The organism is Paenibacillus sp. FSL A5-0031, from assembly GCF_001956295.1.
Taxonomy (GTDB): Bacteria; Bacillota; Bacilli; order Paenibacillales; family Paenibacillaceae; genus Pristimantibacillus.
In genome coordinates, this window is sequence record NZ_MRTD01000025.1 from 1 (window position 1) to 100690 (window position 100690).

General features: G+C 39.2%; 99 protein-coding genes, 6 pseudogenes and 1 riboswitch. Of the genes and pseudogenes, 18 read left to right on the plus strand and 87 right to left on the minus strand.

The genetic code is table 11. From position 1 onward, the window contains the following. Positions 1-202 precede the first annotated feature (202 nt). Complete coding sequence (locus BK120_RS29860; protein ID WP_076271157.1) at positions 203-631, minus strand: MarR family winged helix-turn-helix transcriptional regulator; 429 nt, start codon at positions 629-631, stop codon at positions 203-205. Between the two features lie 155 nt (positions 632-786). On the opposite strand from BK120_RS29860, the gene BK120_RS29865 reads away from it, so the two are divergent. After that, entirely contained in the window at positions 787-2097 is a 1311-nt protein-coding gene (locus BK120_RS29865; RefSeq protein ID WP_076271158.1) for an amidohydrolase family protein, read from the plus strand. Positions 2098-2411: 314 nt separating this feature from the next. Here BK120_RS29865 and BK120_RS29870 read toward each other — a convergent pair. From BK120_RS29870 to BK120_RS29955, 17 genes and pseudogenes are all read right to left on the minus strand, one after another. Next, positions 2412-2558: pseudogene (locus BK120_RS29870) on the minus strand (tyrosine-type recombinase/integrase); the annotation flags it as partial. Positions 2559-2628: 70 nt separating this feature from the next. Beyond that, positions 2629-2895, minus strand: a complete 267-nt coding sequence (locus tag BK120_RS29875; RefSeq protein ID WP_076271159.1) for a hypothetical protein — start codon at positions 2893-2895, stop codon at positions 2629-2631. A gap of 143 nt (positions 2896-3038) precedes the next feature. Then, on the minus strand, positions 3039-3206 hold the full coding sequence (locus tag BK120_RS35595; protein WP_179089928.1) for a hypothetical protein: 168 nt from the start codon (positions 3204-3206) through the stop codon (positions 3039-3041). 461 nt (positions 3207-3667) lie between these two features. Next, the gene (locus tag BK120_RS29885; RefSeq protein WP_076271161.1) at positions 3668-4672 is read right to left on the minus strand and encodes an SGNH/GDSL hydrolase family protein; all 1005 of its coding nucleotides are present in this window, start codon (positions 4670-4672) and stop codon (positions 3668-3670) included. Then, positions 4669-6006 (minus strand): FAD-dependent oxidoreductase, encoded by a 1338-nt coding sequence (locus BK120_RS29890; RefSeq protein WP_076271254.1) that lies wholly within the window; start codon positions 6004-6006, stop codon positions 4669-4671. The genes BK120_RS29885 and BK120_RS29890 overlap by 4 nt, the downstream gene beginning before the upstream one ends. A gap of 31 nt (positions 6007-6037) precedes the next feature. After that, the gene (locus BK120_RS29895; protein WP_076271162.1) at positions 6038-7042 is read right to left on the minus strand and encodes a glycoside hydrolase family 130 protein; all 1005 of its coding nucleotides are present in this window, start codon (positions 7040-7042) and stop codon (positions 6038-6040) included. Then, positions 7039-8646 (minus strand): glycosyl hydrolase family 28 protein, encoded by a 1608-nt coding sequence (locus tag BK120_RS29900; RefSeq protein ID WP_076271163.1) that lies wholly within the window; start codon positions 8644-8646, stop codon positions 7039-7041. The genes BK120_RS29895 and BK120_RS29900 overlap by 4 nt, the downstream gene beginning before the upstream one ends. Positions 8647-8678: 32 nt before the next feature. Further along, positions 8679-10316 (minus strand): extracellular solute-binding protein, encoded by a 1638-nt coding sequence (locus tag BK120_RS29905; RefSeq protein WP_179089929.1) that lies wholly within the window; start codon positions 10314-10316, stop codon positions 8679-8681. A gap of 60 nt (positions 10317-10376) precedes the next feature. Continuing rightward, a complete protein-coding gene (locus BK120_RS29910) occupies positions 10377-11252 on the minus strand; it encodes a carbohydrate ABC transporter permease (RefSeq protein ID WP_076271164.1) in 876 nt (291 codons plus the stop codon). Positions 11253-11266: 14 nt separating this feature from the next. Beyond that, positions 11267-12220, minus strand: coding sequence for an ABC transporter permease (locus BK120_RS29915; RefSeq protein WP_076271256.1), 954 nt, complete (start codon positions 12218-12220; stop codon positions 11267-11269). A gap of 443 nt (positions 12221-12663) precedes the next feature. Further along, positions 12664-14886 carry a helix-turn-helix domain-containing protein gene (locus BK120_RS29925; protein WP_076271166.1) on the minus strand — a complete coding sequence of 741 codons (2223 nt, stop codon included), beginning with the start codon at positions 14884-14886 and terminating at the stop codon, positions 12664-12666. A 326-nt stretch (positions 14887-15212) separates the two neighbouring features. After that, complete coding sequence (locus BK120_RS29930) at positions 15213-15575, minus strand: NUDIX domain-containing protein (RefSeq protein WP_076271167.1); 363 nt, start codon at positions 15573-15575, stop codon at positions 15213-15215. Between the two features lie 203 nt (positions 15576-15778). Continuing rightward, positions 15779-17104: an MFS transporter gene (locus BK120_RS29935; RefSeq protein ID WP_076271168.1), complete on the minus strand. Its 1326-nt coding sequence runs from the start codon at positions 17102-17104 to the stop codon at positions 15779-15781. A 98-nt stretch (positions 17105-17202) separates the two neighbouring features. Continuing rightward, positions 17203-17817 (minus strand): cysteine hydrolase family protein, encoded by a 615-nt coding sequence (locus BK120_RS29940; RefSeq protein WP_076271169.1) that lies wholly within the window; start codon positions 17815-17817, stop codon positions 17203-17205. Between the two features lie 48 nt (positions 17818-17865). Beyond that, on the minus strand, positions 17866-18687 hold the full coding sequence (locus tag BK120_RS29945; protein WP_076271170.1) for an enoyl-CoA hydratase/isomerase family protein: 822 nt from the start codon (positions 18685-18687) through the stop codon (positions 17866-17868). A 53-nt stretch (positions 18688-18740) separates the two neighbouring features. Next, positions 18741-19514, minus strand: coding sequence for an SDR family NAD(P)-dependent oxidoreductase (locus BK120_RS29950; protein ID WP_076271171.1), 774 nt, complete (start codon positions 19512-19514; stop codon positions 18741-18743). A 53-nt stretch (positions 19515-19567) separates the two neighbouring features. Continuing rightward, positions 19568-20143: a TetR/AcrR family transcriptional regulator gene (locus BK120_RS29955; protein WP_076271172.1), complete on the minus strand. Its 576-nt coding sequence runs from the start codon at positions 20141-20143 to the stop codon at positions 19568-19570. Between the two features lie 177 nt (positions 20144-20320). Here BK120_RS29955 and BK120_RS29960 point away from each other — a divergent pair, with 177 nt between their 5' ends. Continuing rightward, positions 20321-21421 (plus strand): GerAB/ArcD/ProY family transporter, encoded by a 1101-nt coding sequence (locus BK120_RS29960; protein WP_076271173.1) that lies wholly within the window; start codon positions 20321-20323, stop codon positions 21419-21421. A gap of 2 nt (positions 21422-21423) precedes the next feature. Here BK120_RS29960 and BK120_RS29965 read toward each other — a convergent pair whose 3' ends face one another. From BK120_RS29965 to BK120_RS29975, 3 genes are read right to left on the minus strand one after another with little or no spacing between them, the layout of a single operon-like run. After that, positions 21424-21654, minus strand: a complete 231-nt coding sequence (locus BK120_RS29965) for a hypothetical protein (protein ID WP_076271174.1) — start codon at positions 21652-21654, stop codon at positions 21424-21426. Continuing rightward, positions 21651-22811 carry a Ger(x)C family spore germination protein gene (locus BK120_RS29970; RefSeq protein ID WP_076271175.1) on the minus strand — a complete coding sequence of 387 codons (1161 nt, stop codon included), beginning with the start codon at positions 22809-22811 and terminating at the stop codon, positions 21651-21653. Before BK120_RS29970 ends, BK120_RS29965 begins: the two co-directional genes overlap by 4 nt. 54 nt (positions 22812-22865) lie before the next feature. Continuing rightward, complete coding sequence (locus BK120_RS29975) at positions 22866-24395, minus strand: spore germination protein (protein WP_076271176.1); 1530 nt, start codon at positions 24393-24395, stop codon at positions 22866-22868. Between the two features lie 306 nt (positions 24396-24701). Here BK120_RS29975 and BK120_RS29980 point away from each other — a divergent pair, with 306 nt between their 5' ends. After that, positions 24702-25187 (plus strand): MarR family winged helix-turn-helix transcriptional regulator, encoded by a 486-nt coding sequence (locus tag BK120_RS29980; protein ID WP_076271177.1) that lies wholly within the window; start codon positions 24702-24704, stop codon positions 25185-25187. Positions 25188-25230: 43 nt separating this feature from the next. After that, positions 25231-26289, plus strand: coding sequence for an LLM class flavin-dependent oxidoreductase (locus tag BK120_RS29985; protein WP_076271178.1), 1059 nt, complete (start codon positions 25231-25233; stop codon positions 26287-26289). Between the two features lie 106 nt (positions 26290-26395). On the opposite strand, the gene BK120_RS29990 is transcribed toward BK120_RS29985, so the two are convergent. The 11 genes from BK120_RS29990 to BK120_RS30040 all read right to left on the minus strand — a co-directional run bounded on the left by BK120_RS29990 (position 26396) and on the right by BK120_RS30040 (position 34204). Next, on the minus strand, positions 26396-26638 hold the full coding sequence (locus BK120_RS29990; RefSeq protein WP_076271179.1) for a tautomerase family protein: 243 nt from the start codon (positions 26636-26638) through the stop codon (positions 26396-26398). Between the two features lie 61 nt (positions 26639-26699). Then, a complete protein-coding gene (locus BK120_RS29995) occupies positions 26700-27437 on the minus strand; it encodes an SDR family NAD(P)-dependent oxidoreductase (protein WP_076271180.1) in 738 nt (245 codons plus the stop codon). A 22-nt stretch (positions 27438-27459) separates the two neighbouring features. After that, on the minus strand, positions 27460-28119 hold the full coding sequence (gene wrbA / locus BK120_RS30000) for an NAD(P)H:quinone oxidoreductase (RefSeq protein WP_076271181.1): 660 nt from the start codon (positions 28117-28119) through the stop codon (positions 27460-27462). A gap of 40 nt (positions 28120-28159) precedes the next feature. Further along, positions 28160-28795, minus strand: coding sequence for a DsbA family oxidoreductase (locus BK120_RS30005; RefSeq protein ID WP_076271182.1), 636 nt, complete (start codon positions 28793-28795; stop codon positions 28160-28162). Further along, positions 28792-29334: an NAD(P)H-dependent oxidoreductase gene (locus BK120_RS30010; protein WP_076271183.1), complete on the minus strand. Its 543-nt coding sequence runs from the start codon at positions 29332-29334 to the stop codon at positions 28792-28794. The genes BK120_RS30005 and BK120_RS30010 overlap by 4 nt, the downstream gene beginning before the upstream one ends. 60 nt (positions 29335-29394) lie before the next feature. Further along, entirely contained in the window at positions 29395-29718 is a 324-nt protein-coding gene (locus tag BK120_RS30015) for an NIPSNAP family protein (RefSeq protein WP_076271184.1), read from the minus strand. Positions 29719-29752: 34 nt separating this feature from the next. After that, the gene (locus BK120_RS30020; protein ID WP_076271185.1) at positions 29753-30076 is read right to left on the minus strand and encodes an NIPSNAP family protein; all 324 of its coding nucleotides are present in this window, start codon (positions 30074-30076) and stop codon (positions 29753-29755) included. A 61-nt stretch (positions 30077-30137) separates the two neighbouring features. Then, a complete protein-coding gene (locus BK120_RS30025; protein ID WP_076271186.1) occupies positions 30138-30881 on the minus strand; it encodes an SDR family NAD(P)-dependent oxidoreductase in 744 nt (247 codons plus the stop codon). Between the two features lie 314 nt (positions 30882-31195). Continuing rightward, positions 31196-31768, minus strand: coding sequence for a TetR/AcrR family transcriptional regulator (locus BK120_RS30030; protein WP_076271187.1), 573 nt, complete (start codon positions 31766-31768; stop codon positions 31196-31198). A gap of 116 nt (positions 31769-31884) precedes the next feature. Further along, positions 31885-32742, minus strand: a complete 858-nt coding sequence (locus tag BK120_RS30035) for an alpha/beta fold hydrolase (RefSeq protein WP_076271188.1) — start codon at positions 32740-32742, stop codon at positions 31885-31887. Positions 32743-33013: 271 nt separating this feature from the next. Beyond that, positions 33014-34204 (minus strand): YbfB/YjiJ family MFS transporter, encoded by a 1191-nt coding sequence (locus BK120_RS30040; protein WP_076271189.1) that lies wholly within the window; start codon positions 34202-34204, stop codon positions 33014-33016. A 109-nt stretch (positions 34205-34313) separates the two neighbouring features. Between BK120_RS30040 and BK120_RS30045 the strand changes: the two genes are divergently transcribed. Beyond that, positions 34314-35189 (plus strand): LysR family transcriptional regulator, encoded by an 876-nt coding sequence (locus BK120_RS30045; protein WP_076271190.1) that lies wholly within the window; start codon positions 34314-34316, stop codon positions 35187-35189. Between the two features lie 467 nt (positions 35190-35656). Here BK120_RS30045 and BK120_RS30050 read toward each other — a convergent pair whose 3' ends face one another. From BK120_RS30050 to asnB, 11 genes and pseudogenes are all read right to left on the minus strand, one after another. Continuing rightward, positions 35657-36892: a CynX/NimT family MFS transporter gene (locus BK120_RS30050; protein ID WP_076271191.1), complete on the minus strand. Its 1236-nt coding sequence runs from the start codon at positions 36890-36892 to the stop codon at positions 35657-35659. Positions 36893-37109: 217 nt separating this feature from the next. After that, positions 37110-37676, minus strand: a complete 567-nt coding sequence (locus tag BK120_RS30055; RefSeq protein ID WP_076271192.1) for a helix-turn-helix domain-containing protein — start codon at positions 37674-37676, stop codon at positions 37110-37112. 199 nt (positions 37677-37875) lie between these two features. Beyond that, positions 37876-38262 (minus strand): annotated as a pseudogene (locus BK120_RS30060) (manganese catalase family protein); the annotation flags it as partial. Positions 38263-38639: 377 nt separating this feature from the next. Continuing rightward, complete coding sequence (locus BK120_RS30065; protein ID WP_144376891.1) at positions 38640-38909, minus strand: hypothetical protein; 270 nt, start codon at positions 38907-38909, stop codon at positions 38640-38642. 547 nt (positions 38910-39456) lie between these two features. Then, positions 39457-41217, minus strand: a complete 1761-nt coding sequence (locus tag BK120_RS30075; protein WP_076271195.1) for an ABC transporter ATP-binding protein — start codon at positions 41215-41217, stop codon at positions 39457-39459. 67 nt (positions 41218-41284) lie between these two features. Continuing rightward, positions 41285-42643, minus strand: a complete 1359-nt coding sequence (locus tag BK120_RS30080; protein WP_076271196.1) for an MATE family efflux transporter — start codon at positions 42641-42643, stop codon at positions 41285-41287. 118 nt (positions 42644-42761) lie between these two features. Further along, positions 42762-43064 (minus strand): metal-sensing transcriptional repressor, encoded by a 303-nt coding sequence (locus BK120_RS30085; protein WP_076271197.1) that lies wholly within the window; start codon positions 43062-43064, stop codon positions 42762-42764. Positions 43065-43155: 91 nt separating this feature from the next. Continuing rightward, the gene (murI, locus tag BK120_RS30090; protein WP_076271198.1) at positions 43156-43935 is read right to left on the minus strand and encodes a glutamate racemase; all 780 of its coding nucleotides are present in this window, start codon (positions 43933-43935) and stop codon (positions 43156-43158) included. Between the two features lie 30 nt (positions 43936-43965). After that, positions 43966-45183, minus strand: coding sequence for a carboxylate--amine ligase (locus BK120_RS30095; protein WP_256711071.1), 1218 nt, complete (start codon positions 45181-45183; stop codon positions 43966-43968). Positions 45184-45353: 170 nt separating this feature from the next. Beyond that, complete coding sequence (locus BK120_RS30100; RefSeq protein WP_076271199.1) at positions 45354-46397, minus strand: C39 family peptidase; 1044 nt, start codon at positions 46395-46397, stop codon at positions 45354-45356. A 24-nt stretch (positions 46398-46421) separates the two neighbouring features. Beyond that, a complete protein-coding gene (asnB, locus tag BK120_RS30105) occupies positions 46422-48269 on the minus strand; it encodes an asparagine synthase (glutamine-hydrolyzing) (RefSeq protein WP_076271200.1) in 1848 nt (615 codons plus the stop codon). Positions 48270-48789: 520 nt separating this feature from the next. On the opposite strand from asnB, the gene BK120_RS30110 reads away from it, so the two are divergent. Both BK120_RS30110 and BK120_RS30115 read left to right on the plus strand, forming a co-directional pair. After that, positions 48790-49533, plus strand: coding sequence for a response regulator transcription factor (locus BK120_RS30110; protein ID WP_256711072.1), 744 nt, complete (start codon positions 48790-48792; stop codon positions 49531-49533). Further along, a complete protein-coding gene (locus BK120_RS30115; protein WP_076271201.1) occupies positions 49520-50932 on the plus strand; it encodes a HAMP domain-containing sensor histidine kinase in 1413 nt (470 codons plus the stop codon). The genes BK120_RS30110 and BK120_RS30115 overlap by 14 nt, the downstream gene beginning before the upstream one ends. On the opposite strand, the gene BK120_RS30120 is transcribed toward BK120_RS30115, so the two are convergent. From BK120_RS30120 to BK120_RS30155, 8 genes are all read right to left on the minus strand, one after another. Continuing rightward, a complete protein-coding gene (locus tag BK120_RS30120; RefSeq protein ID WP_076271202.1) occupies positions 50929-51540 on the minus strand; it encodes a class II glutamine amidotransferase domain-containing protein in 612 nt (203 codons plus the stop codon). The genes BK120_RS30115 and BK120_RS30120 overlap by 4 nt on opposite strands. Before the next feature lie 398 nt (positions 51541-51938). After that, the gene (locus BK120_RS30125; RefSeq protein WP_076271203.1) at positions 51939-52991 is read right to left on the minus strand and encodes an LCP family protein; all 1053 of its coding nucleotides are present in this window, start codon (positions 52989-52991) and stop codon (positions 51939-51941) included. Between the two features lie 146 nt (positions 52992-53137). Further along, on the minus strand, positions 53138-54322 hold the full coding sequence (locus tag BK120_RS30130) for a M15 family metallopeptidase (protein WP_076271204.1): 1185 nt from the start codon (positions 54320-54322) through the stop codon (positions 53138-53140). Positions 54323-54355: 33 nt separating this feature from the next. Further along, positions 54356-55057, minus strand: coding sequence for a TraX family protein (locus BK120_RS30135; RefSeq protein ID WP_076271205.1), 702 nt, complete (start codon positions 55055-55057; stop codon positions 54356-54358). Positions 55058-55708: 651 nt separating this feature from the next. Then, positions 55709-55891: a hypothetical protein gene (locus tag BK120_RS30140; RefSeq protein ID WP_076271206.1), complete on the minus strand. Its 183-nt coding sequence runs from the start codon at positions 55889-55891 to the stop codon at positions 55709-55711. 90 nt (positions 55892-55981) lie between these two features. Continuing rightward, the gene (locus BK120_RS30145; protein ID WP_076271207.1) at positions 55982-56167 is read right to left on the minus strand and encodes a hypothetical protein; all 186 of its coding nucleotides are present in this window, start codon (positions 56165-56167) and stop codon (positions 55982-55984) included. A 44-nt stretch (positions 56168-56211) separates the two neighbouring features. After that, positions 56212-56412 carry a hypothetical protein gene (locus BK120_RS30150; RefSeq protein ID WP_076271208.1) on the minus strand — a complete coding sequence of 67 codons (201 nt, stop codon included), beginning with the start codon at positions 56410-56412 and terminating at the stop codon, positions 56212-56214. Positions 56413-56576: 164 nt separating this feature from the next. Continuing rightward, the gene (locus tag BK120_RS30155) at positions 56577-57065 is read right to left on the minus strand and encodes a DNA-methyltransferase (RefSeq protein WP_256711073.1); all 489 of its coding nucleotides are present in this window, start codon (positions 57063-57065) and stop codon (positions 56577-56579) included. Positions 57066-57356: 291 nt separating this feature from the next. On the opposite strand from BK120_RS30155, the gene BK120_RS30160 reads away from it, so the two are divergent. Beyond that, a complete protein-coding gene (locus BK120_RS30160) occupies positions 57357-57710 on the plus strand; it encodes a hypothetical protein (RefSeq protein WP_076271210.1) in 354 nt (117 codons plus the stop codon). 186 nt (positions 57711-57896) lie between these two features. Here the strand turns inward: BK120_RS30160 and dcm are convergent, their stop codons facing one another. The 33 genes and pseudogenes from dcm to BK120_RS30330 form a co-directional block, all read right to left on the minus strand. Next, complete coding sequence (gene dcm, locus BK120_RS30165; protein ID WP_083682645.1) at positions 57897-58889, minus strand: DNA (cytosine-5-)-methyltransferase; 993 nt, start codon at positions 58887-58889, stop codon at positions 57897-57899. Between the two features lie 540 nt (positions 58890-59429). After that, positions 59430-59816, minus strand: a pseudogene (locus BK120_RS30170) (manganese catalase family protein); the annotation flags it as partial. 167 nt (positions 59817-59983) lie between these two features. Further along, positions 59984-61510, minus strand: coding sequence for a UvrD-helicase domain-containing protein (locus BK120_RS30175; RefSeq protein WP_256711074.1), 1527 nt, complete (start codon positions 61508-61510; stop codon positions 59984-59986). Next, complete coding sequence (locus tag BK120_RS30180) at positions 61503-63266, minus strand: ATP-dependent nuclease (protein ID WP_076271213.1); 1764 nt, start codon at positions 63264-63266, stop codon at positions 61503-61505. The genes BK120_RS30175 and BK120_RS30180 overlap by 8 nt, the downstream gene beginning before the upstream one ends. 122 nt (positions 63267-63388) lie before the next feature. Next, positions 63389-64483, minus strand: coding sequence for a PIN domain-containing protein (locus BK120_RS30185; RefSeq protein ID WP_076271214.1), 1095 nt, complete (start codon positions 64481-64483; stop codon positions 63389-63391). A gap of 129 nt (positions 64484-64612) precedes the next feature. Continuing rightward, positions 64613-65377, minus strand: a complete 765-nt coding sequence (locus tag BK120_RS30190) for a restriction endonuclease (RefSeq protein ID WP_076271215.1) — start codon at positions 65375-65377, stop codon at positions 64613-64615. A gap of 441 nt (positions 65378-65818) precedes the next feature. Beyond that, a complete protein-coding gene (locus BK120_RS30195; RefSeq protein WP_076271216.1) occupies positions 65819-66085 on the minus strand; it encodes a colicin E3/pyocin S6 family cytotoxin in 267 nt (88 codons plus the stop codon). Positions 66086-66521: 436 nt separating this feature from the next. Then, positions 66522-67463: a hypothetical protein gene (locus tag BK120_RS30200; RefSeq protein WP_076271217.1), complete on the minus strand. Its 942-nt coding sequence runs from the start codon at positions 67461-67463 to the stop codon at positions 66522-66524. 183 nt (positions 67464-67646) lie between these two features. Further along, complete coding sequence (locus BK120_RS30205; protein WP_076271218.1) at positions 67647-68288, minus strand: DUF1643 domain-containing protein; 642 nt, start codon at positions 68286-68288, stop codon at positions 67647-67649. 548 nt (positions 68289-68836) lie between these two features. Next, positions 68837-69613 carry a GIY-YIG nuclease family protein gene (locus BK120_RS30210; RefSeq protein ID WP_218639608.1) on the minus strand — a complete coding sequence of 259 codons (777 nt, stop codon included), beginning with the start codon at positions 69611-69613 and terminating at the stop codon, positions 68837-68839. A gap of 309 nt (positions 69614-69922) precedes the next feature. Next, positions 69923-70624 (minus strand): DNA-methyltransferase, encoded by a 702-nt coding sequence (locus BK120_RS30215; RefSeq protein ID WP_076271219.1) that lies wholly within the window; start codon positions 70622-70624, stop codon positions 69923-69925. Positions 70625-70943: 319 nt separating this feature from the next. Beyond that, positions 70944-71153, minus strand: a complete 210-nt coding sequence (locus tag BK120_RS30220; RefSeq protein ID WP_076271220.1) for a hypothetical protein — start codon at positions 71151-71153, stop codon at positions 70944-70946. Further along, positions 71143-71481: a YolD-like family protein gene (locus tag BK120_RS30225; protein WP_076271221.1), complete on the minus strand. Its 339-nt coding sequence runs from the start codon at positions 71479-71481 to the stop codon at positions 71143-71145. The genes BK120_RS30220 and BK120_RS30225 overlap by 11 nt, the downstream gene beginning before the upstream one ends. Positions 71482-72089: 608 nt before the next feature. After that, a complete protein-coding gene (locus BK120_RS30235) occupies positions 72090-72488 on the minus strand; it encodes a hypothetical protein (RefSeq protein ID WP_144376892.1) in 399 nt (132 codons plus the stop codon). A 35-nt stretch (positions 72489-72523) separates the two neighbouring features. After that, positions 72524-72802 carry a hypothetical protein gene (locus BK120_RS30240; protein WP_076271224.1) on the minus strand — a complete coding sequence of 93 codons (279 nt, stop codon included), beginning with the start codon at positions 72800-72802 and terminating at the stop codon, positions 72524-72526. Positions 72803-73547: 745 nt separating this feature from the next. Continuing rightward, a complete protein-coding gene (locus BK120_RS30250; RefSeq protein ID WP_076271226.1) occupies positions 73548-74330 on the minus strand; it encodes a cytochrome c oxidase assembly protein in 783 nt (260 codons plus the stop codon). Between the two features lie 175 nt (positions 74331-74505). Next, positions 74506-75039 carry a redoxin domain-containing protein gene (locus BK120_RS30255; protein WP_076271227.1) on the minus strand — a complete coding sequence of 178 codons (534 nt, stop codon included), beginning with the start codon at positions 75037-75039 and terminating at the stop codon, positions 74506-74508. A gap of 77 nt (positions 75040-75116) precedes the next feature. After that, the gene (locus BK120_RS30260; RefSeq protein WP_076271228.1) at positions 75117-75593 is read right to left on the minus strand and encodes a C40 family peptidase; all 477 of its coding nucleotides are present in this window, start codon (positions 75591-75593) and stop codon (positions 75117-75119) included. A gap of 3 nt (positions 75594-75596) precedes the next feature. Continuing rightward, positions 75597-75731: riboswitch (cyclic di-AMP (ydaO/yuaA leader) on the minus strand. Between the two features lie 65 nt (positions 75732-75796). After that, on the minus strand, positions 75797-75937 hold the full coding sequence (locus BK120_RS35600) for a hypothetical protein (protein WP_179089930.1): 141 nt from the start codon (positions 75935-75937) through the stop codon (positions 75797-75799). A 109-nt stretch (positions 75938-76046) separates the two neighbouring features. Beyond that, positions 76047-76919: a M56 family metallopeptidase gene (locus BK120_RS30265; RefSeq protein WP_076271229.1), complete on the minus strand. Its 873-nt coding sequence runs from the start codon at positions 76917-76919 to the stop codon at positions 76047-76049. Further along, positions 76916-77338 carry a BlaI/MecI/CopY family transcriptional regulator gene (locus BK120_RS30270; protein ID WP_076271230.1) on the minus strand — a complete coding sequence of 141 codons (423 nt, stop codon included), beginning with the start codon at positions 77336-77338 and terminating at the stop codon, positions 76916-76918. Before BK120_RS30270 ends, BK120_RS30265 begins: the two co-directional genes overlap by 4 nt. Before the next feature lie 32 nt (positions 77339-77370). Beyond that, positions 77371-77541: pseudogene (locus BK120_RS36495) on the minus strand (IS5/IS1182 family transposase); the annotation flags it as partial. Positions 77542-77684: 143 nt separating this feature from the next. Then, the gene (gene qoxD, locus BK120_RS30275) at positions 77685-77987 is read right to left on the minus strand and encodes a cytochrome aa3 quinol oxidase subunit IV (protein ID WP_076271231.1); all 303 of its coding nucleotides are present in this window, start codon (positions 77985-77987) and stop codon (positions 77685-77687) included. Next, positions 77987-78595 carry a cytochrome aa3 quinol oxidase subunit III gene (gene qoxC / locus BK120_RS30280; RefSeq protein WP_076271232.1) on the minus strand — a complete coding sequence of 203 codons (609 nt, stop codon included), beginning with the start codon at positions 78593-78595 and terminating at the stop codon, positions 77987-77989. Before qoxC ends, qoxD begins: the two co-directional genes overlap by 1 nt. A 4-nt stretch (positions 78596-78599) precedes the next feature. Continuing rightward, a complete protein-coding gene (gene qoxB, locus BK120_RS30285) occupies positions 78600-80561 on the minus strand; it encodes a cytochrome aa3 quinol oxidase subunit I (protein ID WP_076271233.1) in 1962 nt (653 codons plus the stop codon). A gap of 15 nt (positions 80562-80576) precedes the next feature. After that, the gene (qoxA, locus tag BK120_RS30290; protein WP_076271234.1) at positions 80577-81551 is read right to left on the minus strand and encodes a cytochrome aa3 quinol oxidase subunit II; all 975 of its coding nucleotides are present in this window, start codon (positions 81549-81551) and stop codon (positions 80577-80579) included. A gap of 564 nt (positions 81552-82115) precedes the next feature. Then, the gene (locus BK120_RS30300; protein ID WP_076271236.1) at positions 82116-82520 is read right to left on the minus strand and encodes a disulfide oxidoreductase; all 405 of its coding nucleotides are present in this window, start codon (positions 82518-82520) and stop codon (positions 82116-82118) included. Between the two features lie 21 nt (positions 82521-82541). Next, positions 82542-83219: a DsbA family protein gene (locus BK120_RS30305; protein ID WP_076271237.1), complete on the minus strand. Its 678-nt coding sequence runs from the start codon at positions 83217-83219 to the stop codon at positions 82542-82544. 83 nt (positions 83220-83302) lie between these two features. Further along, the gene (locus tag BK120_RS30310; protein WP_076271238.1) at positions 83303-84016 is read right to left on the minus strand and encodes a response regulator transcription factor; all 714 of its coding nucleotides are present in this window, start codon (positions 84014-84016) and stop codon (positions 83303-83305) included. Positions 84017-84185: 169 nt separating this feature from the next. After that, a complete protein-coding gene (locus tag BK120_RS30315; protein WP_076271239.1) occupies positions 84186-85616 on the minus strand; it encodes a LysM peptidoglycan-binding domain-containing M23 family metallopeptidase in 1431 nt (476 codons plus the stop codon). Between the two features lie 169 nt (positions 85617-85785). After that, complete coding sequence (locus tag BK120_RS30320) at positions 85786-86151, minus strand: ArsR/SmtB family transcription factor (RefSeq protein WP_076271240.1); 366 nt, start codon at positions 86149-86151, stop codon at positions 85786-85788. 82 nt (positions 86152-86233) lie between these two features. Next, positions 86234-87313 carry a copper resistance D family protein gene (locus tag BK120_RS30325; RefSeq protein WP_076271241.1) on the minus strand — a complete coding sequence of 360 codons (1080 nt, stop codon included), beginning with the start codon at positions 87311-87313 and terminating at the stop codon, positions 86234-86236. A gap of 2 nt (positions 87314-87315) precedes the next feature. After that, complete coding sequence (locus BK120_RS30330; RefSeq protein WP_076271242.1) at positions 87316-87888, minus strand: copper resistance CopC family protein; 573 nt, start codon at positions 87886-87888, stop codon at positions 87316-87318. 182 nt (positions 87889-88070) lie between these two features. Here BK120_RS30330 and BK120_RS30335 point away from each other — a divergent pair, with 182 nt between their 5' ends. From BK120_RS30335 to BK120_RS35605, 5 genes and pseudogenes are all read left to right on the plus strand, one after another. After that, on the plus strand, positions 88071-89147 hold the full coding sequence (locus BK120_RS30335; protein WP_076271243.1) for a copper resistance D family protein: 1077 nt from the start codon (positions 88071-88073) through the stop codon (positions 89145-89147). A 14-nt stretch (positions 89148-89161) separates the two neighbouring features. Then, entirely contained in the window at positions 89162-90211 is a 1050-nt protein-coding gene (locus BK120_RS30340; RefSeq protein ID WP_076271244.1) for a flavin-containing monooxygenase, read from the plus strand. A 146-nt stretch (positions 90212-90357) separates the two neighbouring features. Further along, complete coding sequence (locus BK120_RS30345; RefSeq protein ID WP_076271245.1) at positions 90358-92484, plus strand: heavy metal translocating P-type ATPase; 2127 nt, start codon at positions 90358-90360, stop codon at positions 92482-92484. Positions 92485-92594: 110 nt separating this feature from the next. Beyond that, a pseudogene (locus BK120_RS30350) lies at positions 92595-92858 on the plus strand (IS110 family transposase); the annotation flags it as partial. A 144-nt stretch (positions 92859-93002) separates the two neighbouring features. Next, positions 93003-93167 (plus strand): hypothetical protein, encoded by a 165-nt coding sequence (locus tag BK120_RS35605; protein WP_179089931.1) that lies wholly within the window; start codon positions 93003-93005, stop codon positions 93165-93167. A 454-nt stretch (positions 93168-93621) separates the two neighbouring features. Here BK120_RS35605 and BK120_RS35610 read toward each other — a convergent pair whose 3' ends face one another. Then, positions 93622-93786, minus strand: coding sequence for a hypothetical protein (locus BK120_RS35610; protein WP_179089932.1), 165 nt, complete (start codon positions 93784-93786; stop codon positions 93622-93624). Positions 93787-94511: 725 nt separating this feature from the next. On the opposite strand from BK120_RS35610, the gene BK120_RS30360 reads away from it, so the two are divergent. From BK120_RS30360 to BK120_RS30375, 3 genes are all read left to right on the plus strand, one after another. Next, positions 94512-95777 (plus strand): Nramp family divalent metal transporter, encoded by a 1266-nt coding sequence (locus tag BK120_RS30360; RefSeq protein ID WP_256711075.1) that lies wholly within the window; start codon positions 94512-94514, stop codon positions 95775-95777. 851 nt (positions 95778-96628) lie between these two features. Beyond that, the gene (locus BK120_RS30370) at positions 96629-97156 is read left to right on the plus strand and encodes an RNA polymerase sigma factor (protein WP_372239034.1); all 528 of its coding nucleotides are present in this window, start codon (positions 96629-96631) and stop codon (positions 97154-97156) included. 60 nt (positions 97157-97216) lie between these two features. Continuing rightward, positions 97217-97867, plus strand: a complete 651-nt coding sequence (locus tag BK120_RS30375) for a hypothetical protein (RefSeq protein ID WP_076271249.1) — start codon at positions 97217-97219, stop codon at positions 97865-97867. 177 nt (positions 97868-98044) lie between these two features. On the opposite strand, the gene BK120_RS30380 is transcribed toward BK120_RS30375, so the two are convergent. After that, a complete protein-coding gene (locus BK120_RS30380; protein WP_076271250.1) occupies positions 98045-98737 on the minus strand; it encodes a hypothetical protein in 693 nt (230 codons plus the stop codon). Positions 98738-99652: 915 nt separating this feature from the next. Here BK120_RS30380 and BK120_RS30390 point away from each other — a divergent pair. Together BK120_RS30390 and BK120_RS36195 are read left to right on the plus strand one after the other, a co-directional pair. Beyond that, entirely contained in the window at positions 99653-99937 is a 285-nt protein-coding gene (locus tag BK120_RS30390) for a transposase (protein ID WP_083682651.1), read from the plus strand. Continuing rightward, positions 99927-100307 carry a hypothetical protein gene (locus BK120_RS36195; protein ID WP_076271253.1) on the plus strand — a complete coding sequence of 127 codons (381 nt, stop codon included), beginning with the start codon at positions 99927-99929 and terminating at the stop codon, positions 100305-100307. The genes BK120_RS30390 and BK120_RS36195 overlap by 11 nt, the downstream gene beginning before the upstream one ends. Here the strand turns inward: BK120_RS36195 and BK120_RS35045 are convergent. Next, positions 100211-100438: pseudogene (locus tag BK120_RS35045) on the minus strand (recombinase family protein); the annotation flags it as partial. The gene BK120_RS36195 and the pseudogene BK120_RS35045 overlap by 97 nt on opposite strands. Positions 100439-100690: the final 252 nt, after the last annotated feature.

Below are 100690 nucleotides of genomic sequence, written 5' to 3' on the forward strand. Positions count from 1 at the left end.
ATGCTTTTTTACCAGTATAGCACCCTTCGTTTTCTTCATTAATAATTAAATATTGACAGCCTATTGGCTGGTATAGTTCTAAGGAATATTATTTGATGCACCATATGGATTGTTCATTCCTTGCTGTTTTAAATGCTCCCCAACTGGGACAAGCGTATTTTAATTTGTAAATGTCTCCATAGCCTCATTGGAATCCTCTTCTTTATATGCGCTCATTGATTTTGATCAACAATTTCTTTAAGGTTTGCTTCTCCTCGTTAGTAAGGGCTTGAACGATTTCATCCTCCACCTTTTGGAATGAGTCATTAAAGCCTTCAATCAACTCAATCCCTTTTGGCAATACATATATATTTTTTTGCCGTTCATTATTGGCCGGGATTTTGCGCTCAATGAACCCTTTTTGCTCTAGACCTTGAAGCATGCTTGTAATACTGGCCCCACGCACATGAAACCGATCTGCTAGGTCCTTTTGAATAATATGATTATCTTGGTTCTCGTAAATATAGTCGATTACTTTTCCTTGTTGAGCGTTTAACCCTAGTTCCTTTATACTCTCGTCCGCTCTTTTCTTTAATTTAAGACCGATAATCTGAAACAAATCCAAATAAGGCGTATCCTTTCGGGATTGCATGATCGTCCCTCCTGAAATTGTTAGAAAGCTAATTGTAAGCAACTAAACTATACAGTGATCCTATACACATGTCAAAATACTTAGTTTATTGACAGTTAGAATCCTAACAGTTATACTTCGAATTGTTATGAACAAACACATTGGAGGAATTTCAAATGGAGAAGATAACTCAAAATGCTGCGTTAGAACAAGTTACGGCGATTACAAATGTACGTATTTTTGATGGAGAACAAATTATTGCGTCAAGACATGTTGTCATCAAAGGGGAGTCCATTATTGCAGTGGGCGGAGACCTTCCGGCCGATGCGACGATTATCGATGGGGAAAATTCGACTTTAATGCCCGGTCTGATTGATGCACATGTCCACACCTCAATCGGCGGATTACGAGATGCCTTAAAATTCGGCGTTACGACAGAACTCGAAATGAACGGCGATTTTACGAAAAGAGGTCGCGAGATCCAGTTAAAAAATGTGGATGATGTTGCAGACGTCCGTTCTGCCGGCACAGCAATCACTGCTCCGGGCGGACACCCAGATGAATTGCTGCCGGATGGGGATGAAATACCGGAATTCGTATTAAAGGAGCTAGAGAAGTTATCGGAGGAAGACCGGGAAGCGATGTTGGCCGCATACGCTCACGATCACGATGAAATACCGCAAGTGACGACGGTGGAAGAAGCGATTAAACATGTGCATACTCAAGTGGAGAATGGTGCCGACTATATTAAGATCATGATTGAAGAAGGGACGGTCATGGGTGCACCCGGCCTGCCTGTTCTAAGCGACGAGATTCTAAAAACAGCCGTGACAGAAGCCCACAAGTTCGATAAGCTGGTCATCGCCCACGTCTTGACGGCTCTTTCATCGCAAGCAGCCATCGATTTTGGAGTCGATGGTTTGGGCCACTTGTTTATCGACAGACCCGAGTACACATCCGAGTTGGTGAAATCCATAGCGGATTCAGGCGCTTTTGTTACACCGTGCTTGGTGTTGAACTCATCGATTGTTGGGAAACCGGCATCGGAATTGGCGAATGATCCGCGTGTTCATTCCAAATTAAGTCCGGATTGGATCGGTATTTTGAACTCAAGCTTCAATACGTTCCCGCAAGGCAATATGGAGAACAGCTTTAAGAATGTGATGGATCTTCACCGTGCCGGAGTTGATATTCTGGTAGGGACGGATGTTGCGCCGGTTCCCGTTCCGAACCTTGGCGGCCTTGCTCACGGAGCAAGCGTCCACCACGAAATGCAGCTGCTGGTGAAGGCCGGGTTCACTCCGATCGAAGCTCTTCAGTCGGCTACTACCAAACCGGCCCGTTGCTTTGGTCTTCACGATCGCGGCCGTATTACCGAAGGTGCGCGCGCTGACCTTATTCTCGTAAACGGTGATCCAACAACCAATATCTCGGATACCTTGTCGATCACATCCGTGTGGTTCAATGGTTCGCAGCAGCTAGGTTAATCGGGTTCGATCTCCCTGTACAATGTCGTCAATGCGAATGATGAGCGAACCAGAGATCATGATGCCGTTGCTGATCGTAAAATCGTCAATAAGAGAGACTGCAGACTAGTCCCTCTTCGACTTTAAACTATTAATCCAAATCCTCCTGTCAGGAACGACAGCCAGATCAACGTTCCTCCAGATACAATAAAACCCGTTTTATTCCCATTGGATTATCAATGAAGTCATTGTTTAAATTTTACTACATTTTGAAACTATCCTACCCGATAGTGGAATAGCGGCAGATCCCTAAATGAGATCTGCCGCTAACAAAGCTAAAAGAATCGCCGATATAGTTCTCTCCGTCGTTCACCACGTAATTGAGCATAGATTTGTGTGGTTGATGCCTTTTCATGCCCTAACATGCCTTGGATGAAATCTAATGGCGCTCCATTGTCGAGCAATTGACATGCATAAGTATGACGAAAACGATGAGGATATACATTTGCCGCAACTGCCCCGCGAGATGCTAACCGCTTTAATGTTTCTCAGTTAGTTCAATGATTCCTTTTGCTTCTTCAATAACAAATACATCCAGTAAGATGTAGAGATAATTAAAACTAGACCTATACAGGTAAAAATAACTCCAGTTGTGTGTAGATGATAATCTGTTGCGGGGATAAAATAGCCAAACTTATATACTCCCATACTGCCGTCATAACTCCGTGCACTAAATGTGTAAGTTGAATACCCTTGAAAGGCTACATATAATCCAATAATAAACAAAAGAAATCCACTACCGATTTTCAGGCTCTTCATCCAATACCTCCCAAAAATATGCTTGTTTAAATCAGACGAATTTACACAGTAAAAGTTGCATTAGTCTGCCCTTTAGCTAAATAAAATAGGAGCAGCTGCCGTTGCGACATACTGCTCCATGATGGTTGAACTAACGTTTCGCGTTAGAATTCCTGTAAAACGAATAATTTGGAGTTTGAATAAAAACGAGCGCCTCTGTCTAACGCACTCCCCACATTTTTTTCAACCTCTTCTGCCGTTCTTAGCGATCCTGTTTCAATTAAGTACATATCTGCTTCAGGAGCAACCCCAGTATACATTCCATTTGACAACAATCCAGTACCTCCAGAAGCAGCTGCTGTCCATAATCCGTGAAGACCACTATTCAGTTGTGATTCACTTGTAATTTAAATTGGTACTGGATTGTCTGTATGTGTTTTTACCAAGAATGAATTTCTATTGTGGTTAGAAATAATGTCTGGGTAAGAATAAAAACCTCCATCAATACTAAATGCCAAGGACTATACAACAACGTTTGGTCAAAATCAATATTTGATAATTCAAACTCATCGAATAGCTCTTTTACTACATAGTACTCAGGATGGTTAACGATCACATCCATCATATGACGTGCCGCGCACTCTTCTCCATTTTAAAAACAAATGGTGAAGAGTGCGCGGCTAAACGCTTTTGGCTTAAGCTGATTACCATTTTTTTCAGTAACAATTCCTAGGTCTTCTAAACAAAAACCTTTAACTTTTTATTAATAAGTTCCTTTTGATATAACCTTAAATCACAAAAAAATTCTCCTCTTACGGAAAGGCTTTATGATCTTTTCCATAAACCGTACACCTATGATCTCATATCCATCCCCATCAGGATGCAGATGATCAGGAAGGTGAGATGCATCATCTGGACCAAATAGTTCCAATCCATCCATATAGTAAATGTGATGATCACCGCGCGCCTGTAACATCTCTACGATTTGACGCACATCCTCCCGCATCTTCGGCAGCGTGAAACCTAGTGCATTATTGATTACCTCACGCTTTGCAGCATAGAGCGGTGAAATAACGAGCAGAGGTGTTTGCTTATGTTTATCCCGTATTGTTTCCAACATTCCAATTAACGCCGGTTTAAACGTACGTGGACTTAACGAAGCGGCCCCGTATATATTGATTCCAACACAAAGTGAGATGAAATCAGCTGGCAAATCACGGATGAGTCTCCCAACCATCGGCTCAAGATGGCAGTTTCCTGAAAAACCAAGGCAAGTTAAGTTAAGACCGCTTTCCCTCGCTACAATGGCTGGCCATGTGCGAGATGGACTATGCGCACCTACACATTGCGTGATGGAACTGCCATAGGTGACCCATTTCGGTTGTGTATCCGGGATAATTTTCATTTCTGTATTCCACTCAATCCATAAGCTGCATACCGTCATACCAATATTTTGAGGCAGATAAATAACGATCTCTTTTCGCCCAGGATACAGGTTGGTATAGGTAACCTCCCTATCATTCTCGTTTAACGCTGCTGAAGCGAACAATTTTCCATCCACCATACAATCTAATCGGGCCTCCCCTTTAATTGGAGAGAATTTCAAAACAATTACCGTTGAATCTGTGTGAAAACAAAGTCGCACTCCCACACATATCTCTGCTTTGTAATCGATCCCATTTGGAGGATACAAATCATAATCTTGGTAGGGGATACGCCAAGGCTTAATCCCCTTTAATGTACGCTCTAATGAGACAGCACCACGAAATAACTCATCCGTTATTGGGATTTCCTTCAATTCACAGTACCTTCTTCCCCCAGCCATACACCATTCTGTAAAAGCATTTGCTGAAGCTCTGCTATAGAGACTTCCCTTGACTTTACAGATGATTTCATGGCTAAGGCAGCAGCCGTACCGGATGCCTCGCCCATAGCGAAGCAATTCGGCATAACGCGCAGTGAACCTTGCACTGCCCGCTCCGAAGATGCAGCTCGTCCCGGCACCCACATATTATCAATCCCTACGGGCAATAAAACTCTATAAGGAACCCCATGAGATTCACCTGGTGCCAAGTGTTTAAAGGTCATATTTTGTTTGCTGGTAGCCATATGGATATCAATATAGTATGCATTGCGAGCAATATCATCTTCGAATGAACGTGCCTGCATGAAGTCTTCCACTGTGAGCACATAATCGCCTTGAATTCGCCTTGTTTCTCGAATTCCAACTTGTTCCCCAGTCGCTACGACATGAGCTTGCTCGAATCCTGGTACATACGCTCGAAAGAACTGAACCTGACGCTCAACAAGCCTACGCCCCTCAATACCCCCACGCGTCAAATCCTCAGCTTTCGTACCATCAATATTAAATATATGACCAAAGTTAACGCCAACCAAGTAATCATTAACCCATGCTAGTCCCGAGACCAGTTTCCGTCCTTCTGGAAGGACGCCATCTGCCATAGCCAGTTCAACGGCTTGATGAAGCTGGCTAGTATCCCCTGATTCCTTAACGTAATGATCAAACTTCTTGCGATCCACATTTGCAAGCAGATAGCACATGCTGGCAGATTGCAACTCTCCCTGTTCCCCGCCCATCTGGAAGGGAACACCGGCTTTCGCTGCGATATCGGCGTCTCCAGTCGCATCAATCACATAACGGCATCGTACGACTGATCGACCAGATTTGTTCACGATAATGATCCCTTCGATGTTGCGACGATCCTTTGACAAAATCACATCGAACACAAATGTATGATAAAGCAAGGAAACCCCGTTCTCGAGTGAAGCATCATCATAAACACGTTTGAGAACCTCAGGATCAATTGGTACCCAATCCAGCGTATTCACATAATTTTTGCGGTAATCCTCATTACAAGACTGCTTCATCCGTTCCATCAGCTTCATGCCGAGTCCTCGAATTACAGGTTTCACTTTATCTGTAAATGGACAAAATGCCGGAACAAGCGCTACCGTTCCCATCCCCCCCAAGAAACCGCGCTGCTCAATTAATAACGTTTCAGCGCCGTTTGCAGCCGCACTAATGGCTGCTGCTATCCCCGCAGGACCACCGCCAACAACAACAACATCCACCTCATGCGATACAGGGATTGATTGTGCTGGTATATTCATTTCACCGTAATTCACTGCGTTTCCCCCTCTGTTACTTGCCTTCTAAACAAAGGCGTATTAGGTCATCAACATCTGCAGTTGCGAGACATTCCACCGTGTCGGCAGCACCGTAATAAATTTTGACTTCTCCCGAGTCTTCAAGAATCATTCCTCCTGGGAAAATGACATGATTACGAAAACCCCCATCAATCTCATAGGCTGCTTCAGGTGCGAGTAGCGGTGAACTAGACATACCTACAATCCGACTTGGATCAACTAAATCGAGGAGCATAATTCCTGCTGTATATCTTTTCTTCCATGTTTCCTCCCAACCATTCTTACCTCGTGAAGAATCAATATCAACAGCGTGAAAAGACGTTAACCATCCTTTATCCGTCTTGATCGGGGGAGCCCCTGGACCAATCTTGTCATTTGCAAAAGGAACTTGTTCTACAGCTAGCACAAGCTTGGAATTTCCCCAATAACGCAAATCTGGAGAATCACTCATCCACATATCGAATCGATCGATCCCATGTCGGCTGTAAACCGGAAACGGACGCTCCAACCGAACATATTTCCCTCCGATTCTTTCTGGGAACAACACCATATTTCGATTGTCCGGGACAGACAAGCTGAGGATTTCAAAAGAACTAAAGTCATCTGTTGCGGCAATACCGCCGCGAAGACCATGCTTCGTATCCACAGCAAAGCACATATAGCATTTCCCTTCAATGACCGTTAACCTCGGGTCATAGACACGAATCACCTCTTCATCCTCCCAGCTCCAACAGGGAAATGGATTAACTTCCCATTTCACACCGTCATCACTGAATGCGAGACCCAAATTCGTTGTCGTATGCGGTAAAATGGTCTGATTAACTTCATCTCCATAATCATTACGGAACACCATGACATATTTCCCTTGATATTTCACAACACCAGCATTAAATACCATGGCTGGGTTATAAGGGATATCCCTCGGAGCGAGTATCGGGTTTGCAGGATGACGATGAACCAAAACACTTGATTGGAGATTACCAATAGTGAAATCTATCACTCAACTTCCTCCTCGGGCAAAATCATTACTCCGCTATTGAAATCTCGAATCAAGAAATTCATGTCGGCTAAGCTCTTAGCTGCTTTCTCCTGTCCAGGCATATAAATGTTTTGAAACATGACATTCGTGATCGGAGCACCTTTAGTGCCTTGTATCTTGGCGCTACCTCTGCCTTTCTCGTATACCTTGATGTTCTTCACATTAACATCTGTAATCGGTCCGATGCCTAACTGGTTTCCGTTCACGATAAACATTGTCATCCAGGCGCTATTATCATCGTTCATATAGCTAATATGTTCGATTTCCATATTTTCAAATGTAATATGCTTCGCTTCAGCTGTTCCATATTTATGATGAATCCCGAAACCAACGGCTGCGTCATAAACAACGCAATTTCTAAACGTAATGTTCTCTTGATTTTGCATGACGCCTTGACCTATCTTAAAACCATAACAAATCGTCCATGCTATGCAATCTTCAAACAGAACATCATGTACAGGCTCAGGATCTCCCGGCCAGCATACTTTCCCGGATGCGATGTCTGTCGTTTCCTTCCAAGCTTTGGTTGAGAATGGATCGTCTAGCCCTATACCAATCGCATTTCTAACAACGACCTGTTGCGACTCGCATACATCGATTCCATCATTTTCTCCCATATTCAAGCTGTTGAACATCTTCAAATTAACGAAGTTTAATGCCTTCGATCTTATTGTCGTGATTGCCCAGGCAGAAGCATTTCGAATGGTAATACCATCCAGGCTGAATGCCGAGGTAGCAATCGGAACAAGTAAATTATTGATCATTCCATTTTCAGAGAGTGCTTCTCCGTTACCGTCAATTGTTCCGCGTCCGTATATCTTGATATTGGTAGACTCATAGGCAGTCGAGATCCACCACGTCACAGGTTTACCGACAGAATCCTTAAACCAATACTCTTTAAGGTCTGACATATTGCTCGTGCTGATTAACAGGGAACCTGGCTCCAGATAGATTGCTGTATTGCTCTTAATCACCAGATTAGAAATAAAGTAGGTTCCTGCTGGAATATATACTATACCTTGAGCACCATCGCCATGAGATGTACCATATTGACTGGCATCATCGAGTGCTTGTTGAATCTCAGCGGTTCTTACTTGTACCTCGGTTTGATCAATGGCTGGCACAACACCATACGGATCGCTTGTTACATGGAAGACCCCTTGTTCCGTCACAGAAGGAACATTCGTTTCCCCAGGGTCTGCTGCAAGAACTACCCGTTTTTCTCGATTATTCACACGGATGATAAGATATTCATCTCGGTCAACGATGAACGTCATCTTATTCCCTGTAATAATCGGTGTAATATTCAACTTCACCGGACTAATGGTATACGTGCTGATCTCGGCATCATCAAGCAAAGTCAACTCATAGGTTACTTGACCAGCCGTCACGGAGAAACTAGCATAATCGTAATCCTTCGTATAGGTCGTAAAAGGTATCGAAACGCCATTTGCAGTTAATGCATAATCGGCGGAGGTACCATATATTTCTGGTAGAGGGTAGGGATAGACCTCCGCTATCTCCTTCCCCTGATGATCTATTTCAGGTACAGATTTTCTTTTCAATTTGTTCCCTCCCAAAATGAATCGTCAGTGACCTATTGTTCATTAATCATTTCAATGAAATCTCGGTTATAGATGATCTTGTCTGAATTGTTCGTAATCCAATCACTATAGAATTGGTCAATTTGCTGACCACCAGACTTTTTCCATAAATCTTGAACATCTGCCAAAGCTTGGTCAGATGTATATTTGTTGCCGCTTACAATCGACTTCTTCCACATATCATTGATCGTTGCTACGCTCTTATCAATAATTTGCAAGTCAGACGGCAATCCCGGCCAGTTCGTAATCGGATAGGCATAATCATTGGCTGGATTAAAATAAGCTGCATTAGCCGCTGCAAGAATTTCTGCAAATTGCTTTTCTTCCGGAATGCTTGGATCAAGCTTAACACTAACTTGTTCGCCTTTCGGCAATGTTCCGATTGAGCTCATAATGCTTAAATCTAACGTGCCCACCAAATCCTTTTTGTTCTTTTCTGGATCTATCGGCGTAGCAATGCCTTCGCTATCTAGAGTATAATGCTCACCTTTTATTCCGTTCTTAAGCGTCATAATCGTATCTTTTTCAACGAGAAAATCGATATATTTCATTACCGCAACAGGATCTTTCGCATTAGCATTAATACCGCCCGTCATTTGAATCGGAGACTTGAAACCAGGGTTAAACTGCCCGAATGGTCCCGCAGGTACTGGTATTGCCAATACTTCTGCGCCCTGAACATTTTTAAGCAAAGATTTATACTCATCCAGCAATGATGCACTGTCTACTCCGCCGCTTGCGAAATAGAATCCAAGCTTACCGTTCACCCAATCTTGCTTCGCTTTTTCACCGTTCTTATCCGTCAAGAAATCTTTATCAATGATCCCTGCATCAAATAAATCTTTCTGGAACTGCACCGCAGCCTTGGCTTGTTCGCCAATGTTCGGGTTTACAAGCTTGCCATCTTTGACAAATCGGCTTGCATTATTAAACATGGAGTTGACAACGGATTCAGCAGATGCCCCGCCGATGTTCATGCCAAACGTATCTTTTTGTCCATTCCCATCGGGATCATTTTCACGGAATGATTTTGCTATTTGGAACAATTCATCTACTGTCTTTGGAGCTTCTAACTGAAGCTTCGTCAGCCAATCTTTGCGCACTAAAATATAATCGTTATTTTTCGCGCCCAGTATTCGCCCAAAATTGTAGGTCTTCCCGTCATCCTTTTGGCCAAGCGTCAGCAACTGCGGATACTTCTCTGTTAATTCCTTATACGACGTGCTATGCTCCGCTATCAAATCATCCAAAGGCAAAAGCTGTTTTTGAGCATACAGCTGATTGAAGAAACCTCCATCATATTCCAAGATCAAATCAGGCGCATCTCCTGATGCGAACAATAGGTTTAGTTTCTGGACTTGCTCGAAGCGAGGGAATGGTACAAACTTAACATCAACAGGTCCCTTTTCATTCATCCATTCCGTCCAGATATTGTTATCAATCGTTCCTGCTTCCGGCGGAACTTTTCCGCGATCATACAATGTTGCAGAGATTGAGCCTCTCTTTGAACTATCCTCTGTTTCTGATGACGCTTTTGAATTATCCTCTGACGAGCAACCTGCAAATAAGGTTGCCGCTACAAATAATGCCGTTAAACTTAACGATACAGATTTCATAAAAGGATGTTTCATTCTAATGCCCCCATTTAGTAGTAGAATAATTAGCATAACTATTGTCTTGATTTCATCCAATTAACCTTTAACGGCCCCAATCATAACACCTTTAACAAAGTACTTTTGTAAGAACGGGTATACGACTAGCATAGGAATTAGCATAACGAACAGTGCTGCTGCTTTAATCGATTCCGGTGTCATTTGTTGAACATCATCCGTCTGGAGATTATTCATCTCTTGCAGCATCGATTGACTCTGAACCATTTGCTGAACTAATACTGCTAAATTATATTTGGTAGAATCATGAATATAGATCATGATACTCGAAAATGAATTCCAATACCCAACTGCATAGAACAACGTCAAGGTGGCAATCACAGGCATTGATAGCGGAAGGATAATCTTCAACAATTGCCTCCACTCTCCACACCCGTCGATCCTTGAAGCTTCAACAACCTCTTCAGGAATATTTTCAAAAAATGTTCGCATGATCAGCATGTTATACGTACTTACCAGCCCAGAAAGCCATATTGCCCAATAAGTATTAACAATTCCTAAAGCCTTCAGCACTAAAAATGTTGGGATGGTTCCGCCGCTAAATAACATTGTAAATACAATGAGTAAAGTGAATGTACGTTTTGCATAGAAGCGCTTTTTAGAAAGAGGATACGCCGCCATAATCGTAAATAACATACTTAAAGCTACCCCAACAACGGTAATTATAACGCTATTCTTAAAAGCGCTAACAATACGCGTGCCTTCAAACAACGATTGATAGGTTTCAATGGTCCAACCTACAGGCCAGAAAGAAACCTTTCCCGACAAAATAGCATGAGGGTTGCTTAAGGAAACGGAGAATAGATGCACCAGCGGCAGCAAGCAGCTTAGAGCAGCGAGTGTCAGAAAGATGTAGTTGCTTATGATAAAAATTTTCTCACCGCGAGTAATTTTCATGTTTTTCACCTTCCTTACCATAAACCTCGGTCAAATTTCCTAGCAATTATATTGGTAGCAAATATGAGAATAAATCCGACTACCGATTCAAATAATCCCATGGCAGATGTTAAACTAAATTGCCCTCCTTGAATACCGACCTTATAGATGTACGTGCTAATCACTTCCGACACATCAAATACGCCTGAATTTTGCAGCACATAAACCGGATCAAAGCCTACACTCATCACATTGCCCATCTGCAAGATAAGAATCAGGACGATTGTCGAGCTTATGCCTGGTAACGTCACGTTCAGTATCTGCTTCCACTTGTTTGCTCCATCTATACTGGCTGCTTCATATAGCGATGGATCAATGCTCGTAATGGCTGCTAAGAAAATAATTGTGCTGAAGCCTGCCTCTTTCCAAATCCCGGAACCTAAGAAGATAGCTATCCATGATACGTCGTCATAGAGAAAAGAAAAGGTATTGCCGGTTAAACGTTCAAGCACATTATTCACAATACCTGTTTGCTCTGCGAATAAAGTGATTACGATCCCGCCAACAATAACCCAGGAGAAGAAATGTGGTAGATACACGAGTGTCTGAATCCACTTCTTAAACCACTGTTTCCTGACTTCATTCAATAAAACAGCAAGTATAATTGGAATTGGGAAACCAACAACAATATTCAGCACACTGAGTAACAGCGTGTTACGAATGATATTTAGCGTCTGCGGGTTGCTAAATAGAATTTCGAAGTTTCTTAGTCCATTCCAAGGGCTATGAAGAATCCCTTGACCAAAATTATAATCCTTAAACGCCATGATCGAACCAAACATTGGAACATATTTGAAGATAATATAAAACAACATTACCGGTACAAATAAAATTAATAAGGGAATGTTATCTTTCAATCTTCTTTTCGCTTCAAATCGTCGTCGCTCCTTCAGTTGAATTCCCAGTGTTCTATTAGCGGTATTGTGCATTTCCTTCAAGTTTCTTCACCTCCCCTCATCATAATTTGTAAATCTTTGAGTCCGCCAATCGACTATAGCTTCTGACCGCCCAATTACTCAATGGCAAAGATTCCGATCATATACTTTTTTCCGAAATCATCGTTTTTTGCCCTCATCTTGATAATTCCTAGGATTGATCATTTTCTAAAAACCGCACGGTTAAGCCAAAAAACGCAAATTGCGACAACTGCTGACCATTTTGATCTCGATGGGATTTTCAACGCTTCGTATGGCTTCATTCCATAACCATAATGGTTTCCTCCTATAAGGGTTGACGGGTGTCTTGTTAAAATAAAGCCAAGCAGCCTTGCTTTCATTTTCCTTGCGATTGATTTTTTTCATAAACGGCACAATAAAAAACACCCGTCGCAACTGACATATAAGCCAGTACTCCGGGTGCTTCTTTTCGTTAATCACATTTTTCTATAATCACCTGGGGTCATTCCAAAGTACTTCTTGAACCCTCGGATGAATGTCATGGAGTTGGTATATCCAACCTGACTTGCCGTGTCTTGGACAGATAATTGTCTCTCTGTTAGTAAAACTTTTGCATTTTCTAAACGTACTTGCGACAAATAGTCAACAAATTTAACGCCTATCTCTTCCCGAAATAAGAAACTCAAATATTTTCCGTTCATACCGAACTCATCCTCAAGATGCTTTAGTGACAAATCCGGATTCGAATACTGCTCTTCAATATATATACGAACGTTTTGCATTAACGCATGATGTTTCCTTGTGTTGCGAAGCTCTAGAAATAGCTGTTCTGCATAGAGCAACACATCCAACATCTGAAACTTTGTTTCTTCAACAGTCTCCATTCCCTTTAAAATGTTGTTCATTCTTGGCAGTATGTCTCTTTTCCAATTTGCCTGAAATTCATCCGACAGCTCCATAACTTCTCGGTATAGATGATTAATTAGGTCGTTGATTAAATAATAAACTTCGCTTTTTGCGTACATACCCTCCAAAACTTGTTGAAAGAAAATCTCAAATTCGTCCTTCCAACGATCTTCCCCCATACGAAAGTAATAAGAAAGAGAGCGGAGATAATGAAACAATTTATAAGCTTCACCTTGTTGGATTTCATTCATATGTGCGTAGTTAATCACTTGATTATTGCCTTTTACTGACTTATAATTCAGAGCCATCTGGGCCTGTTCGTACAAGTGGTAGATTTGTGCACTATCAGCATAGCATTGACTCACGCCAAGGGTTATGCTGAACTCTAAATTCTTCTGTACCCAATCCACCATTCGGTTACAAATGACCGATATATTGTTATCGGACTGCTCAAGATCCGTTTGAGTCAAAAAAAGTATGCATAGTCGGTGGCTTTCTAACCATTCCGCCCACATCTCAATCTGATACTGATCTGCAATCTCCTTAAGTACGCTGTTAATGATGAATTTCAATAAATACTGGTCTCGGTTAGAATAACTTTGTCCAAATTCAGCATAACGGTCCACCTCAACGATCGCTATGCACATATTAGTAAATTCCGAAGAGAGCCTCAGACTCGACATTTCTTTCTTCCATTCCTCTTCCTGCAGGATAAGGCTGCCATCAGTTAAATCCTTCAACATATGACGTTTTTTCGATATCAGTCCTTCTTCTTGCTCCTTCTCATATTCTGTCACCCGCTCGAATAAATCCTCAAATGCCCCTTCAATGAACTTAAACTCATCCACCGATTGATCTTGAAAGAGACTGCTCGGCTTGGATGACAGACTCGTAATCCGTCCTAAGATCGACTGAATTGGTTTATAATTACTGCGTGCTGTATAAATAATCCATAGTGTCCCGAGTAATAACACCGCGATTCCAATGCCAAAAAACACATAATAAACCCATGAACCAAATTGATATAACGTGTTATTCTTAATCCCAGTATGAAGCTCCCATCCTGTGTAAGTCGAAATAAATTGATGCAACTGTTTACCGTCACCCGTATTTTGCGGATCGTAGATATTACGATCGTCGGCACCTATTAAATTCGCATAACTTACATCGGATGATGATGACATCTCATTTACAAGTTGCTCAATAGCTTTGACTTTCACATTCACAACAATTACGCCTAACTCCCCTGAGGGAGGTGTAACTCTGCTGGCAAACGTAACTACTTTGTTCGATGTCTCCGCATGCTTGATTTCTTGGTAGAGCCGCGCGTTAGACCATTTCTGAGCTTTGGGTAAAGAACTTACCATTTCTTGAATAAATGCTTGATCACCAAAATTCACAAGCGGAGTGAGCATATTTTCCGTGAGAACGCTCTCATCACTTATGCGGTAAAGATATATCGAATCGATCATCGAGTTCGAAACTTTTAATTTAGCTAATTCATTCGAGATCTCATATTTCCAGTAGTATTTGTCTTCTTTATCATCCGCACTAAAATACTGCTTTAACTTTTCATTATAAAGCACGGCGTTTAACACAAGACGTTCCGTTGTCTTCAAGTTATAATCAACGACTTGTTGTACATGTCTCGCAAACACACCATTAGCGCTTACCACTGCATTCTTCGATAATTGTGCAATTGATAAAAACATCACCGTTAATAGAACAAATGTAAGCAAAAAGAACACGGGCAAATATGAAATTATTTGCCGTTTCAACCACTGTCTAGTCATACCTTCCCCCACTCAATATTTTTAAAAAACATTCTCATTGTCGCATGATTCGATGAAGGTGTCCATAATGTAGAAATTCTGCTGATTCGTATAGAGTCCTAAACACGATAACGCTGTTATACTGAGCTAACATGTCCCCTAAGTTCAATAATTCACCCTAAACGAACTTTAAGCTAACATAACTTTATTATTCTTTAGTGTCACGATTAGATTTTGATAGCTCGAACAATGATTCTTTTACTGTATTTCATATATTATGATTTTCGTGATATTCATACCTGATAAAAATTGTTAAGAACTTTAATTTAAATATAGAGCCAAAGATTTTATGATGAAGTGTTGGCATCATAATTAATGTATTTATTGTTCGTTTGAATAATGGACTTTACCTTGGATAAGCCAGATACGCCTGAAATCAATTCCATCTCAAAGATGAAATATATTCCATGCTCTATTTCGTTGTGTAGTTGTTTAATTCCGGTCCTAACTCCAATAAGCCTTTTAGGTCTTGCATTAATCCCAGTTTCTTCTTTCACTTCTCTTATTGCGGCTTCTTCGAATGTTTCCCCTTCTTCGACAAGTCTGCCCGGTAACATCCAATGATCCTTATTTACTCCATACGTAATTTTTACTAGTAACACTTTGTTGTTCTTAACAATTAACCCTCCTGCAGAACAAGTAATTCTCACATGTATCCCTCCTAACCATTTAATGGAAGGATATCACGCGTGCTTTATATAAATTAAATATCTATAAACTATCTATTTATAGGTAATTCCTATAACTCTCCATCCGGGATTCATATATTGTTACGCTAAACTGCCCGTTAGTTGAGCAAAAGGCTGCCACACGGCAGCCCTTTGCTTTGAACTATCATTTTCAGTGCTTTCCGTTACGTTGCTCGGTGAAGACGACGGCCGGATAGCAAGTACCAGAGCAGTGCGCATAACGAGCAAATGTATATTGCAATTAAAGCGCCGTACACATGTTCATAGGCACTGACAAGAGAATTCTTTTTTTGAAATTCGAGCAACATACCGCAAAGCGCAACGGAAACTGAACCTCCGAAAAACTGGATGAGCTGCATGAGTCCCATGCCTGATCCGATCAGCTTGGCCGGTAAAATACGCGATGTTTCGTTGTTTAACGATGCTATCGTTGCCGAGAGTGCCGGCGAGAAGAATAGGTAACCGAACAAGATGACAGCCGGAGATGCGCCAAGAGCCGCCCAGAAGGCGACCAAAACGATAGCTAAAATGCCATGTCCGAGAATCAGAAACCGCACATTGTCATACCGGTCTATCCAGCGTCCGACGAAGGGCGTAAGAAAGGCTGATAAAACGGCGCCCGGCGCGATCGTAAAGCCAATGGCCAACGGCGATTTGGCGAACAGATTAGCAAGTGCCAAGGGCATTAAAAACAAGTTGCCTAGATTCAGCATCATGATGCAGAAACCGATAACAAGCAGTTTCCGGTACATGGGCTTAGCCAAGAGCTCCCGGTTGATGAACGTTTCTTTCGAGCGTCTGTTGTGCCAGACGTGGACAGCGATCGATAACAATCCCGCTGCTAGCCATACTGCCGAGCGCTGCGTTACAGCGATCAGAAGCGTCGCTGCATTGACGATTGTTAGGATGACGCCGATTATGTCAAAACGGAACGACTTTGGCTGCTCTTTGGGGAGTAGGCGCAGCAAAATCGGAAGAAGGACAAGCACTAGGCAAGTAACGGCAAATAACCCGTTCCAGCCGAAGTACTCGGTAATCAACCCGCCGACGATTGGCCCAAGTCCGAATGCCATAGCAGCTCCCGCCGAAATCATCGAAATCGCTCTGCCTCGCCTTTCATAAGGAATATACCGGCTAGCTAGAACGAGACCAAGTCCAGCCATCGCGCCGGCGCCGGCGGACTGTGCAATCCGAGCTATAAGCAGAGCTTGAAAATTCGTCGCCATGATACCGAAGACTGAAGAAAGCCCTAGTATTGCGAGTCCAATCCACAGCAATCTTCGAATCGGCAGCACGTCGGAGAGCCTGCTGTAAATCATCGTTGATAATGCATAGCCGATCGAATAACTTGAAACAATCCACGATCCGAGAGCCGCCGAAACGTTGATATCCCGAATGATGCTCGGAAGGGAGACGTTAAACATCGTCGTGTTCATCACGACGATGAACAATCCAAACGTCCATACCGGCATTACGATTTTGTCATTCATGTTGATACCGTCCAATCCGAGACTATACCCATCCATTGGTAGGATGGTGGTCTAACAAATTACTTGCTACAGTTATCGTTTGTTCCTCTGTAGCCTTCTTACAAGGCAGCAAGAAGTTCTTCTGTTGTTAAAATGGCATGTGCAAATGTAGGGCCATTAATTTCATGCGCCGCATGCATAGCCTCTTTACTAAAAGCCGCTGTAGCATCTTTAACAAGGGTAACATGATAACCAAGCTCCATACCAAAGCGTGCAGTCGCTTCGATGCACGTATTGGCTAACATACCAATAACAATAACCTTTTGTACACCATGCATCTTAAGTTGATGATCAAGGTCAGTGTTCGCGAATCCGCTGCTAGCCCAATGCTCTTTGATAATCACATCACCCTTTTGAGGTTGAAAATCTGGATGAAATTCCCCACCCCATGAATCTTTAGCAAACACCTGTCCTTGTTTAGCTTTGAGCTGATATGGAGTGGGATGCATCCAAGTTTTGAAATCATCTTGTTCAGATCTGTGATGAGGAACAAAAAAAACTTGAATGCCGGTTTTCCGAACCGAAATAAGGATTTCTTTTAGATGTTGGATCAAGTTTACGGAGTCTGCTACTTCTTTAGCACGAGGGAAAAGCTTGCCTTCCGGTGATAAGAAATCATTATAAGGGTCAACTAAAAGAAGCCCTGTTGTTGTTTTATCGTATGTTTTTATCAATTGTATTCCCTCCCGGATTGAGATTTATTGATGATCCGAAAACGGCAACTATTCAATATTGCCTATATGATGACCTAAATGAAGCTCGAAATCGCCTCGTTGTCCAAAGCCTCGCGCCATTGCTTTTACCACTTTTTCCCGAGTATTTTGTGACACCGATCCAGAGATAAAGACTTCTCGAGTTTCCAGCAATTCTGATACTTTAGGAATTCCAGTGCGATTAATGAGCCTCTTGGCATCACTTAAAGCCTGTTTATCGAATGCCGAAATTCTTTGAGCCAAGTTTTCCACAAAACCGTCTAATTCTGCGTCAGGGATCGCTCTGTTAATCCATCCATAGCGTTCTGCTGTTGAAGCATCGTAGTCGTCAGCGCTAAGAGTGATCTCAAGAGCTCGAGCACGCCCCGCCAAGCGGGAAAGTCTCTCTATGGCACCACCTCCTGGTATGACGCCGACAGCGACTTCAGGCTGTCCGAAGATGGCCTTCTCTTTGCTGGCGAACCGCATATCACAGGCAAGAGCAAACTCGCTGCCGATTCCCCGGGCCCTTCCGCGAATTTCAGCTATGCTGACAACCGAAGATCTGGAAAGTCGTGTCGTGAAATCAATAAATGGTGGAAGGTCACTTTCTTTTGGAGTTTTTTGCTTTTCTCCAGCACGCGCCATGTCAAAGTGCGCTATGAAAAATTCAGGATCGGCGCTGTCGAAAACAACGACCTTCAGTTCAGGGTCTGTCTCGATTTGATTCGTAAGCGTTAAAAGCTCAAAGATCGTATCAGGATCAAGGAGATTAATCGGTGGGTTATGAAATGTAATGCGCCAATAAGCAGGCGTTTTGCGATTTACGGTAAATTGATTGTTCGAGTTCATGTTAATAGCTCCTTTTTAGGTGGTTTAATGAGCATTTTATTTGAACTCGCAAATTAACTTTCACGGTATATTGGCGCTCCCAGCGGAGCAGCTGCTGCTCCCCCATCAACGACGATTTCTGTACCCTGCACATATGAAGAATCATCAGAAGCCAGGAACAAGGCGACCTTGGCAACTTCCACCGGATCGCCTATGCGTTTAAGAGGAATCGCGCGCGCATGTGCAGCCTCCAGTTTTGCTATTTCATCAGGTGTTGACTGTTTCCAAATTGGTGTAAGTGTTACACCTGGGACAAGAGTGTTTACACGGATGCCCCGCGGCGACAACTCGGAAACTAACACTCTAGCCATGCTGCTAATGGCTCCTTTGCTCGCCGAATAGGCTGATCTTTCCGGATAACCATCTGTCGCACGTGTAGACCCGGTTAAGATTACAGAAGATCCTTCCTTCAGGTAGGGCAGAGCAGCTTGTACAGTGAAAAAGACTCCGGTTACGTTAACCTTAAGCACTTCTTCAAAAACCGAAAGCTCTGTACTTCCTAAAGGAGTGGAAGCCGCAATGCCGGCATTAGCGAATATGATGTCAAGCCGCCCGAAGGTTTCTACTGCCGTAAACATTGCATTTTCCATGCTCGCTGGATCGGCTGCATCCGCTTGAATCGCAAATACATTGGCGCCTAGCTCCTCAGCCACAGAGCTTAACGTGGTCTGATTCCGGCCTGTTATAACGACCTTTGCGCCTTCTGCAACAAATAATTTTGCGCTTTCTAAACCGATTCCGCTATTGCCTCCTGTAATTAAAGCCACTTTTCCTTCAAGTTTTCCCATATAGCTTCACCCCTATATTTAAATTTATTATTTAAAAATCATCTAATCCCCATTCATTCCAATACCGACATAGTCATTTCAATAATTTGGCTTAATTTTTCTCTGTTCGTAGTAGATTTAACCATAACGCGTAATCCTATTAATGCATTATTGAAATAATAAGACAGCCATTCTGCGTTGTGTGTTTTGGGAAATTCCCCTGATTGTTGGCCTTCCACAATAAGATCACGTATTAGCTGTTCTGTGCTAGCCCAGTTCAGATGAACCCAATCTCTGGCCTGAGAATCACGTTTTGCCAACTCAACCGCAGTATTCACTAAAAAGCAGCCCTCAGGAAACTCTTCTCGCTGATGGATTGCCATTTCAAACAACATTCTGATTGCTTCCTTGGCAGAACGGGTAACATCCATTCGACGCTTAACCGATTGCTCCAACATTTCGCTATAGCGTTTCAATGTTTTAATATACAAGGAATGTTTATCGCCAAAGGTATCATACATGCTTCCTTTATGAATCCCCATATGTGAGACCAGTTCCTGCATCGAAGTCTTTTCATATCCTTGTTCCCAGAATAGCCTCATGCCTTTAAGTAGAACGGCATCTTCATCGAATTCCTTTATCCTGGCCATCTCATTGCTCCCACCTTTCAAAACAACTTTAGTATATTAAGAACGATCGGTCAAGAATTATTTTGAACGATCGTTCTTAATATGAGTGGTGCCGAAACGATGTCAAATCTGCCAAATCAGTTTATGAAAAGCTGTGAAAGGTTATAATTGGTATATCTACTCTGAAGGAGAACACGAATGAAATCCGCTGAAAAAATATCGGCAACTCAATTGAGTTTATTACTTTTTTCCTTTATAGCGCCCACTGTCATTCTTATCATACCGAGTTTGATGGTCAAGATTTCCAAGCAAGACGCATGGATAACGATTTTCCCTTCGATCTTAATCGGGTTATTAAATATTTGGGTGATGATCATATTGTCCAATCGCTACCCGGGTCAAACGATTATTCAGTACAGTTCACAAATCATAGGTAAATGGCTGGGAAAATGTTTAGGAATATATCTTATTTATTACTGGATTAATTTTGATTTCATCATTCTTAATCAACATATACAGTTTATAAATACCGTTCTGCTCCATAAAAGTCCATCTATCGTTGTCAGTCTATCATTGGCACTCTTATGCGGCATAGCAGTCTATATGGGGATCGAATCTATAGCAAGAAGTAACGAGTATCTTGCGTTAGTCATTTTTGTTTTCTTGATTCCACTCTTGATGCTTATGCTCGCGGAATATGATCCGGAGCGGCTCCGTCCTGTATTGAGTGAAGGTATGTTCCCGGTCCTTCAGGGAGCGATATATCCTGTCGCTTATTTATGTCAATTTTTTATTTTAGGGTGGCTTCTTCCTTATTTAAACCAACCGAAAAAAGCATTCAAAGCTTCGTTTATCGGATTGGTTACTACCTCTGGACTTCTAGCCATTACTATTTTACCTGTGATTATGATATTTGGGCCTTTAACGGAAAAATTGAGTTTTCCCTTATTTAGCGTCATTCAATATATAGGTTTTCAAGGAAGCTTTGAACGCATGGAAGCTTTAGCGGTAGCTATATGGGTTATGGGTTGTTTTATAAAAATCTCTGTTACCTTCTTTATTATCTGTCTAAGTATATGCCATCTTTTTAACGTTAAAAATTACAAGGACCTTGTGATCCCTATAACGATTTTGTCAGTGTTAGGATCGGTTTCGGTTTTTGTAAATTATTCCACCGATTTGAGTAATTATCTTAGCTATACTTATCCAACTCTTGCATTATTTACACAATTAATTTTACCTCTTATCCTTCTCATGATTGATTCGATAAAAAGGCTTTGGAAGAAGTCAGTGCTTTAGTTTCATTGTTTTAAAATGATTTTTCCGATGGGTTCAAATAGGGTTCTCAAAGGAATTGTTGTGCTTGGTATTTGAACCTTGGCAAATAGTAAAGAGCCAACGATCATACATATCCCCATCAAACCACCATATAGAATAGCCGAATTAGGTTGCTGTTTATTTAGAAAAATCTGAACGTTATAGATAGTCAAGACCAGCGTTACTATAACAAAAGTCACGATTTGTAGGATCATTTTTTGATCTCCTTATCTTGCATTCCGAAAGAAGAATGTACCATTCCGGCTCCTTTTATCATCAGGTTAACTTCAATCGTTATATTTGCCTCTGGGAATAGCGAATCCCATTGATTTTTCAAAACAGCCCACTTATCAGGATAATTCTTATATATTTCTTGGCCAAAGCCCACGCTATCCACTTTATATTTCTTTTGAATTTTAAATAAAAAATCTTGAACTTGTTTCTTAACAGCATCTTCTAACGCTTTTTTTATTACCTTCAAATTTTTTGGTTCGTTAATATCCAAACTGGATGTATTCTCGACCAAACTTCCTTGGCCTTCAAGTTGAATCTTAAATTGTACAGAATCATTTGGAGTCTTCGTTATAATTTTGCGGTCTGCATGGTTCAAAACCATACCAACTTCCCCCCCTTTGGGTAAATTTGTCGTGATTCGACCGGTCTTTAGCTTGTCCGTCACCCACAACAGCCCCAATGTTTCTTTTTCATCTAATAAACCATATAGTTTGAAGTCTTTAAAAACGCCGGCACCTGCAAAATTAAATATTTCCTTATCTGTATCTTTGGAGTGGACATCGGGTTCAATTATCCCTACAACGGGATGAACGCCCTCACTTGCATATGTAATAAAAAAATCACGTAATGTTACTGCCAAATCCTCTCCTGAAATTTCCATTTCCTTCACCGCTTCGAGTGATACTTGCTCTAAAGGATAATTCAATTTCAAAATGTTCCGTCCTTCTCCCCCTTTCACAACCATGATATACGTTTTTAAGCGATTCCTAGGGTCATGAGTAAAAATATCCAGTACATCATTAATTCCATGCTTAGCTAAACGTTCACTAATAAAAATAACGCTTCGATGTGAGAGGAACAATATACGTGAGCTCTTCTTCTGAAGTTTTCGGTGAATCTCATTTCCATCTTTTCCTTCTGCGGATATTACGAAAAATTGATTATCTTTCCCGCCATCACGATTCCCCCCTTCAGTAGATGCGGGTATGGCGATTTGAAGGGAACATAGCACGTTGCCATTGTCCGACAGATCTAAGGCAGTAGCTGTAACAAATGCAAGATCATTAATTTCCGTACGATCCCAACATCCGCAAAGGATGACGAATACAAGAAGTATCATACATTTTAACGTTCTCATCTCTTAAATCCCCTCAATCCTTCTATACGCCTCCACGCTAATTTCCAAGTGCTTCTAGTTCCGTCCTTCACGTGATTTGGGCCTTATTGAATGGCGAAATTTCACCCAAATCGGTATCCTTATGAATACATCTTTCAAGGCGGAAAACTTAAGCGGAGAGATTGGATATAAATAAAGAACCCCGAATGAACGAAGAGAAGTCACGTGTAATATGATGCCTAGAAATCCTAGAACAATGCCATAGAGACCCATAGTCCCCGCTAAGAATAACATTGGAAAACGAAGTAATCGAATCCCATTTGCAAAACTATATCGAGGAATCGTAAACATAGAAATTCCAGTGATTGACACGATAATGACTACCGGAGCAGATATTAATCCTGCTTGGACCGCTGCCTGGCCAATTACTAATCCTCCTACAATACTTATGGCTTGGCCGATCTGTTTAGGCAGACGAATTCCGGCCTCCCGCAGTGCTTCAAATATGATTTCAATTAGGAAAGCCTCAATCATCGCAGGAAACGGTACAGCTTCCCTCGAGGCCGCAATACTAAGAACAAGATTAGTGGGAATCATCTCCTGATGGAAGGTTGTAATAGCTACATATAGTGGAGGGGCAAATATCGCAAAATTGATAAAAAGGAATCGAATCCATCGAACAAAAGTAGCGACTGGCCAACGAATATAAAAATCTTCACTTGCTTGAAGTCCTGTCCAGAACGTCATTGGAACAACAAGAGCAAATGGGGTAGTATCTACAAGAATGGCTACTTTCCCTTCGAGCAATTCAGCAGCTACTACATCCGGGCGTTCTGTGCTATGAGCTTGAGGAAATGGTGAATAAGGTTGATCCTCAATGAATTCTTCGATATACCCTGAATCGAGTACACCGTCCAATTGAATCGGCTTCAATCTTGTTCTCACTTCGTCAACTAATGTATCCTCCGCAATACCCTTTAGGTATGAAATGGCTATTCTAGTTTGGGAAAGCTCTCCCAAGGTAATATACTCTATCTTTAATTTGGAAGTTTTGAGTCTGGCACGTATCAGACTTATGTTTGTTGAAATATGTTCGATGAAGCCGTCCCTTGGGCCGCGTATTACAGGCTCGGATGACGGTTCGTCAAGACTTCTTTTGGATAAACCGGGAATTGAAACCGTCATCACATTACTACTGCCTGCCATGAGAATGGCGGCATAACCCTCTAATACATTACGAACGGTATCTGATACTTTTGTAGAGCTGTTCGTGATACCAATGGAGATCAAATCACTTTTAAGATCTTCTACTTCTTTAGGAGCATCTCTAGTTAAGCTTGTTAGCATTGGTTTAATTACATGCTCATCAAGCTTTTTTTCATCAATCAGGTTATCTATGTAAACAATGAGCCATTTAATTTTATGATTAACCTCTATCCGTCGGTATTCCAAGTCAGAACAATCCTGAAACGTTTCTTTAATAATCCTTTCGTTTTGCTCAATATCCAATGTAAACTCTTTATTATTGTCTTCCTCCAGGTTAGTGCTTTTCATTTTAATCATTTTTTCGTATTTCTTAAATTTACTACTTTTAAACCCTCTCATGAATGCACCTCCAATTTGAAAAAGTCAACAATGTTATTTTTCCAAATGTTGAGAAACCTATTCGTATAAAGATGAATTTTAAAAGTCCAAGTAATAATAAAGACGCCCAATTACTCATAAAACCATTTGGCAGGAGACCTTTTCGGAGGTGTTCCTGCTTCTTTATATGTTGACAGATAAATACTATATGATTATATTGAATAATGTTAGGATAAATATTTTTAGGATAAATAATAATAGAAATGTCACAAACCTGTTTTTTCAATCAATCCTTTGTATAAAAAAGCCAGATAAGGTGGTTATAGAATGACTGAACGCGATGCTGAGGGTAAGGCTCTTGATTTAAGACTAATACGCGTAATTAGAAACATGGTGAAAGAACTGTTCGGGAGCTTAGAACGCGATATTGACGGCTATGGCCTAAGTATGGAAACTTTCCAAATTCTTGAGTTTCTATACAATAAGGGTCCTCATCCCATCCAGAAAATAAGCGACACCTTCTCGATTCCAAGCGGGAGTATCACCTATGTGGTAGATAAACTGGAGAAGAAGGGGTTCGTTGAACGGATGCCAATCCCAGGTGATCGGCGCAAAACGAGTGTGACATTGACCGGAGACGGACGAAGCTACTTTGATAATATCTTCCCAAAGCATGTTCAGACGATCTCCGACAATTTGTCTTTTACGACGGATGAGGAGAAGCTCGAACTTATTCACGTGCTTAAGAAAATCGGATATGGTATCAAGAATCGTGAAGGCAATGCCAAAAATAATGGATCGGATTCTTTCTGAAAGAAGGATTTTACTTTAATTTTGTATTTAGGGGGATTTGAAAATGGAAATAGGTGTAGATACGTTTGTCGAAACAACACCGGATGTTCAAACGGGCGAGACGATAAGTCATGCGCAGCGATTGCGTGAGGTTGTGGAAGAAATCGTCCTAGCCGATCAGGTTGGGTTGGATATATTTGGTGTCGGCGAGCATCATCGTAAGGAATTTGCGGATTCCGCTACTGCCGTTGTGCTGGCGGCAGGGGCATCCATGACCAAAAGGATACGCTTAACCAGTTCGGTTTCCGTGCTCTCTGCTGCTGATCCAGTACGTTTGTTTCAGCAATTTGCCACGATCGATGGCATTTCAAATGGACGTGCTGAGATTATCGCGGGTCGAGGCTCAATGGTCGATGCGTTCCCATTGTTTGGTTATGATTTAAAAGACTATGAAGAGCTTTTCGAGGAAAAATTGGAACTATTATTAAAATTAAGGGACTCGGAGAAGGTATCCTGGAGAGGAGGGCATCGTCCTGCCTTTACGAATTTGGGTGTGTATCCGCGTCCGGTTCAGAACCCTTTACCCGTATGGCTTGGCAGTGGGGGAAATCCGGAATCGGTAATACGAGCAGGGGTACTTGGACTGCCTCTTGTTTTGGCGATCATTGGCGGGAGTCCCCTGCAATTTGCTCCGCTCGTGCCACTCTATAAGGACGCTGCTGCTCGTGCAGGACATGATGCATCGAAATTAAAGATAGCCGTTCACTCACTCGGGTTCATTGCGGAGAGTACTTCGCTTGCGGTCGACAAGTATTTCCCACCCACTCAGGCATCGTTTAATTATTTTGGTAAAGAGCGCGGTTGGGGACATTATAGCCGTTCACAATTCGATGCCGCACGCAGCTTAGAAGGCGCATTATACGTAGGCGATCCCGAAACGGTGGCCAACAAAATTATTCATATGCGCAAACATTTAGGTTTCACACGATTTTTCCTACATTTACCCATCGGCACCATGCCACATAAGGATGTTATGAAAGCCATTGAACTATTGGGAACGGAAGTAGCACCGCGAGTTCGGGAAGAGGTTGCAAGATGGGAAGCTGATAATGAGGGTAAGTAGAAAGTTAGAGATAAGAAAAGCTGTCCAGAGCCTCTTAACCATCGAAAAATAATGTGACAAAAACAGCAGTTCGAAGTAGACTTCGAACTGCTGTTTTATTAAAGTGTTACAAATCCTTCTTCATAGCGGCAATCTGCCGGCGATACTCCAACGCAGGTAGTCCGCCCCAACCCCAATTATCGGTATCAACCTCTTCGATAACTACGAAGGTAGATTCTAACGGCTTGTTCAGAACGTTTAGCAGAAGCTCGCTGACCCCTTTAATGAGCGCCGCCTTTTCTTCTGCCGTGACTGACTGACGATCTGGTGCTGTGCCCTCGCGGGTCACTTGGATCGTAACGATCGGCATGGATAATCTCCCCCATTTAAATTGGAAATGTTAGTTGTTTTGTATCTGCTGCTACATTTGCTTAGTGTCCAGCATTTTGTCCACCATCAACATAAAGGGTTTCACCCGTTACGAAGTTGGCTGAATCCAGATATAAGACAGCATCAACGATTTCATGCGATTCGCCCATGCGTCCCATTGGATGTAGTTTAGCTAGAGCTTCGTGTGATTCAACAGGGTGCATTGGTGTTTTAATGACCCCCGGTGAGACTGCATTCACACGAATACCTCGGGAAGCATACTCAATGGCTAGTGATTTCGTCGCAGATTTCAGACCGCCTTTCGTCAATGAGGCGAGTACGGAAGGAACGGAAACCGATGGTTGGTCAACCAGACTCGTCGTGATCGTAACGATGTGTCCCGTTCCTTGTTTCAGCATCTCCGCCACCGCACGTTGGGTAACATGGAAGAAGCCGACGACATTAGTCGATAAATACGTTGCAAAGTCCTCTTCTGTATACTCCGTAAATGGCTTGGACATAAAGATTCCTGCATTATTAACCAGCGTATCGACACGTCCAAAGTGAGCCAAACTTTCGTCGATTAAGCGCTGCGCGATCTTAGGATCTGCAACATTACCGGCAACAAATCGCACTTGTTTTCCAGTAGGATCTATTTCTTTTGCAGCCTCAGCTAACTCTTGTTCTCGGCGTCCATTGATAACGACATTCGCTCCTCGATTCACCATCTCAACCGCCATAGCTTTCCCAAGTCCGCTGCTTCCGCCTGTTATAACGAATACTTTTCCCCGAATACTCATTTGTTCATTCTCCTTTTCTCAATTACTGTCCTAAACCGTTTTTCACTGCTTTAGCAACCGATACGGTGCGTTTTGCTTGATGTTCAGCAGCAGTGCGCACATCTTCCTTCATCTTTCCATTTTGATCCACTGTCACGCTTGTTCCGTATGGGTTCCCTCCGGCAACAAAAACAGATGGATCAGTAAATCCGGGAGCTGCTATAATCGCACCCCAGTGGTACATTGACGTATATAGCTGAAGGATCGTTTGTTCCTGCCCGGCATTTGCATTTTGAGCGGATGTCATGGCACTGACGACTTTATTCACTGTTTTGCCTTGAGCCCAAAGACCGCCTGTCGTATCGATGAACTGTTTCAATTGAGCTGGTAGATTACCGAATCGAGTTGGCATGCTAAAAATGATCGCATCCGCCCATTCCAAATCAGCTACAGAGACAGTTGGGATATTTTTGGTTTCTTCAAGATGCGCCTTCCATGACGGACTGCTGTCAATAACGGATTGCGGCGCAGTTTCTGCGACTTTTAACACTTTCACTTCTGCCCCAGCTTGACGACCGCCTTCCGCTGCCCATTGCGCCAATTGAAAGTTAGTACCATTCGAGCTGTAATAGATGACGGCTAAATTTACATTCGTTGACATTTGTGTAGTCTCCTTTTTAAATAGCTTTTGAAATATCCCCATTGGTATCGCTCCAAACTTTTTCATTATCAGTGTCAGCTGCTTAACTGTTTTCAAACAATTTTATAAATTCGCTTGGAGATTGTAGACCGGATAGCCTGATCTCCTCATTAATTACAAAGTAAGGTACCCCTCTGATTCCCAGCTTTTGCGCGTTGCGTTGTCCTAATTCAACTTTTTCAAGCCCATCGCCTTTAAGGAGCCGCATTTTGAGTTCAGCAGCATCGTCAGTGACTCCGCTGGCTCTTGCTATTTCCACAAGTTCATCCACATCACCGATATTAATACCTTTTTCAAAATATGCCGTATAGATATTCTCAATCAATTGCTCTTGCAAGTCCTCTGGCGTAACCGCTATTAACTGATGGGATAACGTCGTATTCGGTGTATATTTCACAATATCCATATTAAATGTTAGGCCGAAATGAGCACCGGTTTCGTTATACTGCTTCATTCTTGCTTCGAATAAGGCATTACTGCCTAATCTGCTAATCATAACCTGGCGATAATCTTCACCTTCAAGGCGAATACCAGGGTTAAGCTGATAAGCATGCCAACGGACGGTTGCCTTCGTGCCTTCTGGCAATTGTTTCAAAGCGGAACGAAGACTTGTTGTCCCCATACGACACCAGGGGCAAATCGTATCCATGTAAACGTCAATGGTCAAGTTTTTCTTCATTTTTCAACCACAACTGGCTTTACCGTTTTAATATGTTGAACGTAATCGATGCTGCCCTGTGCCAGACGTTCCTCGGTCACATCTGAAGTGTCGTTTAGTGAAAAGTGAGGTAGGTAAGTGGCACTAATAAAACGAGCAAGCGCTTGTATTGGACTCAATATTTCTTCCAGGGTGAGACCATTGGATCCCGTTGCTTGATACGACTCCTTCGTACCATAAGTCGAGATCGCAACTCCGATTTCTTTACCCTTTGTTTTCGTGGCATCTGGCCCATAAGCCCAGCCGTACAGCAATACGGAATCAAACCACTTTTTCAGTAATGGCGGCGTACTGTACCAATAAAGTGGATATTGAAAAATAATCCGGTCATGCGCCTCAATTAACTGCTGCTCTCTAGAAACATCGATATTTTCGTCTGGATATGCTTTATATAATTCATGAATCGTGATATCATCATGCTTTTTCAATTCTTCCACCCATGATTTGTTCCAGTTGGATGCTTCGATGTTCGGGTGAGTAACGATTACTAATGTTTTCATTTTAGTTGCTCCGTTTCATATATATTGTTAGAATTTGCGGACAGGTTACCAATTTAATTTTTATTTATTTTCGAAAAATACTGTGTTTTTCATAAATACACTTTCTTGTTTGTTAACTAATGGTCCATCAAGTTCCGAGATTCGCTTTACTTCAATCCATTCAGGATCGTTGCGGAAACGATTGTAGTTAAGGTTACGCATTTCCATATTGGCATGCTCAACAACATAATAAAGACGGTTATTTGCTTCATCCGAATCTTCCCAAAAATGCGTCACTTTCATACCATGATTCATAAATAATTGAATAACATGATCTCTGAACCTATCTTGGATAACCTTCATCTTGCCTGGATTAACATCATATATTCGCAGCTCATATAACATCTTTTCCCTCCTCCAGTTAAGAAAATGGTTCTTTTTATACCTTTTGGAAAAAAGACGCTTCTTTCATATAGATGATTTCGATATTCTCATGCAGCGGACCGTTTGGTTCCGTCCTTTCCCTAAGCTCTAGCCATTCTTGATCCTCCAGAAAGGCTTGGAAGTTTCGTTCACGCGATGCCGCGTCCGGATGCTCAAGCACGTAATACAAGCGATCTTTCGTTTCGTCTGCATCCACCCAAAAATTCGTTACCTTCATGTCATGCTTAGCAAAAAATTCTATCGTATCGTCCCGAAAACGATCCAATAACGCTTGCATGCGACCGGGAACCACTTGGTAAATCCTCAGTTCGTACAGCATAAATTCCATCCTCCTATACGTAAATTCAGTATCTTTTCCCGTTCAAAAGATTATTTGCGGCTTACCACTGTCCGGCGTTTTGACCGCCATCGACATGAAGAATCTCTCCAGTTACGAATTGTGCGGATTCCAGATATACAATTGCGTCAACAATATCCTGAACCTCGCCCATTCGGCCTACCGGATGCAATTGGGATAGGAAATCATGTGTCTCAACCGCATGCATCGGCGTTTTCGTGATCCCAGGCGCAACTGCGTTCACACGAATACCTTTGTCCGCATACTCAATCGCCAACGATTTTGTAGCTGCATTCAAGCCTCCTTTGGTCAATGCGGCAAGTACGGATGGCACGGCTTTAAGTGGCTGCTCTACGACTCCGCTTGCCGTGATGTTGACGATGTGGCCGGAACCCGCCTTCATCATCTCGGTGACCGCGCGCTGAGTAACTCGGAAGAATCCTGCTACATTGATGGAAAGGATCGATTCAAAATCCGCTTCCGTGAAGTCCGTGAATGGTTTCGCTATAAAAATGCCGGCATTGTTCACCAGTGTGTCGATACGTCCAAAGCGCAAAAGTGCTTCGCCAATTAAACGTTCAGCTACTTGGGGATCTGAAATGTCGCCAGCAATGTAAGCGACTTTCGTACCTGTCGGATCGACCTCTCTTGCAGCCTCTACAAGCGCTTGTTCACGTCGGCCATTGATAACTACATTGGCTCCTCGTTTTACCAGTTCAATTGCCACTGCTTTTCCAATACCGCTGCTTCCACCTGTAATCACTGCCACTTTACCTTGAAAACTCATTTCTTCATCCTCCAAATTCTATCTATTAAAAGATAGATTTATTTTAGTATTCCCGTCTTCTTCTTTAAATAGTAATGAAACTGGCTGTATTACTTTTTCTGCAAGCTATCCATAGCAGAATCCATAAAACCGAATTGCTGCATACTCGACGACTAAGAAGTATCTAAAAAGATATTTGACGTGGTTTTGTTTTTGTTCATGTTCGTATTCTACCTTTTAGTAGATAGGGTGTCAACCCTGAATTCATTTTTTTCTTCCCTTGTTTATCTACCTATCAAAAGATAGAATATATACTTAAAAAAATCCGCCTTTTTTTAAGTTAAAGCGGATAATAATCCTTCGGCAATCATATCAAACCTATTTACATCGCGAAAAGTTCTTGCAATTAATTGCGCACCTTGAAGTGAAGCAAGAAATTGATGAGCAAGCACATTCGAGTCACCTTCAAAGTTTAGTTGCCCTTCACGCCGTCCCTGATCCAATACTCGTTCCAACCATGTTAGATTAGCGGTGAATAACTGAGCTATCCCTTCTCGGGTTGTGTTTGATAAAGTAGCCAGGTCAGTAGAAAGCATGACACCCATACAAGTAAAATAATCATCTTGAATAGGACCTCTGTAAAGCAAAATGAATTTGCGCAGTTTTTCTAAATTGTTCTGCGTTACCGCATCTATTTCAGCTATTCCAGAAATAAAATTTCTGTAATACCTCGCAATCAACGCATCACCTAGATCCTCCTTGTTTGGGAAATAGTAATGAATGCTTGCAGTGCGTATCCCTACTTTTTCTGCAATGTGTGCATAGCTGAATCCGTTAAACCCAAATTCCTGAACGATCGACTGGGCAGTATCCAAAATAGTTTCTGCTGTATTTTTGTTTTTGTTCATGTTGCAATTCTACCTTTCAATAGATAACCTGTCAACCATGGGGCTTTAGTTCTGATTTGCCTTGCCATAGGACAATGCTACTATTGATAATTATATCTCTCCTACAATCTCACTGATCACGAAATGCCATTATTAATCAAAAACTTTAACATTAATTCTCCAATTTCATGTGCATGTGTTTCCAATGCAAAATGTCCCGTATCCAATAAATGAATCTCAGCTTTAGGCAAATCCTTTTTAAAAGCTTTAGCACCTGCCGGAATAAATGAAACATCATTTTTTCCCCACACTGCTAGTAATGCTGGCTGGTATTCACGAAGATACTGTTGAAACAGCGGGTACATTTTCACATTACTTTGATAGTCAAAAATTAAATCTAATTGTTTTTCATCATTTCCCGATCTCGACATATAAGCAATATCGAGAGTGTAGCCATCTGGAGAAACTTTATTCTTATTTGTTCCATCAAGATATTGGTTCTTGATCGTATTAGATGCAAATGCTGACCGATAACTTTCTCTTTTTTCCTGGGTTGGATTACGCCAATATTCTTGTCGTGCCTCCCATTTTTCACCTAATCCTTCATGATAAATGTTGCCATTTTGGCTTATTATTGCTGTTACACTTTCTGGACGACGCATGGCTAAACGAAAACCAATCGGTGCCCCATAATCAAAGACGTACAATGCATATTTAGTTAGCCCTAGTCGATCAATGAAGGATGCAATAATTTCAGTAATATTTTCAAATGTATATTGAAAATCCTCTCTGTCAGGTGAAGATGTATTGCCGAAACCTGGATAATCAGGGGCAATTACATGGTAATTTTTTTCTAGGATTGGTATTAGTTCTCTAAACATATGACTTGCGGTCGGAAAGCCGTGAAGCAATAAAATTACTGGTTTATTTGGATCACCAGCCTCACGATAAAATACATTGAGTCCATCTATCTCTAATGAATGGTAAGTAGTCAAATTAAAACCTCCTATTTATGCTATGTCTCCCTGCTAGCGATTTTCCCACTTGGATCGTCTGCCTATTTTGAGGATACACAATCAAAGAGAACTAAAGCCTGAAAACTTCATTGGCATCCCCGACACACTATAATATCAAGTATTCTTTCCTCATTTGTTGGCATCCATCCCAAGATTAGATAGCCTATGATCTCCCCTGATGCGATGACCGGAATCGATACATGAGTTAGATTTTGGTTGAATAAATCCGAGCCTACTTTAAGTTTCTTAATCAATCTTTTTTATTTGAAATGACTGAACCGGTTATCATAATCGCAACAGCGATAACAAGTACCAAAGTAGCAAGAATAAGTGATAGGCTGTAACTATGAGCCACTTCCATTACTTTTCCGGCCCCAATTGGGCCAATTATTTGTCCGATACCAAAAAAGCCCGTCATCAGAGCAATCGCTTTATTGCCACTGGATGGTCTCACCATTCGAGCTGCAGCGATTGCGAGCATAGAAATCCCCATAAACGTCCCGCCAAAAAGGACAGACCCTAATATCACTCCGAATATATTGGGGAGCCATACAGGCATGATGACCCCGCAAGCTTGCAAGATCAGCGCAATAATCAAAGGATGGATGTAACCTGCTTTACTCGCCCACCAAGACCAGAGCACTGTCGATGGTATGGCCGCTATCCCAACAATAATCCAGCTATAGTCAGCAAAATCAGAAATATGAGGCATTTGCTTAACCATTGCTACCAGAAACGTCGCACTAACGATGTAACCTAGCCCTTCAAGTCCATAAGCAACAAGGAGCCATCCAAAGATAGAGGGATTTTCCGGCGATGAACTTGTAGAATTAGCATTTTGGGCTATCGGTTTCGTCTTATCATCTCGGATAAACCGCCATACGGGTACGATAAGGGCGATGCAAACAATCGAAAGTCCTAGCCATGTTCCCCTCCATGTGAAAAAGCTCAGAACTGGTGTAAGTAACCCCGTTAAAGCAATCCCAGTACCCACTCCACCGTAGAAAATACCTGCCCACTTTACACGGTTGTCTGAAAACAGAGCATCCAGTACTAAACTTGATGATAGAACAAATATTAGGCCGCTGCTAATTCCTCCTAAGAAGCGCAAAATCATCCACAAGAAAAATGATGAAGCGATCCCCATAAGCCCCGTTGAAATGATGCAGAGTACCAATTGAACCCGAAGATGATACGCTCTCCGGGATCCCCAAGTTATGAACCCTGCGCCAAAGGCAGCCATAAGGTAACCTAAATTATTACTTCCTGCCAAATATCCAGATTCAATTGCCGAAAGATGAGTTTGTGATTGCATCAATGGCAATATGGCAGTATATGAAAAACGTCCGATCCCCATCGCAGTGATGAGCATAACAAATCCACCGATCATGGTTTTTGTGGAATCATACATTTTCGCGTTTCCATTTCCTATACTCTCCATAGAACCTCCCCCTTTCAAAACTCATTTTAACCTCGTACAGATATCGTGTAAAATGAATATAAGCGATAGTTACCATTAAAAATATTAATACTTGAAAGCAGGAATGACTGTGGAAATTCGTGACTTACAGATTTTTCTGGCTGTCGCAAACAATGGCAGTTTTACCAAAGCAGCCGAGAAATTGGAATACGTTCAGTCGAGTATAAGTATCCGTATCCAACAGCTCGAAAGGGATCTGAAAACAGTGTTATTTCATCGTGGGCGGCAAGGAGTTCGGCTCACAACATCCGGAGAGGCGCTCAAGTCATATGCAGAGAAAATTTTATTTCTTACTCAAGAGGCGGAACGAGTCGTATCAGACAACTCAATTCCGCGCGGGCCGCTTCGGATCGGATCACTTGAAACCACGGCAGCGATTCGACTACCATCTATTCTCAGCGACTACCATAAATCTTATTCTGAGGTCGATTTGACATTAAAAACTGGAACAACGGAAGAACTTATCAATTCAGTGTTAAAGTACGAATTGGATGGAGCTTTTGTAGCTGCGCCAGTGGAGCACGCTGAGCTCGATACTTTAGAGGTTGGGGTCGAAGAACTTGTCCTCATATCAGGAGGACAATTCCCCCCAATTGTTCAGCCAGAGCAATTGCAAAATCTGACTTTACTGGTGTTTCGTGTTGGTTGTTCCTACCGTCGAAAACTCGAGGATTGGTTACACTCGGAGGGCATTGCTCCTGTAAAGATCATGGAATTCGGAACATTGGAGGGGATCCTTGGATGTATTCACGCTGGTCTCGGGGTCTCCTTTCTACCCCGCTCGGTAATTGAGAGAGCCATGGTTCAATATCACTTGCGATCACAAGAAATCGCCAATAAGTCCCTTAGAACACCGACTCTATTCATACGTCGTAAAGATACTTATACAACTGCTGCTATGTCCGAATTTATCCGGGTTTCAAGAGACAGGTTCAACCTTCTTTAACCTTTATGAAAATAATCATATTAAGTCGCGTTATGTAATCTCACAACCTCTAAATTAACAAAAAAAAGCCCAGCAGCGGAATGCTGCTGGCCTAGATCGTGTACGCATGGTTTTTCAAAATCCTGCTTAAAGATTGTCTCTTTCGTTGTTCTTTCGTTGTTCCTTAGGATGGTTGAATATATCCTTCGCTGACCCTTCCTTCAACGACTACACCTACCAATTTCGGGTCCCATGCAGAGGTTGGTTCATCAAATAATATTAGCTTTATAAATAGAGCAGGATACCGTAGTACCTGCTCATCGGAGTTAGTGCACAATGAGGACTGGGCAACTTGATAGTTGTGAAACCTTGTGGCTGACATTAACCAAGGTAACTTGAGTATGTTTTAGGCTATTCAACGATTGCATCGAGGAGTTTGTTCGTTATTTCAGCTTTATCAATTGCCACAATAATTTTGTCAAACCTATTCATCGTCCTTTCTGTGGCAGTTCGTAACTATTTCGGCTACCTACAAAACGGTTTCTTCCTGCTCCTATACCGACTAAAAAGAGTAAGACCGAAGCGCCAAGCAGAATGAAAAGTGGTAAATTCCAACTATTTGTCAAATCATGCAGAAATCCTATAAGGGCAGGACCGATTGCGGCAAGAAGATATCCGATCGATTGCGCCATGCCAGACAGTTCCGCTGCTTGATGCGCATTTTCAGTACGTAAACCGAAAAACATCATGGACAAACTAAAGGCGCAGCCTCCACCAATTCCAAGTATTATTATCCATAACAGAATTATATTGGAGCTACCGTATAGAAGTCCGAGCGTTCCCGTCATAAGCAAAATGGTTATGATGACCACTAACAAACGTTGGCTAAACATGCGCCCAGCAATAACGGGCACAATAAAAGTAAATGGAAGCAGAGCTAACTGCATTATCGAGAGGTACCATCCTGATTGGTTTGAGTCAATTCCTTGCTGCTTTAAAATTTCAGGCAACCATGCGATCAACACATAGAAAACCATGGACTGTATACCCATAAACAAGGTTACTTGCCAGGCAAGAGGGGATTTCCAAACATTCACATCCTTGCTGGCTATCTGTTTACTCATCGTGGTTGTTTGCTTCGCTTGATTTCTTAATTGGGGTAGCCAACAGAGAATCGATACAAAGCTTAGAATCCCCCATATTCCCAATGCTCCCTGCCATTTTAGACCTGCGTTCACGGCTAGCGGTACACTGATTCCCGATGCGATTGCTCCAAATAAACACATTGAAATGGAGTAAATACCTGTCATGGAGCCAATTTTATTTGGGAAATCCCTTTTGATTAAACTTGGCAATAATACATTACATATGGCAATTGCGAATCCAAGAATTGCTGTCCCAATATACAGATTAGCTGCGCCAGATAAAGAACGTATTACAATGCCAACAGTCAGAAAGATTAGGGCAATCAAAATAATACGTTCATCACCATACCTTCGTCCTAATTTTGGTACTAGTGGCGATAATAAAGCAAAGGCAAGCAAAGGTACCGTTGTTATTAGGCCGGCTAATGTATTTGAAATACGAACGTCATCCCTTATGAAACTCACTAGAGGACCGACTGAGGTTAAAGGAGCACGTAAATTAGCTGCAATAACAATAAGGCCGAGAATTATCAGTCCTATAGAAGATGGTACGGCTTTTTTATTTTGTTTGTTCGACATTCTTCATTTCTCCTTCCTGAATGTATACGTATAATTTATTTCCTGATGATTGAAAAACTATGAATTAACATCCGCGCGAATATTAAAAGTATAGTATAGTATATTATTTTTAACAAGTGGTATTGTATAATATATATTATCGTCTGAAAACAAAAATACAACTCTGAATTCCCGTCATGGAATTCGGAGTTGTATTAAATAAGTGGATTTCTGACTTTTAGAAATCATACTTTAAGGATATATGGAGCACTGTTTCGCTATTCGAATGATTGGTATAAGAGTGAGGACAATCTGCACGAAAACTGATCGTATCATATTGATTCAATGTGTAAACCTCTCCATTGACTTGAATTTCAATGGAACCAGTCATTACTGTCGCAATTTCAGTTGTATTCGCATGATGACCTTCAGGGTGATACGAGCTATTCGGCTGTAAGTAAGCCCGACACATTTCAATATCGTTGCTTGCGTTTTTAAAGACTGGTTCAATGATCCAATTTTTTTGATCATTAGAAAACCGCAGCCCTTCGCCTGCTCGATACAAACTAACAGGGTCTTCTGATTTCAACAAAGCCAATAACGGTAAAGACATGCCTTTCGAAATTTTCCATATAATCGCCAAAGTTGGATTTGTATCGCCACGTTCGATATTCCCCAGAGTAAGTTTGCTTACACCCGTTAATTCCGCTAATTCGTCTAAGCTCATGTTTTTTTCTTTTCTGTACTTTTTCAAGGCACCGCCGATTTGTAACACAAGCTGTTTTGATTCATCGATTTCATCCATTTGATATTCACCTCAACAAAAAACAATTATAGCTAGTATACTGTTTATCCAGACTCATTTCCATACAATTAGTATTGGATGGTGGACTATTCTCCTATGCAAAATTCTGACGTCTATGTAACTATTCTGCCGATAGCTTAATAACATCAGCAGACAAAAGTAAAAAACCTCCCCGCAGCACCCTGCAGAGAGGTTCCCTCTAATAAAATATCTTTTCATCCCGCTTATCCTTAAGTATTTCCACCGCTTCCCGGAACCGCAAAGAGTGTATAATCTCCCGCTCCCGCAAATACTTCAAGCTATCCTGCAGATCCACATCGTCCGTTAGATCAATCAGCCACTGATACGTCGCCCTAGCCTTCTCCTCCGCCGCTATATCCTCATATAGATCCGCAATTGGATCGCCTTTGGCTTGAATATAGGCGGCCGTAAACGGTACGCCTCCTGCATTCTCATAGAATAAGGCGCTGTCATGAGCCACATAATGAGCACCTAGGCCTGCAGCCTTAAGCTGCTCTGGCGTTGCATCTTTTGTGAGCTTGTAAATCATGGTCGCGATCATCTCAAGGTGTGCAAATTCGTTGGTACATCATATTTGTAGGTGATGATTTTCCCATACACAGCAAGGCTTTTCGATTTTGAATATTTAGGTATTAATGCTTTTTGACTATGAAGCGGCAACTCAACAACCAAAATCTCGCCTCACGCTGCTGATAAAACTTATTGATTCAAAGTCGTTGGTCTCTCAACATAATACCAAGATCGTTCAATTATCATTCCCAAGCTCAACGAGGCTGTTTATTACCAAGAAGAGCTGCCGGCATATAAAAAGGAATTCAGGCCAGTCTAGATGCATCTAATCTTACTACGCCACCTTAAAAAGGTCGAATTCTCCTTACTTAAGAAATTTGCTGAATGAATAACAATACTCCCATAATTATTCATTTACCACTCACCTTCCAATTAATTCAACTCTTCTTTGAGTGGTTTCTCCTTTACAACATTGAAAAAAAATCCATCACTTACTTCTTCTGGAGTTATGAATTTAAACTGTGTTTTAAAAGTAACATCATCAAGATTTACGGGTATTGCGATAAAATTATTATTATATGTATCCACAACTGCATAATCAGTATTATCAACTTCAATAACCCAAAAAGATTTTGTAGTAGCTGCAAAATCCTTTAATGAGAATTCGTACATTGAAATAAGAGCCGGGGGATGCTTTCCCACAGGCTCTCTATAAAAATCACCATACGATATAATATTTATCAACATATAAAGTAACTATGTTTTACCTTAAAAATCAAATCTTTACAATGGAACTTAATGCAGTTGTCTACATTGCTTTCATGGTCAATTATTTTAACATCAAATTGTTCTTTAAAATACAGATCTTGCATAAAGGACATCGATGAAATGCTAGACGGGCAATTGAACATTATCTCGATGGCGATTGAAACCGTTAGGTTATAGCGTTTATCCTTAACAACAATCATCTTACCATCCTTCTATATGGCCAGGTCAGCGTCATAGTCCCCACTGCTCTGGTTACTTCGACTAAATATCATAAGTACTGCAGAGGATCGTCATCCGATAGACAAACTGCCGCTTATATTTACCTTGAAAACAAAAATAGACAATCATTCATTGCCAACCAATCAATAAAGCATTTTTTCATTGCATCCGCAGATAATAAGAAGCACTATCAGGAGACGTTACGCAAAAGGGCTCGGACCCGTTACGTTAGAAAGACCGACCCTCTTGAAATCCATGCTGCTCAATACATATGAACAGATTCTTTAATATTTTGAAAATTATATAATCGCGCGTAGGATCTACCTTTTTGCATTAATTGTTCATGAGTACCAACTTCTATAATCTCACCATTTTCAATTAATATTATCTTATCAGCATGAGTAATAGTGGAGAGACGATGAGCAATTATAATTGTTGTTCTATTTTGGGCTAATCTTTCAAGTGATTCTTGAATGAGATGTTCCGATTCTAAATCGAGAGCAGATGTTGCTTCATCTAATATTATTATGTTAGGATTCTTCAAGAAGACTCGGGCGATTGCAATCCTCTGTTTTTGTCCCCCAGAAAGCTTTACACCACGCTCCCCGATCTCTGTGTCATAACCTAATGGAAGATTTAAGATAAATGAATGTGCATTAGCTGCCGTCGCTGCCTCTACTACCTCCTTCTCAGTTGCATGCGGCCGACCGAAGAGAATGTTTTCCCGAATGGTCCCACTAAATAGAATATTATCTTGTAATACAATACCGATTTCATTTCGCAAGCTTGTTAATGTTATCTGTTGAATATCTATGTCGTCGATAGTAATGATTCCTTTCTGGATATCGTAAAAACGAGGAATTAAACTAATCATCGAGGATTTACCACCACCACTCATTCCAACAAGAGCCACGGTTTCCCCAGGTTGAATTTTAAAACTAATATTTTTAAGTACCCACTCACTCTTATCATCATAACGAAACCATACGTCATCAAAATGAATGTTCCCATATACATTACTTACAGACTGTGCATTGTTGGAGTCTACAATGTCATAAGGTTCATTTAATAATTCAACTACTCGTTCCAATGATGCAGTCGCCTGAGTCAATTCTGTTGATGAATTAACCAGTCGACGCAATGGACTATAGAGTCGGTCTAGAAATCCAAAAAATGCAACAAAAGATCCGACAGTCAACTGTTCATTGATGACTAGATATCCACCATAAGCGATCACAAGGAGCGGAGCCATATCTGTCAATGTATTTATAATACCGTTTGTTAAAGCATTCCATCTAGTGTGCGCCAAAGCACTGTCCAGAAATTTCTGGTTTCTTTTTTTAAACTGCCTTTCTTCGTAATTTTCCAATGTAAAACTCTTGATAACTGGAATGCCACTAACCCGTTCATAAAGATATCCCTGCATCTCAGCAAGAGATTGGGAACGTGATTTAGTTAATGTTTTTAGCTTCTTGTATAACATTTTGACGGCAATTATATAGAGCGGAAAGATGGATATGGCAACAAACATTAATGAAAAATCCATATAGTACATGATAACCAATGCAATTGAAAGTGTGATAATATCCAACCAGATATTCATCATTCCCGTTTCTACTAAACTTTTCGTTTGTTCCACATCGTTCATTATGCGGGATATAACTTCCCCCACTTTTTGGTTCTGATAGTAGCGCAAAGAGAGCTTCTGAATATGATTGTATAATCGATTCCGTATATCAAATAGAACTTTACTAGTAATTAATTGTGCAAAATATTGACGATAATATTCAACCGGATACCGAAGCACTATAAATACTACAAAAGCCATACCCATGACAAAGGAAAGCTTTGATAGCTTAAGTTCTGATGAAAGCGAACTTAACAACAGATCATCCACGACATACTTAATAACCAAAGGCATCGATAGCGGAATACTAAATTTAATAATGCCTATTATTAGAGTAATGATGACAAGTTTCCAATATGGTTTTACAAATTCATAATAGACTTTAAGATTTGACAATAGGAAGTCACTCCCCCCGTTCAACGTTTTTGATTGAATTTTCGTGATATCTCAATTTAAGTCAAACTTACGCTTTTTGTATAATAGCGATTTCTCTATTAAATATGCGATGAAAACGATATAGCAAGAAAATTGCTCGGATGAACAAATCAATTGCCATGGACAGCCATACTCCAGATATTCCCATGTTGAAATGAACAGAAAGAATATATACTCCGAGGACTCTAATCAACCACATGCCAATAGCAGTGCTATACATGGGACTTTTAGTATCTCCCGCGCCTTGCAGAGCTCCCGTAATAACCAAACCGATTGCCAGAAAAGGTTGTGCAAAAGCATCGATTCTCAATGCTGTAGTAACCATATTGATAACGTCCGCCTCGCCGGTAAACCATGATGCAGCTAATGGAGAGAATACAAATAAAAGTATACCAATACATGACATAAAAATTACCGCTATTCCGGCACTAAGAATACCATACTGATAAGCATCCCGATTCCTGCCAGCTCCTAATTGTTGACCTACCAACGTCGTTGCTGCTATTGCAAATCCATAACCTGGCATATAAGAGAAAATTTCAATGCTGCCTGCAATCGAATGTGCGGCATAAACTTTGGTTCCAATACTAATGATCATTCCGAAATATAGTACCTGTCCTGTCCGCATAATCAGACGCTCAACAGCAGCCGGACCGGATATCTTTAATAAAGGAAAGGTCAGATCACTAGATTTCGTTCTAAGCTTAAACGCCAAACTCGTTTTTTGAATATACATAAAAAGTGCAACACTTCCAATGATTCTAACAATAACAGTGGCATATGCTGCTCCTGCTATTCCCCATCCCCCATAACCAAATAAACCGAAAATGAACACAAAACCAAGAATCACATGGATGAGATTAACCCATATTCCAATTTTCATCGGTGTCTTTGTATCACCTGCTGCTCGCAAAATACTGCCAAATACCGTCATCAGCGAAATAAAAACAGCTGGAATTCCAACAATACGAAGATAAAGCGCACCATCTTTAATAACTTCAGCTTCTGCACCCATTAGTCGAAGCAATGATTCGGCAAAAAACAAGGTAATGACTCCAACCAGTAGACCCGCTAGAATACTTAAAATCGTCGATTGTTTGGCAATAGCATTGGCTCGTTCATGGTTTCCCGAACCAATGCTTTTGGCAATAAGAGAAGACGTTCCGACCCCTAAAGCCAGGAATATGGCTAGGTAAATTGCAATAATTGCATTACTTACGCCGACCGCAGCAACTTCGCTTAAGCCCAGTTTAGAAACAAATAGCGCATCAACAAAACCGACAATGGTTTGTAGAAAGTTCTCAATGACAGCTGGGATTCCGAGAGCCAATATTATTTTTATCTTTTGACGTTTATTCGTATCTTGTAGCAGTATAGTTGTAGGCATAATGATTTTCACATCCTTGATTAAAATTACACTCTTAATTAAAGTAACATATCCCCCTAGGGGGGTTATTTTAATTGTAAAAAAAAGCGAACCGGCTCAATACTAGGTTTCGCTTATATTATCGAATGAAATGATCTAATGCTTTATTCAAATCTTCTAACGTTTTCTTCTCGCCTCTTTGCAGCGCATCAACAACGCAACTCTCTAGGTGGTCCTTCAACAACAACTTTGCTGCATTGTCCAACGCTTTACGAACTGCAGCTATTTGGAGAAGAATATCCGAACAATCACGCCCGTCAGCTGTCATTTCCTTCACGGAACGAACATGGCCTTCTATGCGAGATAACCGATTCACAATTTGCTTTCTGTACTTATGCTCATGATGGTGTTCGTGTGTATGTTCGTGATCGTGATCGCTCATAGAAGGACCTCCCTTGCGTTGAATAATCAAACTATATCGCATTTACCTTGCGATGTAAACTGAGCATTGGTAATATTATTAAATTCGGTAATCACTGTATATGATCTAGTGTTTTAATTAAGTCACTAAATACAGCTAATACGGCCGTATCCTCCACTTTTAGTCCTGATTGGTAATACACAATACTCCCCTTCCCTTTGTTGTCTTGATTACTTATATTAAGAATGTTCTTTAGACGATTTACTGTACCGTAGTTACCAGAAAGAATTTCCACTCCTGAAGGAAATACCGTTCTAATACTATTGATAAAATAAGGAAAATGCGTACATCCGAGCACAACTGTATCGTATTCCTCCAAGCGATATGATACCAGCATTTGTTTTAAGTAAGGGATGACCTTCTCCTCCCTAAACTCTAATCGTTCAGCAAAATCAACAAGACCAGGTAATGCCACTCCCTTGACATTATCTTCAAGTTCCAGACTTTTCAACAGATTCGTGTACTTTTTTTCCCGCAAAGTTAGGTTTGTAGCTAAAACCATAATATTTTTTTTCGATCCTTGCCATTTCCTAACAGCTGGTTTAATCGCTGGCTCTATCCCTACAATGGGAAATTCATAGCGATTACGAAGATCCTCAATTGCGACACTGGTTGCAGTGTTGCAAGCAATAACCAAAGCTTTTATATTTTGCGCAGCTAGAAACTCCGCGGCTTGAAAGGTGTATTTTTTTATGTCTTCTCTAGACTTCTCTCCATAGGGTGCATTCAAAGGATCAGAGTAAAATATATAATTTTCGTTGGGCATGAGGCGAAGCGCCTGATGAAGCACAGTGACTCCACCTATGCCAGAATCAAAAATACCGATGCTCATATATGATACCTTCCTTGTATTTTCAAGATTTCACCACTGGTTATTTCTATATTTACGATAATAGTTCATTTGGCGGGCGAACAAAAAGAATTTACGTTTTAAATGGTGATCATCCTTATAGAAGAGAGGATTATCATATCGCCCCTCCCCAAGCAACTTCTTAACATCTGCACGGATGTTAGGATCGGCAACAAATTTTCGCAAAACAATTTTCGGAACAACCGTAAACAAAAACTCCTTGTCCAAATATACGAGAGCTTTATCTTTATTGTATATGAGGTCATCTACTATATACTCTGCCATATTATATCCAAGTGATGTGATGTAATAACTGGATCTGCCTTGTCTGATATTCACTTCAAAAACTTTAAAGGTTCCGTCCCTTTGATCGAATTTAATATCAAAGTTCGCAAAGCCAACATAGCCGATTGCTTCCAAGAATCGTTGTAGCTTGCCCATCATGTCTTTATTGAACCGAGTAATTAATGCAGTATAGTTTCCTATAGCAGTAACCGTGTGTTCTTGAAGAACAACTTGCGCGAACGTTACGATTTGAGTCTTCCCGTAGGAATTAATATATAAAACCGAGTCCCACATATAGGAATCATCCCCAGGAATGTAATCCTGGATGATTAATTCATCGTCATATCCACTATTCTTAATAGTGGATATAACATGGTTCATCTCACTTAATGAAGACACTTTATACACCTTCTGCTGACCTGTGAATTTATGCTGATAATAGGATATTCCGTTACTTGGTTTTATAATAATGGGAAAGGCTATTTCCTCAGGTATCGTGGAATAATCAGTGCGACAATCGTAATAATAAGTTATAGGCGTTTCAATGCCGAGTTTTTCGCATAAATGATAAAAGTTCGACTTAATTTGCAACTGGTTCATCAAATGTTCATTCGTATAATTAAAAATAAAATGAGACTGTAATTGCTCGGAATGTTCAATGATGAGGCGAACATACAAGTCATTCGTACCGACAAGCAGAAGTTTATGATCGTTGCGCCCGTACTTTTCGGCCACTTTTATAAGAAAGGAAGCAAATAGATGTTTTTCTCCTAACTCGGGAAAAATTTCAATTTTCTCAATAACAGAGCTATATTGGGTAAAAGGTAAGTGCTCTCTCCCAATGAGAATGGGTTTACATTGGTAGGCTTTATGAAAAGATATTGCCATATTGTATGCATTCATATCGGTTCCTATAATAATCGGTATAAATGGTTGGTTAAACACGTTACACGCTCCCCCTAGTATTTTACTTTACTTATGTTACAGGACGTGTTCGTGCTTCTTGTGATCGCAACATTACGATAAGATGACCAGTCCTACTCAAATTCTTTAAAATTGAAGAAAAAAAGAAGAGTCATCACAAATGGATGGCTCTTCGCATACATGGATAATTATTAATAAAAAGTTATTGCCTGTTTTCCCATTTGCTCCCATGATTGTGCGAAATCGATCAAGCTAACCTTGCGATCCTTTTTGTTAGCTAATGGGTCATTGAAATAAATGAACTCTGTGTCGTACCCCGTCAAGAGCACGGCGTGCTCCTTGTACGTTATCTCTACAGGGCCGCTTGGTGTTTGCCATGTTTTGAATGATGAATCAGGCAGCTGTTTAAAGGTAGTATTCGTAATAACCCATACTGGTTTTCCTTGCTGCAACGGTTGAAGAATATCCGTAAATTCAACACCTGTCATGTCAAGAATACGATCAGGCAAGTAAGATTGTGCTAACTCTGCTATTGGACCATGATAAACGGCTGCAAACCATGGCTCCTTGTCTTCCATCATGTCACCAATTAAACCATCATACGGGCTGCCAAAGTATACGACACCATTTTCTTTTCGATATGGTGTCGTATCTTTTCGTATTTGTGCGGCGAGTTCCATCTTGTCTACTCGAACATTGGCATATTGTAGTAGCATAGCGAGCGTGGTCACTTCGCAGCCTCGCTCCAATTCGGGAAGCTGCGCGATAAGAGGTGCATCTAACCGTGTACTTTTAGCTGCTGCAGGTTCGCTAGTCCATAATACACTATTTGTATTGTTGTGGACGATTCTGGCATTAAGTTGAGTTCTTGAGAATGTTACAGCCTCTACGTAATTATCAAAATCATGAATCAACTTGTCTCCCTGATAAACCGTATAGGATTTATAATTTGACCAAATTACATTGGATGTATTTTTATTTTGAATTGATGAGTGTTCGTATTTTGAAGCGTTGGCAATCGCCACTTCAAGCGTTTCATGCTCTGACTGTTTTTGATCTCCAGAAAATACGATAAACAACTTCTCTTCACTTGTGATTAGATCCGGAAGCATATCTTGATCGATGTCTGTAAGCGTATCGCTAGATGAAAAGTTTTTAGAAATACTCCACCCTATCGCTATACATATCGCTAGTATCGCAATAGTTCTAATTCTTCGTTGGTGTAATTTCTTCACGGGGTCCTCCATGTATTTTTCTTATTACTCTTCAAAAAATGTTTGATACCAAACAAGAAACACATACACTGTCCATATATATCGTGCATGATTTTGTTTGCCTAAGAAATGGGCATCCAAATAGCCAATAAGCTTCTCCGTGTAAAAAAACTGTTTCGCGCTATCCGAGGAAAAGCTTTCTTTGACCATATCGTAATATTTTTTTTCCCTTAACCAGTAACGAATCGGTACCGGAAATCCGACTTTTGGTCGTTTTGCCCATTCTTCAGGCAGCACTTGCTTGGCAGCAGCTCTAAATGCATACTTCGTTTTTTGTGAGCGAACGCGCATTTGCGAAGGGATTTTCATGGCCAAGTTCATTACTTTTTTATCCAAGAAAGGCACCCGCATTTCCAGTGAATGTGCCATGCTCATTTTGTCTGCCTTCAACAATATATCTCCCGGCATCCATAGTTTTAGGTCGAGGTATTGTTTTTTGGTTAGATCGTCTTTGCCTTGCACTTTGTCATAGACATTACTCGTAATGCTTTGGACAGATGGCCCATCTCTGTACTCATCTTTCAAAATACCGATTGCATCGGCCTCTTCGAAAACTTTTGCATGTCCGATGAACGTCTCTTCTACTCTTTGTCCCCCCTTAACGAGAAAGTTCGAAATACGATGACGTGGTAACATAGTTGCAATCTTAGACACCGCTCGTCGAACTGTGTAAGGAATGATTTGATACTTTTCCATTATTGGGGTCGGAGCATACCAATCGTATCCGCCAAAAATCTCATCTGCACCTTCTCCAGAAAGGACCACCGTGACATGCTGACTTGCAAGCTCAGCTAAGAAATATAAAGGCAAGGAGGACAAGTTGGATTGTGGTTCATCCATGTGGTATTGAATTTTTGGAAGCGCTTGAAAGCATTCATCGGCCGTAACCAGTCGCTTATGGTTTTCTATGTGCAAGCGATTGGACAAATCTTCAGCCAAATCCGTTTCGTTAAAATTGCCGTCATAATCCTTAAATCCGACGGTAAAGGTTTTGTCTGGTTTGAGCAAAGCTGTTATATAGCTTGAGTCTACCCCGCCAGATAAGTAAGAGCCAACCGCTACATCACTAATTTTATGACTTTCAACAGATTCACTAACCGTTCGATTAATTTCTTCAACATATTTCTCTAAAGAGTCTTCGACAGCAGAATAATTCGCATCCCAGTATGAATGAATTTTGATCTTATTATTCTCGTGCACTAGCATATGGCCCGGTTGAAGCTTATAAACACCTTTAAAGAACGTCTCATCCAAAACAGAGTATTGAAATGTCAAATAAGGTTTTAAGGCTTGTTTATTTAGTTCTTTCCGGAAATAAGGATGCTTTAAAAAGGACTTAATTTCGGATCCAAATATCATTGTTTCATTTGAGGTATTTTGCGTATAATAAAGCGGCTTAATACCGAACATATCTCTTGCCAATAGCAGCCGACCATTCCTTTTGTCCCAAATCGCAATGGAAAACATCCCTCTAAGCTTGGAAATAATCTGCTCTCCATATTCTTCATATCCATGAATGATGACTTCACTGTCCGTTTGACTTTTGAAATGATGCCCTTTCTCCATTAATTCTTCGCGTAGTTCTTTATAATTATAAATTTCACCGTTAAAAACGAGAATGCAGTTTTCATCTTCATTCGTCATAGGTTGACTTGCTACGTCGGTAAGGTCTATGATCTTTAATCTTCGAAAACCAAATGCAACGTCTTCATCTGAATAAATGCCGTGACTATCAGGACCGCGATGGACGATTGTATCCATCATAGCTTCAATAATGTTGTTGTTATGCTTAAAATTCGTCCGTGTTTGGGTATATCCTACAAATCCGCACATATTTTATTCCTCACATTTCTACTAGTATAGTTACAATGTACAGTGAGGATGGGGAGTTTCAGTGAGTCGTGTTTTACAAGAAGATTACAGTTTCTTCTCCATTTACACAAAAAGAGGCATCCATTATTGGATACCTTCTAATTTCTAGCACTTCGTCTGTTAATACCAGAATAATATACTTGTTGCTCTGCCCCAAGGTTTGTTATTATGATTTGACCTTGAATATATTTGTCTCTTCTAACTATTACTGCGATTTAAACGTAAGGATAATATAAAATATAAGAATGTGAAGGATGTCACAATAAAACTAATTAATGGTCCAATCGTTTTTGCACGAGTTATTGGTTCGGAAGGGGCCGCCATTAGCTCAATGGAAAACATAACGGCAGATGTAAGAACAGCAAAGAGTAAGATGGTACCAATAACAAACCTTAGATAATACATATACATTTCCTTTCTTCACGTAAACTTCAATATTTCTGGCTACAATAGAGATATTCATAAAAGGAGGTTCAACAGAGTGAACCAATTGTTAAGACGAAATAAACTCATATTAATTGTTGACGATGAGGAGCCAATGCGCCAACTGATTCAGCTTTATCTTCAAGCAGATGGTTATGATACAGATTGTGCATCAAGCGGCGAGGAGGCTATTCAGACATTGGAACAATTTCCAATTGATCTAATCCTACTGGATGTTATGATGCCACGAATGGATGGATTTGACGTCTGCACAGCTATTCGTAAATTTTCGCCAGTGCCGATCATTATGTTGACCGCTCGGGAATCTATGACTGATAAAGTCATCGGGTTAAAACTCGGTGCAGATGACTATATAACGAAGCCATTTGATCAGCATGAACTACTCGCTCGAATCGAATCTATCTTACGCAGAGAACAACTTCTTAATAAATATAATGAAAATACCTTTGCAGAAACAAAAGGTGTTTCTAAATCTATATTGACTTTTCATAGTTTACGGATGAATATCCAGATGCATCAGGTATCTTTTCAAGAAAAGGAACTCCCTCTAACCCCAAAGGAATTTGGAATCTTACGATTATTTCTTTCAAATAAAGGAAGGTTATTTCACCGTGAAGATATTATAGAACTTTTATGGGGAACCAGTCATATATCCGATGACCGTACCGTCGATACGCATATCAAAAACATACGAAATAAACTCAACGATATTGGCATTGATGGACATAAAGTAATAAAAACAGTTTGGGGAACCGGTTATATTTGCCATGAAGAAAATTAATCCTCATGGCATTGCTATTAAACTAGGTGTGGTTTTAGCCGTCGTTATACTTATCATCATCCTGTGCATTGAAGGTATTCTCTACTCGCTGTTTATCCGTTTTTATACGGACGATTCCATTAATGAACAAATAAAACGAACAAATAATTATGCTGCAATATTAAGTGACCACTTTGATGAGAACACGATTAGACATGTTATATTGATGGAAGAGGATACAGGAAATTTATTACTAATTATGGATGAAGCAAAATCGGTACTTAATCAATCGAGCGGCATTGATACATTAGACTCCTTTTATGTGAATGAGAGCAAGTCACACGACACAATTAATCACGGACCAGTACTTGCTTCAGACTGGAAGAACGAACCGTATTTCATCACTTGGGCATCAATCAAAATACAAGATGGTGGTGGTGATGGACAAATCATCATGTATGGATCTACAGAACCGATTCAAGAGGCTGTAAAAACATTGCGCAATACATTTAGCGCCGTTTCATTTGCATCCATATTAATGGGGATAGCCGTAATCATAGTTATTACCGGAAAGATTGTGAATCCCCTACTCAAGATGATAAAGATTGCACATTCTATATCAGAAGGAAAATACAATCATAAGTTGGATTCCAGAGGAAAAGACGAAATTGGTCAATTGGCCGCTGCCATTAATCGAATGTCTTCTAGTATTAAATATTATAAGCAACAACGAAATCAGTTCTTAGCTGATATTTCTCATGAATTGAAGACTCCTCTCACTTATATGAAAGGTTATTCTGAAGTTCTTCTTCAAGACCTCTCAAATGATGAGGATAAACGACACCAATATTTAAAGCTGATTCACTCCCAAAGTATTCATCTGCAGCGACTAGTCCAAGATCTACTTGACTTGGCCCAACTTGAACAACAACATTTTGCGCTTGCTTTCCAGAAAACATCGCTGGATAAAGTCATTATGAATGTTCTTGCATTTATGCAGCTCCCTCTTAAAGAGAAAGGCATACAGTTAAACTATTTTCCGTCACAAGAACCAATGTTCATTAACGGAGACGATAAACGATTACAACAAGTCTTAATCAATCTTTTGGAAAACGGAAAAAATTATACGGCAGCTGACGGCACGATTACAATCGAAGTAAATCGCTCAGATGAAAATGGTAAAGTTGTTATTACAGACACAGGAATCGGTATTCCAGAAGACGAAATACCACTTATATGGGATCGGTTGTACCGAGTAGAAAAATCGCGATCTCGAGTTTCAGGCGGGTCTGGATTAGGACTTGCTATTTGTAAAGAGATTATTGAACTTCATGGTGGAACAATTACTGCAAGAAGCCAAGTCGGAAAATGGACTGCATTCGAAATCCATTTGCCTTTGCTCGAAATAAATGAAAACTAATATGCATGTATTATAGCCTTACCTCTGTGAATTGTAAGCGTATGGCCCCTCAGCAGAGGGACATACGCTTCTTTTGTTTTACTTTGATAACTATGCTCTTTCGACAGTGCTAAAAAAGTATCAACATTTGTTCCAATTAAAAATCCATTAATCGTTTCACAATAAAAAAGCGGATTTATTCCCAATGCATCACATGCCGAAAACACCTTTTGTAGGTGATGATCCCAAATAATGAAACTGAATATACCGTCTAAGTATGTGATAAAGGAAGGTCCAATCGTTTCGTAAAGCCGTAAAATCAGGTCGCTCTCCCCCTGTATTTTTGCACTATAGCCTGCTCCGATTAGTTGATCCCGTAATATTTCGAAATTGGTAATCGAACCCGTATAAACAATTTGATTTCCTTCTATTTTCATTTCTGAAACCATATCGTAATTAACTGGAACCATAGATCCTTTATGGAACATTACTAATCCAATGAATGAGTTCATATATATAAACTTGTGATATTTCAGGCTTGGGATGACTAGTGTATGTATATAACGGTTAATAACATCTGAGTTAAACGATGCTCCACTACAATGAACGAATGCGATGATTCCTGACATAGACACTCTCCCGTAATTATTCCGTTCCCAGTGTAATCATACCGAAAGAAGTAGGAATTGTGGTGAAACAAACATCACAGTTAGGTAACATTTCCTTCTCAGTTCCTTCAATATTTCATCATCCTGTCCCATAACAAAAAAACGAGCCTCTATAATCTCTTCAAAGACACGTTTAGCTTTTAGGGTACAAAATTTGTAGCGATAATTCAGAGTATCAGTTTTTCCCTCCGTTCTTTATTCTTACTGAGATACGATTCACATTTCTTACATTATGTTTAATTTTAAAACGACTCTATGTTCATGAATATTATCGGTCCCAAGAGCTGTCCCCAAGATACTACACCGGTTAAATTGCTATTTTCGTCAACGACGGATACTACATAAACAAATTCTCCTTCTTAGTTTGTTTCTATTATTCCTATTCGTCTGGATAGATTTTTCGAAACGGATAATTCATTTAGACCTGCCTGGGTCCTGATTTGATTTATAGCCTGTAAAAGGCTTTTTTTACCCAGATAAATATAAGGGCTATTCCAGGTACTCTCTAACTCAATGGAATTAATATTGTCAGGTTTGATTTTGTTAAAGTTCAACAATAAACTACGTAACTTTTCCTTTTCAAAATCGGTTTTTATATTATCGCCAACGATAGTTAACAAATTGTTCAGTTGAGTCAATCCGTTCAAGGTCCCTATTTGTTCAAGCAGCTTATTAATAACTTGTTTTTGTCTTTGGTTCCTCTCCAAATCGGATGATTCCGCTGTTCCTTTGTTCGACTTCCGGTATCTAACAAAATCTAACACTTCTTTTCCGTTTAGCAGATGATTTCCAGCAACTAAATTGATATTCGTGCCGTCTACGCTATCTGTATACCGCATATCCATATCGACCAATAGTTCAAGACCACCAAGTTCATCTACAACGTCTCTTAGACCTTGAAAGTTAATCAAAAGCGCATAATCAATTGGTACATCTATAAGTTCGCTAATGAAACCTTTGGTTTTCTCAAGTGCGGTAGTTTTATCCTGATTGTAGAAATAAGGATACAAATAATTGACTTTTCGTGTCCCTAGTTGCTCTGACATTATCTTCAAATCGCGTGGGAGCGACATTAATGTGGCTTGCTTCGCGTCTGGATTAAAGGAAGCAATCATTATGGCATCCGTATTCATACTTCCCAACTCGGCACGGTTATCTACACCTATTAATAAAAATGACATAGGATGCAGGATATCGCCTGTTTCATCGACATTATTTCCATTCACTTGATATGTATTAATTGATAGTGGATTCTCTTTTGAAGTTACCGTTATTTGCTCGAGAGTTTGATCTACTTTTTGATAAAAGTAAGTAAAATAGATGCCGGCTCCTAAAATCAATGCAACGATGTTAAATTTCATTATATGAATCCATACTCTTTTATTTTCATTTGAATTTTGTTTTGACTTCATATTACCTCCATTTTCAGTCGTAAATATTAGAGTCAATACACATATAACATACAGTGTATATACTCCATAAATAGACAAGAACTTTCTTTCTACTAGATGTTATTTATTTTTGATTTGATAAAAAAGTTCGCGATCTTGCGCAGACTTCAATCTACAATTTGTTGAGGGGTTGAGCTAAAAATACTTGTCAATAAAAATTTACCGTCGCTACTCTTCTCCTTCGTTTCTTGTCTTGCCTGTAAATCGTTAAAATGCCACCATTCAGATGCAACTGGTGATAAGCCGGCCTTCGTACAATAATTTTGTAATATGATAGCTGATTCATTCATCGATTCAGCATAAGTTGCGCTCTTCCATGCCGTTGATGAGTTTGCCGGAACCTTTGTTTTATAAATTGCAGATGCAGCACTCAATTCGTGAATGAAAGTTGGCATTGTATACTCCGTATATTCAGTTATTTGAGTAATAATAAAATCACCGATTAGTATTTCATCCACAGTATCGATCTTAATTAGGCTGACATCGATGGAATACCCCACTTGATGATTGGATACTCCATCGACAATAAACCAGGACATATTCCATGGTGGAACGTTAAGACCTTTTTTCACATCAGGATCTTCACTTGCTAGTTTGGCTAATCCATCTACAATCGCTTTCTGTACGGAATAAGGTCGGAATGCTTCATAAATCTTTAAGGAGTTACCTTCGTTTAATGCCAATTTCTGTGCTACATGTATTCTCTTGGACATGGAGTAGAGAACAGGCATAATGTACTCCTCTTTTTCAAGTCTCTCGTTATAGGATTTGCTCGTGTATAACGCGATATCGGTAATTTCCGGAATGTCTTTACCGGAAGACTTGAATTTAGAAGCGTAGGTATTTGTATTGTCATATACTATGGAAGGTATGACATCAGGCAAATTAATAAAGCAATATTTATGTTCCAGCCAACCGACAGAGTTGTTCGTTCTTACATACCACCATTCTTCTCTTTCCTTGAGGATTTCAAAGGCATATCCAGCTGGTAGCAACTCTATCGTTTCAGCCCCCGTATTTTCTTCAAACTTCAGTTCCAAAGCTACTGAGGTGAACCCTGTTGCCCCAATAACAGGCAATTCGAGATCGCCTGAAAATCGTTCACCTTCGATTGGCTTAATTACGGGGCTCTCAGATGGTGATGTTGAGGGGCTGGTAAGCACAATATCGCTGGCTTCATTAGAGTTTGTATTAGATAAAGTCGAGTTAAATACATTTGAACAGCCTGATAGCATTATAATCAAAAGGATAGTTAGAATGAGTACCATTCTACTCGATGCATGAATACGCATATGTTTAACCTCTTTCTTTTTGAATCATTACAATTAAAATATGTGATACTTTAGGATATATAGCGCAATTAAATGCACAGGATAGAACACATAAAACCCCCATTTGTTTAGATTTGAATGACTCCCTTTTTTACCGTTGTACATCACAAGTAAAGGAATAACTAATAGAATGCCGAATCGATAGATGTAGTCTGGCCCTAGATTAATAATTGGAATAAAATAAAAAATCGTGCCTATTGTAACGAAACTTACCATTTGCAGCTGGAACCGTCCTCTAAAGATGCCAAAGAAGACAATCCAAAGTACGGCAATGAAATTCCAATCAGAAGTCCAAGCCATCATACAGCATAAAAGAACTGAAAATATTCTTAGTATTAGCGGAAACTTAGATTGTTGAATGGCAAACAATGCAACTAAACCCATAAGTAACCCCCAAATGACACTGGTTGATTTCCACCAAGGTAAATCAAAATATAAATCAAAAGGGAGATGAGAAATGACTGCAAAGATAGCAAGTCTCGTAATATATTTCTTTATGTTAGACGTATAAAAATAACCTTCTGCGATCAAATAACACATAATTGGTGCTGCAAGTCTTCCAAACGTATGGATAATGATATCTAGAGTCGTGCCTTTTGGAACAAGCCAACTAGAAGTATGGTCTACCATCATAGCAACAATGGCTATAACTTTTAGTATGTTTACAGTAATTATTTTGTGACTACTCAATTGCATTCTTTTTTCTCCATTTCTCTAGTATAAATCATTCATATTCCAGATTTTAATACTAAAGCAATTGATGGCATTTTCTTTGATGTTTGAATGACATTTCTAATACATTTCCCACACGGATTCTTCACAAATTGGATTTGCTCTTTTAAAAAATAAGCAACTTCATGCAAATTATAAATCAATTAATTCCACATGATGTGTGCGCCTCATAATAATTAAATTTTACAGCACAAAATTCAACAATAGTTGACGATTAGCTTAATCGTAATCACTTAGCCGCTGACTACCTTTAGTAGATAGATCAATTCTTGAGCAATATAAAAAAGCCACCCAAAGGGCAATGTCATTAAGTTAACATAAGAGTCAAGACCGGGAATAAAAATGGAATCAGAAACACCATGGGAAAAAGTCCTGTGCCGTTACTTTTTTAATACAATTATTATGAAAAAAGGGTACAGCAAACAAGCGGACGGAAGATCCGATTAAAAAAATGTTCATTGCTACTCTGTGGACGAAGCTAACTGCTGATTTATAACGGATTTTGCGCGTATTCTGCTGCCCTGGGCGAAAGGGTCGAATCGGCAAAATGTTTTTGCGAATCAGTGCTTCAACATCGGGTGGGGGTTTATCGTCTCTCGAGCGCAGGAAGTGTCATTAAACGTGAACAGCAACCGTGAAGTTGACCTGGTACTGGTGCTGTTTATCTTTTTGGGAAATGACGACTTGCGAGGTCATCATTTCAGGAAAATTGTACATGATCAATCTTGAGAAAATCTCTTGAGTGACGGACTCTCGTCTTTTTGCATGAAAATCTTTGATGGGAGAACGATCAACCATAGCCGCCAGCGTTCTCCCCTCGTTGCTTAGCCTTCGTGGCTGAACAATGGCATCCACGTAAAGTCTATTGCAGAGGTCATAGGCAGCGTTCTAATGCAGAAGGTTATAGCCTCTCGTGTTCGGTTGGCTCTGAAAATAGGCGTCCCTATCCGCAGGGTTCGTTGCAATATGCAAATCCGAACCGTCAATGGCAAGCAAACGATACCCGCGATAGTTCTTGAGATTCGTATACAATTGCGTAAATTTGTGAAACAAGAACTCCACAGCAGTCGGCAAGATTTTCTCCCCTTGTTGAACATATGCAGAAATGGTTGCGGTGTTTACGTCATAGCCCTGCGATTCCAAGAGTTCCTTGTATAGGCTATTGCCGCCCATAGAAATAAGTGTTGCATAACTGTTTCAAAGGGCAACTTTTCCTTGCGGGTAAAATCAGGGTTTTGGACATAAGGTGCTGGTGCAGCTGACATTTCTCGTATGAGGGATGTCAGCGTTTTTTTTAGCGAATTTGCGTACTCATTCATGGGCGAAACCTCCTCGTTTTTTTAAGGGGCTTCGTCACACATTTCCATATACGTGTCAAGTCCAAAAAAAAGAGCACACTATCAGATTGGCATTCTCATTAATATTGTTAAGATAAAGTTCTACGAACTATTCACTAGTTTCTAGCTATCACTTACTTATTATTTCACGCCTTTTGTATCCTTTTCATTGCAACATCATACCATGTTGGATCAATTTCAAAAGCCATCCAAGATCGATGTGTCAAAATAGCTGCTTCCTCAGCAACGCCACTACCTGCAAAATAATCGACTATTAACTCTCCAGGCTCACTACTATTAACCATCATTTCCTTTAACAACTCTACAGGCTTTTCCGTAGGATGTATGGTTTTATTACCAAGAATGCGTGGTATGCGCCAGATATCTGTCTGCTTTCGTGTTGAGATCCGTCTGACACGTTTATCTCCTTTTACAGCAAAGATGATAAATTCGTGACGATAACGATACTGCCATCCAAGACCCATATGCTCTTTATCCCATACAATACAGTTCTTTACTATGAATCCTGCATTACGCAACCAGATCACCATGTCTGCATACATTCTCCAATCAATACAGACATAAATATGTCGTCCTGGCTTGAGAACTCTGTAGGCTTGAAAAATCCATTGCATACAAAAACGCTTGTATTCCACCGGTGAAAGCTTATCGTTCTCTATGATATTAAATCTTGGCTTTTCGTTTTCGTTTGTGTTGTCCCACCAAATCTTAAGTTATATGGTGGATAACACGAAGAGACGGCAGCCGGTGAAGGCTGCCGTTTTCTCGTGTTCAAAATAGGTTCCATGAATTTTAGAACTATCCAAGGGTATTCTGTAGGTTTATTATTTAAACAGAATAAGGAACGATTGATAAATGTTAAGAGATACCCCGAGGAATATTATCTGGTTCATCAGGAGGCATTTATGATAACAAAGAAAATACTTGTTGGACTAATATCTTCGTTTGTTATAACAGCTTTATTTTCAATACTAGCCTCTTCTCCAAAAAGCTTAATTCTTTCAAATATTCCATGGTTGTTTATGTATATAGCGCCATGTGTCCTGCTGTATGGTATACCAGCGTCTATTGTATCTGATAATCTAGGAAAGAAAACAAAATATCCAATATTAGCTTCACTATTGCTTCATGTTTTGTCAGCTTCGCTTTTCATTGTCTTTAGTGTTTCTTTCATGTTAATATCCATTGGCTCCTCGATATTATTTTTTTCGATCGGTGTAACTTTGGATTTTTTAAGAAAGAAAACCCCTATACTATAAGTTTGGATTACTAGAGCCCATTTTTTAAAAGATAAACAGGATGCACTTCACGCTCTTCACAGTATCAATTAATTATAACTATTAATGGTGAACCGTATCATTTGTCATTACGCTAACGGGACACGATAGTTCAATAAAAACATAGAAGCAGCCAATCATAATGATCGGCTGCTTTACTCAAGTACATTAAATGCTGAAGGAATCCATCAATCGTTTACCGATTTCATAAGCAACTCGGCTCGTTACAGCATTGCCTGCCATTTTATATAATTGGGAATCGCTTATCCCATATCCTTTGAGTGTATAAAACCAATCGTCCGGAAAAGACTGCAGTCGAAAACATTCAAGAGGTGTTAGTTTGCGAATACGATAACCATCATAGATTCCATGTTTGTCCTGTGCTGTTAGCGTAAAAGATGGTTCCCCTAGCTCCTTAAATCGACGTCCGTTCTGCCTTTTCTCTTCGCGGTCAGGTGTTAATACAGCCATGGGTTCCATGACCCCTGTACGCGCTTGATTGGCTCCTAATCCTTTGAAATAACTTGCATCTAAACAAGCAGCTTCCCCTGTTTCGTTGACACCTGTCTTTTGTGATACATTAACTAAAATTTTGTTACCTTCACCCTTATTCGTTGTAAGTGTCGGCGCTAGTCCGTTTGCAGAAATGACTTGGCCATTCATACCTCTTCCGCTCGGATTTACATTTCCAGCGATCATAACCTTAGAAGCTATTGTTTTAGAGTCTTTAGCAGGCTTGTTGTTTTCTTCTCTGAAAGGAAATATTTTTTCTCCACTTGATCCTCTAAGACTTGCGACAGTGAAGACACGTTCTCTGTTTTGTGGCACATAGGCCGAGCTGTTAAGCACACACCACTCTCCCACGTACCCCAACTCATCCAGCGTTCCGATGATAGTCTCGAACGTTCTCCCTTTGTCATGACTGAGGAGTCCTGTGACGTTTTCAAGGAGTATAAATTCAGGTTTGAGAATAGATGCGAACCTGATGATCTCAAAGAATACTGTCCCTCTAATAGCGTCATTAAATCCTTCACGCTTTCCAGCAATGGAGAAAGCCTGGCAAGGAAATACGGCAACGATTCCTTGAATTGGTCCTCGTTCTCTTCCCAGAAGTCGAATATGGTCATCTGTGACGGATCTGACATCATAAGCACTCCACATCCTTTCGTTTGGATCATGTAAGATTTTAAAACTCTCGTGAGTAGGTTGTTTTTTGGGAGATCCACACGTTAGGCAGATTGTGTAATACTTTTTTTAGGATGAGCTTCAAGCTGCGTGAATGTTTGGCATGTTTCGCATTTTGTACCACATTCCGCATATCCCACACATTTCATTCCAGCCTGCATAAGTCCAAATCCCATTCTAATGCCGGTATCTGATGTTCTCTCGTTAAGAACAAAACGTTGATACGCCCAAAAGGGTTGAACGACCTCGTACGTCCTTCGGTTTACTTCATTCCATCTAAGTCGGTTTACTTACAACTCTTCTGTATACACCGCTGCATATAAGCGTATAGCTGAAATTCCGCTTAGCTCCCGATGGACTTGTGAGATCAATCAAATTGTAGGTTTAGCGGATGAGTTACTCTGGCAAAAGAAAGAGCGATAATAAATAGCCGTTCCACCACGCTATCCCGCCTGTTAGCTTAAGATCAACAGTCAGCAAAAAACCTCCCCGCAGCACCCTGCAGAGAGGTTCCCTCTAATAAAATATCTTCTCATCCCGCTTTTCTTTAAGTATCTCAACCGCTTCCCGAAACCGCAGCGAATGGATAATCTCCCGCTCCCGCAGAAACTTCAAACTGTCCTGCAGATCGACGTCATCCGTCATGTCAATAAGCCATTGATACGTCGCTCTCGCCTTCTCTTCTGCCGCAATATCCTCATAGAGATCCGCAATTGGATCGCCTTTCGCTTGAATATAGGTAGCCGTAAACGGTACGCCACCTGCGTTCTCATAAAACAAAGCGCTGTCGTGGGCCACATAATGAGCACCTAGACCAGCAGCCTTTAACTGCTCAGGCGTTGCATCTTTTGTCAATTTATATATCATTGTAGCAATCATTTCCAAATGAGCAAATTCGTTGGTACATCATATTTGTAGGTGATGTTTCTCCCATATCGTTCAGCAGAACATTAACCTCCAGAACTGCGGAATCATCTCTATTCCAAAAGATCGAAACCTTGTAATTTTTCTTCTTTAAGATCAGTTTTCCGGATAATTTTTTAGTTTGTTTATTAGAATTAATTATTTCTTTATAACTTATACTCAATAAGCTTTTTTATATCCGTAATATTTTCTTGTTTTGCAACCTCCTGTAGATAATTAAAATAATCTGTATTGTCATTAAACATAATGAACTTTTCTTTCGCTCTGGTTATACATACATAATGATTTTGTTTATTTTTATTGCTTTGAATTTCGTAATACCTAGAAAAACTAATTACTTGATCAAACTCTAAGCCCTTTGAAGCGAATACAGTCATTACTTTATGTTTTTTCTCATTGATTTGAAAAGCCATCTTGAATTCGTCTTCATTGATACTCTTGAAGAATTTCAAAACCTCATCGATACTAATGGTAATACCTAAAAATGTCGCTAAGCTTGATAGAATTTTACTCACCAATCCCTGTGACAACTGGTCATTATTTTCTAGTTCTTTTATAATCTTATAAACTTCATTTCTAGTCTGGCTTCTTTCGTCAATTCCAGTCTTCTCAATAAAATCATAAATAGAATAAACAGGGTTCTTCGTAAATAAAGCAAGTTCCCACAACAGACCACTATTTGGAAGTCCGTCTTCGATAGGAGTTTTAGGAATAAAAACAAAATCATACCCAGCTTGATTTAATAACTCAGCAATCTTTCGAGCATCGTTATTAATGTTAGCTATTATTGTTATTTCTTTTTTTATATCCAATTTAGATTGATCGATTAAGTCTTCGAACTCATCTACAAAACCAACAAAATTCCAACGACCATTACAACTATATTCCTTTATTATTACGTTTTTCACGTCACTATTTACATTTTGATAGTATTTTGGATTATGAAAAATATTTGCGAAGTTTTCTATTTCTTTATGGCATCTAAAATTCTTAACAAGTTCATATCTTTTAAAATTTTCTTTTGCTAATAATTGAAAGATATCTTCTTTTGCACCTCTCCATAAATATATTGCCTGTTTCGAATCACCCACGATAAACAAATTGATATTAAGTTTATTCTTCAAATACATAAAGAATCGATGCATATCCTCGTCTGAATCTTGGTATTCATCAATGAAAATAGAAGCATATTTAAATTTAATATATTCTTGTGCTGCAATAGAAGATTCTAGAACTTTCAATGCAAGTTTAAAATTAAAGTTCTTCTTAATATCTCTAAAACTACCCAATATCTTATCAACTTTTAATTGTTCCAATCCCACTTCAAAATCTTGAAATTTATAATTATTTCCATACTCTATTGTATAACTGCCGTCATAATCCACACTGATAGCATCCTTAATAAACGGTCGTATGATTTCATGTTCAATGAAAGAATCATTTGTCATAACAACGAAAGGCTTGTTAACCTGTTCTGACGCCTTTCTTCTTATTTCCTTTGTTGCTTTAACAGTAAATGTAACTGCTGCAATTGTACGATGATCATTTATTTTTTCAAGTTCAATCGCCATTTTTTTTACCATAATAGTTGTCTTTCCTGATCCAGCGCTTGCTGATACCATAATATTACCATTATCGGTCAAGATACCATCTCTTGCCGCTTTATCAATCAAGTTCATGGGGCACCAACTTTCTTAAGGCTTTAAAGAGAGGATGCTTTATAATTTTAACGCAATCATCTTTAGTTAACTCGTTTGTCAATTCGATCATATTCAATAATTTATGATCTTGGAGATATTTAATTGGATCAGGGCCTAGTAATTCCTTCATCCTTTTACCAATAGCATCAAAGAGATCATGTTCTAAATCAAGTTTCGAAAGATAAATATTCTTTTTTAATAATAGTGTTATTTTATCGCTATATTGTTTGTACAGTGCCACTTTTCTATCTTTTATCATTTTGTTTTTTCTTGATTGCGTCCATCTACCATTAGCAGTGAAATAATCAATTTCGACAGGATCTAGACTATCTACTTCTGACTCATTTGCTTCAAGATCTAAAAGATTTAAGCATCGCTGCAGACCTATTAGATCAAAAATTTTAGGGTGACCCTTTTTTGCTTTAAGATCATTATCCGTTTTTACAATCACAGTAATATTTAGAGCGCGAAGTACCTTGACATAAGGCCTAAATTTTATACCATATACATCTAAAATATAACCACCGTCTAATTCATATGTAGGATGAACCTCCTCTAGTATTTTTTCAAATAATACTTTTTCTGAAGGCCCTTCTACTAATAGAACTTTTTCAGCGAATAGAGCTGTTGATAATGATCTATTAAGTTCTTTTTTCACGTTTTTATACTCATTATCCACTTGATAAATGTACGATTCACTTTCTATATTTCCCTGAGAATATATCCTAATTAGCGATGCATTATCCATTTCGTACAGCAACTCAGATGAATGAGTTGACAGAAAAAAATAGTTATATACTTTTGAATTAAACAACTGTTTTGATAAAGCAATTTGCATGGATCTATGTAAGCTATTTTCAGGTTCTTCAATGAGATAAATAATAATTCTGTTTCCTTCTTGTGCTTTAATAAGGTGATTCAACAATGAGTATGCTAATATTTTCTTTCTACCATCACCAGATGTTGGATATATGTTATCATCATTATCCCTTTTAATATAAGGGATTAAATTCGAAAAATATCCGTTTATCGACAGTTCCGATTTCATCTCAATGTTAATATTTTCTGTTTTTAATTTTTTGTATTCTTCAGTGATTGTTGTCTGGAAAGTTTGAATTAAGTTCATGCTACTGATTTTCCCATTTAATTGCATTCCCAATTCTTTTATTTCATTTGATATCACAATATCATTATCATTAAGTTTCGTTTGGTCAAATAGCCTATTTTTATTTTTTTTGAATGTTGCTTCTAAATCTATAGTTGGGTCAACATAAACTATTTTGAATAACTTGTCTAAAACACTGATTATTCCATCTTGAGCTATCTCCTCAAGCTCATCAATCTTATTTCCCCAATATAATTTAGGTAGCCCTATACCCTCACTCTTGTCAAACACACCTTCTACTCGGAAATAAAAAGTGTCCAGTTCATCACTTGATCGTACTCCACCTACTTTGGAAATGACATTTTTAGTGTCATCGTTAGAAGTCCGATCTGACAAGTCAATACTAAGAGTAATTTTAATTATTTTATCTATTTGATTTTTAAAAAAATCAGTCTCTCTAAACCCATTTTTACGTATATCTCTGTCTAGTAAGAATCGAAGAGCATACATTAAGTTTGTTTTACCCATATCGTTCATACCAAAAATAACATTTTGATTTGCTAATATAATATCTGTTTTGATAAAATTCCTAAAATTCTCTACGCTTAAATGAGTAAGCTTCATAGTAACCTCCTGTGTAAATGAATTGTTTTCTTAATAATAATAGCTTTTCATATTTTTCTTTTTCCATAATTACTGTGCTAACTTTAATGCCATATGTCTTTTAATTGAGTTGAAATACCATACTAGTAACCTCTCTTCAATTGACTGATATCTAAAATCTCAAGATCATCTGGTTCACTGTCTGGTCTTATAGTAAAGGAGAACTGAATAATAATATTAATATCAGTCGAACCAACGTGATCATAGTTATCTTCATCACGATCTTGTCGCCCAGTATATGCATATAACTCAACATAGGTCTTCACATCAGCAAACCCATGAATCACTACATCACCCGACTCAATCTCAGTTTCAAAACTACTAATCTTTATATCATCGATAGCATACGTATCAGCATACTCAACTGTATAATCACGATTATTCGAAACTCGAATATCATAACCTTTATTTAATGTGAAATTGGAGATTTCATAATATATTGAGTCGTGGAAACGACGTCCCTGTAAGATTGATTCAATATAAGCATTTGTAATATTCAGGCTCTCTAACCAAATTGTAAGGCTTTTGTATTTCTCCTGCTCTCTCTCATGTCTCACTAGCACTTGGAAGAAATCTTCTCTGTTTTCAACAGCTTCTTTGACCGACTTGTATAACATAAACCTATTCGAATCTTCTGCCAATTCAGCATGAAGTGACTTTTTATCATCAGCGTAAAAATCGTTTACATTTTCTGTGATAAACAAGCAATTATCTAGATTCTTTTGCTCCGCTACTTCCACATACATCAACCATGTCAAACAGTCTCTGAACTCGTCCTTTCTCTCACTAAATGGTTTTTTCCGTTGTATAGCCCGTTCAACAACAATAGGCATAAGATGACCTGTGTTATCGTAAGGAATAATTTGAATAATTCCTTTTTCATTAAGTTCCCGATAAAAACAATCAAACTTCTCCAACAATGCATATTCATCAAGAGTTACTTCAGCAATCTTATCGTCATCGAGCAAGTGTTTATTTAATTCAATAATAGCTGTTTGTAGTGATTGCTTCTTTAATTTTAGATTGACCAAATATTTATTCCTTGTCTCTTCCAATACGATCTGAGAAATGTATAAATTGTTACCTGCCCACTCACAAAGATTAAGAAGACGTTTGTTATAGTATTTTTTCAAGAAAGGGTCCGTAAAAGTGACTGTCGTATCTAAAAAAATATTCACGAAAAAAAATCCTCCATTTCTTAATAATAATTCGCTAGTTCCCCTCTATTTCAATATCTAAGCTATTTAACCTTAGCAAGCTACCAGTGAAATATATGAACGAGTTAATTTTAAATTATCAGCGTGTTTTTATATCAAATCCATGGTATGGCGACATTGCGGAAAACTGGAACAACCATAAAACTCCCCACGTTTCCCAATACGTTTGACTAATAAGTAACCACATTGTGGGCATTCGAGATCGTCAGACTCCATAATCTGCTTGCTCACTGCGACTTCATTTTCAGGTTCTAGCTGTTGATTAATCTGTTTTGTATTTGGTGACGTCTGTTCAGGATTTATCGCCAAAATTAACTCAATCAGCTGCTGCCTCATGATCAAACGAACTCCGTTAGATTTAGCCAATGTGTAAGCCTGTTCTGTATAATCACTGTTGGTAACGACCCACGCCTCTGAAGCCCCGTAATGATTTAATGCAGTATGTACTTCTTGCACAGCCTTTAGACCAACATTTTTACTATAACGCTTCGCCTGTACCACTATTTTCTTTCCAGCTTTTAAGATGATTAAATCTGCACCATAATCACCGGAAGCCTGGGTAACTTCTACAACATAACCGTGGGCTTTAAATAAATGACCCAAATACTTCTCAAACTGTCGCCCCTCCATTTTATCGATTTTCGCAATACCGGATCTCTTTAAACGCTCGATTTGTGTCTGATTAATCGAGAAGATAATAACAGCGTAACCAGCAAAAATAACACCTGCAGCAATCCCTGCAACTACGATCGATTTCGTAAGTGAGTATACTACCCATCCAGCCCCAAGCATAAATAGGATCACAATTGTCTGCAAATGGTCTAACTCTTCCTTTTTTCTTCTGCGCTTAGCCATCTCTGTTAAGTTACCCCTTTGTCGTTTTTTGTTGACTTTGTCTATCAGATTCTGCAACAGGAAAATATACCCACAATGTAGTAGAATCTTACTATATTTTCGTTGGATTTGGAAGTATAGTATCTATTCATATATCTCTGGTGGCATACATGATTAGTATGGCAGACGATTTTAAAAATGGTTAATAAGTGAAGGATTAGCATTTCAATTCTGTGAATTTTTGCAGGTTTTACAAGTGTTAGTGTTTCACGTGACCGGCTAGAAGATGCGTGCTACTGGGCACGTGTTTAATAAAATAAGTAGTCTACTGCAGTGCCTGCTCATCCTTCTGTTATTTAACTATCGTTCCATTAGCGTAGAGATATAACAGACTGCTACCATACTAACCTGCCAGTTACTTCAATGGAGAACAGCTGATCATTTTGTTCTACTAATGTGCGATTAAATATTAATCGTACGCCCCTCCACTTTTCCTTTTGTTGGATGGTGATCTCCCTGTGGCGTCAATACGCCGATATGATACCCGTTTTTGTCGTATACCTCCACCTCTCCGTGAAGTGGGTCCTTGTGATAATAGCGACGTTTCTTTTTGTCTGTGTGAATCCACTCTTTTTTCCAACGATGGTTTGTCCGATGCAAAGCTAAGAATTCTACAACCGGATAGTCCTTAAAAGGGACCTCTCTCCAATTCCGTTCACTTTTTTCCATAAATATAAGCGCTCCTTTTCGAATGAAATGAAAAGAGCGCAGGAGATTATCTCCTGCGCTCTTCCGCCAAAATAACGGGAACAAAAAAAGCCCCAAGTGGCAGCTGTGAAGCCGTCACTTGGGGCAATTACTTACAGTGGCGAGAAAACACAAAAATTCACACCAACTTGTTCTTATTAGATTGAAGGATTATTTTATCTAAAATGAGAGCGCTTAAATTTGCAGAAACAAAAAAAGGGCTCTAGCAGCAGTCAATAATGACCGCCACTAGAGCCCTTTAAATATTTTAATATGAAGTCATTAGTCTTGTCCTTAAAAGAAGATAGAAAATACCTATTACCTGGATATGCTTTAAAAGCCTTATATACTTTTATAGATTGAACACTAATAAAATAGGAAGAAACCTTAAAAGTAGAATCAACCTAAATTATTAATATTATAAAATGTGAATCGAAATAAAATTTGTTCCCCAGCATGAAACAAAAAAAACAACCGTTTTTAGTCTGTTTTCAAAATTTTTACTTAAAAATCTCAAAATGTTTTTCTCCCCCCTACTTTTATTCTTATGTACATTTTGTTGTGTAGATCCGGAAATAAGGGCTTGCTGTCCTTCCGTTACCGGATCTTTGCCGTAACATTGCTCGATCGCCTCCCGTTGTCGATCACTTTTCAAAGCTGCTTTATGTAAACGCGTCTGAACAACAAGACCGTAATACAGGCGTTTGAGCTCTAGACTTAGTTTAATTTCTTGTTTATTTATAGTAATAGCCATTCGTTTCAAACTTTCACGCAGTTGCTCCGGATCTCGTTGTTCATTCGTATTTTGCAAACTCAAATATTCCCTTATCGCATCAACCCGATTTTTATCATTATTTCCATTTACGAATTTAATTCTCCGCCAGTCCCTGCGAATCCGACTAATGACATTAATCCGAATGTAGCGATAAAATCCCTTCTCCAGATCCACACGGGGAATAAACTCCGTTGCAATGTAACGATATATTTCATCTTCTTTATCTGATCGTGGAACATCAGCGACATCATTCCAGTAGGAAACAAGAGCAGATCGAACCATGTTGCGAAATTGAATTTTAAACTGACCATATTCGGCCGATGTTACCGTATTCTCACGGATAGCGGCTGCTATCCTCATTACTTCCTTCACTTCTAAATTCTTTAAATGCGCCGTCTCCATTTTCTTATCTGGAAAGTCTCCAAGTTCAACAATGAGCTTGGTTGTATAAATGTCATAGCCCTTCCTGAGTTGGCCATGTTTTTTCCGGATAAGAGAAAGCGCGCTTCGTTCGTCTACCGCTTGGACATCCTCCTGTACTTCTGTACCATCAAATAGAAAACCACGCACCTGAAACTTTTCCATTTTGCCCCCACTTTTCTGTTTGTACCTTACCTACTATCATTTTCATACGATCCATTCAAAAAGCAATATCTAGGAGTACTATTATTAATATTTTATTATGGCTGTAACGAAATTGTCTTAAAGTGAAACGGCCGAAATCCATAAGGACTCGGCCGTCTTTTTTAATTATGCCTATTTCTTTGTTTACTTCTGGTTAAGCAGACCTATAAGGTCACTCCTCGTCACGGACCGAATGGATGCATTAGTATATTTACCCCATGCAAAAATAGGTCGAGGATGTGGCACATACTTCAATGGCTTCCCCGAATTCATGAATTTTTTATCCTTAGAATTAAGTATTTCATAACACCTAATCTTCTTATATGCTTTTAAAATACTGTTTCTTCTTGAACTGTGGTTTAATTGTTGTAGCATCCCTAATTGACCTTTAATGCCCCAGCCTAAAAAAACTAGCTCTGATTCAGCTATGGCTTGTGAAATAAATTCCCAGTTTATTGCTTCAAATGCAAATTGCGATTGAGCAACCTTATTGCTTGACCCGCAAACAAAACTCGATACATTCACTACATAAATAGCGTTACATCCATTTTCTTTGGCAACATTGATTAGTTGGTCCACCGTCTTGTCAGATTGATTATGAGATGCCTTACTGGGGTTCATCATCATTGCTGTTAAGACATTCCCCCCCCTTGCCCATCGTTTTTCCAAAAAGTATCGGTTTGTTTTATATCTATTAAAGATAGCAACTCCATTAATTCCCACCCCATCAATGTCGTTAAAACATGGAAGTTTAAGTTTGTTAGCCAACTGCTCATACCATGACATTCCATTCCCCCCCTTTTTATTCTCTCACCTTAAATCAATAACGAAGAAGAAGATTAAAATCTCCGACAGACACTCGAGCTCTCCATATAACATTAATCATGAGAAGCGATATATTTAATGATTGAAAATTACTATTTGTGGCATTTTGAAATATTGGTTCGATTATTTGATTTGTATCAACGGAATAGCTGCAGACTACTCCTTTTTCACTTCAACAATTCGAACTATTCTTCCCGCTCGTATTATCAGGTCACCAGATCTTTCTCGTAGACCAAACCCAGCGCATTGGTGTACAGTGTGATTGAGACACTGAAAGAAAACGGACTGCGCCCGCTCGGGTACCACAAGTATCTATTTAATCAAACCGTAACTTCCAGATCTCCTAACTTCGAAAACGCTTAAACCCTGTATACCCGGTCCTCTTCCTTCCAGGATACCTGTCGCATGCCTTAATAATCATCGATCATACTCTGGCTCCCATATGACTACTAGGTGGGGCTTATTTAACGCTCACACTTAATGAAAAAGAGCAGCTGCCGTGACCCTTTTTATATAACAAGTTTCTTGGAAAAATAACTTGAATCTATTAATTGTTGATAGATTCCCAATGAATCAGACAAAAGAATCATTTTTAAAGCCATTTCGAACGGCATTCCCGAGTTCAATGAAAGTATTCTTACTGCATGTAGGAAATTCTCATGACCTTCAATAATAGGATCATTTGAAAGCTCCCTTAGAGAATATTTAGCTGTATATGGTGAAGGCTCAAACGATGTTAAAAATTTAATTATCTCATAACTCTCTTTTTTTGCTCTTTTTTGACCAGCAACATTCCCAGCGACGGCGTTCCAAGGTGGAAGTATCCCTTTTTTCATACGATATGTCTCAATTAAGATACCTTCAATAATTTTGAGTTCTTTTCTGAATCTATCTTGGGTAAAATCTCTAATGCTAAATTCATTAGGATCATAACCAAACCAATTATAAATATTATTTCTAGTTACTGCCTGACTCAGAGGTGATTGAACAAAAATTGAGAAACCTAGCTTTTCATTAGACTGAAAATAATCTTGGATCTTTTCATATTTACAGCTGGAAGGATCTACAGCAATTAATCCGTTATGTTGTTTAAACCGTTCAGTCAAGTCCACAGCTAACCCTATGTATAACAGTTCATTTGTGTAGTAATTCCAATAACTGTAGATACCTGAAGAAGCCCAGCCATAGCTATCTGTTGCCGAACACAGATCATCAAGAGCATAAGCAATCTGATTCATTTCATCTCTGCGATAAGCATCTAAAATAATAGTACCAAACACCACCATTGCCCCTTCTCTTTCTTATTGATTCAAATGCTCAATAAGTTCTTTGAATACAAAAATCTTACCACATTTTATCAATCTCAAATATCTCCAAGACCGATATGTTATGATGGCAGTCTCTTTAGCTACTCCACTAGCTGCAAATTCGCCTGGCTCGTTATTATTCTCAATCATCTCCTTAAACAACTCTTCTGTTGTGTATAAACCTGTATATATAGCTGTACAGCTGTATGTACAGGTTTCAAAATTAAAAGTGTGTTCATAAAAACTATAACAATCGAAAAAATTTTATGTAGATTCGTAATAAATAGATTAAGTTAATTTATGCTTCAACTCTAAAGAATTTTGTATTCGTTTTTTACTAACATCATACCAACTAAAATCAATTTCAAAAGCCATCCATGACCGACTTGTCATAATGGCAGCCTCTTCTGCTACCCCACTCCCTGCAAAAAAATCCACCATTAATTCCCCAGGCTCACTACTATTCACAATCATCTCTTTTAACAACTCTACAGGTTTTTCCGTAGGATGTATGGTCTTATTACCATGAATGCGCGTAATACGCCAAATATCTGTCTGTTTACGTGTTGAGATCCGTCTGACGCGTTTATCCCCTTTCACAGCGAAAATGATAAATTCGTGACGATAACGATATTGCCAACCAAGACCCATATGCTGTTTATCCCATACAATACAATTCTTGACTATGAATCCTGCATTACGCAACCAGATCACCATGTCTGCATACATCCTCCAGTCAATACAAACATAAATATGTCGTCCTGGCTTGAGCACTCTGTAAGCTTGAAAGATCCATTGCATACAAAAACGCTTGTATTCCACCGGTGAAAGCATGTCGTTCTCTATGATATTAAATCTTGGCTTTTTCGTTTTCGTTTGAGTTGTCCCACCAAATCTTAAATTATATGGTGGATCTGCTATCAATAAATCGACTGAATTATCCTCCAAATGTTTCTTTGAACCTTCAATACAGCTTTCGTTATATAACATCCTATTCCTCCTGATATATGTGTCTCTTATATTTAAATTCTATACCACGAATTGGAACAAGTGTTCTCTTTTTTTATAAAAAAAAAGCTATAGGATTTTCTCCCAAAGCTTTTAATTATCGGTCTCCTACTCTTATCCATACCCACCATAACGTTTTTACTCATCGATTTATGATACTAGATCTGATTTTTTCTAAAGTTATTTGATTTAAACAAAGAAAGCCACTCCTAAGAGTGGCTTATTAGTAATATGTTTAATTGGGTTGAAAGTTACATCTCATTCCCCCCATCGTACTCACTCAATTAATAGATGCTTACATTTAGAATTCGTTGAGAGGATTATTTTCTGCATCAAACTTTCCCTGATATAAATCGTCTAGCAAATGAGTGAGCATGATTTTCTTAGCAACCCACATGAGAATCATTCCACTGTCAATACTCTTTGCCTCATCATAACCATCAATTTTTAAGCGTAGTTGTTCAGCATTAAACTCAAGATGCTCAATTAGTTTGAGGCGATCAATGCTCAAGTTCAGCACCCTCTATATCCATAATTTCAAACCATTCCCCGTCAACCATGAATCGACCCTTCATCTGGTCCACTTTATCCACGATACCATTAACCTCTAGCTCCTCAAACTCATGGTACATCTTAATTTTGATTGCCTCTCGACGCTTCATGGATTCCGAAACAGCTCTTGAAATATCTTCCCATTCTTGTTCATCAAGGTGTATTCGAGTACGCTTTAGTCGTTCACGATCCCATACATTTAGTGCAGTTTTATGCTCAGGTAACATCATGCGTGACGATTCCCACATTCCATTTCCTTCGAGCTTCTTTCGTGATCCTGACGCCATTATTATCACCATCCCTATTATCTTGTTACTCATATTATATGCGAACATTAGTTCTTAAATACAGTCTTGATTTATTATTTCATTAAACTTAGGAGAATTTCTATGAATTGTTATATCAAGCAGGTTACTTAAATGTAGTAAATTAATAGTGAGGCAATCCATGAAGGAATTGCTATTGCTTTCGTCAAATACTATATTCCATGATCAAATGGTTGATTCTTTCCACTTTGTAGCAAAGAATGTCGTATTTTAATCCAACAATTATGATCAGAATATGGAGGAACACACATTGTTTAAATCCGGCTTCAAATTACATACCGACGCACACATATCAGCTGCCATTTTCAACAAAACAACTATCATAGCATGGCAAAATAGCGAAATAATTGATTTAGGTGGGATAATTGAAAAACAAGATGAGCATACAGTCACGATAAACGGAATGCACTACATAAAAGAGGTTTGTGAATTCAAAGTTCGGTAAGTCTTTTCTATATGCCTCTCACCATAATAAAGAGCATACTCCTTGAGTGAACCAGAAGTATGCTCTCTTTAAATTACATTACTGTATTCACCGTTTTCTCAGTTCTGCGACCATGCAACTTCTTTCACATGATTTCACTCATTACACAAACATTAAGAAGCAAAGAAGCACCCCATGCTGTTGCTAAATCTCCAAATAAAGAGATAGATGAAAAACCAAGTAATGGACCTGTAGCAGCCCCAAAATCAGTGACCATTGAGTATCCAGAAACTATTTTATGACGATTATGACCCGTTGAATACCGGAAAATTTTTGCGTCATTTAGCGTCATAAGTCCGGTAGATAACAACAATAGTAAGATCGTAACGCCTAGCCAAGCAACTATATTCATACTCAATGGAAACAAGATTAATAAGATGCTTACAGTAAAAGTTAATATCACAAGAAACCTATTTCCCGTGATGCTTTGATAGTTTACCTTGCCAATCCAAGGAACTAAGAGTGGATCAATACTTAATTTCACAGTTATTAGCAAACCGGTAATGGTGGCAGCTCCTATTAAAAGAATGCAATCCACTCATAATTTTGCGAACCAACCCAATAACTCATCGTTGTTTTTAGAAATCCCTGAAAAATTAAAGTGAGTACGAATCCCATCACCATAAGTGAAATCAATTCAACATTGATAGCACTCCGCTTTTCAATAGACTTATTCGTATTTACAGGTGATCCTTCTAGCCTTCCTACAAGAAATAGGGTTAGAAATGCCAATACACCAAATACAATAAGAATATCATCTGAACCATAGAATGTTGAAACCAAGCCTCCAACTAACATCCCCACAAGTGCACCTATTCCCGATATACTATTATAAATACCGGATAGTCTTCCACCTTTTTAAATATTTTTTTCGATAGCCCATACCACCTGCAGCTGTCCACCTTGCTTAAGAAAAGCCCAAGCTATTCCCCAATGCATCTTGCTATGAGAAGCACCCCGAAACCATTGAACAATCCGTAAATAGATGTAGTATGAACAATAGCAATTGTTAAGCCTGTTTTTATTTCATACTTAGAGTAAAACCAACCAATAAGTGGGTGTATTGGGATTCGAACAAACCGATTAGTCGAGAGCAATACACCCACTTGCCATAAAGACTGAATGCCAAACTGCTCACCAAAGATAGGTAGTACTACATAAGGCATCGTATCTCCGAACAAACAGCCGTTATCGCAGCAATGAGCTTAACTTTTGTTTCTGCATTTATATTATTTTGTTTTATTCGCATCCAACGGTCGGTCCTCAGCACTAAGAATTAGTAACTTTTAACGCTGTCTTTGGTCGTGAAACGCTGCAAACGCCAGTTTCAGGCAAATGTATGTATTGCTGTGAATCGCATCGTAAATTCAGACATTCACTCCGTTAATCTGCCCGTTAGTTCAACAAGGCTGCCGTTCTATGCCGGCAGCCTCGTCCTTAGAAAATCTATAATCTGAAAGGAAACTGACTTGATTAAAAAAGACAATCAGCAGCCTTGAACGATAAAGTTCTAGACTACAACTTTATTATTGAATTTAAAGTACTAATCCTCCACAAGTTCTCTTTTTCGCCATGCTGATACGAGTCGTGCGAGCGCATACGCAAGAGCTCCTTCTTGAACAAATTTCATGATGACACCGCCCAACTGTTGATCATCAATCGGACCAAGAAAAGCAGATAGCTGCTCAGCGTGTTCATAAGTTGCGTACATCGGTGAACCGGCGAAAATGATGACCGCGCAAGCAGGATACAGTAACAATCCGTTTAAGATCAGAACAGCCATTCTTTGCAGTTCCGGCAGACGGGCCAATTCTTTTGTCGGCGGCAGTATTGCAATCCAAATTTGCAAGATCAGAATGGTTAAGATACCATGAAGTAACATTCCCCAACTTGTACTCATCAAAAAATCAAATACTACTGGAAAATGATAAAAAGAGAGCAACGTATTAAAAACAAGTGCCATAAGAAAGGGATTTATGCCCATTAGAAAATATCGCACTATGCGATTCTTGAGCAAGGTTGAATAGAACCAATCCGGTAATCCCACCAAAAGGAATAAGGGAAAAACAAAAAAAAGCAAGGATTGCTGGAGCATGTGTGCGCTGAATAAATAGGAATGACCAAGGGCATTTAACGGCCCCATGCTAATATACAATACCATCATGCTTAGAAAAAAACTGACTATTTTCTTGGTAGGGAACCGTTCATTTTGGTTTTTCATACGAATAAGAAATAGATACAAACAACTTACGATAATCAAAATTATAATCGTACCTGGGCTGATTAATTCTACCGCTAAACCTTGGTTATTCTGGCCATGATTCATAGTTTTCTCCTATCCCGTAGCATTTTATATGGTCGATGTAGTCTTGGTTTGCAGCTTTAATATGTTCATTAGATTATAGGCGATAAGTGGAAGCAATGATGACCGCCACCTCCCACTAAAATTTCACAAAAAATGAAGTCACTTAAGAATCACAATTGATCTAATATCGATCTCATTAATTACTGAACAAATTTTCCACTCTCTCATTGATGTCACGCTCAGTCATACCACCGACATAAATTTCCATTATCGTCCCGTCTGCTTTTACAAAATAGGTCGTTGGGTAAGCTTTTAGACCAAATCGTCTTTCAGTAACCCTATTCCGATCACGTAAGATGGTATACTCTAATTCGAATTTTCGTAAGAAGTTCCTAACTGTTAAGTCATCTTCACTTAAATTAATTGCAAGAACTTTTAGTCCTTTACTGCCCCACTTTTCATATTGCCGCTGAAACTCAGGCATTTCCTTGACACATGGCGGGCAAAAGGTTCCCCAAAAATTAATAATATAAGGTTTTCCTTTATAATCAGATAGACTGTGTAAGTTCCCTTCCATATCTGCTAGTTCTACTGCCGGAGGCTCTCCACCTACTAGAGGATAATTGTTTGTTTTTATAAAGGTCTTTCCTATGGCAAATCCGCCTACCAATAAAACGATTAATAGAATAGAAATTTGAACAATCTTACGATTTGACCCTGTCAGTTTCATTACCGACACCCCATAAATGTTGTTTTTTTATTGCATGAAAAAGGACGGTTATGAATATCTAACCGTCCATCGTTTAATTATTTTGACTCCATCACTGCAGTAAAAGTATCTTCCTTAACCACACGTCGCGCCGTTACATAACGCTTTTCATAGTAATCATCACTCAACTTGCTAATGGTAACTCCTTTACTTGAAGAAGAATGTGCGAACTTTCCTTCTCCTATGTAAATACCGGCGTGAGAGATTCCTCTTCCACTTGTGTTAAAGAATACGAGATCACCCTCACGTAGCTCCTCTTTATCGACTTTATTGCCAACCTCAGCCTGCGACTTAGATGTTCTTGGTAAATTCACATCAAACTGATTAAAGATATGTAAGATAAACCCGGAACAATCAAAACCCTTAACCGTTGTGCCACCCCACTTATATGGAGTACCGATGACTTCATTTACTGAATCTGTCAGCTCTGATGATGCGGACTTCTCTGCGAGCACGCTCCCTCCACCGATAAATAACATCATGCATGACAAAAAAACAACTAAACGCTTTTTCAAAACTGCTTCTCCCTTCGTTGCCTACGAGGTTAGCTTATGGGTTCGGTTGAAGATCCCTATGCTAAGGATTTTCCTTAAGCAATTCACCCTAGATGGTTCCCCCGTTTCCAATATACAAGAATTAGGCATTTTATTAGACTACACATTATAGTTTAATTCGATCATTTTAGTCATAATCCTCCAAAAAGTTTATTAGAATACTTTCATATTTCATCATCATTTCTTTCAAATTGTCTTTTAGTCGTTTGCCCAGATTGAGACGATCTTACAGATTTCACAACAATGAAAGGCAATATAACCGCGACAATAGTAATAATGGCAAAAAAGACAATAACCTGTGACACTTGTAATCCTCCTTCATTCATTAAACTACGGGCAATAGTTTATTGCGGCATAAAAAATATCCTACTTAAAAAAATGGGGGGAACGTCCTTGGACGAATCCCCATCCTTATTAATTCAAGCACCTTCCAATTAAAAACAAAGACATCATAATTAATACGACAAAAGAAATAATCAAAGTTTTTCGGTTAGTCATTGAAATGCTTATATCGCCGGAAGGATCTATAATTTGTTTGATTCGATAATTAACGGCTTCATTTGCAAAATGTGTCCCGGCTCCTGCAACTGAATTTTTATGGCTCTTAATTAGTGATAACAGTACTTGACCTATTGGCGCCTCAGTGCTCATCCGGCTAATAGCATATCGATCTGCCAAAAGCTCTGTCCATATAGCATAATAATGAGTGAGATCCTTAATGACGGGTACAAAGGCAAGTCCCTTACTTAATAAAGTTAGAAAATTCATTTGTAGTGGGTGGTACGACTTACAATGATAAAGTTCATGAAATAGGATCGCTTCAATTTCTTCATCATTAAATCGAGCAATAGCTCCAGTTGATATAAGGATCCTTGGTTTCAATAAGCCAAATGACAACGCAACAAAAGCGGATTCTTTGATGACAATTATCTCAGTTTTTTTGAAATTTAATCGACGATTCCAGTTCATGGATAATATTGAATCGTACCTGTCTCTAACGTAACGCTTCAATCTGATATGAAGAATCCACTGTACAGCAGAATGATAGACACTGACTATTAAAAGATAAACAATGAACCCATTAAAAAGACTTTCCATGACAATATGATTTGAAGCAATATCACGGATGATCGCTATTGCTAGCTCTCCTCCGTTTGATGCATTTGGAACATCATATAATTGATGGACGACATTGTATCCCATTTGCAACAAAATCCAGCTCACTAGAAGAAAGATAAAAGCAAGTGCAACTTTAGGTTTGAACGGCATCTCAAATAGCTTAATCATTTGCTCTTTATCTCATTGATTCTATTTTGGAGCGTCTGAATCAGCTCAGGATCTGCACCATCCAGCGAATCAATAAAATGATTAACAATTACTGAGCCGAAATCCTCAATAAGTCCGTTTGTTACAACTTTTGTCTGTTCCATGATGAATTGATCTTTACTTTGAACCGGATAAAAGAACGTCAAGCGGTTCCGTCCACCACCCGAGGTTTCCTTGTACAAATGTCCTTTTTCAGCTAGTCGGATTATGACGGTCATGACCGCATTAATAGAAATGGGATTCTCGTTATTAATAATTTCATGAGCCTGCTTAATTGTAAGCTTTTCTTTTTCCCACATGATGTTCATGACTTTGACTTCAAGAGAGCCGAAAAAACGACTTAATCCTTCTTCATGTAAATTTAATTTTTTGATTTTCATGCGCGGATTCTCCTCTCAAGAATCTATTATATCTCACTTTTGTGCTCATCAGATTTAATACTCACATAGTAGGTTTTTCTTTTTACTCCTTCGGTATAGCATCCTTCCTTAAGCGGGCATCTCTTGCATAGCTCTACAACGAAGAGGTATGTGTGGGTTTATTGCCGTACTTTCCGAATCGCCATATGGCCGGCCTTACACATACATACTCGCGTTCTTGCATCACCCACACCTTATGATGTCTTAATTATACAGTAAAAAGGGTACAATCTCCTCAATTTATTGAGGGACCGTACCTTTTGACAACAGAACGCGCTCCATTGCTATGTCTATTATTTCTTATATTTTAGTGCATTTGGTTCAATACCCATATACTTCCTACAACAATCACAATTGCAATAAAAGCAGCAGAAATCATCTTACCAATTTGCCAAATTCCGTGTTCTCCTTCCGATACGTGCATAAACATAAATAACTGAATTGCTGCTTGGATAAACGCTAGTGAAAACACAAGAATAACAATCGTTCTATACGTTAAATCTGAACGTATACCTATCCAAACTGCTATAAAAGTTAAAGCAATAGATAGGAGGAAACCAATAACCTGCGACCATGGAAAATGATTGCGATTAACTGTTTTATTTACCATTATCCCACCATCCCTAATAGGTATACACCTGTAAAGACGAAAATCCATACAAAGTCTAAAAAGTGCCAGTATAAACTGGAGACAAAAACCTTTTTAGCAGTATCTGGAGTTAAACCTCTTTTAAGCACTTGCATTATAATTAATATTATCCAACCGATACCAAGTGATACATGAAGCCCATGTGTTCCAGTTAGAAGATAAAAAGAAGACCAGAAAGCATTTGTACCCAGATTAGCACCTTCATTTACCAAGTGCACAAACTCAGAAACTTCCATATATAGAAATCCTAAACCGAATAATAATGTGATAATCAACCAAGTAATCATTGATTTAACGTTGTTTCTTCTCATCTCATTAATCGCCAAACCAGAAGTGAAACTGCTTGTTAATAAAATTAACGTCATAATTATTGTATTATTTAAGTCAAAAACCTCATTCGGCAGCGGACCTCCAACTGTGCCATTTTTAAGGGCAAAATATGCCGCAAATAAAGTAGCAAATAAAGAGACTTCCGCACCCAAGAAAATCCAGAATCCAAATATGTTCAGTCTACCTGTTTCAGACTGATATTCCATGGGCGTGTTTGGACTTGCATTATTATTTGCCATAAACTCACGCCTCCTTTTGAAACGTTTGTTCCAATTTTTTAATTTCATCTACACTAACATAATATCCTTCATCTTCTTTATGTGAGCGGAGTGAACGAAGTACCAAACAAGCAAGCACACCTATCCCGCCAAGTATAGCCATCCACCACAATTCAAACACTAATCCGAAACCTGCAACGAAGAAAAGAACTGACATAACAAACGGCGTAGATGCGTTACTAGGCATATGAATCGGTTTATACTCCATATTTTCTTTCTTTATTTCTTTGTTCTCCTGTTTCATGTGCCAAAATGCATCTAGTTCTTTAACCTCAGGAACTACCGCGAAATTATAATACGGAGGTACCGCTGTTGTGGTCGCCCACTCTAACGTACGTCCGTTCCACGCATCTCCCGTCGTTTCTCTTTTGGCATTGCGCATACTATAATTTACGTTGTAAACCAAGATCACAAAGCCAATTCCCATACCAAGGGCCCCAATGCTGGAAACAACATTTAATGCAGTCCATCCATCTTCCGGAACGTAAGTATATACACGTCTCGGCATACCTGCAAAGCCTAGTAAGAACTGAGGCAGGAAGCAGACATTAAATCCAATCGCAAAGAACCAAAACGCCAACTTTCCAAGTCGTTCATTCATTTTATGCCCAAACATTTTTGGATACCAATACACAAAGCCTGCGAAGCAAGCAAATACAACTCCGGCAATTAACGTATAATGAAAATGAGCAACAAGGAAGTAATTGTTATGATATTGAAAGTCTGCTGCTGCCATTCCAAGCATAACACCTGTTACCCCTCCAATAATGAATGTCGGAATAAACGCTAGCGCCCACATCATTGCTGCAGTAAATTGTATTCGGCCCTTGTATAGGGTACCAAGCCAATTAAAGATTTTTATACCTGTTGGTATGGCAATTGCCATCGTGGTTATTGAGAATACATTGTTTAAGGCTGCGCTCCCTCCCATTGTAAAGAAATGGTGAACCCAAACAAGGAAGCTTAAGCCTGAAATAACAACTAGAGAAATAATCATCGATTTATAGCCAAACAATGTTTTTCTTGCAAAGGTTGCTATAACCTCTGAGAAGATCCCGAATGCGGGCAATACAACAATGTATACCTCAGGATGTCCCCACAACCAGAAAAAGTTTGACCAGAGCATTGGATTACCGCCGTCAGTCAGTGTAAAGAAATGCGTTTCAAATAATCTGTCAAATGTCATTAACCCTAAAGTAACAGTTAATATTGGAAATGCAAAAACAATAATAAACGAAGTGATCAACGTTGTCCAAGTGAACATCGGTATACGCAGTAATGTCATGCCAGGTGTACGCATTTTAATAATCGTTACAATAAAGTTAATACCCGTTAACAGTGTACCAATCCCTGAAACCTGTAAACCTAGTAAATAATAATTTATTCCTGGTCCAGGACTTCCCTCAATAGCTAATGGAGCATAGTTTGTCCAACCGGCATCGGGTGATCCGCCAAAAACAAAGGAGACGTTAAAAAGGATTGCTCCAAAGAAGAATGACCAGAAACTTAAATTATTTAAATATGGAAAAGCTACATCTCTTGCTCCTATTTGTAAAGGAACAACGACGTTCATCAATCCGAGTAGAAACGGCATAGCCATAAATAAAATCATGATAGTACCGTGTGTTGTAAAAATCTCATTATAATGCTGTGCTGACAAGAATGTATTATTAGGCACTGTTAATTGAGCTCTCATTAACAATGCATCCACACCGCCACGGAAAAGCATCAACAAGGCAGCAATGATATACATGATTCCAATTCGTTTATGGTCGACAGATGTTATCCACTCTGTCCAAAGCCATTTCCATTTTTTAAAGTAAGTAAGAACAAACACGATTCCAATCATTGTTAATAAAATGGAAATATTCGCTCCAAGAATCATTGGATCATTTAGAATTAAATTATCCTTTATAAAATTAAACATCTTGTTCGTCCCTTCTTAATGGTTCGAGTGAGAACCATTATTTGAAACCGTCTCTTCATTTTCGTTATCTTCGTTGCCATCCGCTTTTACTTTAATTCCTTTTACTTCAACACCATATTTCTCACGAATGTTCATTGCATATTCGGAATCATTGCCATGATCTACAAATTCCAAATGAGTGGATGAAAATGTCATTTCATCAACTGTTTCAGGCAACATTAATTTTTCATAGGTTTCTTCAACTAATTTTGGCGCGTTTTCTTGTGTTTTTTTCACCCAATCTTGATAACTTGCCTCTTCTAAGGCTACAAAATTAAACAGTTGATGTGCCATACCTGCACCTGTGAAATTAGAGTTCATGCCTTTATATTCTCCTGGCTCATCTGCCTGCAGATATTGATCATTTACCATTCCTGGCATCCCATATATTTGACCACCTAACTGTGGAACCCAGAAAGAAACCATAGAATCTGCAGCAGTAACTTTAAAGAGAATCGGGTGATCTTCAGGAACGTTTACGTAATTAACGGTTTCAATATTTTCCTTCGGATAACTGAATATCCATTTCCAGTCAGCGGCAGTAGCATAGATAACGATAGGTTCTTTGTCAATAGTTGATTTCGGTGGTTCTTTCAATTCATAGAGAGCCTTAGCATTGGGAATCGATAATGCAGTTACAATTATAATCGGAATGATCGTCCAGATGATTTCCAATTTCGTGCTGCCGTGCATATCCGGTTTATAGTTTTTGTTATTAAAATTTTTGCGATCACGGTATTTTGTCAGCATAAATGCAAACAAAGCAAAAACAATGATAAGGATAGCAAGCATAAAGTAGATTGAAAACATAATCAGATCCTTTTGGATTGCTCCAACTGGTCCTTTAGGATCTAATATAATTAGGTCGCTGCGAACACCTAATGCAGCTATTACAATCAGTGAAATTAAACTTATCATTACAATTAACCATGGTTTAACATTTTTGAACATATTAGTTCAGTTCACCTTCCTTTCTAATTGGGGGCATGCTTGCAGCTCAAAGATTATGCTACTACAATTAAACTATGTTTTGTAGTCTAATAATACGATGTCATGAGATAGACAATTTTTGTTCACCAGCCTTACACAAGTCGATCATATCTTGTTCACAAATATGAATACATGCTCATATTTTAGAGATATCAAAAAACGTCTCGTTTACAAACCGAGACGTTCCATTACTAAAACTGCTATTTATTGTCTACAAGGAATACAACACATAATACAAATAGGAGTAAAGAAATGATTGTTGCTGCAGTCGCACCTAGCATCCAAGAAGCTTTCTGCTTTATGAACATTGAAATGATTACATGTATGAGAAAAGGAACTAGTAAACAGTATACTTGTTCAATCTTACTAAACTCAAACATGATTATGGATAACACTGCTAAGCCTAGAGTAATGATCAGTAAGACTCCGCTCCAAATGATTGTTTTCTTGTTAAAGCCAATCTGACCTGAATGACTATGAAACATATTGACCTCCATAAAGCATTTATATCCAGCACGAGAAAGATTATCTTCTCTTAATAAGTAGAATCACAGTGATTAAAACAAAACCTGTTAGTGCTAAAAAAGGAATCGTAACAAAACCAAACCAATTGATATATTGAACGTTACAAGGCACACCTTGCGTGCATGGTTTAATTGCCGCAAATCCTGGTATTTTTTGCTCCATGTAGTGAAATGTGGATACAAAAATTCCCATGATGGACAATGGCAATACGTACTTCTTAATCTTATATTCATCATAAAAAGCTGCAATACCTAAAATCAAACTCAATGGATACATTAAAATGCGTTGATACCAACATAATTCGCACGGGATAAACCCTCTGATTTCACTGAAATAAAGACTACCAAGAGTTGCAACGACAGCTACCATCCATGCCATATATAAGGTGTATTGCCTAATCCCCATTAACCCCTACTCCTCTTCGAGTTATTTCATTTCTTGCTCTATGGCTGCTGTAATTGCAGCATAATCAAATGGATTAGCAATCACAATATTATTAATCATAATCGTTGGGGTTTGTTTAATATTAAACTGCTTCACTAATTCTTGGTCTAGATCAAGTGATCCTTGTACCTCATTCGATTTTAAGCTCTGCTGAAATTGTTCTAAATCCATTGTTGGAACAGAAGTCTTCGCAACCTCTAACAGTTTTTCCTCCGTTATCCAAAGCCCATCATGGTTAACCTCTGGTTGCGCATCGAATAATGCTTTATGAAAAGTCCAAAAGTCTTCTGGATTACTCTTAAATATGGCTTCTCCAGCTAAAGCACCTAATTTTGATTCCTCACCATGGAACAAAACATTAGTATACGAAAATTTCGCTTTTCCTGAATCAATGTAATCTTTTTTTAGCAGAGGCCATACTTGCTCACCCCACGCCTTGCAGGATGGACATTTGTAATCACCAAACTCAACAATTGAAACTTTGGCATCTTCCTTACCCATTACAGGCTGTGAAGCCGTAGACGGGGCTTCTGCTGTCGTCTGATTCACATTATCTTTCTTATTTGTTGCCTGATTGATAGCGAACAAGGCTACAAATAATACGATAACAACCAAAGTATAAAGAACTAAACTACGTGATTTCTTACTTTTCTTGTTCATTTTCCACCTCACTATTTAATAGACACACTCAAAAGATTAACACATGAGCAATTAATCATTCAACATGCAAAAAAATCTGTCTCTTAGCTGCTAAACTTCAGGATATACCCAACTCCCCAAATCGTCTTGATCATTGATGCTGCCTCTGGGGAAACTTTGTTTAACTTATCTCGAATACGTTTAATATTCATGTCAACGGTTCGTGCATCAATGCCTTTCTCATTATTCCAAATTACCTTAATTAATTCGTCTCTAGAGAAAATTTTATCTGATCTACTCGCCAGATAGTATAGCAAATCATATTCTTTTCGAGTTAGGTAAACTTCTTGGCCCGCAGCTCTTATTCGATGGGCATCCCACTCAATGACTAAATGAGGAAGTACCAAGTTGTTCGTTTTTTTTTCTATACTTAAATATGAGTTTGAAGCTGCTCTTCGTAATAAAGCTTTAACACGGTGTGTCATTTCACGTGGACTATATGGTTTGAGAATATAATCATCAACTCCTACCTGAAATCCTTTCAAACGATTTTCCTCATCTCCTTCCGCAGTTAACATAATGACAGGAGTTGATTTTATTTGTCGCAAAAGGCTACATACCTCTATACCAGATATTCCGCTAAGGGTTAATTCAAGAATAACCAGGTCAAAGTTTTTTTGAATAACCAATGGAAGACCTGTTTCACCATCTTCGGCTTCCTCTACAATACAACGTTCCTTCTCCAAATACATTCTTATCAAACTTCTAGATCGTTTATCACCGTCGATAACAAGAATGTGTTTGCGCTCGTCACTCATGGTATACTTCCTTTCTAAAGAAAACTCATTCAGACTACAATGCATAGTTTAATCAAAAAAACGAAATAACATTTCATCAATGGAAACACAATTTTAGCATACCCTATCTCCCATACTACAAAAATAAGAGAGCCCTTTCAAATGGGATCTCTTATTTTTTCTCTTATAGCTAATCTAAAAACTTCAATGGGTTAAGCTGCGTGCTTCCTTTGCGAATTTCAAAGTGAAGATGGACGCCTGTCGATTTGCCGGTTGTTCCCATAATACCAAGCAGATCGCCTTTCTCTAATATGTCGCCTTTTTTAACTTTGATTTTGCTTAGATGAGCATACACTGTTTTATAACCGTTTCGATGATCGATAATAACATGATTTCCAAAGCTGGAGTTATAATCTGCAGTTATAACTTTCCCATTATCTGATGCATAGATGTCCCGATTTGAAGAGACCGTATCGGTACCTGCGTGTAGCCTTCCCCAACGTTTTCCAAATTCACTTGTTATGGTAGGTCCTGTTATTGGCCAAGCAAATGCCCCAGTACCCACTCCTTTAATAACTTTAGAGCCTTGAGTCACCTTTTTTGGTACCGCCTTGTCCAATGTCTCTTCTGTTAACACCTTTTCTTCCACAAGCTCACCATTCACCTTGGTCATGAGGTAGGTTATTTTCTTTTTCCCTTCTTTACCGGGATTCGTAACTTTTGAAACCCCAACACGCATCGTTTTATCATAGGTAATTTCCATCCCACCGGATATGCTCACGGTTTCGGAATACTCTTCTTCCGTTTTCACTGACAGTTTTGGCTGCCTTACTGTAAGATCTAGCTCATCCCCCATGTTAATAAAATCATTAATAATCCATGGATTGTTTGTATAAATGGCTTCTTGAGAAATATTAAATTTTTGTGCGATACAGGAGACACAGTCTCCTTCTTTCACCACGTACGTAATAGGCTTAAGATCAGTGCCCTTTAAACGTTTGACGAGATCTGCTTCTGTGTCAATATCAGTTGGATCAGAAACAATGGACTTTAACTTGACTTTCTCAACAAATCCGATCGATTTTAAAGTAGGTGGACTGCTTATATCGTTTTTATCTTGATTTTCTTCGCCATTGTAACTAAGTGCTTGTATTTTTAAATCCTTTTTCGCTGTAGTTACGGATTGCTGTAGTCTATTTATAATCCTGTCTGCGGTCTCCTGGTCTTTTACGATCCCCATATCTTTACCATTTATTACAAATTGTATGCCGCGACCTTCCACAATAAACGATTTTTGTAGCGAATCTATTACTGCTTCATCTTCCGCCTTTGCATTTAAGCGCTTCGTTTCTACAATGGTAAAATCGTTTTCGTTGGTTTCAAGCGTTAGATCAGGATACTCAGATGAAAACTTTGCATATTCATTCTGGAACCACTGTTTTACGATCTCTGGACTTGAAGCTTCACCAATAGTTGTCCCATTATAAGCAACCTGATAAACGGTCTTTATTTGTGAAGCCAAGATAAATCCACTACAGATTAATAACAACATAGCAAGTGTGATCAAAGTTACAATTTTTTTCGATCTTTTCCAATGAAATTTAATATTGATTGATGCCATTGCAGCCTCCTTCTCTTCGATACACAAACTGAAATCATAAATTACATTAACATATGAGTAAGTATTCATCAATAAATGAGCACTTTCTTCGAGTTAATTTAATGATTCTCAGATATATTTTAGACACAAAAAAAGAGTATCTGTATTTACATACAGTTACTCTTTCTACTTAAGCATGCTCTAAATGTTGTAAGGTTTGAATAAAAATCTCTTTTACATGATCATCATCAATGGAGTAATAAACGGTCTTTCCTTCTTTACGGCGCTTGACCATTCTTACATTACGCAAATACCGGAGTTGATGAGACACTGCGGACTGAGCCATGCCTAGTACAACGCACAGATCATGAACACATAACTCACTACTAAGTAAAGCGTGAATCATTTTTACCCTTGTGGGATCACCAAGGGCTTTAAACAATTCAGCCAGATCGACAGCCGTTTGTTCCTGGAGTCTCGCTTGTATTACGTCATTAAGATTAATTTCGGTTCCTAAACAAGTGTCGTCACATTGTTCTTCCGCTAGTCGATCCATTACTCTTAGCCACCGCCTTTATATTCGTACCCTCTATTATATCAGAAAGATTACGTTTAAAGCAGCCTAGATAAATGAGAGCTTAAATCGATGACATGAGACCATAATACACAAGGATTGAACTTACTAAAGACCATAAAAGGGTTTGTACTACATTGCGTCGCTTAGCGCTAATGACTGCTGTCACTATTGTAATCATAGCAGCAAATAAAATGGAGGCACTCAACCAACCAAAAGATAAAGTTAGATCTTTCTGCTTATCTAACACTCCCCCTGTAAACCATAAATACAATGGAGATGCAGGCGATTCATTCAATGTTTCTGAAACATCATGTGGAGCAGGTTGCTGATTCATAAAGCCGGTTACTGAAAAGATAAGCACTAGAATAACACTTTCGACCTTAGCCCATAGCTGAGGATTAAACGTTATATCCATTAGTAGCTTCCTTTTCACCCAAAACCCATTAATAATGGCGAAAAGTATTAACGGTATAATTAATACGTGCTTCACGAGCAGGGCTTGTCCGTAAGTGAGTTTCCATGCATTCACATATTCTGGAGCTACACCGATGGTCAAGACGAATCCTGATGCAGCGATTACAGTCATACAGAGTATAGCCGTTGGATGAAACCAGCTTAGGAAACCATTCCAATGCTCCGTTTTGCGATTCTGCCAGCCTGCCATAAGTAATGGGCCTACCCACAAAGAAACAGCCATCAAATGCAGCGTTTGAGCCAATATTCCCCATGTACCATACCAGGAAGCCACATGACTAGACCAACCCTGCGCTACCATGAGGAGGGAAAGAATGAATAAAATTACTTTCAATCCTCCGGTTCCCTTTACACGACTATTAAGCATGATAACACCAGCTAAGATAAGAGATAACGTTAAAGTAAATAAGAAAGCTCTTCCCTCTTCGAAATCAAGGATTACTTTTCTAAAGGTTAAACCCCATCCAATGTCTTCTGCGAAGAACGAGACTATTCTTAATATAGGAAAAAATGAAAACAGACCTATTCCTAGTGCGGCAACAGCTACAACTTTATGCGATAGTTGAGAAACGGGTCGATAGCTCTCAGGAACAAGACTTAAAAGAACATAACCACTGACAATGGCAAAACATAAATAAAGAAATGGCTCAGCAGCCCAATACCACATTGCTATTTCTTCCTCCTCGTACCAAAAATAATAACGATCAAAGCCACCATGACCACGCCTGCCACGATCCAAAATCCTACTTGATTACGATCTTGTCTCGTAGCACCGTGGTCAACCTCATTCTCCTCTCCGTTAACTGGCTGCGGAGATGGAGTAGGTTCTGAAGGTGTTAGGGTGGGAGGCTGCTCCTGAGATGGTTCAGAGGTTTCATCAGGCACAGCGACAGTAAAATTAAAATCGCCTTGAATGGGGTGTCCGTCTCGTCCAACAATTTTCCATTCTACTGTATAGACACCATTCGGAATGCTTTCATCAAATGTCCCGATAATTCGATTTTCTACGATTTCTGTGGTGCCAATCTTAAGTTCATTTCCATCTTTATTTTTCATTTTGAATGAACTTAATGGCTCCACAGTCGTATTAAATTCCATTACAATTTCCTTGGTTTCTTTTAAGACTGTTGTGTTAGCTTCCGGTGACGAATTTTGAAGCTTTGTGTGCGCAAAAGTAATTTGCGGAAACACGATAAGCAGCAATAAAAACGATAAAAATGACATGACATATACACGTCGCAAGAATATCCCCTCCAAAATTTATTGTTGATCTTTGAAACGTGTTCATTATATCAAAAGAAAACAGTAAAATACCTTGTATGTATCTCGAAATTTCGAACAATTGTCATATGAGCATACATTCAACTGTTTTCATTTATGATATGATTTCTCTTGGAACTAACATCGAATCGGAGTTGTTGAATTTGTACATTTATTTTTTTGAGACACTTCTTTATTTGTCCTTTGCCTTTACTGGCGGTTATATATTACTTCTGTTTATTCCAGATCACTCAAAACCTGCCATTAAAAACCCGTTCACCTTATTTCAATATGCTATTCTAGGAATTCCGTTATTCTCATTTGTATCCATTATTCGAACTACGATCATCCTTCGAGATTTTGCACAAGATATGTCTTTTTTTCAAGTTTTACTTATTGTATTAAAGGATTACTCATACGGAAACGCTTGGGTCTGGAACCTAATCATCTGTACCGGAATCTATATGATAACAGTCTTGTGTGATTTTCATCAAAAATGGACGAAGTGGGCACTGGCTTTCTCTTGGATAGGTAGTATTCTTGCACATGGGTGGGCCAGTCACCCAACAGGTTTCTCTGCAACATGGGGATTACTTTCCCAATCCATTCATGTCGCTGCTGTTTCAATCTGGTTGGGAACGCTTATTTTGGTTGCGTGGTTTACGAAAGGCGCCATGAATTGGAAAGCCTTTATTCGTTGGTTTACACCACTATCGATAAGCAGTATTGTACTTATTATCGTAGCTGGGTTGGTAATGATGTCATTAATTGTTGACGGATATATCAGTTCCTGGGGCATTAATTACGGAGAAGCCCTCCTACTGAAACATCTCGTTTTCCTGCCTCTCCTTCTTCTTGGCTTTATGAATGGTTTCCTCACGAAGTTAACGAACAATGGCACCAATGAACGAAAGTTGCAGTGGTGGCTTCGTATGGAAACGTTTATTGCCCTTGCTGTCCTTATGATTACAGCTTATATGGGTGTACAAGATCCTCCACATGAAGACGAGTTTGAACAACCATCTCCATCTTTATTATTTACATTTCTCCACGGTAATGTACAGGACTTAGCTCTTCAATGGAATTGGAATGCTTCTCATCTAATCATGATTGTACTTGGACTCGTAGCTCTGTCCCTGCTGATTCCCATTTATAAAAAAGATAAGCGCGGCCTATTTGCTGCTTTAACGATTATAGGCGTTATCCTTACATTCCTTGGTTTATTACTATCTGTGAAATAAAGGAGAGGTTTATTATAACGATCACAACTGATGTTCTTGTCATTGGTGGGGGACAAGCTGGTTTAGCAGCTGGATTTTACTTAAACCTTGCAGGGATTGACTTTATTATTGTGGACGGGAGTTCACGTGTTGGTGATTCTTGGAGAAATCGTTATGACTCCCTCGTATTATTTACGCCAAAGGGATATAGTGAACTTCCCGACATGCCCTTTCCAGGGAAGAGGGAGCAACTTCCGAACAAAAACGAAACAGCCGATTACTTGGAGAAATATGCATCAAACTACCAGTTCCCCATTCATTTATATACCCGTGTTATTAGCCTAAGTAAAAATGACGGGTTGTTTTATATTATGACGAACAAAGAAGATTATATAGCGCACAAGGTCATCATCGCTACTGGTCCCTTTCATAAAGAATTGATTCCAGATTTTGCATCTAAAATCTCAGCAGACGTTAAACAGATCCACTCCGCCAGTTACATAAATCCAGGGCAGCTTTCCGAAGGAGACACTTTAGTTGTTGGGGCCGGCAATTCAGGGGCACAGATTGCCGTAGAAATATCAAACCATCGGAAAGTCTATTTATCATCTGGACATCGTCCGTTATCACTTCCCCTTCATATTGGAGGTAAAAGTATTTTTTACTGGTTTGATAAACTCGGTATCTTAAAAGCAACAGCTCACTCTTTCATAGGTAAGAAAATTCAATCTAGGCCTGACCCAATCTTTGGGTTCGAGTTAAAGCAACGATTAAAATCTTCAGCTATCACTTTATTGCCAAGGGCAATCGATGCGAAAAATAAAAACATCATCTTCTCTAATGACAGTCAGCTGGAATTCAAAAATATTATTTGGAGTACAGGTTTTAAACCAGATTATAATTGGCTAGAACTACCACGTGTCTTAAATGAACGCGGTGCCATCAAACACCAACGTGGTATAACCACAGAAAGTGGATTATATATCGTTGGCATGCCTTGGCAGCACCGCAGAACATCTGCACTCATTGGTGGAGTTGGTGCTGATGCACAATATGTCGTTAATGAAATTATTCAGAACTTTTGACATCAACCATCTGTCTGTTTCTAAGAAACAGATCGGTGGTTTTCATTTTTTCATGCCTAATTGGAGAGAATAAGTTTGACATAGATCATGGAATCGCATATCATATGAGCAAGTATTCATATAATGATTTGAAAGAAGGATGTCTTATGAATGAATATCGGATAAAGGGACTTTCTTGTGGTGGTTGCGCACTAAGAATTGAGGAAGAGATTCAACAATTAGAGCATGGCGAAGATGCCAAACTAAGTTATAACTCTGGAAAATTAACGGTAAATCCACAAGTCTCAATGACTGACGTTAAAAAGATTTTGAAATCAGACAATGCTTACATTGAGAAGAGCTCGGAAACGAATACTGGGCACGACCATAGTGACCATGATCATGATGGACATGATCACAGCCATACAGAAGGTAATGCGAAAATGCTTAAAATGCTTATTACATCTGGTGTTATTTATGTAGCAGCCTTACTGTTAGATGGTGTCCTCGATAAACAAGCTGTGATTCTTTTATATTTAGTCGCCACGATTATTAGTGGTTACACAACTTTCTTTAGAGGATTAAAAAACTTATTCAAATTAAAATTTAATATTGATACTTTAATGACCATAGCGTTAGTGGGAGCCGTATCCATTGGTGAATGGAAAGAAGCTACACTCGTTGCCATTCTGTTTGGACTTAATGAGTTGCTTGAAGGCTATGGTATGGAAAAAGCTCGTCGTTCCATGGAAGCTTTATTTCAAGTCGCCCCAAAGGAAGCCTTAAAGATGGAGAACGGCCAGGAAGTCGTTGTTCCTATTTCCTCCCTTCAAGTCGGTGACTTAGTTAAGATTAAACCTGGTGAAAAAATCCCTTCAGATGGTATCGTGTCCGAAGGTAAGAGTTCGGTGAATGAGGCTGCCATTACAGGTGAGTCGCTTCCGGTTGAGAAAGAATCAGGTGAGCCCGTTTACGGTGGAAGCATTAATAATGAAGGGCTTCTACTCGTTCGCATAGATAAAGCCTATAAGGATTCTTCCTTAGCAAAAATTCTTCATCTCGTTCAAGAAGCACAAGAAACAAAAACACCAACTGAACTCTTTATTAATAAGTTCGCTAAGTACTATACACCGCTCATTATGATTGTTGCAGCTCTTGTCATGCTAATACCTCCTCTCCTTTTTCAAGGAGATTGGATGACATGGCTTTATCAAGGTTTATCCGTATTAATTGTTGGTTGCCCTTGTGCGCTGATTCTTTCCTCCCCTATTGCGATTGTTTCAGGAATTACGAGAAACGCGCGGAACGGCGTACTGGTCAAAGGCGGTGTGTTCCTCGAGCAGCTTGGTAAGATCGATACGCTTGCCTTTGATAAAACAGGGACATTAACTAAAGGTGAACCACATGTGGCTCAATTGGAGGTCTATGACGAAGAACGATTCTTCCTTGTTGCCGGAGCAATCGAAAAGTCATCTTCTCACCCGCTGGCGAAAGCGATTATGAAAGAAATTGACAGTAGAAACATCGTCGTTCCTGAACCGGATGAAATTCAAACAATTACTGGTCGTGGGATTAAAGCGAAAGTTAATGATCAAACGTACTGGCTCGGGAATGAAAAAAGCATTGAGCACATTATTATCCCTGACTCAATACAAACCCGCGTAGAACAATTAAAAGAAGAAGGTCTTACCCTTGTACTGGTTGCAGACGAACGACAAGTAATTGGTATGTTCGGAATTGCAGACGAAATTCGTGAAGAAAGCCGAGCTGTAATTGCATCATTGCACAAATTAGGAATTAAAAGCACAGTCATGCTAACAGGAGATCATCAGAAGACAGCAGAGAAAGTGGCCTCGGCAGTCGGAGTCTCAGAATTTTATGGAAATTTGCTTCCGGAAGACAAAGTAAAAAAGATTAAAGAACTCTCTGCCAACCATAATGTGGCCATGATTGGGGATGGTATTAATGACGCTCCCGCCCTCGCTTCTGCGCAGCTAGGCATTGCGATGGGCAAAGGAACTGATAGTGCCATCGAGACAGCGGATATCGTCTTGATGCAAGATCACCTAGGCAAACTTCCTGAAGCCGTTTCGATTGCTAAAAAAGTTAATCGTATTATTCGTTTCAACATAATCGTTTCACTTGGACTGAAAGTCATTGCTCTTTTGCTTACCATTCCCGGATGGCTCACATTATGGATTGCCATCCTCTCCGATATGGGAGCTACCATATTTGTTACGTTAGTTAGTTTGACCATTTTAATTGAAAGAAAAAAGCATCTTGGAAAACAATAACGTAAATAAGCAAAAAGCCGTTAGAGGTATTCTAACGGCTTTTTGCTTTCCTTATTCTTTTTGTTCCTTTGACTGATCTTGTTTCATCTACATCAATTAGCCCTTTTGTTCCTCTTTTGAACTCATCATCGGAGACTACTTATAACAATCTTTTGCTATGGATAATACATCTACAAACCACACATCATTTAAGAGCAGCCGTCGTCGGGATGGAACCAACCGGGCATTATTGGTTTAACGTCTCTCGGTGGCTTACAGAACACAATTTTGAAGTCGTTTTAGTTCCGCATCTCGTCAAAAAGAACAAAGAGAATCGTGACAATACGACCTCAAAGAGTAACAAAAAGGATGCACTCGTTATTGCCGCTCAAGTTGTTGCTTTCTCGCCCGTCCTACTTGAATTCGTTGTCTTGATCGTGCTTCATTAAAAAAGATTTTTTGCTTGAATTTTTCTGATGAGAAGGTGGAATGATAAGAAACGAATCCAATCACTATCGAAAGAAAGGATGTTATATTAAATGGAAACAACTGGTCATGTACATCATTCAGGAGAAAAAGTCACTGAAACTGGCCACTATCTTGATAAAGATGGTGATCACATGGAACTTAAGCAAGGTGATACATTCCCAAATTGCCCGAAATCAGGACAACAAACGACTTGGACACATGAAACCATTCACTAATAAAAACTGCTTTCTGCAAGATCATTGAGTCGAAAGAACTTGGTGTTCGACAAGTGTATTGAAACGCCACCTTCCGATAATCATAAGAAGGTGGCGTTATTGTTGCGCCCAAGCGCCGATGCTTATTCAAGGATCGGCATCCAATCAAATACACGGATGCAAAGCAGGGGGAGAGCATCAGCTTTGTTTTATCGCGGTTCTTTTTCACGAGATGTGGTTTGACTAGAACAACTTCAAAAAAGAGATCCGAGAGCCACCTGAATAGGTTAAACCAGTAGTACCCGTAGGCTCCTAGCCAACAATGGTTGTCTTTAAAGCGTGAGCAGTTTGCCGCGACTGGATCCACCGAAGAAGTGTCATTTGATGTATATCTGTTAATTTAACGTAAATATTCTCAAATGCTTCAAATAATCAACGATTTTCCCACGAGTGAACCAGAATTTATCCGTTTTTCCTACTTATTACTCATTCTCCATTCAAACATCGTAATGTTGTTTTCATCAACTTCTTCAATAGTCCCTTCAAGATATGATTGCTCTGATTGCTCTGATTGCTCTTGACCACATCCCATGGTAACAATTAAAACGGAAACGAGTACAAATAAAATAATTTTCCTCACTATAATCTCCTTGTTTTGTTAACGTGGAAATTGCAGCAGATCGTTATGACGAGCTACCGTCGAGTCTTGATTCAACTAAAATTCCCCCTCAGTCCAAGCTTAACTGCTTATAGAGAGAACACTTTGTTCGTTATTTAGCAATAAAGGGCATTAGAGAATTAAGATAATTAGATTTAATCGACAACTCTATATTAGTACATATTGGAAGTATCCTGCCCATTCAATGAAAAGCAGCCGATCGTTATAGCCGGCTGCCTCGGTGCCTTTATTCAGCTATCGTACCTGTTAGTTCAAAGACCAACATCTATGGTATCATTCACCGCGCTATCTGTAACGGCAAGCATTAAAGGTCATCCTTTGCAGGATGACCCTTTTTTTAGATGCGCCATACTCATCCGGATTCGTTTGCTTGTCTAGCCTGCGGCAATGAGCGCAGTACTTTCGGAGGTTGGAAACAGAAAATCGACCTGCGAATGTTCATGCGTATGATGTTTTCAAGGAGCGTTCATCCATTTGTTGTGATGCGTAATACGAAAAGAAGATAAGAAATCGCCTTAAACTCGGGATTGCCATAAGAAAAAGGAAATAATAAGCTTTATCACTTTTGTGTTGCTAATTTAATAACGCCAACATATAATTTTACCTAGGGAAACATTTTGTCGTGCGTCAAAATATTGTAGCCTAGTGCAAAACTATAAAAATAGATTGAAATGGAGATGTGTAGATTGGACAAAGAAACAAAAAAACATACAAGCTATCAGTTGTTATCAAGTCGTACTAAAAGCATCAAGAGTTTATTACCGTTCATAGGACCGGCCTTTATTGCTGGCGTAGCTTACATTGATCCTGGAAATTTTGCCACGAATATTGCTGCCGGCTCTCAATATGGGTATATGCTACTTTGGGTGGTACTTGTGTCAAATTTAATGGCCATTCTTATTCAAGCTTTATCTGCTAAATTAGGAATAGCTACGGGCAAAAACCTCCCAGAAGTATCTCGTGAGAACTTTCCTAAACCAGTTTCGTTTGGGCTTTGGGTTCAAGGAGAACTAGTCGTCATTGCCACAGACCTTGCTGAATTTATTGGGGCTGCGTTAGGCTTATATTTATTGTTTGGAATTCCATTATTACCATCTGCTATCATTGCAGCAGTAGGCTCCTTTGCCATACTTGAGTTGCAACGTAGGGGCTTTCGATCTCTAGAAGCCGGAATAATCGGGATGGTATTCATCGTGGTTATTGCATTTGGGCTACAGGTTTTATATTCGCAACCTAATCCGGGAGACATACTTAATGGACTTTTCACCCCACAATTTAAAGGAGTAGAAAGTGTGATGCTGGCTGCAGGGATTTTAGGTGCAACCGTTATGCCTCATGCAATTTATCTTCACTCTGCATTGACTCAAAAGAGAATTGTAGGGAGGACAGAAGGAGAACGAAAAAGGATATTTCGTTTTGAATTTATTGACATCTTAATTGCTATGATCATAGCAGGTGTAGTTAATGCGAGCATGCTAATTGTTGCTGCTGCCCTTTTTCATAAAAATGGAATGAATATTCAAGATTTGGATGTGGCATTTAAACAATTTGGCGAGTTAGTCGGACCATTTTCAGCTATTTTATTTGGCATTGGTTTATTAGCATCAGGTTTGGCTAGTTCTGCAGTTGGTACAATGTCCGGAGATATTATCATGCAAGGGTTTATTAAACGGCGAATCCCTCTTTATCTAAGAAGGGCAATTACCGTTATTCCACCTATCTTACTAATAGCGATAGGGGTGAATCCCACAACAGCTCTTGTTATTAGTCAAATTATCTTATCATTTGGGATTCCATTTGCTTTAATCCCCCTCATTTTATTTACAAGTAGCAAAGAGATAATGGGAAGTCTTGCGAACCATAAGATAACGAATGTGCTGGCTTGGGCAATAGCCCTCGTTATAATTGCTTTAAATATCTTTCTCTTGATCCAAACTTTTATTAGTTTGTAAATGAAGAAGTGTTTTGATTAATTCGTTCATTTTGAGTAGAATTCATGTTGTAGTCTCCTTGGTTTTTTTTGGATCCGACGCTAGTCAGATCCATTTACATCATACCAAGAAGTCTTTTTTTTCTCAAACCTCGTTTTTATCAATATAGGAATGCTGCCCGTTCGTATTATTGGTCCAATCAGATCTTTCTCCTTGAACCTCTTTTCATTTGCATAGAGGATTATGGTACCCCATTCGAATGTGCCTGCCCGTGAGTCCCGATCCCGAACGTTATATTGTTTCCCCCTCCTTCTAAAGACCATGATTGAGGCTGATTGGGACACGAGACCCCATAAAACAAGCGATGCTATGGAGCTAAAAGAAAAACCATTGTGGTCAATTACCCTCCACTGAGAACTTGATATAGCTTTGCTTTAGACACTCCATTCTGCTTGGTTATTTCATTTTTTGGTATATTTCGGCAACCAATCAGAAGTAATGCCATTTCAACTTTGATCTTATCCAATGGTGGTCTTCCGCCTTTTCTGCCTCGAGTCAGAGCGGCTTGTAATCCAGATGGAGTTTTACTGGTGTCTACCCCATGCCCATCAAACTAAGTAATTAATTCACCCCCAAAACGAAAATTTTAACTTGATGGGCATGTGGCGGGACTATTGTAATAGAAGATCATGCATTAATCTAATATACCCGACCATTTCCGGATGCTGTCCGGTGATCAGTCCATTTCATTCTGATTGGACACAAGTGGTCCGACATATGACTTTTGTGGCAGCTGCCGTACATATATTTTATTTTTGGAAAAATGGAACTTTTCAAGCTCTGCGTTGTCTATTTATATGGAGGTGAGACGGTTGACGGAGGAGTATCTTAAGCATCTCTCACAAATTGAAACATATGAAATTGAGCCACTTATCCGCAAATATTGGAAGGATGTGTGGAACTACTCGTTTGTTTTGACGCAAAAACACGATATGGCCGATGATATAACTCAGGAAACGTTCATTCGAGCTTTTCGTTCTCTTTATTCTTTCCGTGGTGAAAGTACCGTGAAAACATGGCTGCTGAAAATTGCAAGAAATATAACAATTAATTATAGACATTCGGCTTTTTTTCGCAAAATTGTCCTAATGGATCAAATAAAAAATAACCAATCAACTCCTTCTGCGGAATCGATTTATTTTGATGACCAGTTTGTGGACCGGATTTGGGAACTGGTACTCCGGCTACCGAAGAAACAACGTGAAGTGATCCTGTTAAATGCTCATTATCAAATGACACTTGAAGATATGGCGAATGTGCTTGGACTGCCGGAAGGAACGGTTAAGTCACGGCTGCATCGTGCTAGATTGAAGCTTGACGAGTGGCTGAAGGAAGAATAGCAGTATAGTGCTTACTTAATCCTGCCAATTTATCAAATGAAATTAAGGAGGTGGATTCCGTTGAATCCTAATGAACCTCAATGGTACAGACGTCTTACAGATGGTCCTTTCCGTCAGGAGCCACGACCGACAGAAATCCAATTGCAATCGATAAAGGAAGAGGTGATGAAAGTGAGAAAACAACAATGGTATTGGAAGACGTCAGTAGCAGGTTTTTTTATTGCTTTAAGCGTATTCATCTTATTTACCTGGGTAATCCCGTCAATGGAACTGACAAGTCCGGCTTCCAATCCCACAAATAACAGTAATTTTTATTCGGGTATTGAAAAAAATGATATTCCCGACATTTCTAATACCAAAAATATAGAGTTTGTTCATGAGTATAAGGGACACAGTGATAATTGGGCTGCTGTTTATATCATTTACAAAGTGAAAGATAGCAATAAACACATGAGGAAATTGTTATTAAAGTATATTGGCAAGAAACCAAACCCAATCGGTGAGTTAAGCTATGCTTATGATGCAGGGGGGGACGACGTTAGAAGTGGCACTATGTCCTTCACCGATGAACCTAAAGATGGAATTTATTATCTAGGACCATTAGCAGACAATGAGTCTGCGCCAGATAAAGATTCTATAGTGAAGTTGCTAATTAATTGGAATATGAATGAGCATTCAGAAACAATTGAACTACAACCTGAGCAGGATTAATTACGTCAAATAATCCCCACCTTAAGTTAAGGAGGGGATTTTATTTTATATTTATGACCAAGGAAGAAATGCATCTAGCTCCCGAAAATTGGTCCTAATCATGAAGAAGAGGCTACCCCTCAAGTAGTTTATCACTTTGGGGGCAGCCTCATTTCTTTATAACTAATGAGACAATAATTAATAGAGGACAATTGTTAATTCATTGTTAGTACCTAGCTTAGTATCATCGCTGAATGTTAGAACAGCCCCACCGTTAACACTTGCAAATCCACTTGTGTAATATAAAGTAGAATCATTTGCAAACAATGTGTAAACAGAACCACTTGAAGGGTTATTTATAGTAGAGTATCTGTCGACTTGTGGTGTTTGAGGATTTAAAAATCCGTGATAAAACATTTCTATCTTTGAAACATATTTGGGGTCTTGTCCGGCATCATTTATAGTTGCAGTTACCCTGTCTACTTTTGTCTTAGCATCGGAATAGTATGGAGCCGTGCCGTATATTGTATAGTACATTGTTACAACGGCACCTATATCATATTTACCATTAGACTTAGATTGGCTTCCTGGTATTGATGAAAGGGCATAGTATTTCTCAGTATAACCATCACTAAATGTTTTTTCTTGAAGCAACTGTCGAGCTTGTAGCGAGTCGGAGTTTTTACTTGGAGAAACTTTTTTTTGCTTTAATGCTAATTGAACTAATTTATCTATATTTTTTTCTTCGGGATATGTTACTACTTTTACAAGTTGTTTATCAAATGAAGCGACATTAAGAGAAGGCTGTGGTGTTGCAGATGCAGTTAAACTAAAGCTTAAAATTGAAATAATTGTCACGAATACAACAAATAGATTTTTGGTACGTTTCATTTAAAATCCTCCCTTGATAAAACATTTTATAAACAAATTTATAAGTGATGAGTGACAAAGTGATGTTCCTATCTGGTTAAAAGACAACTAGTTAGAAACTGCTGGTCTCTGTGTTTAGAATTTTCGAAACAGTATTTGAGGTTAAACGACGACAGAAAATCACTATATCAATTCCAAGAAAAAAATATGAAGCTTTTTCATTTCTGAAGAAGACCAGCAACACCTCCTATTATTTGTATTATTAAGTCATTTTTGGTTTAATTCTATAATAGCGCTTTCAATTGACGTGAACAAGTTACTTAGATATCATTTTATGAAATATTCTAGTAAATAGGATTCATTATTACATTAAAAATCTGTTGAAATATGTCGGTTCCCTGTTATGTGCCATTAAAATTGAAACTTGACGCGGCCGCAGGGTCGGGGTCTCGCCACATGCCCATCAAGCTAAGAAGAATCTATACCCAAAAATGAGAATATAAGACATCCTTTCTATATCAAGCTTAATTCCATAGAAAGGATGGTTTTCCATGAATTCTATTCCACCTTCTATCAGCGAAGAAATGCATTTACTAGCCCAACAGCTTCAACAACATTTTTCTCCTACCCAACTTGAGGATCTCGCAATAAAAGCTGGATTCGTCCAACGAAAAAGCAAATATACCGCGCAGGATTTGGTTTCCTTATGTGTCTTTTTAAATAATCATGTATCGATGAGACTCCCCTCGCACGATTATGTAGCCAACTTGATGCCTCCAATCATCTTTCGATGAGTGCAGAAGGATTGAACCAGGGGTTCAATCCTTCTGCAGTTGCCTTCCTTCAATCCCTTTTTTCAACGCTTCTCCAAGAAAAAATCTCGACTTCCTTGTCGCTGCCTTGTGAATGTAACTCCTATTTTCATCGAATCCGTTTCTGGATTCGACTGTTTTTCAACTTCCAGATCCCTATGCCGACCGTTACCAGGGTGCCGGAGGAAGTTCTCATACGGCTGGTATGAAAATTCAGCTCGAATACGAGCTAAAAACCGGAGAATTCTTACAAGTGGATGTTAGCCCCGGAAAAAACAACGACGGTTTATATGGTTCAAAACGAGCGAAAACGGTGGAAATGAACGATCTTTGTATTCGTGATTTGGGCTACTTTAGTTTAGAAGACTTTGAAGAAATAGAGCAGCGTGGAGCTTTTTATGTTTCGTAATAAAGAAGTTGAACAATTCAAAGATAGCAAGGTAAAAAAGCAATCGTTGTACAAAGAAATCGATTTGGAAGCTATTATGAATCGTCTTCAATCCGGAGAAATGGTAGAACTTCCCGAAGTGTATCTGGGTCTCTATAAAAAATTTTGCACGCGGCTTTTCATTTGCAAACTTACAGAAGAACAGACACAAAAGCGGCTCCTGATGCGTGCTAAACAGGAGAAAAAGAAAAACATAACCTATAAAGAACGAACAAAGCGTTTAAGTGACAAAAACTCGATTAACTGCTTAGTCGTTCGACCAAGGCGATCTAATTTCCAGTTTGCTAACGTATCCCCGGAACGCAAGAACTCCAAGCAGCGAGCTAACTAAGCTCGATCACTTTTCTTCCCGGAGATCTTTTCCTCGATAATGAGTTCGCATCCTGATGTCTTTAAAGAAACAATTTGTAAATTCATGGATTGATCGGCAGTCAAAACACGTGCATACCTAATTTCAGCCATTATAACCTCTCTTTTTGTCTATTAATTAAACCATGCTTTTTGATACACTAAAAAAAGACACTATAAAGCGTTTCAAAAACTGTATATTTGATTTTTGGTACGTTTCATTTTCTTATCACACATTTTGATACGGTATAATCATCGAGATCTTGATTAGTAATTGGTCTTTACATACCCTCTCCTTAGTTAATTTCAAAGTTTTGATCAACTTTATCCAGTAGCCCGTCGTTTCTTAATTCCTCTTCAGCTCTA

Coding starts and splice junctions, on each gene's coding strand:
- BK120_RS29865 (WP_076271158.1), top strand. CDS start 787: ATGGAGAAGATAACTCAAAATGCTGCGTTAGAACAAGTTACGGCGATT.
- BK120_RS30250 (WP_076271226.1), bottom strand. CDS start 74,330: ATGAATCATGGCCAGAATAACCAAGGTTTAGCGGTAGAATTAATCAGC.
- BK120_RS30040 (WP_076271189.1), bottom strand. CDS start 34,204: ATGGAGAGTATAGGAAATGGAAACGCGAAAATGTATGATTCCACAAAA.
- qoxC (WP_076271232.1), bottom strand. CDS start 78,595: ATGGCAAATAATAATGCAAGTCCAAACACGCCCATGGAATATCAGTCT.
- BK120_RS29985 (WP_076271178.1), top strand. CDS start 25,231: ATGGAAATAGGTGTAGATACGTTTGTCGAAACAACACCGGATGTTCAA.
- qoxB (WP_076271233.1), bottom strand. CDS start 80,561: ATGTTTAATTTTATAAAGGATAATTTAATTCTAAATGATCCAATGATT.
- BK120_RS30010 (WP_076271183.1), bottom strand. CDS start 29,334: ATGAAAACATTAGTAATCGTTACTCACCCGAACATCGAAGCATCCAAC.
- BK120_RS29935 (WP_076271168.1), bottom strand. CDS start 17,104: ATGAATGACAAAATCGTAATGCCGGTATGGACGTTTGGATTGTTCATC.
- BK120_RS30320 (WP_076271240.1), bottom strand. CDS start 86,151: ATGGATCGACTAGCGGAAGAACAATGTGACGACACTTGTTTAGGAACC.
- BK120_RS30055 (WP_076271192.1), bottom strand. CDS start 37,676: ATGGATGAAATCGATGAATCAAAACAGCTTGTGTTACAAATCGGCGGT.
- BK120_RS30305 (WP_076271237.1), bottom strand. CDS start 83,219: ATGAACAAGAAAAGTAAGAAATCACGTAGTTTAGTTCTTTATACTTTG.
- BK120_RS29910 (WP_076271164.1), bottom strand. CDS start 11,252: ATGAAAATTACTCGCGGTGAGAAAATTTTTATCATAAGCAACTACATC.
- BK120_RS30200 (WP_076271217.1), bottom strand. CDS start 67,463: ATGGAAAAGTTTCAGGTGCGTGGTTTTCTATTTGATGGTACAGAAGTA.
- dcm (WP_083682645.1), bottom strand. CDS start 58,889: ATGTGGAGTGCTTATGATGTCAGATCCGTCACAGATGACCATATTCGA.
- BK120_RS29960 (WP_076271173.1), top strand. CDS start 20,321: ATGAAATCCGCTGAAAAAATATCGGCAACTCAATTGAGTTTATTACTT.
- BK120_RS30240 (WP_076271224.1), bottom strand. CDS start 72,802: ATGTTAGTTGGAGGCTTGGTTTCAACATTCTATGGTTCAGATGATATT.
- wrbA (WP_076271181.1), bottom strand. CDS start 28,119: ATGGGGATATTTCAAAAGCTATTTAAAAAGGAGACTACACAAATGTCA.
- BK120_RS30265 (WP_076271229.1), bottom strand. CDS start 76,919: ATGATTAAGCTATTTGAGATGCCGTTCAAACCTAAAGTTGCACTTGCT.
- BK120_RS30115 (WP_076271201.1), top strand. CDS start 49,520: ATGAAGAAAATTAATCCTCATGGCATTGCTATTAAACTAGGTGTGGTT.
- BK120_RS29905 (WP_179089929.1), bottom strand. CDS start 10,316: ATGAAACATCCTTTTATGAAATCTGTATCGTTAAGTTTAACGGCATTA.
- qoxD (WP_076271231.1), bottom strand. CDS start 77,987: ATGGTAAATAAAACAGTTAATCGCAATCATTTTCCATGGTCGCAGGTT.
- BK120_RS29995 (WP_076271180.1), bottom strand. CDS start 27,437: ATGAGTATTCGGGGAAAAGTATTCGTTATAACAGGCGGAAGCAGCGGA.
- BK120_RS30345 (WP_076271245.1), top strand. CDS start 90,358: ATGAATGAATATCGGATAAAGGGACTTTCTTGTGGTGGTTGCGCACTA.
- BK120_RS30025 (WP_076271186.1), bottom strand. CDS start 30,881: ATGAGTTTTCAAGGTAAAGTGGCAGTGATTACAGGTGGAAGCAGCGGT.
- BK120_RS30255 (WP_076271227.1), bottom strand. CDS start 75,039: ATGAAACTGACAGGGTCAAATCGTAAGATTGTTCAAATTTCTATTCTA.
- BK120_RS30080 (WP_076271196.1), bottom strand. CDS start 42,643: ATGCCTACAACTATACTGCTACAAGATACGAATAAACGTCAAAAGATA.
- BK120_RS29925 (WP_076271166.1), bottom strand. CDS start 14,886: ATGACTAGACAGTGGTTGAAACGGCAAATAATTTCATATTTGCCCGTG.
- BK120_RS30205 (WP_076271218.1), bottom strand. CDS start 68,288: ATGTCATGGTATGAGCAGTTGGCTAACAAACTTAAACTTCCATGTTTT.
- BK120_RS30210 (WP_218639608.1), bottom strand. CDS start 69,613: ATGGTGGTGTTTGGTACTATTATTTTAGATGCTTATCGCAGAGATGAA.
- BK120_RS29980 (WP_076271177.1), top strand. CDS start 24,702: ATGACTGAACGCGATGCTGAGGGTAAGGCTCTTGATTTAAGACTAATA.
- BK120_RS30135 (WP_076271205.1), bottom strand. CDS start 55,057: ATGCAATTGAGTAGTCACAAAATAATTACTGTAAACATACTAAAAGTT.
- BK120_RS30225 (WP_076271221.1), bottom strand. CDS start 71,481: ATGGCGTCAGGATCACGAAAGAAGCTCGAAGGAAATGGAATGTGGGAA.
- BK120_RS35605 (WP_179089931.1), top strand. CDS start 93,003: ATGGAAACAACTGGTCATGTACATCATTCAGGAGAAAAAGTCACTGAA.
- murI (WP_076271198.1), bottom strand. CDS start 43,935: ATGAGCATCGGTATTTTTGATTCTGGCATAGGTGGAGTCACTGTGCTT.
- BK120_RS36195 (WP_076271253.1), top strand. CDS start 99,927: ATGTTTCGTAATAAAGAAGTTGAACAATTCAAAGATAGCAAGGTAAAA.
- BK120_RS30380 (WP_076271250.1), bottom strand. CDS start 98,737: ATGAAACGTACCAAAAATCTATTTGTTGTATTCGTGACAATTATTTCA.
- BK120_RS30160 (WP_076271210.1), top strand. CDS start 57,357: ATGATAACAAAGAAAATACTTGTTGGACTAATATCTTCGTTTGTTATA.
- BK120_RS30120 (WP_076271202.1), bottom strand. CDS start 51,540: ATGTCAGGAATCATCGCATTCGTTCATTGTAGTGGAGCATCGTTTAAC.
- qoxA (WP_076271234.1), bottom strand. CDS start 81,551: ATGTTCAAAAATGTTAAACCATGGTTAATTGTAATGATAAGTTTAATT.
- BK120_RS30215 (WP_076271219.1), bottom strand. CDS start 70,624: ATGTTATATAACGAAAGCTGTATTGAAGGTTCAAAGAAACATTTGGAG.
- BK120_RS30180 (WP_076271213.1), bottom strand. CDS start 63,266: ATGAAGCTTACTCATTTAAGCGTAGAGAATTTTAGGAATTTTATCAAA.
- BK120_RS30030 (WP_076271187.1), bottom strand. CDS start 31,768: ATGAACAAAAACAAAAATACAGCAGAAACTATTTTGGATACTGCCCAG.
- BK120_RS29990 (WP_076271179.1), bottom strand. CDS start 26,638: ATGCCGATCGTTACGATCCAAGTGACCCGCGAGGGCACAGCACCAGAT.
- BK120_RS30310 (WP_076271238.1), bottom strand. CDS start 84,016: ATGAGTGACGAGCGCAAACACATTCTTGTTATCGACGGTGATAAACGA.
- BK120_RS29945 (WP_076271170.1), bottom strand. CDS start 18,687: ATGAACTCGAACAATCAATTTACCGTAAATCGCAAAACGCCTGCTTAT.
- BK120_RS30195 (WP_076271216.1), bottom strand. CDS start 66,085: ATGGAAAAAAGTGAACGGAATTGGAGAGAGGTCCCTTTTAAGGACTAT.
- BK120_RS30315 (WP_076271239.1), bottom strand. CDS start 85,616: ATGGCATCAATCAATATTAAATTTCATTGGAAAAGATCGAAAAAAATT.
- BK120_RS30270 (WP_076271230.1), bottom strand. CDS start 77,338: ATGAAAATCAAAAAATTAAATTTACATGAAGAAGGATTAAGTCGTTTT.
- asnB (WP_076271200.1), bottom strand. CDS start 48,269: ATGTGCGGATTTGTAGGATATACCCAAACACGGACGAATTTTAAGCAT.
- BK120_RS29890 (WP_076271254.1), bottom strand. CDS start 6,006: ATGAATATACCAGCACAATCAATCCCTGTATCGCATGAGGTGGATGTT.
- BK120_RS30125 (WP_076271203.1), bottom strand. CDS start 52,991: ATGAAGTCAAAACAAAATTCAAATGAAAATAAAAGAGTATGGATTCAT.
- BK120_RS30020 (WP_076271185.1), bottom strand. CDS start 30,076: ATGCTGTACGAACTGAGGATTTACCAAGTGGTTCCCGGTCGCATGCAA.
- BK120_RS30015 (WP_076271184.1), bottom strand. CDS start 29,718: ATGTTATATGAGCTGCGAATATATGATGTTAATCCAGGCAAGATGAAG.
- BK120_RS30140 (WP_076271206.1), bottom strand. CDS start 55,891: ATGGTTGATCGTTCTCCCATCAAAGATTTTCATGCAAAAAGACGAGAG.
- BK120_RS30190 (WP_076271215.1), bottom strand. CDS start 65,377: ATGGCTAAGCGCAGAAGAAAAAAGGAAGAGTTAGACCATTTGCAGACA.
- BK120_RS30130 (WP_076271204.1), bottom strand. CDS start 54,322: ATGCGTATTCATGCATCGAGTAGAATGGTACTCATTCTAACTATCCTT.
- BK120_RS30005 (WP_076271182.1), bottom strand. CDS start 28,795: ATGAAGAAAAACTTGACCATTGACGTTTACATGGATACGATTTGCCCC.
- BK120_RS29875 (WP_076271159.1), bottom strand. CDS start 2,895: ATGAAGAGCCTGAAAATCGGTAGTGGATTTCTTTTGTTTATTATTGGA.
- BK120_RS30155 (WP_256711073.1), bottom strand. CDS start 57,065: ATGCAATGGATTTTTCAAGCCTACAGAGTTCTCAAGCCAGGACGACAT.
- BK120_RS29975 (WP_076271176.1), bottom strand. CDS start 24,395: ATGAGAGGGTTTAAAAGTAGTAAATTTAAGAAATACGAAAAAATGATT.
- BK120_RS29950 (WP_076271171.1), bottom strand. CDS start 19,514: ATGGGAAAACTTGAAGGAAAAGTGGCTTTAATTACAGGAGGCAATAGC.
- BK120_RS29860 (WP_076271157.1), bottom strand. CDS start 631: ATGCAATCCCGAAAGGATACGCCTTATTTGGATTTGTTTCAGATTATC.
- BK120_RS30050 (WP_076271191.1), bottom strand. CDS start 36,892: ATGTCGAACAAACAAAATAAAAAAGCCGTACCATCTTCTATAGGACTG.
- BK120_RS30325 (WP_076271241.1), bottom strand. CDS start 87,313: ATGTGGTATTGGGCTGCTGAGCCATTTCTTTATTTATGTTTTGCCATT.
- BK120_RS30300 (WP_076271236.1), bottom strand. CDS start 82,520: ATGGGGATTAGGCAATACACCTTATATATGGCATGGATGGTAGCTGTC.
- BK120_RS30085 (WP_076271197.1), bottom strand. CDS start 43,064: ATGAGCGATCACGATCACGAACATACACACGAACACCATCATGAGCAT.
- BK120_RS29955 (WP_076271172.1), bottom strand. CDS start 20,143: ATGGCCAGGATAAAGGAATTCGATGAAGATGCCGTTCTACTTAAAGGC.
- BK120_RS30150 (WP_076271208.1), bottom strand. CDS start 56,412: ATGAATGAGTACGCAAATTCGCTAAAAAAAACGCTGACATCCCTCATA.
- BK120_RS29965 (WP_076271174.1), bottom strand. CDS start 21,654: ATGATCCTACAAATCGTGACTTTTGTTATAGTAACGCTGGTCTTGACT.
- BK120_RS29915 (WP_076271256.1), bottom strand. CDS start 12,220: ATGCACAATACCGCTAATAGAACACTGGGAATTCAACTGAAGGAGCGA.
- BK120_RS29970 (WP_076271175.1), bottom strand. CDS start 22,811: ATGAGAACGTTAAAATGTATGATACTTCTTGTATTCGTCATCCTTTGC.